Genomic DNA, 115,343 nt, shown 5'->3' with positions numbered 1-115,343 from the left:
GCCGGGCCCCGAACCTGTCCTAGGACTCCGGCCCCGCGCGCCCCCGACCATCGGCCCGGTTCACCGCTCCCTTTGTTGCGGCGGGATGAAATCCGCAGCCCGCGGCGTTGGAGCCTTCCGGAAGATCAGGCCCGCGGGTCCGGGTGACCGGACGCGTGCGGACGGGGCGAACGGGAGGCAACGCGTGACGGGCGCAGAGCAACAGGGGTGGGGCCGGCGGCTGACCGGGTACGCGTGGCGATACCGGCGCAACGTCGTGCTCGCTCTCGGCTCGTCGCTCGCCGGAATGGCCGTCATGGCCCTCGTACCGCTCATCACCAAGGTGATCATCGACGACGTGGTCACCGACCACACCCGCTCCCTCGCCGTCTGGACCGGACTGCTCATCGGCGCGGCCGTCCTCGTCTACATAGCCACCTACATCCGCAGGTACTACGGCGGACGGCTCGCCCTGGACGTCCAGCACGACCTGCGTACGGACATGTACACGACGATCACCCGGCTCGACGGGAAACGTCAGGACGATCTGTCCACCGGGCAGGTCGTCGGCCGTGCCACCAGCGACCTCCAGCTGATCCAGGGGCTGCTGTTCATGCTCCCGATGACCATCGGGAACGTCCTGCTCTTCCTCATCTCCCTGGTGATCATGGCGTGGCTCTCGCTGCCCCTGACCCTCGTCGCCCTCGCCGTCGCCCCCGCCCTCTGGCTCATCGCCCGCCGCTCCCGCACCCGGCTCTTCCCCGCCACCTGGTACGCCCAGAGCCAGGCCGCCGCCGTCGCCGGAGTGGTCGACGGGGCCGTCTCCGGGGTCCGGGTCGTCAAGGGCTTCGGCCAGGAGGACCAGGAGACCGGCAAGCTCCGCGAGGTCGGGCGCCGGCTGTTCGCCGGGCGGCTGCGCACCATCCGGCTGAACTCGCGCTACACCCCCGCCCTCCAGGCGGTGCCCGCGCTCGGCCAGGTCGCCATGCTCGCCCTCGGCGGCTGGCTGGCCACCCGGGGCGAGATCACCCTCGGCACGTTCGTCGCCTTCTCCACCTACCTCGCCCAGCTCGTCGGCCCGGTCCGGATGCTCGCCATGGTCCTCACCGTCGGCCAGCAGGCCAGGGCCGGTGTGGAACGCGTCCTGGAGCTCATCGACACCGAGCCCTCGATGCGGGACGGCGCCAAGGAGCTGCCCGCCGACGCCCCGGCCGGCATCGAGTTCGACGACGTCCGCTTCGGTTACGAGGAGGAGCGGCCCGTCCTCGACGGGTTCTCGCTCACCGTCGAACCCGGCGAGACCGTCGCCGTCGTCGGCGCGTCCGGCAGCGGCAAGTCCACCGTCTCGCTCCTGGTGCCCCGCTTCTACGACGTGTCCCACGGGGCCGTCCTCATCGGCGGCCACGACGTCCGCGAGCTGACCCAGGCGTCCCTGCGCTCCGCCATCGGGCTCGTCCCCGAGGACAGCTTCCTGTTCTCCGACACCATCCGCGCCAACATCGCCTACGGCTTCCCCGACGCCACCCAGGAGCAGATCGAACAGGCCGCCCGCGCCGCCCAGGCCGACGGGTTCATCGCCGATCTGCCGAAGGGCTACGACACCACCGTCGGCGAGCACGGGCTCACCCTCTCCGGCGGCCAGCGCCAGCGCGTCGCCCTCGCCCGCGCCATCCTCACCGACCCCCGGCTCCTCCTCCTCGACGACGCGACCTCCGCCGTCGACGCCCGCGTCGAGCACGAGATCCACGAGGCCCTCAAGCAGGTGATGGCGGGCCGTACGACGCTCCTCATCGCCCACCGCCGCTCCACGCTCCAGCTCGCCGACCGCATCGCCGTCCTGGACGGCGGCAGGCTCGCCGCGATCGGCACCCACGAGGAGCTGGAGCGCACCTCCGCGCTCTACCGCCGCCTCCTCACCGACCCCGACGAGCTGGGCGGCGCCTCGCCCGGCCACCGGCCGCTGCGCACCGCGACGGACCCCGAGGACGACCGCGCGCTCCAGGAGGAGCTGGACGCCGAGTTCGACGCGGAGCGCGGCATCACCCCCGCGCTCTGGATCCGCGAGGAGGAGAAGCGGGACACCACCGTCGCCGGGATGCCCGCGACGCCCGAGCTGCTCGCCCAGGTCGAGGCCCTGCCGCCGGCCACCGACACCCCCGAGGTCGACGAGACCGCCGCCGTACGGCCGGAGGACTCCTACGGGCTGCGCCGACTGCTGCGCGGCTTCGGCGGGGTCCTGCTGATCAGCCTCGGGCTCGTCGCCGTCGACGCCGGCATGGGCCTGCTGCTGCCGGTCCTGATCCGGCACGGCATCGACGAGGGCGTCTCCCAGCTCTCCACCGGCGCGGTGTGGGCCGCCTCCCTGATCGCGCTGGCCGTCGTGCTCGTCCAGTGGGTGGCGCAGACCGGCGAGATCCGGATGACCGGCCGGACGGGCGAGCGGATCCTCTACTCGCTCCGCCTGAAGATCTTCGCCCAGCTCCAGCGGCTCGGCCTCGACTACTACGAGCGGGAACTGACCGGCCGGATCATGACCCGGATGACGACGGACGTGGACGCGCTCGCCACGTTCCTCCAGACCGGGCTCGTCACCGCGTTCGTCTCCGTGGTCACCTTCTTCGGCATCATGGTCGCGCTGCTCGTCCTGGACGTCCAGCTCGCCCTGGTCGTCTTCGCCACCCTGCCCGTGCTGATCATCGGCACGGTCTTCTTCCGGCGCAGCAGCGTCAAGGCGTACGAGCTGGCCCGGACCCGCATCAGCGCCGTCAACGCCGACCTCCAGGAGTCCGTCTCCGGCCTCCGGATCGTCCAGGCCTTCGGCCGCGAGCACGACGGGGCCGCCCGCTTCGCCGAGCGCAGCGACCACTACCGCCAGGCCCGGGTACGCGGCCAGTGGCTGATCTCCGTCTACTTCCCGTTCGTCCAGCTGCTGGCCTCGATCGCCGCCGCCGCAGTGATCATCGTCGGCGCGGGCCGGGTCGACAACGGCACGCTGACCGTCGGCGCGCTGGTCGCCTACCTCCTCTACATCGAGCTGTTCTTCGCCCCCGTCCAGCAGCTCTCCCAGGTCTTCGACGGCTACCAGCAGGCGACCGTCTCCCTCGGCCGCATCCAGGAGCTGCTGCGCGAGCCCACCTCCACGGAAGACCCGGACGAGCCGCTCGACGTGCTCTCGCTGCGCGGCGAGATCGCGTTCGAGGACGTCTCCTTCGCGTACGGCTCCGACGAGGAGGCCCTGACCGGTGTCGACCTGCGCATCCCGGCCGGTCAGACGGTGGCGTTCGTCGGGGAGACGGGGGCCGGGAAGTCGACCCTCGTCAAGCTCGTCGCCCGGTACTACGACCCCACGGGCGGCCGGGTCACCGCCGACGGAGCCGATCTGCGCACCCTCGACATGACCGCCTACCGGCACCGCCTCGGCGTCGTCCCGCAGGAGGCGTACCTCTTCGCCGGCACGGTCCGCGACGCCATCGCCTACGGGCTGCCCGACGCCACCGACGCCCGGGTGGAGGCCGCCGCCCGCGCGGTCGGCGCGCACGAGATGATCGCCACGCTGGAGGACGGCTATCTCCACGAGGTCGCCGAGCGCGGCCGGAACCTCTCCGCCGGGCAGCGCCAGCTCATCGCGCTGGCCCGCGCCGAACTCGTCGATCCGGACATCCTGCTCCTGGACGAGGCCACCGCCGCCCTGGACCTCGCCACCGAGGCCCTGGTCAACCAGGCCACCGACCGCCTCGCCGGCCGCCGCACCACGCTGGTGGTGGCCCACCGGCTGACCACCGCCGCCCGCGCCGACCGCGTCGTGGTCATGGACCACGGGCGTGTCGTCGAGGACGGCACGCACGACGAGCTGCTCGCCCGGGGCGGGCGGTACGCCCGGCTGTGGCGCACCTTCATAGGCGAGGGCATAGGGGAGGACGAGCCGGCGGGCGTCTGAGCGGCCACCGGGTCCACCGGGTCCACGGGGTCCACCGGGTCCCGCGGGCCCCGGGACGGTCCAGGACTCCGGCCGCGAGCGCGAGGGGGCCGACCGGGTGCCGCCGTGCAACCTCCCGTCGGTCCGCTGCGTCGTAGCCAGAGACGCGCGGGTGCGTACAGACGTCAGGTGGGGGCGAACGTGTTCGACAAGGCTGCGGGGCCGACGGGACCGGTGCTGCCGGACGGTCCGGTGACGGCCCCCGCCGGGCCGATCGGACCGGGCGGACCCGCCGGACCGGGCGGACCGGGCGGGCGGAGGACGCGGCGCCTCCTCGTCCGCCTTCTCGTCCTGCCGCTCCTCGCCGGGCTCGTCCCGCTGCTCGCCGTCCCCGCCACCGCGCAGGCCGCCGCCGGCTGCTCCGGCCGCCCCGCGAAGACCGTCGAGTTCTCGACGGGAGAACTGCGCGTCTACAAGAGCCGTGCCCAGGCGTGCGCGGTGACCGTCGCCAAGAAGCCCGGCAAGCGGCGGACGATGAGCGTCACGCTCCAGGCGCGCGGCGGACGGGCCGTCACCGACAAGGGCTCGTACACGAAGATGGCCGGGCCGGTCACGGTCAGCGCGCTGAACCGCTGCGTCCGGGCCACCGGCGCGATCGGCAGGAAGTCCGCCGCCACCGGATGGATTCTCTGCTGATCCGGCCGGCCGGCCGACCCTCCCCACGCGCACCGGCCCTCTTCACGGCACCGATCCTTCCCACGCGCACCGGCCCTCCCGCGGCACCGATCCTCCCCACGGAGACGGATCTTCTCCACTGACACGAACAACCGGGTCTGGCGTGGCGTGTGGTGCCCCGATAAGTTCACGGCGACTGTCGTGAATCAAGGGGAGCGTGCATGCGCAAGTCACTCACAGGGGTTCTCTCGCTCGCCGTGCTCATAGGCACGGTCGGAGCCACGGGGGCCTCGGCCGGTGCGGCCACCGCCGCGGAACCGGCCGCGAAGCGGAGCAGCGGAACCGTCGCGGGCAGCGAAGCGAGCAACGAGGACATCAAGGACCGCATCCTGGCCATCCCGGGCATGAGTCTGATCCAGGAGAAGCCGTACGCGGGCTACCGCTACTTCGTCCTCAACTACACCCAGCCGGTCGACCACAAGCGCCCGTCCAAGGGCACGTTCCAGCAGCGGCTGACCCTGCTGCACAAGGACGTCAGCCGCCCGACGGTCTTCTTCACCAGCGGCTACAACGTCTCCACCAACCCCAGCCGCAGCGAGCCGACGCAGATCATCGACGGCAACCAGGTCTCGCTGGAGTACCGCTACTTCACCCCGTCCCGGCCGGCTCCCGCCGACTGGTCCAAGCTGGACATCTGGCAGGCCGCCAGCGACCAGCACCGGGTGTTCACGGCGCTGAAGAAGATCTACGACAAGAAGTGGCTGGCCACCGGCGGGTCCAAGGGCGGCATGACCGCCACGTACTTCGAGCGCTTCTACCCGAAGGACATGGACGGCGTCGTCGCCTACGTCGCGCCCAACGACGTCGTCGACAAGGAGGACTCGGCGTACGACCGGTTCTTCCGCAACGTCGGTACCAAGGAGTGCCGCGACCGGCTGGCCGGTGTGCAGCGCGAGGCGCTGATCCGCCGGGCCCCGCTCCAGAAGAAGTACAAGGAGCAGGCGGACGCCAACGGCTGGACCTTCAACACCGTCGGATCCCTCGACCGGGCCTACGAGGCCACGGTCATGGACTACACGTTCGCGTTCTGGCAGTACAGCCTGCTCGCCGACTGCGTGGACATCCCGGCCGACGCCAAGAAGGCCACCGACGAGGACATCTGGAACTCCGTCGACGCCATCGCCGGCTTCTCCGGCTACATCGACCAGGGCCTGGAGACGTACACCCCGTACTACTACCAGGCGGGCACCCAGCTCGGGTCGCCGGACATCAAGCAGCCCTGGCTCGGCAACCTGAGCCGCTACGGCTACCAGCCCCCGCGCAACTTCGTGCCGCGCTCCATTCCCATGAAGTTCGACCGGGGCGCGATGCGGGACATCGACCGCTGGGTGAAGCGCGAGGCCCGGCAGATGATGTGGGTCAACGGCGGGAACGACCCGTGGAGCGCGGAGCCGTTCCGTCTCGGACGCGGTGCGAAGGACAGCTACGTCTACACCGTCCCCGGCGGTAACCACGGTTCGAAGGTCTCCGGTCTCCCGGAGGCCCAGAAGGCGAAGGCCACCGCCGACATCCTGCGGTGGGCGGGCGTCGCCCCGGCGGCCGTCGAGGCGGACCCGGCCAAGGCCGAGCCGCTGGCGAAGTTCGACAAGAGGCTGGACAAGCGCAACGGCGAGATCGAGCGGGACGAGGCGACGCTGCGCCCGTAGCGGACCCCGCCCCGGGCCCCGCAGCGGACCCCGCACGGTCTCCGTACGGGCGTCCTCGGAGGCTCACACGGGCTGCGTCCTCCGGTCACTCTCCCGGTGACCGGCGGGCGCAGCCCACCGGCCTGTCCCCGCCCAGGGCGACGAACAGGTCCGTGGTGGCGGGGCACTGCGCCCGTCGCTGCACCGCCGACTCCACGCGGTAGCGCGGGGCGCGTCCGCCCGTGTCCGTGCAGGCCGTCTCGGTGACCTCGCCCGCGCGGGAGGCCGTGACACAGTCCCCGACCACCGTCAGCGGGCCGCCTCCCCGCCCCGGATCGCCCGGATGCGGGGGCTCCAGGTTCCGCATGCAGGCGTAGCCGGTGGTGAGCCGGGAACGGGCCCCGGTGCCCGTCTCCGACACGTGCAGGACGAAGTCCGTCCCGTCGGGGCAGGGCGGGCCCGACGACAGGGCGCCGAGGTGCCGGGCGAGCACGGTGGCCTCGGCCTTCTCGCTGCGGCAGAACACCTCCCGGATCTCCGGGCCGCGCGAACTGCAGTCACCGGGGCCGAGGAAGACCACGCCGTACGGTGACGGGCCGGGCGAGGCCGGAGCAGGGGCGGGCCCCCGGTCGTCGACGGCCGCCGGGTCCGGGCCGCCCCGGCAGGCGGTCAGCAGGAGCGCGGCGATGGGCAGGGCCACGGCCGCCAGCACCCCGACCCGGACCCCGAACCGGACGCCGACCCGGACCCGCAGGGGAACCGGCGGTCGACGCCGGGCCCGTGGGGAAGTGCGCTCGTCCATGATGAAACCCCCGATACGTCCGTACAGACGTACACCCGGCGCGGCCCGCCGGAGCGGGGCCACGCCAGGTGCGCGGGGTGCTTTGCGTCCGGGGCCGGAGGGCGGGGCCGTCCGGTCGCCGTAGGGCTAGTACGACAGCCCGTGGCCCACCGGATACAGCACCTGCGTCGGGTCGTCCGCGCGCTGCACCGGGACCGGGAGGGTGCCCTCCGGTTCGGCGTGGCCCGCGATCACCCGGGCGGCGGCGCGCAGTTCGACGTCGGTCCAGGAGTACGCGGCGAGGCTCGCGGCGACTCCGGTCCCGGTGAGGTGGGCGACGTCGTACGGGTTGCGGACGGCGACCGTGACCACCGGGACGCCGGTCGCCACGAGGGCCGTGACCAGGGTGCGCTGCGAGCTGGTCGCCGTGACGTTGTACGTCGCCACGACCACCGCGTCCCTGCCCCCGGCGGCGGCGACCGCTTCGACGATCTTCGCCCGGCTCGGAGCCGTACCGGTGGACAGCGCCGTCGCGTTGAAGCCCAGTTCGCCGAAGGCGTCGCGCAGGGTGCTGGTCGGCGGGCCCGTCGTCCCGGAGGGGGAGGCCGGATCGGCCCCCACCACCAACAGCTCGCGGTGGCTGCGGCGGGAGAGCGGCAGCAGGGCTCCCGGGTCGGCGAGCAGGGTCGTCGTGCGCTCGGCGATCCGGTCGGCGGCGGCCCGGTGGGCGCGGCTGCCGACCGTGCGCTCGACGCCCCGCCGGCTGACGAACGGGTCGCGGAACAGACCCAGTCGGCTCTTCAGCCGCAGGATCCGCAGGATCGATTCATCGACTCTCGCCTCGCTGATCTCGCCGCCCCGCACCGCCTCCAGCACGGCGTTCCAGGCGACGGAGAGACTCGGCGGGTTCAGCAGCTGGTCCACGCCCGCCAGCAGCGCGAGGACCGGCACGCGGTCGTCGCCGTACTTCGTGCGCACGCCCTCCATGCCGAGCGAGTCGGTGACCACCACCCCGTCGTAGCCCAGCTCCTCGCGGAGGATGCCGGTGAGGATCGGCCGGGAGAGCGTGGCCGGGTCCTCGGACGGGTCGAGCGCGGGCACCACGATGTGCGCGGTCATGATCGAGTCGATACGGGCCCGGATCACGGCGCGGAACGGCGGGGCGTCCAGCTCCTCCCACTGCGCGCGGGTGTGGCTGATGACGGGCAGCCCGGTGTGGCTGTCGGTGCTGGTGTCGCCGTGGCCGGGGAAGTGCTTGGCGGTCGACGCGACGCCCGCGCCCTGATAGCCCTTCACCTGCTCCGCGACCAGGGCGGCGACCGCGTCGGGGTCGGAGCCGAAGGACCGCACGCCGATGACCGGGTTGGCCGGGTTGACGTTGACGTCGGCGTCCGGCGCGTAGTTCTGGTTGATGCCGAGCGCGGCCAGTTCGGCGCCCGCGATCCAGGCCGCCCGGCGGGTGTCGGAGCGCGAGCCGCCCGCGCCCAGGGCCATCGCGCCCGGGAGCAGCGTGGCGGGTTCGCCGACCCGGCAGACGATGCCGTGCTCCTGGTCGGTGGAGACGAGCAGCGGCAGCCGGGACCGCTCGGCGAGCGCGGCACGCTGGAGGCCGTTGGAGAGGTCGGCGATCTGGTGCGGGTCGCGGGTGTTGTGCGCCCAGGTGAAGTAGATGATGCCGCCGACGTGGTACGTGGAGATCAACTCGGCGGCCGTACGGACCCCGATCTCCTTGAGGTTCGCGTCGATGTCGGCCTGGTCGGGGTCGGTGGCGGAGTGCCCGTAGACCCGCGTCACGAACAGCTGGCCGACCTTCTCCTCCAGGCTCATTCCGGCGATGATCCGTCGCAGCCGGCGGTCGCTGGAGGCGTGTCCGGAGTCCGCGGACGCGGGGGAGGGGACGGCGAGGGCGCCGGTGGCCGCCGCCGCCGTGGCGGCCGCGGTGGCGGTGAGGAGGGTGCGTCTTGAGGTGCGGTGGGGCACGTGAGCTCCTTCCCGGGGTGAAAGAAACTTTCAAGGAAGTACGCTTATAGGGAAAATAACTTCCGGTCAAGGGGCCGCGCCGTCCCGCACCGACGGCCGGGGCGCGCACGCCGCCTCGCACCGGCCCCACTCCCTCGTACCGACCCTGCCCCAGCCCTCGTGACGCCCCGCCGCTCCTGCCCCGGCTACTGCTTCGGCGCGCCGAGTCGCAGCAGGTGTTCGCGCCCCGCGCCCAGCAGGCCCGGCAGCTCGGGCGCTCCCGGGTGCCAGCGCTTCTCGTACTCCCAGCACACCCACGTGTCCGGATCGAGCCCGTCCAGGCAGTCCGCCAGCGGAAGCACCCCGGAGCCCAGCGCCACCGGAGTGAGGTCGTCCGCCGATGCCACGTCCTTCACCTGGACGTATCCCAGGTGCGGGGCGAGCACCGCATGGCTGGCGGCCGGCTCCTCACCGGCGAGCCAGGTGTGCAGCACGTCCCAGATCGCGCCGACCCGGGGGTGCCCGACGGCGGCGACGACCCGGGCGGCGTCGAGGCCCGCCCGGTGCGAGTCATGGGTCTCCAGCAGGATGCTCACACCCATGTCGGCGGCGGCCGGTGCGGCAGCGCCGAGCCGCCGGGCGGCCGTCGCGTCGGCCTCCGCCTGCTCCTGGTCGCCGCCGCCGGGGAAGACCCGGACGTAGGACGCGCCCAGGTCCCGGGCGAGCTTCACCAGGTCGGACAGCTCCGCCAGGACCGGTTCGTCGTCGCCCTCGGCCGCCGCCTTCACATACCCGGCGAGGGCCAGGATCTCCACCCCGCCGGCCTTGAACGCCTCGACCACATCGGCCCGTTCCAGCGACGAGAGCCCCAGGTGCACCGGCTCCTCGGGGTGGACGCGCAGCTCCACCCCCTGGTAGCCGTTGCCGGCGGCGAGCCGGACGACCTCGGAGACCGGCGTTCCCGGCACCCCGAGCGTGGAGAATGCGAGCTTCATCGTGCAGGTCCTTCCCTAGTGCCTTCGCCCCGCTCCTGCCCGCCGGGCCGAGGGTCACTCCCGGGCGCCGACCGTGGTCGCTCCGGGGCGCCGGGCCCGTGGCCGCTCCCGGGCGTCGGCCTCCTCAGCCGGCGCCCCGCAGCAGTCGCTCCAGGCTACCCAGCAGCTTCAGCGCGTCCTCGCGGCGCGCGCCCTCCAGCAGGCCCGCGCCGGACGCCGCGCGCTGCTCGGCCTCCCGCACCCGCTCCGGGGTGACCACCCGCAGGGCGGCGGCGGCCTGCCGGGCGAACATCGCGAGCAGGTCCAGCTCCCTGACCCCCGACCGGGCCTGCGGGGAGGGGTCCAGCACCTCCAGCACGCCGAGGATCCGGGAGTCGCTGATGAGCGGGGCCGCCATCAGCGCGTTCGGCACGTACGCGGTCGACTCGGCCAGCGAACGGTCGAAGGACGGATCGGCGCTCAGATCGTCCACCACCATCGGCTCGCCGGAGGTCGCCACCCACCCGGCGATCCCGCGGCCGGCCGGGAACCGGCGGCCCACGAGGAACTCCTCGCCCTGCCCGGACACGGCCTGGAAGACCAGCTCGTCCGCCTCCTCGTCGAGCAGGAAGACCGAACTGGCCTCGGCCCCGAAGATGGCGCGGGCCACGTCGACGACCGACTGGAGCAACTCCCTGCGCGGCGCGTCCGCCACCTCGGCGTCGGCGACCGCGGCGGCGGTGGGGGAGAGGGAGGGGGCGGAATCAGATCTCGGAGTCATCACGGACATCTCCTGCCGCAGTGGAAGGACGCGGCGTGTGGCGCACATTGGCCGCGGACAGATAGAGGGCGTTCTTGAGCTGGAAGGCCGTCATCCGCGGGTGCGCGGACAGTACGCGGGCGCAGAGCCCGGCGACGTACGGCGTGGCGAAGCTGTTCCCCGTGGTGCGGATCGTCCGGCCGCCCAGCCACGGCACGGTCACGTTCTGGCCGGGGCCGAAGAACTCCACCGGGGGGTCGGGGTTGTACAGGTGCAGTTCGGGGTCGTCCTCCTGGTGGCTGCCCACCGAGATCACCGACGCGAACCGCCAGGGGAAGCTCTCCACCGGGGTGTTGTGGGCCGAGGCGACGATCACCGTACGGGCGAAGTAGGCGTTGTCGGCGAGGCTGTGCAGCTCCTGCGCGAACCGCGTGCGGGTGGTCGACAGGCTGAGGTTGACCACGTCGAAGCCCTGCTCCACCGCCCAGCGCAGCCCGGCCATCAGGACGTCGCCGGTGCCGGAGAACCGCTCGCCGAGCACCCGCACACTGTGGATCTCGCACTCCGGGGCGGTGCGGCGGACGATGCCCGCGCACGCGGTGCCGTGCCCGCAGGTGTCCCCGGTGGTCGTCGGCTCGACCGTGATCACGCCGCTCTCCGGGTCCTTGACGACCACCCAGGAACCGGCCAGCGGCCCGATCAGCGGATGGTCCCGTTCCACGCCCGAATCCACCACGCACACCCGTACCCCGCGCCCGGTGGCGGGCCCGGCGGGGTGGCCGAGCGGCGGCCCGGGGTCCGCCAGCACCGGTACGTCCTCGGGGCCGCGCCCGCGCAGACTCCAGGTCAGCCCCTGCCCGGGGGCCTTGCGCGCCCCCGGGGCCGTCCGCGGCTCTCCCGGCCCCGTCCGTTCCGGTTCCGTGGTCGTCATCGGTCAGCTCCTCTCCCTCGTGGTGGCCATGGGCCGGGGCGGGTCCGCGAGGAACCCGGCGACCCGGCGCACCCCCGGCAGGTGCCCCTTGCCCGTGAAGTGCGCCCCGGCCGACCGGGCCGCGGCCCCGGCCTCCGGCCACCGGCCCAGGGCGGCGAGCGCCTGCGCCCGGTCCAGCTCCGCCGTCGCCTGCACCAGCGGGGAGTCCGTGAGCAGCGAGGCCCGGACCGCCCGGTCCGCGTGCTCCGCCGCCTCCTCCGGGCGGTCCCGCACCGCCAGCCGGGCCCGCAGCCCCGCCAGGTCCACCGCGTCCGCACGGCTCAGCCCCGACGTGTCCCCGACGCCCGCCAGCCGGGCCGCGGCCAGGTCCTCCCGGCCCGCGTCCAGCTCCAGCCGGGCCGCGTCCAGGGCCACCGCCGTCCGCATTCCGACCGCACCCGTGCGCCGGGCCGCCGCATCCGCCGTGCCGAGCAGCTCCAGGGCCGCCGAGCCGTTGCCGAGCAGCGCCTCCACCGTCGCCCGGAACACCGGGAGGAAGACCTCCGCCTCGGCGAACCCCAGCTTCCCGGCCAGCCGTTCCGCCTCGGCCAGGCAGCGGTACGCCTCGTCGGGCCGGCCGTGGAGCGCGTACAGCACCGCCAGTGGGCAGTTGAGGGTGACCCGGACCGTCGGCCGGCCCGCCCCGTGCGCCGCCAGCAGCGTCCGGCAGCGGACCACCGCGGCGGGCACCGGGACCGGCCCCCGCCACAGGGAGACGCCGATCGCGCCGAGCGCCCCGGCCCGTTCCGGCTCCGCGCCGGCCAGCACCGCGTGCTCCAGGGCCCGCGCCTGGTCCCGCTCCGCCTCCTCGTGCCGCCCGGACCGCTGGAACTGCTGGGCGAGCCGCAGATGGGCCCGCGCCCGGCCCGCCGAGTCCCCGGCCGCCTCGAACACCGGGAGCACGGCCCGGGCCACGGCGGCCGGGCCGGGCCCCGGGCCGCCCGGATCCAGCACCGCGAGCGCCAGGCGGGCATGCGCGGCCTCCACCGGGTCGGACCCCGAGTCCCTTACGTGGCGCAGCAGTTCGGCCCCCTCCCCGGTGCGGCCCAGCGCCACCCGGACCTCGCCGAGCCGCCGCGTCGCCGCCGGGTCCCCGGGGCACAGGTCCACCGCCCGCTCCAGCAGGCCGTGGGCCCAGTGCAGGTCGGACCGGGCGGCGGCCTGCGCCCCGGCCCGGCCCAGCGCCGCGGCGGCCCGTTCGCGCAGCCGGCGGGCCGGATCGTCCAGCAGGCCCAGCTCCGCGCGGTAGCGGTAGGCGCGCTCCAGATGGCCGCCGACCGCGCCGTCGCCGCTCCGCAGCACGCTGGGCAGCTCGGCCGCCCAGGCGTGGCGTTCCGCCTTGGCCCGCTTGGACAGCGAGGCGTAGGCGACCTCGTGCACCAGACCGCTGCTGAACCGGTACGCCGCCGCCTCCCGGCCCCCCGACGGCCCCGACTCCACCAGGCGGCGACGGCCCAGCACCGCCAACGCCTCCTCGACGTGCCGCCGTTGCTCCGGGGCCGCCCCGGCCGCGCCGGTCGCCCCGGCGAGCTGCGCGGCGTCCTGGCCCTCGCCGGCCCGCAGGGACAGCTCCAGCCGGACCAGCTCCGGCGCGGTGAACTCCCGGCCGATCACCGCGGCCAGGTCCACCACCCCGCGCTCCGCCCGGGCCAGGGCCCCGATGCGCGCGCCCAGCAGGGCCTGGAGCGTGGGCGGCAGATCCTCGTCGGCGGCCGGTTCGCCCGGGCCGGTGGTGGCGACCGCCGGGTCCGCCCGGTCGCCGACCAGGAGCTGTTCCAGGTAGAGCGGATTGCCCCCGGCCCGCGCCAGGAGCCGGTCGTCCACCGGGGCCGGCTCGCCGTCCGGACCGGCGAGACCGGAGGCGAGCCGCGCGGCCTCCCCGGGCGGCAGACCGGTGAGCTGGAGATGCGCCCCCGCACCGGCGGAGGACCGGTCCCCCTCGGCCGCCTCGCCCGGCCCGCCCCTGTCGTCCGGTCCGTCGGGCCGCCCGGCGCAGAGCACCAGCACGCCCGCGCACCCCGAGCCGTCCGTCAGCCGGCGCACCGTGCGGACCAGCAGCGGGGCCGCCGCGTGCCAGTCGTCCAGGACGAGGACGGCCGGGCGGGACCGGGCGGCCCGCTCCAGGACGGCCGTCAGGGCCGCGCACATGTCCTCGAAGGGGGCGTTCGGCGTGCCGTCGCGCAGCAGGCCGCCGGACAGCAGGGCCATCGCGTCGTCGACCGCGAGACCGCCGTCCGTGTCCCCCACGTCCACCCCGTCTCCCGCGTCCCTCTCGTCGTCCCCGGGACCCGACGCGGGCCCGGGGCCGGAAGCGGGTCCCGGACCTGACGCGGGCCCGGCCGCCAGCAGCGAGCGCACCGCGTCGGCCAGCGGGGCGAGGGTGCCGTGGTCCCCGTAACTGCGGCACCGCCCCGCGCCGTAGGTGAGCGCCCCGGACGCCGAACGCCCCGCCAGCCACTCCCGTACCAGCCGGGTCTTGCCGATGCCCGCCTCCCCGGTGACCCGCAGCAGCCCGGCCCCGCCGGCGCGGGCGGACCGCTCCAGGGCGGCGTCCAGGGCCCGCCGCTCGGCGTCGCGGCCCACGAAGGGGACGTCGAAGCGGCGCAGCAGCTCGGGGTCGTCCGCGCCCAGCGCCAGCAGCCGGTAGGCCTCCACGCTGTCCCGCTTGCCCTTCAGCCGCAGCGGCCCGGTGGGCTCGGCGCTCACCGTCGGGCCGGCGGCGAGCAGGGTCCCCGGGCCGATCAGGATCTCGCCGCGGCCCGCGTTCTGCTCCAGCCGGGCGGCGATGTTGACGGTCTCCCCGGAGACCAGGGCCTGCCGGGCGGTGTTGTCCGAACCCGCGACCACCTGCCCGGTGTTGACACCGATCCGGGTGGCCAGCTCGATGCCCAGGGTGGCGTTCAGCTCCTCGTTCAGCCGGGCCAGCGCCCGGCGCATCCCGAGCGCCGCGGCCAGCGCCCGGCGGGCGTCGTCGTCACGGACCACCGGTACGCCGAACACCGCCATCACCGCGTCCCCGATGAACTTCTCCGGAGTGCCGCCCCGCGCCACGATCTCCGCGCTCATCGCCTCGAAGTACCGCAGGGTCACCGCGCGCAGCGTCTCCGGGTCGAGCACTCCGGAGAGCGCGGTGGATCCGACCAGATCGCAGAACAGCACGGTCACCGGCTTGCGTTCGTCCCCGGGCGGCGCGGCGGGGACCGGGCCGGACCCGGGGGCCGTGCCGGTCGCGCACGGCGTCCCGCAGGACGAACAGAACCGGGCCGTGGGCGGCAGATCCTGCTGGCACGAGGAGCAGTTCATGGCGGGTCCTTCTCTCCCGGGGGCCGTGCGGTCGGGGGCCGTGCGTTCAGGGGCCGCGCGTTCAGGGGCCGTGCGGCCAGGGGGCGGGCGGATCACCGGGCGGTCGCGCCCCGGCGGGGACGGGCCCGGCGGCGGTGAACCCCGGCGCCGGGCCCGTCACGGTGATCGGTCACCGGCCGCCGGTCAGAACAGGGCGCCGCCGGCTATCTCGCCGTGCGCCTGGACCTCCGGCCCCACGGCGTCCAGCCGTCCCTTGACGTCCAGCAGCACCGCCAGCTCCTGCGGGGTCAGCCCGATCAGCACCTCGCGCTGCTCCTCGGTGAGCAGGTCGACGGGGAAGCCCGCCTCGTACAACGCGGCGGGCAGAGCGGGCCGTTCGTCTCTCTCGGGTGGTCCGGTCATGGTGTGACTCCCATCAGTGGGACGGGTCCGGCTCCCCGCAGCGACGGCGCCGGTGCGGAGCGCCCGAGCCGGACGAAAAGCCGGGTGAGCGCGTCGAGGGAGTGCAGCGCGCTGACCGCCACGGCCGCTTCCGGCTCCCGGCCGAGCGGCAGCCGGTCCAGCAGCGCGTACAGCTCGTCCAGGTGCTCCGTGTCGATCACCGAGTGCTCCCGCACGGTCCGCAGCGCGGCGGCGGGCAGCCCGGTCAGCCGGGCGATGCGGCCGGTGAGACCGGGCGCGGGCGCGTAGCCCTCCAGCACGGCGATGTAACCGAGCAGGGCGACCGGGTGGTGGTGCTCGATCCAGTAGTACTGGGCCCCGACGAGCGAGGCGACCAGCGGTGGGGGCAGCGGGCCGAGCGCGTCCCCGGGGTCGCCGCCCGCCGCCCGGAGGTCCTCCAGCAGCCAGGCGTCATGGCCCTCCTCCTCCCGGATGTGCTCCTCCAGGTACGCGGCGAGCGGCGCCGCCAGCGGATCGCCGGAGGCGGCCAGGCCGCGGGCGCGGTCGAGGGCCAGCTCCATCAGCGGGACGGAGGCGCGGATGACGGCGTGCATGGTGCAGAGATACGTCCGGTAGCGCGGCAGCAGCCCTTCGGAACGCCACATGTGGTGCGTGGCGTCCCGGAACTCCGTTTCCAGCAGGAGGAGTTTGACCCGCAGTCGCGCGGAGGCCCCCGCCCGGCCGAGCCGCGTGCCGTCGGTCGCGGTGCTCATCGGAGGTCCTGCCCGTCGGTCTCCGGCAGCCCCGGCCCGCCCGTGACGACCAGGGGCGCGTACGCGGCGCAGCCGTGGCGGCGCACGACGCCCTGCGCGCCCTCCCGGGAGCCGCGCACCGCGGCCGTCAGGTCCAGCAGCTCCCCGGCCGCCCCGCCCGCCACGGCGAGGGCCCCGGCCGCCGCCGCCTCGTCGTCGCCCAGCGCCCGGCAGCCGTCGCAGTAGGAGCCCGCCCCGGCGCCGGAGCCGTAGCGGGCGGCCAGATGCGTGGGCCCGACCGTGCGGAGCATGCGCAGCATCGGGGACTCCAGTGCCCGGCCGCGTACGGTCGCCCAGTCGTCGACGCCGATGTGCCCGAGGTCCAGGTGGGCCGGGACGGGCCGCTTGTCGACGGTGTCCTGGTTGCAGCAGGCCAGCACCCGGCCGTCGAAGGCGACCACCGGCCAGGCGGCCATCGAGCACGGCGAAGCCGCCGCCGGGTCGGGGCCGGTGCGGGCGGCTCTGGCCCAGGAGGCGGCCCGGCCGAACGGCCGCACCTCGTTGACCAGACAGGGGACCCGGCCGGCGAACTCCTGGTCCACCGCCCGGGTGATGTCGGCGAGATACGGGTCGGACGCCCCGGTCCCGGTGAGGTGGAAGCTCACGGCCACGCCCTCGTCCCGGATCCGGTGCAGGGCGCGGAACACGTCGGCGCGCGGGACCTCGCGCTCGTGGTGGACGTCGAGGGAGGCCGAGAAGTGGTCGACGGAGCGGATCGCGCGCAGGATCGCGGGGGGAACCGCGGCGCCTCTGAGGCCCCTCCGGCTCCCCGACCGGGCGAAGAACATCCCGCTGAGCAGCGCGGTACGGGACCCGGCGCGGCGCGCCAGCGTGCTGAGCCGTTCGGCGAGCGCGGGCAGCAGCAGCGGTTCCCCGCCGGTGAGCATGACGACGTCGGGACGGTTCTCCGCGCTGAACGAGCCGACGAAGCGCTCCAGTTGGCCGCCGTCCGGCTCCTCCCGGGTGAACAGGTCCGACCCGGTCGAGCAGTGCGCGCAGCGCAGGGGGCAGCGCCGGGTGAGGCCGAGGAGCAGACCGGCGGCCGGGAAGGGCCGCCGTGCGACGAGTTCGGCGAGTTCCATGCGGGCCGCCTCCTTCGGGGCCGGGGCGCGTAGGGCGCGTCCCCAAGGCTCCGCCGCAGCGGTTCGCGGACGGTCCGCCGATGCTTCGGCGGCGGTATGGGCCCAGGTCGGGGCGGGTCCCCGGGCGGCCGCCGAGGGTCGCGGACCGGCCGCCGTACGCCGTCAACTGGCCCGATACCGGGGCCATACCGCCGCCGAAGCGATCGCCAGGCCCGGCTTCCTAACGTTCTCGGCAACGGCAGGCAACGGCCGGCCGCACCGGACACCGAGGGGCGATCCCCGACGGAATCCGGGCCCCGCTGTGACGAGTGGATGGAGACCACCATGTCCGAGAACACCAAGCCCGCCGCCGACGACTCCGAGGAGACCCCCGAGGTCGAGGCGCACTCCGTCCTGGACCTCCAGGAGACGGCCAACAACCACGACATCATCCAGCCCCCCGGCAACTGCGTCAGCACCGTCAGCCTCGTCCTGGGCTGACCGAACGGACCGTGCGGTCGTAGCCGCGTCCGACGGGGCCCGAGCCCCGCAGTCGCGGCGCCGGCCGAAGCCGGGGCGGCCTCCGCGCACCACGGAGGCCGCCCCGTCCCGCGCAGCCGAACGACCACCACCGACGGGAGCCCACGATGGCCGAGCCGCTCCGTTCCAACCGGGATTTCCGGCTGCTCTGGTTGAGCGGCCTCTTCGCCGTTCTGGGCAGCCAGATGAGCGCCATCGCGCTGCCCCTGCTGATCCTCAAGGAGACCGGCTCCGCCGTGCAGGCCGGCGCCGTGGGAACGGTGGCCGTCTGCGCCGTGCTGATCACGATGCTGCCGGGCGGTGTCATGGCCGACCGGGTCGAACGCCGCCGTCTGATGCGGCTGTGCGACGCGGGCGGCCTGGCGGCCGTCACCGCCCTGGCCGTCGCCGTGTGGAACGGGCACGCCCCGATGGCCCTCGTCCTGCTGGTCGCGACCTCCGGCGCCGTGCTGAACAGCGTCTACGCCCCCGCCGCCTTCGGCCTGATGCGCGCGGTCGTGCCGCCGGACCAGATGAGCACGGCGACCGCCCGGCTCCAGGCGCGCACCTCCACGGCCCGGCTGGTCGGCCCGCTCGTCGGCGGCGCGCTGTTCGGCGTGCACGAGGCCCTGCCCTTCACCGCCCAGTTCCTCGGGCTGTTCCTCTCCACCGTCTGTGTGGCGCTCGTGCGGACCCGCTCGGAGGCCAGGACCCGGGCGGGTTCGGTGTTCAGCCGCCGGGAACTCACCGCGGGTCTCTCCTTCCTGTGGCAACTGCCCTATCTGCGCACGGTGCTGCTCGTCTTCGGGCTGGGCATGAACTTCTCCTTCGGAGCCCTCACCTTCACCGCGCTCGCCGTCTTCTCCGACGGCGGGCGCTCCGGCCTCGGCGGCGGCTTCGTCATCACCTGCGTCTCGGCGGGAGCCCTCGTCGGGGCCCTGGTCGCGCCCCGGTTCGCGGCGGAGCGCCATGTCCGGACGCTCATCGTCATCACCTGCTGGAGCTGCGTGGGAACGGCCGCCGTGCTGGCCTGGCTCAGCAGCCCGCTGGTGGCCGGGCTGCTCTGCGCGCTCTGCATGTGCCTCTCGACCGTCGCCAGCATCGGCTTCCTCTCGACCCTGCTGGTCGTCACTCCCGAGGAGCGGATCGGGCGGGTGCAGAGCGCCGCGGGCTTCCTCTCCTCTATCGTCCAGCCGTTCGGACCGCTCGTCGGCGGCTTCCTGCTGACGACGCTGGGCAGCAGCACCGCCTTCGGCGTCATCGGCTGCGTGCTGGCCGTCTCGGCGGCCGTCGTGACGCTCGCCCCCTCCGTCCGCGCCGGGGCCGGCGCGTCCCGGGAGAAGCCGGACGCGGCGGCCGGAGGGCGGGAGAGAGCCGGGACACCGCAGCCGGCGGAGGAGAAGCCGACGCCGGCGACGCCCGAAGAGCCGGACCACCCGGAACCGGCAGGAACCGTCTCCCCCCGCCCGGCGACCGCCCCGGAGCGGGCCGCGGCCGGGCCGGCCCCCGACGCCGCGGGCTCCGGCGCACCCTGAGGAGGAACCCGTGCCCGGTCTCCACCAGACCCAGCTCTACTGCCTCGCCGACCGCACGTACTACGAGACCCCCGCCCGGCTGGAGGACGCGGGCACCCGCTACCCGCTGGACTCCGAACCACCGGCCGACGGCTGGCGGCGGGTGGCCGGCGGCCTGTGGACCTCCCTGCTCCCCGAGGACCGCGAACCGGCCGGGCAGGGCTGGAAGATCCACGTCTCCACCGTCCCGGAGGAGGCCGAGAAGACCCTGCTCGACACCGCCCGGATCTGCCGGGCCCACGGAGTGCCGTTCAAGTTCCTCCGCAGCGAGCGGGCGCTCCTGCTGATGTCCGGCAAGTACATGTCCCGTGCGGGCGCCGGGAAGTTCATCACCCTCTACCCGCCGGACGAGACCGTGTTCCTGCGGGTGCTGGACGAGCTGACCCGCGCCCTCGCCGGCCGCCGCGGCCCCTACATCCTCAGCGACCTGCGGATCGGCGACGCCCCGGTGTACGTCCGGTACGGGGCGTTCGTCTCCCGCTGGTGCCTCGACGAGGACGGCGAACGGGTGCTGGCCCTGCGCCACCCCTCGGGCGAGCTGGTGCCCGACGAGCGCGGAGTGGTGTTCCGGGTGCCGCCGTGGGTCACCGTGCCCGACGCACTGCGCCCGCACCTGGCGGCCCGCGCCGCCGCCGGGGACGCCGCCTTCCCCTACGACGTCTCCGAGTCCCTCCAGTTCTCCAACGCGGGCGGCATCTACCTGGCCCGGCACCGGGAGACCGGCCGTCAGGTGGTGCTCCGCGAGGCCCGGCCGCACAGCGGGCTGGACGAGGCGGGCGACGACGCGGTGACCCGGCTGCACCGCGAGCACCGGGCCCTGACCGCGCTCGCCGGGCTGGACTGCGTTCCCGAGGTGTACGGCGTACGGACCGTGTGGGAGCACCACTTCCTGATCGAGGAGCACATCGGGGGGACCACCCTCCTGGAGGAGATCGTCGGCCGCTTCGCGCTGCTCCACAGCACCGGCACGGCCGCCGAACTCGCCCCGTACACCGCCTGGGTGGACTCCGTGACCGAGCGGCTGACCGAGGCGCTGGCCGCCGTCCACGCGCGCGGTCTGCGCTTCGGCGACCTCCACCCCTCCAACATCATCATCCGCCCCGACGGCCGCGTGGCCCTGATCGACTTCGAGTACGCCACGGCCCTCGACGACCGGGACACCCCGGTCGCGGGCGCCCCGGGACTCCAGGCGCCCGCCGGGACCACCGGCGCGGACGCCGACGCCTACGCGCTCTGGGCGACCTGGCTCTACATGCTGATGCCCATCATGGAGATGGCCGGCCACGACCGGGCGAAGGCCCTGACCCTGGAACGGTGGGCCCGCCGGAGGTACGGCCTCGACGCCGCGGCGGGACCGCCCCGGCCGGCGGCGCTGCGGGCCGCGGAGAGCACCGACGCCCGCGAGAGGGAGACCGCCGCGCTGCTCGACGGACCCGAGCCGGACTGGGCCGGGCTGCGGGAGAGGCTGCTGCGGGGCATCCACGCGGGGGCGACGCCCGAGCGCACCGACCGCCTCTTCCCCGGGGACCCCGAGGTCTTCTCGACCGGCGGGAGCGATGTCGCGCACGGCGCGGCCGGGGTGCTCCACGCCCTGCACCGCACCGGCGCCCCGGTGCCGCGCGCCTGGACCGACTGGCTCGCCGACACGGCCCGGCGACGGGACCCGGCGGCGCCGGGCGGCCTCTACGGCGGGCTGCCGGGCACGGCGGTGGTGCTGTCCGCGCTGGGCCGCCGCGAGGAGGGCCGGGAACTCTTCGAACGGTCCGCCGCCGCACCCCAGCCCGCCTCGGCCGACCTCATGAACGGCCGCGCGGGCATCGCGCTCGCCGCGCTGCGCCTGGCCCGGCCGGACCTCGCGGGGGGCGGGCCGGCCGGTGCCGAGGCCGACCACGACCTCGTCGACGCCGCCGCCCGCACCGCCCACGACCTGGACCGGCTGGTGCGGGGCGAGTCCGTGCCGGGGCTGCGCGCGCCCGCGTCGGCGGGGCTGCTGCGCGGGCTGAGCGGAGCGGCCCTGCTCCACCTCGAACTGCACGCCCTGACCGGCGACGAGCGGTTCCTGGCGGCCGCGGGCCGGGCCCTGGAGGCGGAGGCGGCCCACTGCGTGACCATGCCGGACGGCACCGTCCAGGTGAAGGACGGCCGGCGGCACTTCCTCTACCTGGACCAGGGGAGCGGTGGTCTCGCCCTGGTGGCCCGGGCCTATCTGGCCCGCCGCGACTCTCCCGGACTCGCCGCCCTGCTGCCCGGGGTCGCCAAGGGCTGCGCCTTCGAGTTCGTCCGCGAGCCGGGCCTGTTCACCGGCCGGGCGGGGCTCATGGCCGTGGCGGGCGCCCTGTCGCCGGACGGCCGTACGGACGCCGGGGTCCTGGCCTCCGTACGCAACCTGTCCTGGCACCTGGTCGCCGACGAGGACCGGCTGCTCGTCCCGGGGGCGGGTCTGATGCGCTGCTCCGCCGACCTGGCCACCGGAGCGGCGGGGCTGCTGATGTCCCTGCACTTCCTGGCCGGCGCGGAAGCCGGCGGACCCTCGTGCGGGGCCCCCGCCGGCGACCGGCCGGACGATCTGCTGGAACTGCTCACCCTGGGATGAGCGCGGAAGCCGGTACGCCCGCCCGGCCGGGGGCCTCCCGCACGGCCTCCGCGCCCGCCCGGCCGGGGGCCTCCCGCACGGCCTCCGCGCCCGCCCGGTCGGGAGCCTCCCGCACGGCCGGAACTCCGGGGCGGGCGGCGGCCTCCACGCCCAGCAGGTCGGCGGCCTCCCGCTCGGCCCGACCACCGGGCCGGTCGGCGGCCTCCCGCTCGCGGGCGTACAGGCCGAGCAGGCGCGGCACCTCGTAGAGCGCGGCGTGCGCGGTGACCTCCCCGGCGGGCGAGGTCACCGCACCCGCGTCGATCAGCGACTCCACGGCCCGGATCGCCGCCCGTTCCCCGCAGCCCAGCGCCTCCGTGGCCCGGTCCAGGGTGAAGCCCCCGTCCTCGGCGAGCCCCGCCAGCCGCCCCAGCACCGACCGGTCGCCGTCCGCCAGGTCCTGCCAGCCGGACGCGATCCGATGCCGTACGGACACGTCCCCGGCGACCAGTTCGTCCAGCGCGGCCGACGGGTCGTCGAGCCGGGCCGCGTACTCCGCCAGCGGCAGATGCCGCAGCACCGCCAGCCGCATCCCGCTCACCTCCACGGCCAACGGCAGCCCCCCGCAGGCCCGGACGATCCGCAACGCCGCCGCCCGGTCCGCCCGCAGCCGCCCCGCCCCGATCAGCTTCCCCAGCAGCTCCAGCGCCTCACCGTCCGCCAGCGCGGGCAACGCGATCCGGTGCACCGGGGCGAGACCCGCCAACTGCCCCCGGGCGGTGATCAGTACGGAACACTTCCCCGAACGGGACAGCAGCCCCCGTACGGACGCCTCGTCCGGCACGTCGTCCAGGACGACCAGCGCCCGCCGCCGGGCCTGCCACTCCTGCCAGGCGTCCGCGAGGGCGGCTGTCGCCACGCGGACGTCCGCCGGCCCGCCCTCCGCCCCCGCGGAAGCGGCGCCGGCCACTCCGCACAGCCGTCCCAGCTCCGCCAGGACCTCCGCCCGGCTCCGGGCCGTACCGTCCTCCCGGCGCACCCGGACCCGGACGCGGCCGTCGGGGAAGCGGTCGGCGAGCAGATGGGCCGCCCGGACCGCGAGAGCCGACTTGCCCGCCCCGGCCGGGCCCGAGACGACCACCACGCGCTCCTCGCCGCCGCCCAGCACGCCGAGCAGGTCCCGCAGTTCGTCGCGACGACCGGTGAAGGCCCCCGTACAGGCGGGCAGCGCCCCCGCGCTCCCCGCCTCCCGGGCGGCGCCGGGCCGCCGGGCCTCGCGGCCCCGGCCGAGCATCGAGCGGTACTGCGCCGCCATCGCCGGACTCGGCTCCAGGCCCAGCTCCCGCGCCATCAGCTGCCGGTAGTCGTCGTACACCGCCAGCGCCTCGGCCTGCCGGCCCGACTGGTGCAGGCAGTTCATCCAGGCGGCCCGCAGCCGCTCCCGCAGCGGATGGCGCTCCACCAGATCCCGCAGCCCGTCCACCGCGACGGCGGCCCGGCCCAGCTCGATCTCGGTCTCCGCCCAGTCCTCGAACACCGTCAGGCAGCGGGCCTCCAGCCGGTCGGCCTCCTCGGTGACCTCGGCGGAGTCCCGCAGATCGTTCAGCGGCGGCCCCTCCCACAGGTCCAGCGCCTCGCGCAGCAGCCGGGCCGCACCGGGAAGATCACCCCGCCCGGCCGCCGCCCGGCCCGCGCGGGCCAGCGCCCCGAAGCGCAGGGTGTCCAGCTCGCCCTCGGCGATGCGCAGGAGGTAGCCCCCGCAGCCGTGCACCACCCGCTCCCGGCCCTCCTCCCCGGCGGGCCCCAGGAGGGCGCGGGCGGCACTGACGTAGACCTGGAGGTTCTTGCGGGCGGTGCGGGGCGGATCGTCCGGCCACACCGCGTCGGTCAGCACGCCCACCGGTACGGGGGTGTTGGGGCGGGCCAGCAGGGTGGCGAGGACCAGGCGCTGCTTGCGCGGGCCGAGCGGCAGCTCACGGCCGTCCAGGCTTGCCGTGAGCGGGCCGAGCAGGGAGACGTACACCGCACCTGCGGAGCCGGTACGGACGGGAGGTCGGGTCATCAGCGGGCCTCCGGGAGGGGGACGGGCGGCGGACTGGGCCGTACGTACGCCCCGATCCTGCCGCCGCCCCGGCCCCCGCACATCGGGGCCCCGCACGCATTTTCCGCCCGGCCACCCGACCGAAACCGCCCGGTGCCCCCATGTTGCCCGCCCCGGCCCCCATGACCCCCGGAACGGACCCTGCCCCGGGAGGTTCGGCGCCCCTGCCGCAGACCGGTACGACCCGCCGCCTCAGGCCGGTTCGGGCGGGCTCCGCCCCAGGCCGGCCCGGGTGGGCCCCGCCTCAGGCCGGTTCGACCGCGCACTCGGCGGCGAACTCGCACAGCGCGGCCCGGTCCGCGCGCCCGGTCTTGCTCAGCAGACTGGCCATGTGCTTCTCCACCGTGCGGGGCGAGATGGACAGCCGCCGGGCGATCTGCTGGTTCCCGGGCCGCTCGGGAAGCAGCACGAACACCTCGTACTCGCGCGGGGTCACCCCGCTGGACCGCAGCGGCGACGGGATCCGGTCCCAGCCGCCCCGGTGCTGGCCCACGCTCGCCCCGGCCTGCCGCAGCGCCGCCCGGCACGCGGAGGCGACCGGCTGCACCCCGGCCCCGTAGAAGAACTCCTCGGCGGACCGCAGCCACGCCACCGGCTCGCCCCACCCGTCCGCGCGGGCCGCGTCCGCGACCAGCCGCAGGCCCAGGTGGCGGACGACCGGGAAGGGCGCGGACCGCACATCGAACGAGACCATCAGCCGGCCGGCCCCGGCCGGGTCCCCCTCCCGGCCCAGCAGCACCGCCTCCGCCAGCTCCAGGAACTGCCGGTTCCAGGCGAGAGCGCCCCCCGGAGCACCCCGCGCCTCCGCCAGCTCCGCCCGGCCCGCCTCGCCCGACAGCACCCGCAGCAGCGGCCGCAGCCCGTACCGCCCGCTCAGGTAGTAGTAGCTCGGGTGGTCCGCCTCCCAGGCCAGCGCCTCGTCCAGACCCGCCGCCGCCCGCTCCCGGTCCTCCTCCAGGAGCGCCCCGAACGCCCGGCACAGCCCCGACCGGAGCGGCACCAGCAGCGACTGCTCGCCCCCGGCCCGCCGGAACGCGGCCAGTGCCCGGTCCATGTCCCGCCGCCGCCCCCGGTGCGCGGCCATCGTCGCCCCGGTCAGCAGCAGATAGCGGTGGGCGGACCGGTCACCGACCCGGGCGCTGGCCTCCGCCGAGCGGTCGATGATCTCCTGCGCCTCCTCCCACCGGGCGCACATCACCGCGTTCATCGCGAGCAGCCCGTCGACCGTGCGGGTCAGCCGCAGCGCCCCCAGTTCGGTGGCCGCCGCCCGCGCGGAGAGCAGCCGGGCCGCGTCCCCGGTCCGCATGAAGGCGTTCGCCCCGAGCCGCACCAGCGCCTCCACCCGCCAGACCGGCAGGGCGTGTTCGGTGGAGATCGACAGCATCCGCTCCAGTGCGGCGTCCGCGGCGTCGAAGCCCTCCTCGCGCCGCAGCAGCGCCAGTAACTGCCAGGCCTGACAGGCCACCACGGGCAGCCCCTCGGCCTCGGCGGTCTCCGCGGCCTCCCGCACGGCCCGCTCGGAATCCGCCGGATCCCGGGGTCTCTGCCCGTGCCCGGGAAGCAGCGCCAGATACCCGTCGACCACCACGAGCGCGGCCCGGCGGCCCGGCGGCGGGGACGGGCCCAGCAGGATCCGGGCCGCCTCGACCTGGAGCGCCGCGTCGGCGGTGCGCTCCGCCATGACCGCCGCCCAGGCCAGCTCGATGTGGATCAGGCCGCGCCGGGCGGCGGCCTCGGAACGCGCCGGAACCGGCGGCAGCGCGCCCGCCAGCGCCAGTGCGCCGTCCAGATCGCCGCCCTCGGCACGGGCGACCGCCAACGACTCGGCGACGGCGGCCCGGTCGGTCTCGGCGGCCAGCGGGTGCGCCCGCTCCAGCAGCACCACGGCGGAACCGTGCGCCCCCGAAGCGAGCATCCGTCTTCCCGCCTCCGCGAACTGGCGGGCCGCCCCCGTCCGGTTGCCCGCCGCCAGTTGCAGCGAGGCCACGAGCTGTCGGCCGTCCTCGTCCAGCGGCTGCCCGGAGCGCTCGATGGCCGCGGCGGCGCGCCGGGCGAGCGACGCGCGTTCGGCCGGCGCCAGCGAGGAGATGAGGGCCTCGGCGGTCAGCGAGTGCCGGAAGGTGTAGCGGTCGGGGGCCGCGCCGTCCGGGGCGATGACACCGGCCTCCACCGCCGAGCGCAGATGCGTGAACAGGGCCCGGTCCTCGAACCCGGTGACGGTCTGGAGCACCGTCACCGAGAACTGGCTGCCCAGGGTCGCCGACGCCAGGAGGAGGTCCCGCACCGGCTCGTCCAGCCGCTCCAGCCGGCGGGCCCAGCTGCGGACGATGTCCGAGGGCACCGCGCCGCCCGGCTGCTCCGCCGACTCCCACCCCTCGTCCGTCCGCCGGAGCCGCCCGGTGTCCAGCAGATCCGCCAGCAGCACCTCCAGCAAGTACGGGTTGCCGGCCGCGCGTTCGGCCAGCCGCCGGTGCACCGGCTCGGGTATCTCCTCCGGACGTGCCTCCAGACACGCGCCCGTCAGCGCCCGCACCCGGTCGTCGCGGAGCGGGCCCAGCTCCCGCACCGCCGCGGTGTGCCGGCGCTCGGCGGAGCGTACGAGGTCCAGGGCGGCGCCCGGCTCCGGACGCAGGGTGCCCAGGAACAGGATGGGCAGATCGGCCAGGTTGTCGATGACGTACTCGACGACCGCGACGGTCTCCGTGTCGCAGTCGTGCAGATCCTCCAGCAGGATCGCGCAGCCCGCCTCCCGGCCCAGCACGGACAGCAGCCGCAGCAGCGCCTCGGCCAGCTCCACGACCGTCTCCGGATAGCCGGGGGACCCGTCCCTGCGCCACTCCGGGACCAGCCGGGCCAGCGCCGGATGGTAGGGCGCGAGCTCCGGATCGGTCGGCGTGCCCGCGGCCCGGAACCGGGAGGCCAGCGCCTCCGCGAGCGGACGGAAGGGGACGACGAGCCCGGTCGAGGTGGCCCGGCCGCGCAGCACCGGCATGCCGAGCCCGTACGCCCGGTAGGCGCACTCGCCCACCAGCCGGGACTTGCCGATACCGGCTTCCCCGAGGAGGAACAGCGCGCGCCCCGAACGCCGTCGCACGGCGTCCAGGGCGCTGCTCAGCAGTCCGATCTCCTCGTCCCGCCCGACGATGACCGGCGAAGTGGCTCGCATGGCCGCAGGTTACTGGAGGCCCAACCCCTACGGCAGCGGGCCAATTCGGCTCATTTACGGTTGAGTTGGCTGGAACGGTTCACCAAGGGGCCGTCATGGTGGTCCACGGCAGGTCGTGGCTGTAGCCGCTCTCGCCCTCCGAGGCGCTGAGAAGTCTGCCGCGCGCACCGAGACCTCCGGTGGACCCCAAGGAGATCTGCCCGGCCGGGTGCTCGGAGGCGCCCTCGTGCGCGATCTCGCCGGACGCCTGCAGGGCCATGTCACCGAACTGCTTCATCTCTGCCTCATCCTCTGGGTGATGGTGATGGTGATGGTGATGGTGGTGGTGCTGCTGGTACGGCTGGTCGTGGTGCGGCTGGTGGTGATGGTCGTGGTGTTGCCGGTCGTGGTCCTGGTGAGGTGGTCGTCGTCAGAGCCGTGGTTCGGCCGGGGGGCCGGAAGGGCGCAGGAGCAGGGCGGACCCGATCCGGTCCGGGAACCCGGCCCGCAGCAGCCCGTGCCCGATCCCCGACAGCCCGGTGAGCAGCCCCGGGTGCGGTACGTGGCCGGGAGTCCCGCACTGCGGGCCCGCCCGGTCCGCCGAGGCCAGCAGCGTCCCGGCGCGGCGTATCCACGCGGGCCGTGCGGTGGGCAGCGCGCTGTGGCCGAGGAGTTCGAGCAGCCCCGACTCCCCGTGGCACAGGCTGTCGTCGGCGAGCGGCCCGATGCCCGCCAGCTCGCCGGAGCGCGCCGCGAGCCAGCCGGACAGCTCCGGGTCCGCCAGCGCGTCGGGGCTGTCCGCGATCGCCAGCGCGATTCCGGCCACCCCGTCGCACCAGGCGGGCCCGGCGGCCGGTCCGGCCGCCGTTTCGCGGGTCGCCCCGGGAGCCGTACCGTTCGGCGCTCCGGCGGCGGTGGCGACGGTCACGCGGGTGGCTCCGGCCGTCGCCCGGCGCAGGGCCGCCAGCCCGGCGCTCCGGTGGCGGGCGTCGCCCCCGGCCCCGGCGAAGCGCAGCAGCGCCCAGCCGATCCCCGCCGCCCCGTCGGCGAAGCCCCCGGTGTCCGGGAGCGGGGCGGCGGTGACCCGCTCGGCGCAGCGCTCGGCGCCACGCCAAGCCTCCGGGCGGCCGGTGGCGCGGTGCACCGCGAGCATCGAGACGAGCCCGCCCGCCGCCCCGCCGCGCACCCCGTACCCGTCCTCGGCCGCGTTCGCCGCGCAGCTCAGCCGGACGGCCGGACCGGCCTGGTCCAGCACCTCCCGGTCGCCCAGCAGCGTGCCCACCTCGGTCAGCGCGTACGCGATGCCGCCGAGGCCCGCGAAGGCGCCGGAGCCCAGGGACCCGAGCTCTTCGGCCCGCCCGTGCAGCGCGTCCAGCAGCCCCGGGACCGGGGTGAGCGCCTCGCGGGCCGCCTCCGCGTACCGGGAGGCGCCGGTGAGCGCGGCCAGCTGCGCCAGGAAGAGCGCGGGCCCGGTGTAACCGCCCGCGAGGTCGGCCGCCATCGGCGTGAGCCGCCAGTAGCGCTCGCCGAGCAGTTCGAGCCCGATCCAGTTGGTGCGGCGCTCGTGCCGGTAGGCGAGGGAGACGAGCTGGTCGCCCACCGACCGTGCGGCGGAGAGCAGTTGCTCGGGCTCCGGTGCGGTCGCCGCGCTCCGCGACCGGCCGCCCGGCGCCGCCCGGTGCGGCGGCTCGGGCGAGGTGCTCACCATGGCGGCCCGGATGATCCGTTCCTGGTCCTGGCGGTCCACGGTGTCCATCGCGCGCACCTTCGCCTCGACGCGCGCCAGCCCGGTGGGGCCGGCGGGGTCGCCGCCGGGCTGCCCCGGGACCGTACGGCCGGTGCCGCTCCACACCTCCGTGGAGCCCGGCCGGGTGCCGAAGACCGGTACGTCACCGCACCACAGCTCGGCGACCTCCTCGTCCTCCACGCCGGGCAGCACGGGCACGCCCAGGAGCGGGGTGCGCAGCAGCGAGAGGACCTGGTGCCGTTCGGTGGCGTCCCGCATCAGGTCGGGGTGGGTCGACTCGTCCAGCAGCGTCGTGTACGTCCAGGTCGGCCGGGGTACGACGCGCACCTCGTCCCGGGCGAAGAGCCGCAACAGCCCGTCCGTGCCGAGGAGTTCGCTCCGATACTCGCTGATCGCGGTGTATCCGGCCCGGAAGCCGCCGCACAGGGTCTCGGTGTACGCGGAGGGGTCGGCCGCCACGCCGCCCAGCCGGGGCCGGTTGGCGGACTCGGTGAAGCGGCCCGCCCGCCGCACCAGCCGCATGCGGTCGGTTCCGGCGTCCGCCCAGTCGGCGGTCTCGATCGGCGACGACGCGGCCCGGCCCCCGCCGATGGCGGACATGTCGAGCGCGGTGGTGTCCCCGACGAGCAACTGCGGCAGCAGGCCCACCCGGTGGACCGAGTCGTGCAGGGCCCGGGCGGCCGGATCGGGCGACCGGGCGGGCCCCAGCGGCGGGTGGAACAGGGTCTCCACATCGACCAGCACCGGGTGCGGGCCGCAGGCGATCAGGTTCTCGTGGTGCAGATCCGTACCGTCCAGCGTGTGCAGCAGGGCCAGCAGCGCACCCTGGCGCCGGTAGAACTGCCGGGTCTCCGCCGCCGAGGCGCAGGGCCGCTCCTCGACGAACTCGGCCCAGCCGTACTCCCCCCGGTCCAGGACGCGCAGCACCCGCAGCTCCGGGGCGCCGGGCAGCGAACCGAACCACTCGGCCAGGGCGTTGAAGTGCCGGTGCGCGGCGAGCGGACGCGGCTTGTAGACGAGCCGGGTGCCGTCGGCGAACCGCAGCAGCATCACCGACCGGCCCCCGCGATGGCTGTCGCCCGCCCCGGCCTCGACACCGATGAGCGCCCCGGGGCCCGCGCTCCCGCCGAGCCCGCCCTCCGGGGAACCGGCCCGGTCGCCGAGCACCCCCGACGGGGCCAGCAGGTGCCGGTCGGCGGCGAGCCGCACGGCCATCTCCGCGAACGCGTCCCCGGCGTTCAGGCAGGCCGTCGCGAGGAGGCGGGCCAGCACGGGGTAGCCGGTGACGAGCAGGGCGAGGCCGTCGCGGCGGGCGGTCAGCGTCACGAAGTCCCGGAAGCGCTCCTCGGGCCCCTCGCCGCTCAACCGGCCCAGCCGCCGGGCCTCGTGCAGTTCCGTGACGAGGGTGCGCGCCGCGATCCGGGACAGCCGGCGCGTCAGCTGCCGCCGGAAGTCCGCCAGGAGGGGCGAGGAGCCGTCTGCCGCCGCGCCGTCCTTCGCGAGCGCGTCCCGGAGCCGCCGGGCCGCCGCCTCCACGAGCGGTGCGACGACCGGCCCGAAGCCGCTGAGTCCGGGGTACGCCCGGTCGGCGACCGCCACGTCACGCGGCGCCGAGGCGACGGCCTCCCGGGCGAAGACCGCCCAGCCGGGTTCGCCGGAGGGGCTGCCGCCGACGACCCCGGGGAGCCACCACGGCTCTCCGGTGGCGGAGACGGCGGCGACGGAATCGAAGGGAGCAGCGGCGACGGGACCGGCGGGAACAGCGGCGGACCCGACGGCGGCAGCGGGGGCGAGGCGACGACTCGTACCTCTGTCGATCAGATCCTTCTCCGCCATCGCTCCGCACCTCCCCGGTCCTGGGCCGGCCCCGGTCGGGCCGCCCGCGTCCATCGTGGTGGGGGAGTGGGTGCGGGCGCATGGGGGAGTCGCCCCCATCTTTCGCCCCTCCGGTCCCGCAGGCACCGGCCACGGGCGGCGGCGTATTCAGGAAATGGCTACTTCTCGCCTCCCGTGCGGAGCCGCGGTGCTGCTTAATAGGGCTCCCGCGAGCGCGGGGTGAGTGAACGAGTGCACGGGGGAGCACATGGACACCACAGGAAGCTTCGGGCGGCCGCAGAGATCTACGCCACCGTCCGGACAGCTGTCCGGGCCACCACCGGCGCGGCCCGCCTCGCCACCGCAGCCCTCACCACCGCCGCCGCCGGGTCCTCCGGCCGGACCTCCGCACGAGCGGCCACCCATACCGCCGTTGCCGCGTCCCGGCGGAGTCCTGGAGGTCGCGGTCAACCAACGCATGCTCTGGATCGGATCGGCGGCCTTCCCGCTGGAGAATCTCACCCGGGTGGAGGCCACGAAGCTCAAGCCGCAACGAGGTGCGACTTTTCTCAGCTTCGTGAAGTGGCTGGCGCTCACCGGCGTCTTCTATGTGGTGGTGATCGCGGCGAGCGAAAGTGACCCGGATGTCAAGGACAACGGGAATCCGATGTTCCTCGTCTTCGTGATCGGTCTGGCCGTCTACTTCATCAAGGAACTCTTCGAGCCGGCGAAGCCGATCCTGGCCGTGGAGACGGCCGGCGGCTCCCTGGCGGTCGTGACGCTGCCGACCGTGGACGAGCTGCGGACGATCGCCGGGCAGATCGTCCATGCGATCAACCACCCGGAGGCCGAGTTCACGGCGTACGTCAACGAGTTGAACAACTACAACGGCCCCGTCTTCAACCAGAACGGCGGGACGAACACGGGGATCAAGCTGTGACCGAACCGACGCACCGCACGACCTACAACGGCCCCGTCTTCAACCAGCGGGGAGAGCAGGTGATCGGGATCAACTACGGCATCGTCGGATCCACCACCCAGGACCCGGAACTCCGCGCTGCCGTACAGGAGTTGACCGCCCGCCTCCGTGACCTCACCGCTCACCTCACCCCGGAACAGGCCCGCACGGTCGAGGAGACCCTGCCCGTGCTCGCCCTGGACCGCGAGGCCATGACGGAGCGGGGCCTCACCCTGGCCAGGCTCGGCCAGATCGCGAGCAGCGTGGGCCCGATGGCCCAGCCGGTCGCGGACGCGCTGGGACGGGTGCTCGGTCTGCTGGGCTAAGGGCTGTCCCGCAATCCCCGGTGGATCGGCGTGCGGCGTCGGATGCGGTGCATCGCAAGGCGGAGGGACGTCCGCATACTGGATGTATGGGGACGTTCCGACAACGCGGCGAGGTGCCGTAGCTGTCGTCGCGCGCCCGCCGGGAATTGCGGGACAGCCCTTAGGGCCCGGGGCCCAGAGGCTTCCCGCGGGTCCGGCAGAGTCCGAGGCACCGGTCCTCGGGCTCTCCCCGGGCCCTGCTCATGCGCGAGGCGCCCCTGACCCTGCTCACCCCCGGGGCGCCGCCGTGGAGCCCCGGATCATCAGCTCGGCCGCGATGGTCGCGATGCCGCCGGGCGGCGGGTCCTCCTTGCCCATCGCCAGCCGGCCGGCCCGCGCGCCCGCCTCGAAGAGCGGTAGCCGCACCGTCGTCAGGGCCGGCACCGCGTCCACGGAGAACGGCAGGTCGTCGAAGCCCGCGACCGAGATGTCCTGGGGGATCCGCATCCCCTGGTCCCGTACGGCCGCGCACGCGCCCAGCGCCACGGTGTCGTTGGCGGCCACGATCGCGGTCACGTCCGGTGCCCTGCGCAGGAGTTCGAGGGTGGCCTCGTAGCCGGAGCGCCGGTCGTAGGGGCCGTGCACGGTGAGCAGCTCCTGATCGTCGGAGCCCCCGCCTGCCCCGCCCGGGGCGGTGTCCGGTCCGGCCGCGCGCAGCGCCTCCCGGTGGCCCTCCAGCCGGTGCCGGGTGGTGGTGCGCTCCGGGGGCCCGGCGACGTAACCGATCCTGCGGTGGCCGAGCGAGATCAGGTGCTCGGCGAGCCGGCGTCCGCCGCCCCGGTTGTCGAACGCGAGCGCGGCGACGAGCGCGTCGCCCTCGGGCAGCGGGGGCCGCCCGCAGAAGACGATCCGGGTGCCCGCGTCCGCGAGCTTCGCCAGCTTCGCGGACATCGCGGCCTGGTGCGCCGGGTTCTCGACCGCGCCGCCGGTGAGGACGACGGCGGCGGCGCGCTGGCGCTGGAGAAGGGTGAGGTAGGTGAGTTCGCGCTCCGGGGAGCCGCCGGTGTTGCAGATGACGGCCAGCTTCTCGCCGCCCGCCCGTCCCGAACCGTCCCCGGGGCCGCCGATCTGCGTCTGGGCCGCCCCCGCCATGATGCCGAAGAACGGGTCGGCGATGTCGTTGACCAGGATGCCGACCAGGTCCGAGGTGGCCGCGGCGAGCGAGCTCGCGGGCCCGTTGAGCACGTAGTCCAGGTCGTCCACCGCGCGCAGGACCCGCTCCCGGGTCGACGCCGCCACCGGGTAGTTGCCGTTCAGCACACGCGAGACGGTGGCCGGGGACACCCGGGCGCGGGCCGCCACATCCGCCAGGGTGACTGTCATCGCTGTCCTCCGTGAGATCACGTGCGGCCCCCTCTTGTCCGGCCGCTGTCGGCAGGCTAGCGTCATCTCGGATAGAAAGCGCTTGCTACGGCTGTATGGAGGGACCTTCGTGACACGCAGGACAGTGCGCATCGCCATGAACGGCGTCACGGGACGCATGGGATACCGGCAGCACCTGGTGCGCTCGATCCTCGCGATCCGCGAGCAGGGGGGCCTGGATCTCGGCGACGGCGAGGTGCTGTGGCCCGAGCCCGTGCTCGTCGGCCGCCGCGCCCACGCCCTGGAGGAGCTCGCCGAGCGCCACGGCCTGACCGAGTGGTCGACCGACCTGGACGCGGTCCTCGCGGACGACACGATCGACATCTACTTCGACGCCCAGGTCACCTCGGCCCGGGTGGAGGCGATCAAGAAGGCGATCGAGGCGGGCAAGCACGTCTACACCGAGAAGCCGACCGCCACGGACGTCGAAGGCGCCCTCGACCTGGCCCGGCTCGCCCGGGACGCGGGCATCAAGCACGGCGTCGTCCAGGACAAGATCTTCCTGCCGGGCCTGCTGAAGCTGAAGCGCCTGATCGACGGCGGTTTCTTCGGCGAGATCCTCTCCGTGCGCGGCGAGTTCGGCTACTGGGTCTTCGAGGGCGACTGGCAGGAGGCCCAGCGCCCGTCGTGGAACTACCGCGCGGAGGACGGCGGCGGCATCGTCGTCGACATGTTCCCGCACTGGGAGTACGTGCTACACGAGCTGTTCGGCCAGGTCACCTCCGTAACGGCCCATGTGCAGACGCACGTTCCGCAGCGCTGGGACGAGCGGGGCAAGCCGTACGAGGCGACCGCCGACGACGCCGCGTACGGCATCTTCCAACTGGCGGGCGGGGCCGTCGCGCAGATCAACTCCTCCTGGACGGTCCGCGTCAACCGCGACGAGCTGGTGGAGTTCCAGGTCGACGGCACCCACGGCTCCGCCGTCGCCGGGCTGCGCAACTGCCGTGTCCAGCACCGCTCGTCGACCCCCAAGCCGGTCTGGAACCCGGACCTCCCGGTCACCGAGCCGTTCCGCGACCAGTGGCAGGAGATCCCGGACAACCAGGAGTTCGACAACGGGTTCAAGGCGCAGTGGGAGCTGTTCCTGCGCCACGTCGCCCTGGGCGAGCCGTACACCTGGGACCTGCTGGCCGGCGCCCGGGGCGTCCAACTGGCCGAGCTGGGGCTGAAGTCGTCCGCCGAGGGCCGCCGCTTCGACATCCCGGAGCTGACCCTGTGACCCGCCCGACCGGTGCGCGGCGCCGCCGGAGGCCGCTGACATGACGATCCACCTCCCGCAGGGCCCCTACACGCCCCGCGCCACACCGCTCGACCTCGCTCCGGGAGCGGCGGCCCCCACCTCCCGTACGGTCTTCTCGGCGGCGCACGTGGTCGCGGACCCGTACGCGGACATCAGCCCGGACGACCCGGCCGCCGTCGACTGGGAGTCCACGCTCGCCTTCCGCCGCCACCTGTGGGCGCACGGCCTGGGCGTCGCGGAGGCCATGGACACCGCGCAGCGCGGCATGGGCCTGGACTGGGCGGGCGCCGCCGAACTGATCCGCCGCTCGGCCGCCGAGGCGAGGGCGGTGGGCGGCAGGATCGCCTGCGGCGTGGGCACCGACCAGCTGTCCGGCGCCGGGACGCCCACCCTGGCCGAGGTCACGGCGGCGTACGAGGAGCAGTTGGCCCTGGCCGAGGAGAACGGCGTCCAGCCGATCCTCATGGCCTCCCGCGCGCTGGTCCGCGCCGCGCGGGGCCCGGAGGACTACCTCGCCACCTACGCCCACCTCCTGCGCCAGGCGTCGGAGCCGGTGATCCTGCACTGGCTGGGCCCGATGTTCGACCCGGCCCTCGCGGGCTACTGGGGCAGCACCGACCTCGACGGGGCCACGGACGCCTTTCTCAAGGTCATCGCCGAACACCCCGACAAGGTCGACGGCATCAAGATCTCCCTCCTGGACGCGGCCCGCGAGATCGACGTACGCCGCCGCCTCCCGGGCGGGGTGCGCTGCTACACGGGCGACGACTTCAACTACCCGGAACTCATCGCGGGCGACGAACGCGGCTTCAGCCACGCGCTGCTGGGCATCTTCGACCCGCTGGGACCGCTGGCGGCGCACGCGGTACGGGTGCTGGACACGGGAGACGTGGACGGCTTCCGGGCCCTCCTGGACCCCACGGTCGAGCTCTCCCGCCACCTCTTCCGGCCGCCGACCCGCTTCTACAAGACGGGTGTGGTGTTCCTGGCCTGGCTCTCCGGCCACCAGGAGCACTTCACGATGGTGGGCGGACTCCAGTCGGCGCGCTCGCTCCCGCATCTGGCGAAGGCGTACGAACTGGCGGACGGTCTGGGCCTGTTCCCGGACCCGGACCTGGCCGAACACCGGATGCGCTCCCTGCTCACGGTCCACGGAGGCGCACGATGAGCGACGACCACCTCTCCCGTCTCTCGCTCAACCAGGAGACCATCAAGCAGTGGTCGCTGCCCGAGCTGACCGAGGGCTGCGTCAAGGCGGGCATCGGCATGGTGGGCCTCTGGCGGGCCCCGGTGCAGGCGTACGGCGTCGAGCGCACGGCCAGGCTCCTGGCGGATGCCGGGCTCACCGTCACCAGCCTCTGCCGGGGCGGCTTCTTCACCGCACTCGACCCGGCGGCCCGCGCCCGCGCCCTGGACGACAACCGGGCGGCGATCGACGAGGCGGCGGCCCTGTCCACCGACACCCTGGTCCTGGTCTCCGGCGGCCTCCCGCCCGGCAGCCGCGATCTGCACGGGGCCCGGGAGCGGGTCGCCGACGCGCTGGCGGAACTGGCCCCGTACGCGGCGACGCGCGGTGTGCGCCTGGCGATCGAACCCCTGCACCCGATGTACGCCTCCGACCGCTGCGTCGTCTCCACGCTCGGCCAGGCCCTGGACCTCGCGGAGCGCTTCCCGGCCGAGCAGGTCGGGGTGGTCGTCGACACGTACCACCTCTGGTGGGACGACCGGGCCCCGGTCGAGATCGCCCGCGCGGGTGCGGGCGGCCGCATCCACTCCTTCCAGTTGGCCGACTGGATCACCCCGCTCCCGGCGGGCGTCCTGCTGGGCCGGGGCCAACTGGGCGACGGCAGCGTGGACTTCCGCGCGTTCCGCCGCCGGGTGGAGGCCGCCGGCTTCGACGGGCCGATCGAGGTGGAGATCTTCAACGAGGCGCTGTGGGCCCGCGACGGGGCCGAGGCCCTGGCGGAAGTGGCGGAGCGCTATGTGCAACATGCCTGCTGAGAGCCGCGCACAGAGCCTCGGGTAAAGAGATCGTCAAGGGATGCAACCTTTGCGTACCCTCCCGGGTCACACATGGCGTCGGGACTTCCGGGGAGGGGTCCGGGGGGAACGGGAAGGCCCGACGGGAGGGGAAAGCGAGGGGGTCCGGCCGCGAGGCCGGGCCCCATTCCGCTTCTCCGGCTCCGCTACCGTTCTCCGTCATGACGGAGAACACGGTGGGGGCCACGGCGGAAGCCATGCCCGAGCGCGTGGCGGAAGCCATGCCCGAGAACACGGCGGAAGCCTGGCCCGAACCGCCTCTCGCCGGCACCGAGGCGGCAGCCGTCCTCGGCGCCCTGGAGCGCCAGCGGGCCACGCTCGCCTGGAAGTGCTCCGGCCTGGACGCCGCCGGACTGAACACCACGGTCGGCGCGTCCGCCGTCACGCTGGGCGGCCTGCTCAAGCACCTGGCCCACGTGGAGGACAGCCACTTCGCCCGCCTGTGGCTCGGCGCTCCGGTCGGCGCCCCCTGGGACGCGGTCGACTGGGACGGCGACCCCGACTGGGCCTACCGCTCCGCCGCCCAGGACACCCCTGAGCAACTGTGCGCGCTCTGGCGGGAATCGGCGGCCCGCTCCCGGGCCGTCGTCGACGCGGCGCTGAGCGCGGGTGGCGGCCTGGACCAGCTCGGGGCGTACGTCACGCGCGGCGGCGAACGCCCGAACCTCCGCCGCATCCTGCTGGACCTCATCGAGGAGTACGCCCGCCACGTCGGCCACGCCGACCTCATCCGCGAGTCGGTCGACGGGCTGACGGGCGAGGACCCGCCGAGGTGAGCCGGGGCGCGGCACGGCCGGACCCGGCGGGCGGCGGAGCCGGTCCGGCCGGACTGCGGAGTAGGGGGCAGCCCCGCAGCTCGGCGAGCCGGGACAGGGTGTCGGCGGCGGCTTCCCGCTCCTCGGCCCCGAGGCGGACCGTCGCGGCCTCTTCGAGCGGCTCCGCCGCCTGCTCCGCGTCGCCCGGCCGCTGGGCGATGTCCCCGCGCAGGACGAGAAGGCGCAGCCTCCGCACCGGAGTCCTGTGCTCGTCCGTCGGCCCCGGCGCCCGGGTCGAGCGGAGCAACCGCGACCGGGCGGGCCGCCGCGGCGTAGAGCGGCCCACCTCGGGGTAACCGGCGGGCATGGCCCTCATGAAGCGTGTAGCCCTCGCCCCTCGCGCTGTGCGGCAGCTCCGCCGCATCCGTTCCGTGTACCTCGCAGGAACGGTGCTCTGCCTGCTGGGGCTGGTGCTCCAGGCTGAGCGGGGGGCCGGCGGACGGCAGGCGGTGATCGTGACGGTGCTCCTGGTCGCGTTCTCGGCGCTGTTCACCCTGACGATCGTGCAGTTGTGGAGGCACGCGCGGACCAGTCATTGCAGTACCGCGCAGAAGCTGACGCCGTCCGCCTGACGCCGTCCGCCTGACGCCGTCCGCCTGACGCCGTCCGCCTGACGCCGTCCGCCTGACGCCGTCCGCCTGACGCCGTCCGCCTGACGGCGCCGCCCGCGCGGCGGTGTCGGGCGAGGGCGGGCGCTGTCCGCCGGGCGGCCTCACCGGGCGGCCGGGCGTCAGCCCCGCAGCTCGGCGAGCCGGGACAGGGTGTCTGCGGCGGCTTCCCGCTCCTCGGCCCCGAGGCGGACCGTCGCGGCCTCTTCGAGCAGCTCCGCCGCCTGCTCCGCGTCGCCCAGCCGCTGGGCGATGTCCCCGCGCAGGACGAGAAGGCGCAGCCTCTGCACCGGAGTCGGGTGCTCGTCCGTCAGCCCCAGCGCCCGGTCGATGATCTTCGCCGCGCCCGGCAGATCCTGTTTGGAGTCCGCGAAGAGGTCCGCCATGTGCAGGGCGCGGGCGAAGGTCTCCTTCGGTGCGGGCCGGTGGTTCTGGTCCTCGCTGATCCGCTGCCCGATCCGGATGGTGTTCCCGGTCGGGTCGGTCACCAGGAACTGCCGCACCCCGTACGACATGTCCTTCAGCGGGCCGATGCGCGGCAGCCCCCGTGCCGGCACGCGCCCGTAAGCCTTCTTGAGGCCCGCCCGGAACGCCGCGTGCAGGCCGTCCACGTCATCGGTGAGGACGTAGCACCCGGAGTGGGAGGACGCCGGGTCGTACTCCTTCATGCCGTACAGCTGGAGCTCGACCGATCCCCGCTCGACGACGGCGTACGCGTACGGGCTCTTCTGGAGGTACGTGGTCTCGAAGCCCAGGGCCGTGTAGAAGCCGACGGTGGTCTCGATCAGCGAGGTGCGGCAGGGCAGCATCGGAATGGTCGTCTCGGTCATGCGAGCAGCGTAGTCAAATTTGAATAGCGGAGGCAAGGCGCCTTCGGTGCCCGGCCGCCGCGTCCGCGCGGCCGGGTGCGCCCGCGGGCCGGGATCGGGCGCCGGGGCCTTCACGAGTGAAAGTTCTCGCCGCTCACGCGCGTTTTCGCAGGTGGGGTGGGGCGGCACAGGTCTAGACCGAATGGCCTCTTTACGCCTCTCGCTGCCCGTGCGTTACTCATGACATGTCCATGGCGTCCGGTTATCGGATGGCAGTCGGATGCCGTGGATCTCTCCCCGTCAACGTGCCTGGAGGTGGCTATGCCCGCGTACCGTTCTCCCTCCCGCCGACTCAAGAGATCCCGGAGGGCCCTGCTCGCAGCCGGCGCCCTCGCCGGTGCCGCGGCGCTGATCCTGACCGCCACGGGCACGGCCGCCGCCGCGCCGCCCGCACCCGATGAGCCGGTCCGGCCCGGGCAGGCGTGGATGGGTGCGGGGACCCGCATCGAGCAGGGCCCGGCCTCCCCGGCTCCGGGCGGCGTGACGCCGATGGACACCAGCGGTATCCAGGGCGTCGACGTCTCCCACTGGCAGGGGGCGATCAACTGGGGCTCGGTGAAGGCCGCGGGCATCGACTTCGCCTACATGAAGGCCACCGAGGGCACGTCCTTCAAGGACAGCCGCTTCAGCGCGAACTACACCGGTTCCTACAACGCCGGCCTGATCCGGGGCGCCTACCACTTCGCCCGCCCCGACGTCTCCAACGGTGCGACGCAGGCCGGCTACTTCGCGGGCAACGGTGGAGGGTGGTCCAAGGACGGCAAGACCCTCCCCGGGGTGCTGGACATCGAGCACAACCCGTACGGCGCCATGTGCTACGGCCTCTCCACGACCCAGATGCGCACATGGATCAACGACTTCTACAACACCTACAAGGCGCGCACCACCCGTGACGTCGTCATCTACACGACGGCCAGTTGGTGGAACACCTGCACCGGCAGCTGGTCCGGCATGGCGGCCAAGTCGCCCCTCTGGGTCGCCCATTGGGGAACCAGCAGCCCGAGCATCCCCGCCGGCTTCCCCACCTGGACGATCTGGCAGTACACGGCCACCGGCCGGGTCCCCGGGGTCTCCGGCGACGTGGACCGCAACAAGTTCAACGGCTCCCTGGCCCGGCTCCAGGCCCTCGCCAACAACACGGCGTAACCTCCTCGCGCCCGCGGCGGCCGGGTCGGCCCGGCCGCCGGAACGACCACAGATCAGGAGTCCTCCGTGAACCTTCCGCAGCCGTCCCGCCGCCACGTCCTCCTCGCCGGTGCCGGCGGCCTGGCGGCAGTCGCCCTACCCGGCACGGCCCACGCCCTCGACGCCGTCGAACCGGACATCGACGGCACGTCCCGGTGGACCGCCCGTCCGCCACGGAGCCCGGTCGAGCTGGTGGGAAAGCGGCCGACCATGATCGTCGTGCACCACACGGTCAGCGTCAACAGCGCCGACGTCTCCCGCGCCCAGGCCCACAAGCACGCCCACTGGGTCCAGGACCTGCACATGGACAAGAACGGCTGGACCGACACCGGCTACCACTTCCTCGTCAGCCGGGGCGGCTGGATCACCGAGGGCCGCCACCAGAGCCTCAGCACGCTGCGGGGCGGCAGGGACTTCGTCCTGGGGGCGCACACCTCCGGCCAGAACGGAGCGGGCATCGGGATCGCCAACGAGGGCGCCTACCACGACGGCGCACAGCCGCCACGTGCCCAGTGGGAGGTCCTGGTGACGCTCTGCGCGTACACCTGCGCCCAGTACGGCATCGCGCCGAGCCGCATCTACGGGCACAAGGACTTCGGCGACACCCTCTGCCCGGGCGTCCTCCACGACAAGCTGCCGCAGCTCCGCAGCGAGGTCGCGGCGAGCATGGGCTGAGCGGCTGAGTACCCGGTCGGGTCCCGCGTACTCCGGTCGGTCGGGGGCTCCGGCTCTCGTGCGGTAGAGGGTCGGCGCCGGCTTGGACCGGCCGACGTCAGAGCTGTTCCGGTTCCGTGAAGGACTCTGCGGGATTCGGCGACCAGTGGTGGAGCACCGCCTTCACTCCGTGCGCCGCCCCGGCGATCCTGGAGCCCAGGGAGGGGTCGCTGTCGCACTGCCGGAACGCCGTGTCCAGTTCCAGGAGCGGTGATGCCAGCACGTCCAACTGCCGTAGTCGGGCGAGGAGCTCGGAACGGGCGTGCTCACCCCGGCCGGCGCCGATCACCAGGGCCCGCCACCGCAGGTCCTGCAGCTTCAGACGCAGATCCGACGTGTTGACGAAGTCGCCGTCCCTGATCGCGCGGGAGTGCTCGATGGCCTGACACCCCTGGTATATCTCAACCGCCAGTTCGCCGTCCGGGCTCTTCAGGTCCCGCAGGGTCACGTAGCTGTGGTGCAGGCGGCGCAGAATCTCCGCCTTGGAGGTCACGCCGCGCACCACCGCCTTTCCCCGGCTGGGTACGGTGTCGTTCCACAGCGGAGCGTCCCCGAACGGCCTGCCGCGCCCGTGCTTGGCCCGATGCAGGTGCTTCCACCGCGCGTAGGAGAGATCGGGGTCCATCATCAACGGGTCGTCGTCCTCGCGAAGGTGGCGCTCGTAGTCCGGCAGATACATCTCCACCAGCTCCTCACGGGCCGACCCCGGCCGAACCGGCGCGTTCACCGTCGTGCTCTTCGTCCGAGGAGGGGCGTCCTGGACTTCGGGTTCGCCCGGCCGGGCGGCGCCGGCTTCCCCATCCACTCGGGGCAGGACGTCGTTGGCCAACACCCGGGCCGCCGCCGACAGTTCTCGCGCCCGTACGCCGTCCGGATGATCGGCCGCCGCTTCGAGCAGCCCCGCGGCCATCCGCCGCAGACCTCGGCTCAGCTCCTCGACCCGTGCGTCGATCTCCCGCTCGTTCATATGGCCCCCCTCGCCCTCTGGGGCCAGTGTGCCAGGGAGGTTTCTTCCCTTCAGGAGGGGAACGCGCCCCTTCGGATCGCGGTGACGAAAGACGACCAGCCGTCGGCGGAGAAGACGAGGGCCGGACCGTCGGCGGCCTTGCTGTCTCGGACGGGGACGGCGGCGTGGCCACGGGCGACCTCAAGGCACTCGCCTTGGTCCCCGCCGCTGTAGCTGGACTTGAACCAGCCCGTGAGGGTGACCGCGTCCGCGATGCTCCGCCTACTGCTGACCATGCTCGTGCTCCTCCGCTGCGGCCCGCACGCGGGCCACCGACTCCTGGTGCGACAACGCATCGCCCAGAGCGAGATCGTAGGCGGTACGGCTTGACGTCACCAGGCGCGGGTTGTCCATCAAGTTGCCCGTCTGAAAGCCCTCGACGTAAGCCACTGGTGCGGAATCCGTGAAGCTCATCAACGTCAGTAGGCTCTGTTGGAGGGAGTGTGCACCGGCCTCGAACGGCAGCACATGCAGCCGCAGTCGTCCGGCTTCGGCCATGTCCGCGACCTTATGCAACTGCGCAGCCATCACCTGAGGGCCGCCGACCCGCCGCCGTAACACCGCCTCGTCCAGCAGGGTCCACACCACCGGATTCATCGGCCCATCGAGCACGCGGGCACGTTCTGTTCGGATGACGACGTCCTTGTCAACCTCCGCTCGGCGGTGGTTGGGCCGGTACGCCTGGAACAGGGCCCGAGCGTAGCTATCCGTCTGCAACAGGCCGGGCACGAGCGAGAGGGCGAACTGCTGGATGAGCACTGCCTGCTGCTCCAGCTCCGCCACGGCCGCGAAGTGGTCGGTGTACTTGGTCTCCAGGTCCTCCAGCCACCGCCCAAAGAACCCGTCCGTGCCCAACGCCCGATCGATCCGCTGGGCATCCTCCGGACTCGGCAGCCGCCGCCCCGCCTCGTAGTGGCTGATGAGGGTCGGTGAGCACACGACCATCTCGCTCAGGGCCTCCTGCGTCAGCCCCGCTGCCACACGTCGTAGCCGCAGCTCCTCGCCGTACTTCTGCCTCGGCGTGCGCGGCCCCTGCTTCGTGCCCATGCGCTCCAACTTCCCGTCTTGACGGACCCGCTGTCATCCCCGACCCCCTGGCAGCGTAGCGACGGGCGACCCCACTCTGTGATGAGTTCGCTACGGAAAGAAGCGGAAGCCTCGAACGAGGAACCCGAGAGACCCCCGCGACCGACGCAACCGGTCCGGGGGCATGGTCACCCCCCAGAAAGCAGGCTGACATGAAGCACGCTATCGCCCGGCTCCTGAAGCCGGTACAGCGATTGCTGACCCCCGTAAGGCGGCACCGGTACCCGCTCGACCCGTACGCCCACGTCTACCCCTACTCCTGCGCCTACGTGGGCGGGCCGACGGCTCACCGCACCGGCGAGCGCCCTCCACGGGGCGAGGACAGTCCCCTGGTGCGCCCGTACGTCGTGGCGCACGAGCAGCGCGTGGCCGAGCAGCACGCCGAGGCCAGGCGGCGGCGCATCCGGGACGGGGCGCTGCTGGTTGCCGCCCACGGCCTTCACCTCGACCGGATGGCGGGGGTTGTGGCATGAGGGCGAGCGGCGAACGCACCGGCCTCCCCGGAGCCTCCGCGATGCGGCTGCTGCCGTGGAGGGGGGCGGGCGGAAAGCCCTGTTACGTCGTCGGGGACGGCACCGGCCACGTCTCGCGGATGGCCGACGACGTGGAGAGCATCCAGCTCGACATGGCGGACGAACTGCTCGGCCACGCCGCCGACCTGCTGGCCGACGACGCGTCCACCGGGCCCCAGGTCCGGTTCCTCGCCGACCGGCTGACCGAGTCGCTGCGGCAGATCGTGCGCGTCGCGGAGAGCCGTGGTTCACGGCTCTCCGCGCTCCTGCCGGACCGGCCCGAAACGGCTGTGAAGGGAGATGAGCTGACCGAAGATCCTCGGTGAACGGCGACCCCGCTCACCGCCGGGCGGCCAGCACCGCCGCGAGACCCTCCCGCAGATCGGCGACGAAGAGTCCGGGCATCTCCAGCGACGGGAAGTGCCCTCCGGCCTCGGGCGACCGCCACCGGACGATGTTCCGGTACCGCTCCTGGGCCCACGGGCGCGGCGTCCTGTCGATGTCGCGCGGATACATGGTGATCGCCGACGGGACGTCGACCCGGAGTTCGGGGTCCAGCGAGTTGTGGCTCTCGTGGTAGATGCGGGCCGCCGACGCGCCCGTCCGCGTCAGCCAGTACAGGGTGACGTTGTCGAGGACGCGGTCCCGGGAGATCGTCTCGAACGGGCTGTCCTCGGTGTCCGACCACTCGGCGAACTTGTCGAGGATCCAGGCGAGCAGCCCGACCGGTGAGTCGACCAGCGCGTAGCCGACGGTCTGCGGCCGGGTCGCCTGCTGCTTGGCGTACGCCGCGCGGTGGCGCCAGAAATGGCGGGTCTCCTCGGTCCACCCGCGCTCGGTCTCCGTCAGGCCCTCCGTGGTCAGGCCGGGCGGGGCCTCCGCGAACGTGGAGTGGACGCCGAGCACGTGGTCCGGGAACCTGCCGCCCAGAACCGTGGTGATGTTGCCGCCCCAGTCGCCGCCATGGGCCAGGAACGTGCTGTGGCCGAGCCGTCCCATCAACTCCACCCACGCGGCCGCGATCCTCTCGGTGCCCCATCCGGTGGTGGTCGGCCGGTCGCTGTATCCGAAGCCCGGCAGCGACGGGGCCACGACGTGGAACGCCGGTGCTTCCGCGTCCTCCGGATCCGCCAACTCGTCCATGACGTGCAGGAATTCGACGACGCTGCCCGGCCAGCCGTGCGTCAGGAGCAGCGGGGTGGCGTCCGGGCGCGCGGACCGGCGGTGCAGGAAGTGGATGCCCAGGCCGTCGATGACCGTACGGAACTGGCCCATGCGGTTGAGGCGCTCCTCGAATGGCCGCCAGTCGTACCCGGTGCGCCAGTACTCCACGACCTCGACGAGGTCGGCGAGCGGAACGCCCTGGTCCCATCGGCGGGGGCCGGGCCCGGCGCCCCGGACCGTCTCGGCCTCCGGCAGTCGCGCCGCGGCCAGCCGGGCCCGCAGATCGTCGAGGTCGGCGTCGGTCGTGTGGGTCTCGTAGGCGTGGACGTCGCTGGTCGGGCGCGGCATGGGGCCTCCTGGCCGTGGTGGGGCCGGCGTCGATCCACCGCGAACCCGTGCTGATCCGCCACCGAACCGACGCCGACTCGTCGTGAACCGGCTAAGACGGTTCTAACAGCTCCCGGCGGCGGGACGCAACCGGCTAAGGTGGTTCCATGCGTGCTGGCTCTCCTGACTTCCGCCTCGGCAACGTGCTGGCGACGAGCTTCACCGGGACCCTGTCGGAGCGTTGCGGCGACGCCGTGGAGCGCATCCCCGTTCCGCAACGGCTCATCGACTGGCTGGCGGTGTACGGCCTCGCCGTGGACTCCTGCACCCCTGCCCAGCTCGACCGCGCCCGGGAACTGAGGGAGTCGGTCCACGCCGCCGCCACGGCCGCCGCGCTGCACGAGCCCCTCCCCGCCGAAGCGGTCCAGGTCATCGGCGACCACAGCATCCGGGGGCGGGCCGCGGCGGTCCTGACGCCCGGGGGAGAGCGGCGCTGGCGGCTCGCCTCCTCCTCCGTGGAGGACGCCCTCAGCGTGATCGCCGCCGACGCGGTCGACGTCATCTCGGGTGTACGGGACGGAAAGCTGGCCCTGTGCGCCTCCCCGACCTGCCGGGCCGCCTTCTTCGACACCAGCCAGAGCCGTACGCGCAAGTGGTGCGACATGAACACGTGCGGCAACCGCCAGAAGAAGGCGCGCTTCAACGCCGGCCGGCGCGCCGACCCGAGCTGAGCAAGCCCGCCCTCCGGAGCGGGGCCCGCCCCACGGGCCCGAGTCCAGGGAGCCGGCCCCCTCGCGGGAGGGAGCGTCGCCCGGGCCCGGGGGCACCACCGCCTCCCGGGCCTGCCGCGCCGGGCCACCGGCCGCCGCGACGGCCCGGCCGCAGCCGTGACCTGTGCGGGACGTGGCCGGTCAGTCGAAGAGGTCGATCAGCCCGTTCACCCAGATCGCCAGGAACGCGATCACCGCGACCGCGCAGCCCACGGCCGCCGCGCTCTCTCCGACGGTCGTGCTCCCGTCCTCGCGGGGGCCGGGCTTCCGCCGCCGGGCCGGGAGACCCTCCCAGTCCAGCGGGCGGCCGATCTCGTCCGACGCCGCGGTACGCAACGACGCCAACTGCTGTGCGGCGAAGGCGGGAACCTCGTCCGGTGACTCCGGGTCGCGCCAGGCGACGGCCACCATCCGGCGCAGATGGGTCGCGTACCGCTCCTCGAAGGCCGCCGTCTCCCGCGGGGCGCGGTCCTCCTCCAGATACATCCAGCGGCCGGCCTCGGCGGCGTCGCCGTACAGGCGGTAGACGGCTGCCAGGCGGCGGCGGGGCTCCGGCTCGTGCGGGTAGGAGGAGACCAGCCCGCGCAGGCGCTGCCTCGCCACCGGTACGCGGCCGGCGGCGAGGTCCGCGTCCACGCGGGCCAGGGTGTCGTTCAGAGGCATGAGGTCATCATGAAGCCGGGAGGGCGGCGCCGACGACCGGGTTGTTCACACGGGTCGCCGCACCGGGCCGTGCGGTGCCTTCGGGTCCGAAGTGCCCCGCTCCTTGCGCGTCTTGCGCGTTCTCGGTGTCGTGGGCGTCCCCGGCTTCCGCGACGACATGAACAGCGTCGCCGCGAGCGCCAGGAGCAGCAGCCCCGCGCAGACGTACCCGGAGACCTGCACACCGACCGCCATCGCCTCGCGGGCCGCCTCCGCCGCCGATGCCGTGCGCGGCTCCGAGGCGAGGGCCCCGATCACCGATCCCGCGCTGTCCGTCACCACGCCCCCGAGACGTTCCGCTTCGTCCACAGGCACGCCGTCCCGGGTGAGCCGGTCGGTCATTCCCGAGGCCAGGGTGCTGAAGAACAGCGTGGTCAGCAGGGCGATACCGAGGGCCGACCCGAGCTCGCGGGCCGCGCTCTGGATGCCCGACGCCTGGCCTCCGCTCCGTTCCGGTACGTCGACGAGGACGATGTTGGTGACCTGCGCCGTGGCGAAGCCGACGCCGATCCCGTACACGAACAACGCGATCGCGATCAGCCACCAGGAGCTGTCCGTGGACGCGATCAGGGCCAGCATCGTCAGCCCGGCGGCCTCCAGGCCCAGGCCGATCCGGACCTGCGCGAGCGCGGGGACCGTCGCGGCCATCGGGAAGCTCGCCCCGGAGGCGGCGAAGCTGCCGGCGGCCAGGGCGACGAGGGCGAGACCGGCCTCGAACGCGCTGTAGCCGAGGGCGAACTGCAACCAGAGCGGCAGCACCGCGATGATGCCGAACTCCCCGAGGCCGACCATCAGCGTGACGAAGTTGCCGTTGCGGAACGAGCGGATGGAGAGCAGCCCGACGTCCATCAGCGGCTCGTCGCCCGCCCGGCTCAGCACGGCCTGCCTGCGCCAGAACACTCCCAGCGCCAGGACGGACAGGAGCAGGGCGACGAACACCGGCGACAGCCCGCCGGACCAGGAGAGGCCGCCGACCTCCAGCGGCTCGGTCGTCATCAGCCAGCCATGGGTACGTCCCTCGATCAGGACGAAGGAGAGGAGACCCAGGCCCACCGCCGACTGCACCGCGCCGACGCCGTCGATACGGCCCCGGGTGCGGGGCGACGCGTCCAGATACCTGAGCACCCCCACCACGATGAGGGCGACCAGCGGGATGTTGATGCCGAAGGCCCACCGCCAGGAGAAGTCGGCGAGCCAACCGCCCAGCAGCGGGCCCACGGCCGCCGCCGCGCCGATGGTCGAGCCCCACACGGCGAACGCCTGGCCGCGCGCCCGGCCCGTGAACGTGGCGTTCAGCAGGGCCAGCGAGGTGGGCAGCATCATCGCCCCGCCGACGCCCTGGACGAACCGGGCGAGGATCAGCGGACCGCCGCCGGGGGCCAGCGCGGCCAGCAGGCTCGTCACGCCGAAGACGGCGAGGCCCAGCAGGAAGATCCGGCGTGCGCCGTACAGGTCGCTGAGGCGCCCGGTGACCAGGAGGAGCGCCGCGAACGTGATCGCGTACGACTCCTGGATCCACTGGGCCTCCGACGAGCCGATGGAGAGGTCCTCGATGATCGGCGCGAGGATCACGTTGACGATCGTCAGGTCGACGACGATCAGGGCCACGCCGAGTGCCACGGCGACGAGGCCGAGCCACTGACGTGCTGTGGGAGGGATTTCCGCTGGTTCGGGCACAGTGCTTCGACTCCCCAAAGTTGCTTTGCCGCAAAGAAAGATACCTTTGCGGCAAAGGTAGATCTGGCGAGGTAGGTTGTCAAAGCAGGCGGTGGGAGACGTGGCCGGAGGGCCCGCGGCGGAACCGGAACCGGAAGAGAGCGGGGCAGCGCCAATGCCGAACGGGCACGGAGCCGACGGAAACGCCACGGCGGACGGGGACGGCGTGGTGGACGCGGGCGGCGCGGTGGGCGGAAGTGCCGCGGCCGACCGCGAGGCGCTGCGCGTCGACCGCGTGATCGACGGCCTGCGCGCCTTCGGGGCCAACTACACCGAGTTCACCCGCCGCTTCGCGACCTGGCTCGGTCTGCACTCCACCGACGCCGCGGCCCTGGTCGAGATCCTCTACGCGGAGGACCAGGGCACACCCCTGTCCCCGGCCCGGCTCAGCGAGCGCGTCTCCCTCTCCTCCGGCGCGACCGCCATCCTCCTCAAGCGGCTCGAACAGGCGGGCCACATCGTCCGCACCCGCGAGAGCGCCGACCGCCGGGTCGTGACCCTGCGCAGCAGCCCCGGCATCCGGCCGAGGGCCATCGCGTTCTTCGGCCCGTACTCCGAGCGGATGGCCGAGGCGATGGCGGCCTACTCCCCGCGCGAGATCCAGCGCTTCGAGGAGTTCCTCGGCACGCTGCGCACCACCATGGACGCCTTGTTGACGGAGGAGTACGAGGGCGGCGGGCCGAGCTTTCCCGCCCCCTGAGGGAGCCCCGACCCGCCTCCGGACGTGAGTCCCCCGCCCCCTGGCGTGAGCCCTGTCGCCTCTGTCGGGAGTTCGGTCGCCCTCTGCCGTGCGTCCCGTCCGTGAACCGCGCTGTCAGCTCCACCCGGTAGCGTCGGGGCATGTCCAACATGGCCGTGCTCGAAGGTGTCCTGGAGCGGATCACGTACGCCAACGAGGAGAACGGGTACACGGTCGCCCGCGTCGACACCGGACGCGGAGCCGGGGACCTCCTCACCGTCGTCGGCGCGCTGCTCGGCGCGCAGGTCGGCGAATCGCTGCGGATGGAGGGCCGTTGGGGCTCGCACGCGCAGTACGGCAAGCAGTTCACCGTGGAGAACTACACCACCGTGCTGCCCGCCACCATCCAGGGCATCCGCCGCTACCTCGGCTCCGGGCTGATCAAGGGGATCGGGCCGGTGATGGCCGACCGGATCACCACCCACTTCGGCGTCGACACCCTCGACATCATCGAGCAGGAGCCGAAGCGCCTCGTCGAGGTCCCCGGCCTCGGCCCCAAACGCACGAAGATGATCGCGACCGCCTGGGAGGAACAGAAGGCGATCAAGGAGGTCATGGTCTTCCTCCAGAGCGTCGAGGTCTCCACCTCCATCGCCGTCCGCATCTACAAGAAGTACGAGGACGCCTCGATCTCCGTCGTGAAGAACCAGCCCTACCGGCTGGCCGCCGACGTCTGGGGCATCGGCTTCCTCACCGCCGACCGGATCGCCCAGGCCGTCGGCATTCCGCACGACAGCCCCGAGCGGGTCAAGGCCGGCCTCCAGTACGCCCTGTCACAGTCCTCCGACCAGGGGCACTGCTACCTCCCCGAGGAGCGGCTCATCGCGGACGGCGTCAAGCTGCTCCAGGTCGACACCGGGCTGGTCATCGAGTGCCTGGCCGAGCTGGCCGCCGATCCGGAGGGCGTCGTACGGGAGAAGGTGCCGTCCCCCGAGGGCGGCGACCCGGTCACCGCCGTCTACCTCGTCCCCTTCCACCGGGCCGAGCTGTCGCTCGCCGGGCAGGTGCGCCGCCTGCTGAACACCGGCGAGGACCGCATGCCGGCCTTCCGGGACGTGGACTGGGACAAGGCCCTGGCCTGGCTCGCCACCCGTACGGGGACCGTTCTCGCGCCCGAGCAGGAACAGGCCGTACGGCTCGCGCTCAGCCGGAAGGTGGCCGTCCTGACCGGCGGCCCCGGCTGCGGGAAGTCGTTCACCGTACGGTCCGTCGTCGAGCTGGCCCGGGCGAAGAAGGCCAAGGTGGTGCTCGCCGCCCCCACCGGGCGTGCCGCCAAACGCCTCTCGGAGCTGACCGGGGCCGAGGCGTCCACCGTGCACCGGCTCCTGGAGCTGAAGCCGGGCGGGGACGCGGCCTACGACCGGGACCGCCCGCTGGACGCCGATCTGGTCGTCGTGGACGAGGCGTCGATGCTCGATCTGCTGCTCGCCAACAAGCTCGTCAAGGCGGTGGCACCCGGTGCCCACCTCCTCCTCGTGGGCGACGTCGACCAACTGCCCTCGGTCGGCGCGGGGGAGGTGCTGGGCGATCTGCTCGCGGAGGGCGGCCCGGTCCCCGCCGTCCGGCTCACCCGGATCTTCCGCCAGGCCCAGCAGTCCGGCGTCGTGACCAACGCCCACCGGATCAACGCCGGACAGCCGCCGCTCACGGAAGGACTGAGCGACTTCTTCCTCTTCGTGGAGGACGAGACGGAGGACGCGGGCAAGCTCGCCGTCGATGTGGCGGCCCGGCGCATTCCGGCCAAGTTCGGCCTCGATCCCCGCCGTGACGTGCAGGTTCTCGCCCCGATGCACCGGGGCCCCGCGGGTGCGGGGCATCTGAACGGGCTGCTCCAGCAGGCCATCACCCCGGCCCGCCCCGACCTGGCCGAGAAGCGGTTCGGCGGCCGGGTCTTCCGGGTCGGCGACAAGGTCACCCAGATCCGCAACAACTACGACAAGGGCGAGAACGGCGTCTTCAACGGCACGGTCGGCGTGGTCACCGGCCTCGACCTGGACGAACAGAAGCTCACCGTCCGCACCGACGAGGACGAGGAGATCGGCTACGACTTCGACGAACTGGACGAGCTGGCCCACGCGTACGCCATGACCATCCACCGCTCCCAGGGCAGCGAGTATCCGGCCGTCGTCATCCCCGTCACCACCAGCGCCTGGATGATGCTCCAGCGCAACCTGCTCTACACGGCCGTGACACGGGCCAAGAAGCTGGTGGTCCTGGTCGGGTCCCGTAAGGCGATCGGCCAGGCGGTCCGCACGGTTTCCGCAGGCAGACGCTGTACGGCACTGGATTTCCGGCTCCGGGGCGGCTCCGGAGAAGACTTCGCGTGAGCCGTGCGCAAAAATGATCGATCAAATCGGTGGGAAACATCACGGAGGTCTTCCGGAACCGCAGTCAAGGGGGCAGGATGAGTAAGTTGGCGGCACTCAGTGCCGCCAATGAGTCCAATGGACGACCCCGAGTGCACTCTCCTGAGCCGAATGGGGGAGGGTGGAAGACAGTCAGGGCACCTCGAAGAAGAGGCACTACGTCGGTGAGGGATGACGTGAGCGAGCACACCAACAACGCTGTAGTACTGCGGTACGGCGACGACGAGTACACCTACCCGGTGATCGACAGCACCGTCGGCGACAAGGGCTTCGACATCGGGAAGCTCCGGGCCAATACCGGCCTGGTGACGCTGGACAGCGGATACGGCAATACCGCCGCCTATAAATCCGCCATCACGTACCTCGACGGTGAGCAGGGCATTCTGCGCTACCGCGGATACCCGATCGAGCAGCTCGCCGAGCGCTCGTCGTTCCTCGAGGTCGCGTACACGCTGATCAACGGTGATCTGCCGAAGGTCGACGAGCTGGCGACCTTCAAGAACGAGATCACCCAGCACACGCTGCTGCACGAGGACGTCAAGCGGTTCTTCGACGGCTTCCCGCGCGACGCCCACCCGATGGCCATGCTGTCCTCGGTCGTCAGCGCGCTGTCCACGTTCTACCAGGACAGCCACAACCCGTTCGACGAGCAGCAGCGTCACCTCTCGACGATCCGCCTCCTGGCGAAGCTCCCGACGATCGCGGCGTACGCCTACAAGAAGTCGATCGGGCACCCCTTCGTCTACCCGCGCAACGACCTCGGGTACGTCGAGAACTTCCTGCGCATGACCTTCTCGGTCCCCGCCCAGGAGTACGAGCTGGACCCGGTCGTCGTCTCGGCGCTGGACAAGCTGCTCATCCTGCACGCGGACCACGAGCAGAACTGTTCGACCTCCACCGTGCGCCTGGTCGGCTCTTCGCAGGCGAACATGTTCGCCTCGATCTCCGCCGGCATCTCGGCGCTGTGGGGCCCCCTGCACGGTGGCGCCAACCAGTCGGTGCTGGAGATGCTGGAAGGCATCCAGGCCAACGGCGGCGACGTCGACTCCTTCATCCGCAAGGTGAAGAACAAGGAGGACGGCGTCCGCCTGATGGGCTTCGGCCACCGGGTGTACAAGTCCTTCGACCCGCGCGCCAAGATCATCAAGGCTGCCGCGCACGACGTGCTGTCCGCGCTCGGCAAGTCCGACGAGCTGCTCGACATCGCGCTCAAGCTGGAGGAGCACGCGCTCTCCGACGACTACTTCGTCTCGCGCAACCTCTACCCCAACGTGGACTTCTACACCGGCCTCATCTACCGGGCCATGGGCTTCCCGACCGAGATGTTCACCGTGCTCTTCGCGCTCGGCCGCCTTCCCGGCTGGATCGCCCAGTGGCACGAGATGATCAAGGAGCCGGGTTCCCGCATCGGCCGCCCGCGTCAGATCTACACCGGCGAGGTCCTGCGCGACTTCGTCCCGGTCGAGGGCCGCTGACCCGGACCTCGGAACCTTCTGTAGTGCCCGGCCTCTTCGGCCGACTGCCTTCGCCCCGCGTACCGCGCTTCGCACAGAGCGCGGTGTCCGGGGCGATTCGGCGTTGTACGGGCTGTGGCCGCACGCGGGGCGCGTACGGGGCGTGAGCCCGGCCCGGCCCGTGCGGCGGGACGTGCGTGGCGCTTGAGCGGGCTGGAAAGCGAGAAACACCCCGCCGCCGATCCCCCCACGGGTCGACGGTCGGGGCGTTTCCCATATCCCGGAGCGGATTCCCCCCACGGGATCCGGCCGGGCGTCTGTAGGGAGCCGAAGCTCCCGTTGTTCGGTTGTGCCGCGGTCCGCCGGGGTACGTACGCACGGGAGGGCCGCTCAAAGCTCCCCGGTGCACGTGCCCCGGCCAACGCTTGCCACAGGAGCGTCCCCCAAGACACTCCATCGGACGTCCCCCAAGACGTCCTTGGCTCGCACTCTAAGACTCGCGAACCCACCGGATGGTTACCCTGAAACCGGTGTGATCTAAATCTCTTTGTGGAAGTTACGTGAAGGCACGCAACCGTAGGCTGTTCGTGACGACGAACACGGACGAAAACGCCATGGCGGCTCCCGCGATCATAGGGTTGAGCAGGCCACTTGCAGCCAGGGGCAAGGCCGCGACGTTGTACCCGAAGGCCCAGAAGAGGTTGCCCCTGATGGTGGCCAGCGTACGCCTGGAGAGGCGGATTGCGTCAGCCGTCACCTTGAGATCTCCACGAACCAGCGTGAGGTCGCTCGCCTCGATCGCCGCATCCGTCCCGGTGCCCATCGCCAGCCCCAGGTCCGCCGTGGCGAGGGCGGCCGCGTCGTTGACCCCGTCGCCGACCATCGCGACGACCCGGCCCTCGGCCTGAAGGCGCTTCACGACGTTCACCTTGTCCTCGGGAAGCACCTCCGCGTGGACCTCGTCGATGCCCACCTCGCGGGCCACGGCCTCCGCCACCGCCCGGTTGTCTCCGGTCAGCAGGACGGGCCTCAGCCCCAGCGCGCGCAGCTCGCGCACGGCGGCGGCGCTGCTGCCCTTGACCGCGTCCGCCACCCCGAACACGCCCCGCGCCTCCCCGTCCCAGGCCACGACGACCGCCGTACGGCCGTGCTCCCCGGCCTCCGCCAGGGCCCCCGACAACGCGGGCGGGAGAGGGATCGCCGCGTCGGCGAGGAGGCGGGGCCGCCCGACGAGGACGGCGTGGCCCTCGACGATGCCCTGGACGCCGAGTCCGGGGATGTTCTGGAAGTCCTCGGGGGTGGGGAGGGGGCCGGTGGTGTTGGTGGCGGCGGTGGCGACGGCTTGGGCGATGGGGTGTTCGGAGGCGTTCTCGAGTGCTCCGGCGAGGCGGAGGACTTCGGTTTTGGTGGTGGTGGGGGTGGTGTGGGTGGTCTGGAGGGTCATGCGGCCGGTGGTGACGGTGCCGGTCTTGTCGAGGACGATGGTGTCGGCGCGGCGGGTGGTCTCCAGGACTTCGGGGCCCTTGATGAGGATGCCGAGTTGTGCGCCGCGGCCGGTGCCGACCATGAGGGCGGTGGGTGTGGCGAGGCCGAGGGCGCAGGGGCAGGCGATGATGAGGACGGCGACGGCGGCGGTGAAGGCGGCGGTGGGTCCGGCGCCGTTGCCGAGCCAGAAGCCGAGGGTGGCGAGGGCGAGGGCGATGACGATGGGGACGAAGACGGCGGAGATGCGGTCGGCGAGGCGTTGTGCGGAGGCCTTGCCGTTCTGGGCGTCCTCGACGAGGCGGGCCATGCGGGCGAGTTGGGTGTCGGCGCCGATGCGGGTGGCTTCGACGACGAGGCGGCCTCCGGCGTTGAGGGTGGCTCCGGTGACGGTGTCGCCGGCGGTGACCTCGACGGGTACGGACTCGCCGGTGAGCATGGAGGCGTCCACGGCGGAGGAGCCCTCGACCACGGTCCCGTCCGTCGCGATCTTCTCCCCGGGACGGACCAGGAAACGGTCGCCCACGACGAGCGTGCTCGCCGGGACGCGGACCTCCCGGCCGTCCCTGAGTACGGAGACGTCCTTGGCGCCCAGGTCCATCAGCGCCCGCAGGGCCGCCCCGGACCTCCGCTTGGCGCGGGCCTCCAGGTAGCGGCCGAGCAGGATGAACGTGACGACCCCGGCCGCCACCTCCAGGTAGATCGTCGAGCCGGCGTCGGCGCGCGGGACGGTGAGGTCGAAGACGTGGCGCATGCCGGGCATGCCCGCGTCGCCGAGGAACAGGGCCCACAGCGACCAGCCGAACGCGGCGAGCGTGCCGAGCGAGACCAGCGTGTCCATCGTGGCGGCGCCGTGCCGGAGGTTGGTCCACGCGGCGCGGTGGAAGGGCAGCCCGCCCCAGACGACGACGGGCGCGGCCAGGGTGAGGCTGAGCCACTGCCAGTGGTCGAACTGGAAGGCCGGGACCATGGCGAGCAGGACGACGGGGACGGCGAGCACGGCGGACACGACGAGGCGGTGCCGGATCGCGCCGACGGAGGCGTCACGGTCCGCCCCGGCGTCGCGGGCGGCAGGGTCCGGGGCGGGCCCCGGGGCCACGGCGGGACCGGCGCCCGTGCCCGTGGCGGAGCCCGTACCGCGGGTCTCCTCGGCGTACGTGTCCGGGGCGGCGGTCGGAGGAGTGGTGGTGCCGTCCTCTGCCGGTGCCTGCCGTTCCGCCTGTACGACGGGACGGGCCGTGTAGCCGGTCTTCTCGACCGTGGCGACGAGATCCCCCAGCTTCAGCCCTTCCCCGAAGGTGACGCGGGCCTTCTCGGTCGCGTAGTTCACCGTGGCGGTGACGCCGTCCATCCGGTTGAGCTTCTTCTCGACGCGGGCCGCGCACGAGGCGCAGGTCATCCCGCCGATCATGAGCTCGGCCTCGGAGGCGTCGGCGGCCGGGAAATCGGCTGCTGCTGTGCTGGCCATGTTCCGGAACTCCTGGGAAACGCGGATCGGGCCGTACCCCACCAGTATCGACTGGTGAGGCACGGCCCGACGGCGAACGGGGGTGGCGGCTGCTCCGGCCGGCCTTCAGGCGGCCGGGCCGAGGAGCTCGTACCCGGCCTCGTCGACGGCGGCGCGGACGGCGTCCTCGGCCAGCGGGGCCTTGGAGGTGACGGTGACCAGGCCGGTGGCGGCGACGGCGGCGACCGAGGACACGCCGGCGATCCCGGAGATCTCCTCCGAAACGGCGCCCTCGCAGTGGCCGCAGGTCATGCCCTTGACCTGGTACACGGTGGTGACCGAGTCGGTCTGCCCGATCTGCACGTCGGCCGCACCGTCGTGGCAGGAACCGGTGGGCGAGCAGCAGGAACCGGTGGACTGGGTGGTCTCTGTCTCGGCGGTCATGACGTTCTCCTCTTCGCGAACACGTTACGGCGGCGTGGCGGGGCGCAGGGGGCCGTGGAGGACTCCCCGGCGTTCCGTCGTCTCACACTATACCCCTAGGGGGTATAAATGCGATCCGGCGGTGTCGTGTGCCGGTCCCGTGTTCGTCGATGGCGTGTGCGGGGCGCGCGTGGTGTGCGTGCGAGGGGCGCCTACGGCGCGTGCGGGGTCCCGTGTCGCACCTCGTCGCCGACCAGGGGATCCAGGTAGCGGAACATGATCGTCTTCAGCTCCTGGATGTAGGCCGCGCGTTCCTCGCCCTCGTGGGCCATGATCAGGTCCAGTCCGGCCTTGAAGAGCATGAAGGTCATGTCGGCGATGCGGTGGACCTGGCCGGCCGGCACGTCCGGGAGGTAGCCGGCGAGCACCGATTCGACCCGCGTCAGCATCGTGGCGTGCAGCGTGTCGTGCTCCTCGGTGATCCGGCCGGGGATCTCCGAGCCGTGCATCAGGACCGAGAAGGCCGGGTTCTCGCAGTTGAAGGCGATCAGCGGGTCGAGGACGGCGTCCAGCATGCGGTCGAGCGGCAGCTCGACATGGCTCTGGGTGAGGGCGGCGCCGTAGGTGTCCCGCCAGCGGTTGAGCAGCTGGTCGCCCAGCTCGACCGCGATGGCCTCCTTGTTCGGGAAGAACTGGTAGAGCGTGCCCGGCGACACCCCTGCCTCGCGGGCGATGGCGTTGGTGCTCGACGCGGTGTAGCCGCTGGTGCAGAAGACGCTCGCGGCGGCCCGGAGCAGTTGGGCGATACGGGCCTCGCCGCGGGCCTGGCGGCGGCGCGGGCGGGCGGATCCCGGCGTTCCGTCGGCTGCGGCGGCGGCGGTGGATCCGCCGTCCGCTCCGTCCGCCGCGGCGCCCTTGGTGGCTCTGGCCTCCGACACGGTCAATCCCCAGCTCTCGTGATGCGGTTGACAAACGCGAGTGGTCGCTCGCATTCTAGTGAAACGCGAGCGACTACTCGTGTTTGCCAGGGTAAGTGGCAACGGCCGACCCATGCTGCCCTGTGCCGCCCGGGTCTCGGTGAAGGGGACACCGCACCATGTCCGAAGTCAACCGTTCCGCCCCGCCGCCGGTCGGCGGCTGGACGCGGTTCGTCACCGCCCGACCGCGGTTCGCGCTGCTGGCCGCGCTGGTGATCACCGCGCTCGCCGTGTTCGCGGGGAGCGGGGTGGCGGACCGGATGGGCAGCGGCGGCTGGCAGGCCCCCGACGCCGAGTCGACCTACGCGACCGAGGTGCTGGCGCGGGAGTTCCCCGCCTCCCAGCCCAACCTGCTCCTGCTGGTGGACAGCGGCTCCGCGACGGTCGACGACCCGGCGGTGGCGGCCGAAGCCGCCCGCCTGGTCGAGCGGCTGAAGGCCGAGCCGGGGATCTCGGGCATCGGGTCCTACTGGGAGACCGGGGCACCCGCCCTGCGCTCCGAGGACGGTCACGAGGCGGTCATCGCCGCCCGGATCGGTGGCGACGAGAAGACCGCCGGCGAGACCCTCGACCGGATGGCCCCCGCCTTCGCGGGGGAGCGGGGGCCCGTGACGGTCTCCCTCGGCGGGCCCGTCGCGGTGCAGCACGAGATGCAGACGATCATCCAGGAGGATCTGCTGCGGGCCGAGCTGATCGCCCTGCCGGTGACGCTCGTCCTGCTGGTCATGGTCTTCGGCAGCGCCGTCGCCGCGATGCTGCCGCTCGGTGTCGGCATCGTCGCCATCCTCGGCACCAACGCCGTGCTGCGAGGGCTGACGGAGTTCACCGACGTCTCGGTCTTCGCCATGAACCTCACCACGGCGCTCGGCCTCGGACTCGCCATCGACTACGCCCTGTTCATCGTCCGCCGCTTCCGCGAGGAGCTGGCCGGCGGGGCGGACCCCCGGACCGCGGTGGGCACGACGCTGCGGACCGCCGGGCGTACGGTGCTGTTCTCGGCGCTGACCGTGGCGGTGTCCCTGTCGGCCATGCTCGTCTTCCCGCAGTACTTCCTGCGGTCCTTCGCCTACGCCGGCATCGCCGTGGTCCTCCTGGCCGCCGCTGCCGCACTGATCCTGCTGCCCGCGGCACTCGTGCTGCTCGGCCACCGGATCGACGCGCTCGACCTGCGCCGGCTGTTCCGCCGCCGGAAGGAGAGGGCCGGGGGCCCGGGGGAGGAGGCGTCGCCCGGCCGGGGCTGGGCGCGGCTGGCCGTGCTGGTGATGCGCAGGGCGCCCCTCTTCGCCGTCGTCACCACCGTCGGGCTCCTGCTGCTCGGACTGCCCTTCCTGGGCGTCAGGTTCGGCACGGCGGACGACCGCCAGCTGCCGGCCTCGGCGGAGTCCCGGGTCGTTCAGGAACACATCCGCGAAGGGTTCCCCGGCAGCCCCGGCGGAGGCCTGGAGGTGCTGGCCGAGGGGCAGGGCTCCCCCGCCGCGTACGCGGACCTGAAGGACCGGATCGAGCAGCTCCCCGGAGTCCTGCGGGTCGACGGCCCGGTCACCGGGGACTCCGTGGCCTACTACAGCGTGCTGCCCGAGGGAGAAGCCGTCGGCGAGCAGACCCAGCAGCTCGTACGGGACCTGAGGGCCGTGCCCTCCGCCTCCTCCCTCGACACCTCGGTCACGGGCACGGCGGCGGTCCTCGTCGACTCCAAGGACGCCATAGCCGACCGGCTGCCCTGGGCGGTGGGGATCATCGTGGTGGTCACCCTGCTCCTGGTCTTCCTGCTCACCGGCAGTGTGCTCATCCCGCTCCAGGCGGTCGTGCTCAACGCCCTCAGCCTGACCGCGATGTTCGGGGCGGTGGTCTGGGTCTTCCAGGACGGGAATCTCTCCGGGCTGCTCGTCTTCACCAGCACGGGCGACATCGAGACGACGCTGCCCGTCCTGATGTTCTGCGTCGCCTTCGGACTCTCCATGGACTACGGGGTCTTCCTGATATCCCGGATCAAGGAGGAGCACGACCGCACCGGCGACCACGAGCACTCCGTCACCTTCGGACTCCGGCACACCGGCGGACTGATCACCGCGGCCGCCGTGATCCTCGCGGTCGTGATGGTGGCCATCGGCACCTCGCGGGTCACCAACACCAAGATGCTGGGACTCGGCATCGCCCTGGCCGTCCTGATGGACGCCATGGTGGTGCGCGGTCTGCTGGTCCCCTCGGTGATGAAGCTGATGGGCCGCTCCACCTGGTGGGCCCCCGCACCCCTGCGGGCCTTCCACCGCAGGTTCGGCCTCAGCGAAGGGGAGGCGGCCGGCGCCGCCGCTCCGGAGGCTCGGGGCGGCCGGGGCGGCCGGGGCGGCGCCGGGGAGGAGGAGTCCACGATGCCCCTGATGCCCAGGGCGGATGCCGCCTCCGGGACGGACGCGGCGACGCCCGCCGAACCGGCGAGACGCTGACAGACGCCCCTGGGGCGCGAGGGCGGGGAATGCGCGGGAATCCGTTCGGAAACAGCCCTCGGGGAGCCCCGAAACACCCTCGGAGAGGGCCCCGGAGGGCCCGCGGGGCACCGAACGGGTGGAGGCCGGGGGCCGGTCTCCACCCCTCGCCCCGGACGGCTTCAGGAGTCCGCCGGCGGCATCGATAGAAGGCTGCTGACCTGGGATTTCATGCTCCGACTGCCTAGAATTGCCCCATCGGAGAAGGGGGCCCGGATGGACCGGAACGTGACCACGACGGACGATGTGCTGGCGCTGATGGACGGGCTGTTCGCCCCTGCCGCGGACCGATGGACAGCCAACGGGGCGTCCTGGTGGGACGACTTCTACGCGGACCGTTCCAAGGCGGTGCCGTTCTTCGTGGACAAGCCCGACGAGAACCTGGACGCGTATCTCCGCCAAGGGCTGATCGCCCCGGGCCGTGCGCTCGACCTCGGCTGCGGCCCCGGCCGCAACGCGCTGCACCTGGCCTCGCTCGGCTTCGACGTCGACGCGGTCGACCTCTCCCCGGAGGCGATCGCCTGGGCCCGGGAACGAGCGGACGGGGCAGGGGCCCACGCCATCGAGTTCCACCGCGGTGACGCGTTCGCGCTGACCGAGGAAGGGGCCGCCCTCGCCGGGCCCTACGACCTGATCTACGACTCCGGCTGTTTCCACCACCTGCCGCCCCATCGCCGCATCAGCTATCTCGCCCTCCTGGAGCGTTGCCTCGCGCCCGGCGGCCACTTCGCGCTCACCTGCTTCGCCGCCGGGGAGGGCGGGATGGGCTCCGAACTGCCGGACGCCGAGCTCTACCGGACGGGCGGCCTGCAGGGCGGGCTCGCCTACTCGCCCGAGGCGCTGCGCCGCGTCTTCTCCGGTCTGACGGAGATCGAGCTGCGCCGGATGCGCGACGAGGCCCCCCGATCCCCGCACTTCGGGGAGCCGTTCCTCTGGACAGCCCTCTTCCGGGCGCCCGCCCGGAGCTGACGGGCGCGGGCCCGTGCGGGTCCGGGGTGCCGTGCCGGCCGGGGTGTCAGCGGCCCCGGTTGCGGGGGCGGGAGGCGACCCAGGCGCGGACAGTGTCTCCGTACCAGTACGGCTTCCCGTTGTTCACCTGGTCGGGCGGGGGCAGGAGCCCGTGCTTGCGATAGGAGCGGACGGTGTCCGGCCGGACCTGGATGTGCGCGGCAATGTCCTTGTAGGACCAGAGCGATTCGTCGGTCATCGGTGACACCTCTCAGCGCTTCTCTGCTCTGCTGCGCTCCGCAGCACAGGCTGACGATCACTCGGCCCGTGCTCGGTGGAACGATCACGGACGGCAGCGGCGTGGGGCTGTCGACCGGCTGTGACAGAAATCCGACGTAACCGATACACATGCATCGAAACAGTTACGGACATGGCGGAAGGGTCGAACCAGGTCCAGTGGTGCGAAGCGCGGCCGTTGTCGGACCCGGCTGCCACGATGGAGACCATGAGCACCTCCGAACGCCCGATGCCCCCGCTGGTCGCCGACGAACGCACCTCCTTGGAGAGTTGGCTCGACTTCTACCGCGCCACTCTCGCCCAGAAGTGCGCGGACCTGCCCGAGGAGGGGCTGCGCGAGGCGTCCGCCGCGCCTTCGCCGATCACCCTGCTCGGACTGCTCCAGCACCTGGCGGAGGTCGAGCGGAACTGGTTCCGTCGCGTGCTCGCGCAGGAGGACGCCCCGCCGGTCCTCGCGCCCCCGGCCGGCGGCGGGGACGGCGCCGAGGGCCGTGACGGCGGGTGGGATCTCGCCGAGGACGCCACCTACGAGCAGGCGCTCGCGCGGTGGGAGGCCGAGGTGGCACGGGCCCGGCAGAACTGCGCGGCCCGGGCGCTCGACGACACCAGCCCGTTCATGGGCGCGCAGGTCACGCTGCGGTGGATCTACACCCACATGATCGGCGAGTACGCCCGGCACTGCGGTCATGCCGACCTGGTGCGCGAGCGCGTCGACGGACGCACGGGAGTCTGACCCGGGGCCGCCGGTGCCGCCGGTGCAGCTGGGGTAGTCGGGGCGGTTGAGGCGACTGGGGCGCCCGGGCCTGCCGGGGCCGCCCGCCGGGCCCGGTGAGCGCCGACAGGCCCTGCGGGCTCAGGTCGTGGTGCCGGGCCTTCCGCAGGAGCGGAGGAACTCCCGGGTGCGGCGGGCGATCGGGAACGGCTTGTCCGGCGGGCACGGATACATGTCCTGCTCCACGATCGCGAACAGATCGACGTCCAGGGCGCGGGCCGCCTCCAGGACCGGTTCCAGGGCGGGGACCCCGCCGGGCGGCTCGCACATCACGCCCCTGGCCACCGCCGGGCCGAACGGCACCTCGTCCGCCACCACCGCCGCCAGGATCTCCGGATCGACCTGCTTGAGGTGGAGGTAGCCGATGCGCTCCCCGTACGTCTCGATGAGCTTGACGCTGTCGCCGCCGCAGTAGGCGTAGTGCCCGGTGTCCAGGCAGAGCGAGACGAGATCCGGATCGGTGGCGTCGAGGAAGCGGCTGACGTTCTCCTCGGTGTCGATGTGGGTGTCGGCGTGCGGGTGGACGACGATGCGCAGCCCGAAGCGCTCCCGGACCTCCCGGCCCAGCCGCTCCGTCTGCGCGGTCAGATCACGCCACTGCGCGGGTGTGAGCACCCGGTCCTCCAGCACCTCGCCCGTCTTGTCGTCGCGCCAGAAGGACGGGATGACGACCAGGTGTTCGGCGCCCATGGCCCGGGTCAGCCCGGCGATGTCCGCGACATGCGCCCACGTCCGGTCCCAGACGTCCGGGCCGTGGTGCAATCCGGTGAAGACGGTCCCGGCGGAGACCGTGAGCCCCCGGTCGCGGGTCTCGTCGGCCAGCCGGGCCGGGTCGGTGGGCAGATAGCCGTACGGGCCGAGCTCGATCCACGCGTACCCGGCCTCGGCCACCTCGTCGAGGAAGCGCCGCCACGGCACCTGCTTCGGGTCGTCGGGGAACCACACACCCCAGGAGTCGGGGGCCGAGCCGATGCGGATGCGGGCCGGGGAGCGGACGGAGGGGGTCATAACGCCCAGCCTCAGGGTCCGCGCGGAAGAGTGTCAAGGGCACGTCCGAATGTCCGGACAAAATATTGACAGGGTTCCCGGGAGGGGACTAGACCTGGGACCAGCCGGCCACCGGTGGGTCGAAGGGATGGGCATGCCTGAGCCGTACGACGTGATCACCATGGGGCGGATCGGGGTGGACCTCTACCCGCTGGAGGTCGGGGTGCCGCTCGCCCGGGTCGAGACGTTCGGCAAGTTCCTCGGCGGCTCCCCGGCGAACGTCGCGGTGGCGGCGGCCCGGCTGGGGCGGCGGACGGCCGTGATCACCCGGACCGGGGACGATCCCTTCGGCGCCTATCTCCACCAGGAGCTGGAGCGGTTCGGGGTGGACGACCGGTGGGTGACGCCCGTGCCGGAGTACCCGACTCCGGTCACCTTCTGCGAGATCTTTCCGCCGGACGATTTCCCGCTCTACTTCTACCGGCAGCCCAAGGCCCCCGATCTGGAGATCCACGCGCCGGACCTCGACCTGGACGCGGTGCGCGACGCCCGGATCTTCTGGATGACGGGCACCGGACTCAGCGCCGAGCCGAGCCGCTCCGCCACCCTGGCCGCCCTCGCGGCGCGCGGCGCCCGCCCCACCGAAGCCCGCCCGGCCGACACCCACCCGGCCGGTGTGCCGCGTAGGGCGACCGTCTTCGACCTCGACTGGCGGCCCATGTTCTGGGACGGCGGCGACGACAGCTCCGAGGCTCCGGCGCGGTACCGCGAAGCGCTGGCCCATGCCACGGTCGCCGTCGGCAACGTCGACGAATGCGCCATCGCGACCGGCGAACGCGAACCGTACGCCGCCGCCCGTGCCCTGCTCGCGGCCGGAGTGGAGCTGGCCGTCGTCAAACAGGGCCCGAAGGGCGTGCTCGCCGTCCACCGCGACGGCACCACCGCCGACTGCCCGCCGCTCCCGGTGGACGTGGTCAACGGACTCGGCGCGGGCGACGCGTTCGGGGGCGCCCTCTGCCACGGACTGCTCGCCGGGTGGCCCCTCGGCCGCCTCGTGCGGTACGCGAACGCGGCCGGCGCCATCGTCGCCTCCCGGCTCGCCTGCTCGTCCGCGATGCCGTCTCCGGGCGAGGTCGAGGAAGCCCTCGCGGCCGGAGCCGTGCCGGCCGCCCCGGTCACTCCGGCGGCCCCCGGCGCCCCGGCCGGAGCGGGCTCATGACGCCACTGGCGCCCTCCCTCTCCGAACTGGTGCGGCTGCGCGCCGAGCGCCCCGAAGCCGTCGCCGAGGCCGCCGCGCGACGGAAGCGGCGGCGGCTGATCCGGCACCCCGGAGACCGGTTGATGATCATCGCGGCCGACCACCCCGCGCGCGGGGCACTCGCCGTCGGAGACCGGTCGCTCGCCATGGCCAACCGCTTCGAGCTGCTGGAGCGGCTCTGCCTCGCCCTCTCCCGCCCCGGGGTCGACGGAGTGCTCGCCTCCGCCGACGTCCTGGACGACCTCCTCCTGCTGGGAGCCCTGGAGGACAAGGTCGTGATGGGCTCGATGAACCGCGGCGGGCTGGCCGGCGCCGCGTTCGAGCTCGACGACCGGTTCACCGGCTACCGCCCCGACGACCTGGTCCGCCACGGGTTCGACGCGGGGAAGCTGCTGCTGCGCATCGACCACGACGATCCCGGTTCGCTGGACACCCTGCACACCGCCGCCCGGACCGTCGACGCGATGGCGGCGCACCGGCTGCCCGTCTTCGTCGAGCCGTTCCTCTGCCGCCGCGTCGACGGCCGGCTGCGCAACGATCTCGGCGCCGCCGCCGTGGCGACCTCCATCGCCATCGCGTCGGGCCTCGCCGGGACGTCCGCGTACACCTGGCTGAAGGTCCCCGTCACCGACGCCCCCGACGCCATGGCCCGGGCGATGGAGTCCTCCACCCTGCCCGCCGTCCTGCTCGGCGGCGAGGTCGGCGGCGACCAGGACGCCGCGTACGGGAAATGGCGCGACGCGCTGCGGCTGCCCACCGTGCGGGGGCTGGTCGTGGGGCGCTCGCTGCTCTACCCGGTCGACGGGGACGTGGCGCGCGCCGTAGACACCGCCGTATCGCTGCTCGGCACGGGTAGGGAAGGGGCATGACGACGCATCATCCCCAGGAGCGGGACCATCGGTACCACCTGCCGGCCGGCAGCGTCGCGCGCGGGGCGTACGCCGTCGACATCGACCCCGAGCGGGCCGGCTGGGACCGTTCGGCCCTGCGGGTGCTGGAGCTGGAACCGGGAGGTGTTCACACGCTCGACACCGGCGGTAGTGAATGGATCGTCCTGCCGTTGGCCGGTGCATGTACGGTGCGTACAGCAGGCGGGACCTTTGAACTGCTGGGCCGGGAGAGCGTGTTCAGCGGGGTCTCCGACTTCGCCTACGTACCGCGCGACTCCCACGCACAGATCGCCTCCGGCGCAGGTGGCCGCTTCGCCCTGGCAGGAGCGAAGTGCGAGCGACGACTCCCCGCTCGCTACGGCCCCGCGCCGGAGGTACCCGTCGAGCTGCGCGGCTCCGGGACCTGCTCGCGCCAGGTGAACAACTTCGCCGCCGCCGACACCTTCGACTGCGACCGGCTGATCGCCGTCGAGGTGCTCACCCCCGGCGGCAACTGGTCCTCGTACCCGCCCCACAAGCACGACGAGCACGTGCCGGGCGAGGAGTGCGAACTGGAGGAGATCTACTACTTCGAGGTCGCGGACGGCGGGGTCGGCTACCACCGGGTCTCCCCGTCGCGCGACGGCGGTACGGACGTCCTCGCCGAAGTGCGCGGCGGCGACGCCGTCCTCATCCCCGACGGCTGGCACGGCCCGTCCATCGCCCCGCCCTGCCGGACCCTCTACTACCTGAACGTGATGGCCGGGCCGGGGGAGGAGCGCGCCTGGCTGATCCGCGACCATCCCGACCACCGATGGATCCGCGACACCTGGCGGGACGAGTCGATCGACGCCAGACTCCCGCTGTACACGGCGCATCCGTCGCCCGGCCCGGAGGTAACGCCTTGAGCCCGACGAGTCCCGCGCACGCGACGCCTCCCGCGAACCCCCACGGTCCGACCCGGCGGCTGACCACCGCCCAGGCCCTGGTCGCCTTCCTGGCCCGGCAGTACACCGAGCGCGACGGCCGTCGACAGCGGCTCATCAGCGCCACCTGGGGCATCTTCGGGCACGGCAACGTCGCGGGCATCGGCCAGGCACTCGTCGAGGCGGGCGGCGGCCGGAGCGGCGGCGGCGACGGGAACGGCAGCGCCGGCAACGGACTCGCGCACCGTATGCCCTACCTCCAGGGCCGCAACGAACAGGCCATGGTGCACGCGGCCGTCGGGTACGCCCGTCAGTCCGGGCGGCTCTCGGCCCACGCGGTGACCACGTCCATCGGCCCGGGGGCCACCAACCTCGTCACCGGGGCCGCCCTCGCCACGATCAACCGCCTGCCGGTCCTCCTCCTGCCCGGCGACACCTTCGCGACCCGGCCCGCCGACCCCGTACTGCAACAGCTCGAAGTCCCCTACGCCGGTGACGTGTCCGTCAACGACTGTCTGCGCCCGGTCTCGCGCTACTTCGACCGGATCACCCGGCCCGAGGCGCTGATCCCGGCCGCGTTGCAGGCGATGCGCGTCCTCGCCGACCCCGCCGAGACCGGCGCCGTCACGCTCGCGCTGCCGCAGGACGTGCAGGCGGAGGCGTACGACTGGCCGCAGGAGTTCTTCGCCGAGCGCGACTGGCACGTCCGCAGGCCCGCCCCCGACGCGCACGGACTGGAAGCCGCCGTACGCGCGGTGCGCTCCGCCCGCCGCCCGCTGATCGTCGCCGGCGGCGGGGTCCGGCACAGCGCCGCCGAGGAGACGCTCGCCGCGTTCACCGCCGCGACCCGCATCCCGGTCGCCACCACCCAGGCGGGCAAGGGCGCGCTCCGCCACGACCACCCGGCCGACGTCGGCGGCATCGGCCACACCGGCACCGCCACCGCCGACGGACTGGCCCGCACCGCCGACCTGGTGATCGGCGTCGGCACCCGCTTCTCCGACTTCACCACCGCCTCCGGCACGCTCTTCGCCGACCCGGCCGTCCGCTTCCTCCACCTCAACATCACCGGATTCGACGCCCACAAGCTCGCCGCCCTCCCCCTGGTCGCCGACGCCCGCACCGGCCTGGAGGCGCTCACGGCGGCGCTCGCCGGACGCGGCTACCGGGTCGACCCGGCGTACGAGACGGAGTACACCGGCGCGAAGGAAGCGTGGGAGGAACGGGTCGAGGCGTCCTTCGCCACCCCCGACCCCACCGCGCGCCCCACCCAGGCCCAGGTCCTCGGCCTCCTGGACGACCTGGTCACCGAGGACGACATCCTCGTCAACGCCGCGGGCTCCCTCCCCGGCGACCTGCACAAGCTCTGGCGCACCCGCTCCCGCGACCAGTACCACGTCGAGTACGGCTACTCCTGCATGGGCTACGAGATCCCCGCCGCGATCGGCGTCCTGCTCGCCACCGAAGGGCGCACCCCGCGCCGCCCCGTCTGGGCCCTGGTCGGCGACGGCACGTACCTGATGAACCCCACCGAGATCGTCACCGCCGTCCAGGAGAACCTGCCGCTGAAACTGCTGATCCTCCAGAACCACGGATACGCCTCCATCGGCGGCCTCTCCGAGTCGGTCGGCGCCGAGCGCTTCGGCACGGCCTACCGCCACCGGGACGCCGACGGCGGCTTCACCGGCCCGCCGCTCCCGGTCGACCTGGCCGCCAACGCGGCCTCCCTCGGCCTGCGCGTCCTGCGCGCCACCACCGTCGACGACCTGCGCAAAGCACTCTCCGAGGCCCGTGACGCCCAGGGCCCCACTTGTGTCTACGTCGAGACCGAAACGCCCGACACAGTGTCGGGCCCCCCTCCGGCACAGGCGTGGTGGGATGTTCCGGTAGCCGAGACCGCGAGCCGACCGGCGGCGGTCGAGGCCCGGGAGGAGTACGACCGGCAGGTCGCCGCCCGACGCCGCCACCTGTGAAGACTGCCTGAACCCGCTCGAACTGCCTGGGCGGCCAGAAGCCTGAAGGAGTACGTCATGACGAAGACCGTCAACCACTGGATCGGCGGCAGGACAGTGGAGGGCACGTCGGGCCAGTACGGTCCCGTCACGGACCCGGCCACCGGCGCCGTCACCACGCGGGTCGCGCTCGCCTCCGTGGAGGAGGTCGACGCGGCCGTGGCGGCGGCCAAGGCCGCCTACGCGACGTGGGGCACCTCCTCGCTCGCCCAGCGCACCACCGTCCTCTTCCGCTACCGCGCGCTGCTCGACGCCCACCGCGACGACATCGCCGCGCTGATCACCGCCGAGCACGGCAAGGTGCACTCGGACGCGCTGGGCGAGGTCGCCCGCGGTCTGGAGATCGTCGAGCTGGCCTGCGGGATCACCACCCAGCTCAAGGGCGAGCTGTCCACCCAGGTGTCCAACCGGGTCGACGTCTCCTCGATCCGCCAGTCCCTGGGCGTCGTCGCGGGCATCACGCCGTTCAACTTCCCGGCCATGGTGCCGATGTGGATGTTCCCGCTGGCCGTCGCCTGCGGCAACACGTTCGTGCTGAAGCCCAGCGAGAAGGACCCCTCGGCCGCCAACCTGCTGGCCGAGCTGGCGTCGGAGGCCGGCCTTCCGGACGGCGTCCTCAACGTCCTGCACGGCGACAAGGTCGCGGTCGACGGTCTGCTGAACCACCCGGACGTGGCCGCCGTCTCCTTCGTCGGCTCCACCCCCATCGCCCGCTACATCCACGCCACCGCCTCCGCCAACGGCAAGCGGGTCCAGGCGCTGGGCGGCGCGAAGAACCACATGCTCGTCCTCCCGGACGCCGACCTGGACGCGGCCGCCGACGCGGCGGTCTCGGCGGCGTACGGCTCCGCCGGTGAGCGCTGCATGGCGATCTCCGCCGTCGTCGCGGTCGGCGCGATCGGCGACGAACTGGTCGCGAAGATCCGCGAGCGCGCCGAGAAGATCACGATCGGCCCCGGCAACGACCCCGCCTCCGAGATGGGTCCCCTGATCACCGCCGCCCACCGCGACAAGGTCGCCTCCTACGTCACGGGCGCCGCCGCCCAGGGCGCGGAGGTCGTGCTCGACGGCACGGGCCACACGGTCGAGGGCTTCGAGGACGGCCACTGGATCGGCCTGTCGCTCCTGGACCGGGTCTCCACCGACTCCGACGCGTACCGGGACGAGATCTTCGGCCCGGTGCTGTGCGTGCTCCGCGTGGACACCTACGAGGACGGCGTCGCCCTCATGAACGCCTCGCCGTTCGGCAACGGCACCGCGATCTTCACCCGCGACGGCGGCGCGGCCCGCCGCTTCCAGCTGGAGGTCGAGGCCGGCATGGTCGGCGTCAACGTCCCGATCCCGGTCCCCGTGGGCTACCACTCCTTCGGCGGCTGGAAGGACTCGCTCTTCGGCGACCACCACATCTACGGCAACGACGGCGTGCACTTCTACACGCGCGGCAAGGTCGTCACCACCCGCTGGCCCGACCCGGCCGACGCCCCGGCGGGCGTCGACCTCGGCTTCCCGCGCAACCACTGAAAGCCCTTCGGGCCGAGCGGTCCACCACCGCCTCCGGCCGGCCGGCGCGGGGAACACACGCCCCGCTCCGGCCGGCCGGCGGCAGCATCGGAACCCGGAACGTCGCAGGGCGTTCGGCGCCCGCCGGAGAACGGCGCCCCGGACCCGCCCCGCCCCGTGAAATCCAGGTGCTGGACCGCGGGCACCTCCCGCATCCTGTGACCATGAACGCCCCGCCCCTCCCGCCCCGTTACGAGATCCGCGCCCGGCAGACCGCCACCACCGTCACCGTCTACCAGGCGTACCGCCCGGACATCGGGCTGCCCGCCGCACGCGACGGCCGGTTCCCCGACGTCTGGAAGCGGGACCGGATGACCTGGATCAAGCCCAGCTTCCTGTGGATGATGTACCGCTGCGGCTGGGGCACGAAGGAGGGGCAGGAGGTCGTCCTCGCCGTCGAGATCGACCGGGGCGGCCTGCGATGGGCCCTCGCGCACGCCGAACTCTCCCACTACGCACGCGATGTGCACCCCGACCAGCGCTCCTGGCAGCGGAGCCTGCGTACGGCACCCGCCCGGGTCCAGTGGGACCCCGAGCGGGACCTCGACCTGAACCCGCTCCCGTACCGCTCCCTCCAGCTCGGGCTCGGCGGTGAGGCCGCCCGGCGGTACGCGGACGAGTGGACCGTGTCCGTCCGCGACGTCACCCCGCTCGCGCGCGAGGTGCGCGCGGCGGTCCGGGCGGGGGAGCGGGAGCGGGCCGCCGCCCTGCTGCCGGTGGAGACGCCGCTCGACCTGGCCGCGCCCCGGCCGGTGCGGGACGGCTGCCGGGCGCCGGACCTGTGACTTTCGGCAGTGCCGGAAGGCCTCCGCTCTCCGTAGCCTTTCCGTCGTGAACAGCCATGACCCCGTGAACAGGACCGCTCGTGGCCCCGGCTCCAGGTGGGCGGACCCGGGGGGCCTGCTGGTGCCCGCCGCGGCGGCGTTCGGCGCGCTGAGCCTGGTCGGTTGGTGGTGGGGTCTGCCGACCGCGGTCGCCGCGTTCGTCGCGGGGCGGGGCCCCGGGCGCGGGAGAACGCTGGTCCTGGTGCTGGCCGGGGCGTTCGTGGCAGGGGCGGTGGCGGTGGCCGTCATGCCGTCCCTGCTCGCTCTCGGGACGCAGTTCGTGGCGGTGGTCGTCCTCGCCGTGCTGGTGCCCTGGTTCGTGGGGCGGTTCTCACGTCAGTACCGGGAGTTGGTCCGGGCCGGCTGGGAGAGAGCCGAACAGCTGGAGCGGGAGAGGCAGTTGATCGCCGAGCAGGCGAGGCTGCTGGAGCGGGCGCGGATCGCCCGGGACATGCACGACGTGCTGGGCCACGACCTCAGCCTGATCGCCCTGTCGGCCGGGGCCCTGAAGCTGGCGCCCGGTCTGGACGAGCGGAACCGGCAGGCCGCCCAGGACATCCGGGGCAGGGCCGGTGCGGCGGTGGAACGCCTCGGAGAGGTGATCGGCGTCCTCCGCGAGGAGAGCGAAGGCCCGCCGCAGGGACCGCGGGACTCCGACATCCCCCGGCTCGTCGGTGACGCGGCAGCCTCCGGGCTCGCCGTCGAGCTGACCGTGGGCGGGCAGGGGGCCGGCCTTCCGCCCGCCGTCGAACGCGCCGCGCACAGGGTCGTGCAGGAAGGCCTGACCAACGCGGCCAAGCACGCGCCCGGCCGGCCCGTGAGCGTCGAGGTCTCGCACACGGCGACCGAGACCCGGGTGGCGGTCCGCAACGGAGGCCCGGGGACACCGCCGGCCGGGTTCCCGGCCGACCCGCCCGCCGGGGACCGGAGCCGTGGACGCGCCGGGCACGGGGGCCGCGGCCTCATCGGGCTGGACGAGCGGGTCCGGCTCGCCGGCGGCACCCTCGACCACGGCCCCCGGGACGGGGGCTTCACCGTCGCCGCCCGGCTGCCGCACCACGCTCCCGCGCAGCCCGCGCCCCGGCCCGCCGCCGGAGCGACTCCCGGGCCGGCGGGATTCCGGCGGGCCCGGTGGCGTGTCCGCCGCACCCTGCTCATCGCGCTGGCGGTGCCGCCGACCGCGGGTGCGGTGCTGCTCGCCGGGGTCGGGACGTGGGAGACGGTGGCCGCCTCCCGGTCCGTTCTCGACCCGCGCGACTACGCCCGCCTGCGGGTGGGGCAGGATCGGTCCGACATACAGAAGGTGCTGCCGGACCGGCAGTCGGTGGAGCGGCCGACGGGCACCGGGCCGGAGGGACGAGGGGCGACGTGCGAGTTCTACGCGATGACGGCCGACCGCTTCGACGACCGGTCCGGAGACGTCTACCGGCTCTGCTTCCGGGACGGCAGGCTGGTCTCCCGCGACGCGCTGACACCGTGAGCGCCCGATGACCCGGCCGGACACGACGCCGGCTCCGGTGGAGGCGGCTCCGGCGGACATGACCTCGGCGGACATGATCCCGGTGGGCGCGGACCCGGTGGGCGCGGACCCGGCCGGGACGATCCGGGTCCTGGTCGCCGACGACGAGCCCATGATCCGTGCCGGTGTTCGCGCCGTGCTCGCCACCGACCCGGGCATCGAGGTCGTCGCCGAGGCGGCCGACGGGCACGAGGCGGTGGAGCTGGTCCGGGCGCACCGCCCGCACGTGGCCGTCCTCGACGTGCGGATGCCGAGGACCAACGGCATCGAGGCAGCCGCCGAGATCCGCCGCACCCTGCCCGCCACCGGCGTCGTCATGCTGACCACGTTCGGCGAGGACGACTACATCCTGCGGGCGCTGGGCTGCGGGGCGGCCGGATTCCTGATCAAGTCCGGCGAGCCCGAGGAGCTCGTGGCCGGGGTGCGGGCCGTGGCCGAGGGCGCCGCCTATCTGTCACCGAAGGTCGCCGCCCGCGTGGTGGCGCACCTCGCGTCCACCGGGGCCGGGGCCCTGGCCGGCCGGCGGGACGCGGCCCGGGAGCGGGTCGCCGGGCTGACGCCCAGGGAGCGCGAAGTGCTGTCGCACCTCGGCGGCGGGCTGTCCAACGGGCAGATCGCCCGGCGGCTGCACCTGGTCGAGGGCACGGTCAAGGCGCACGTCAGCTCCGTCCTGGCCCGCCTCGGCGTCGACAACCGGGCCGCGGCCGCCGTCGTCGCCCACGAGGCCGGGATCCTGCCCCCACCATCGGCCGAGCAGCGCTGAGACGAGCAGACCGGCGGGACGGACCAGCACGAGGAGCACCGCGGTGACGACCGCCCCGCCGAGCACCGCCCCGGCGACCACGTCGTGCGGGTAGTGGACCCCCAGCAGGACCCGCAGCAGCGCCGCCGCCACGGCCAACGGCAGCGTCACGGCGGCCAGTCGGGGCCGCCGCACCGCCAGCCCGACCGCGAGGGCGGCGGCCAGGGTGGCGTGGTTGCTCGGGAACGACCAGTCGCCCGGCTCGGGACACGCGGCGACCGCCCGGGCGCCGTCCACCGCCCGGCACGGGCGCTCCTCGTCGACGATCAGCTTCAGCGCCTCGCTGACGGCGTACGCCACGACCGTCCCGGCGCCGATGAGCACGGCGCCGGCCACCGCGCCCGCGTCCCTCCGGCGTACCGCCGCCCAGCAGAGCGCGAGCAGCAGCAGCCCGAGAACGATCAGCGTGGCCTCGGAGGACAGCTCCAGCAGGTGCCCCAGCCACCCCGGACCGTCCCCGACCGCCTCCGTCAGCCACCGGTAGGCGGATACGGAAGCCCCCTGCGTGACCTCGGTCGGGCCGGGGCGTCCCAGGCCCCCGGGCGACAGCGTCCCGATCACGACGGCTGCCGACGCCAGCAGTGCGGCCGATCCGAACAGCCTTACCGGCCAGTGGTGTTGATGTGTGTGCTTTGCCATACGGCGAACGTACGGAGCCACGACGTCCCGGCGCGGGGGCCGAACGGCAGGAGCGGCCCCCGACGAACGTCGGGGTTGACGCCCGGGAGCACCCCGCCTACTGCGCGGCACCCTCCCCGAACTCCCACGTCAGCATCGTGAACCCGCCGTCGTCCCCCGCCCCCGCCGACCGGTACGTCGCGAGCGCCGCCTCGTTGCCGTCCTCCACGCCGACCCACAGGTCGTAGCACCCCCGCTCCCGGGCGAGGTCCACGAGCGGCGGCGTCAGGGCCCTGCCGATGCCCCGGCGGCGGAACGGGTCGTCGACGGCGAGTTCGTACAGGCACATCTCCGTGCCCTTGTCCGGGTGCAGCATCTCGATGCCCGTGACGAAGCCGGCCGGGACGCCGTCCACGTACGCGATCAGCAGCACATGACCGTCCGCCGCGAGGAAGCGGGCGGCCCGGTCCTCACGGGGCGGTGCGTCGTAGAGGTGGGCGGCGGACAGGAGTTCCGTGACGGTCGTAGCGCGGCGAATGTCCACCATGGCCTCCCGGGGCAAGGGGTCTGAAGGCATTCTGTACCGCGTCCGCAGTACGGCGGGGGCGCACCGTACCTCTCAGGGAGGCCGCCCGCCTCCCCCCGGGGGCACGCAACCGGTTTGCATCCTCCGCTTAGGGTCGGGGGATGGAGACCCCTACTGCTCGATGGCGGCGCCTGCTGCCCCGCACCCCTGGCCGGTGGGCCGCGGTCGGCGCCGCGCTCGCCGTGCTCGTGGGCGGCGGCACCTGGACCGCCGTCGCCGATGACGGCACGCCCGCCGTGCAGCGCGAGGACCGGACGCTGCGCGTGGACGGGGTGCCGATCGACACCTCGTACTTCCACGCCGAAGGCTCCGGCAAGCGGCCCGCCGTGCTCATCGGACACGGCTTCGGCGGCAGCAAGAACGACGTACGGGCCCAGGCCGAGAAGCTGGCCGCCGACGGGTACGCCGTGCTGACCTGGTCGGCGCGCGGCTTCGGCAAGTCCGGCGGGGAGATCACCCTCAACGACCCGGACCACGAGGTCAGGGACGTCTCCCGGCTCATCGACTGGCTCGCGGAGCGGCCCGAGGTGCAGCTCGACGAGAAGGGCGACCCCCGGGTCGGCCTCACCGGCGCCTCCTACGGCGGGGCCGTCTCCCTGCTCGCCGCCGGGCACGACGAGCGGGTCGACGCCATCGCGCCCGTGATCACCTACTGGAACCTCGCCGACGCCCTCTTCCCCGACGGGGTCTTCAAGAAGCTCTGGGCCGGGATCTTCATCACCACCGGCGGCGGCTGCGAGAAGTTCGAGAAGCGGCTCTGCGAGATGTACGAGCGGGTCGCCGTCAGCGGCAAGCCCGACGCCGCGGCGATCGACCTCCTCACCGAGCGTTCGCCGTCCGCCGTCGCCGACCGCATCAAGGTCCCCTCGCTCCTCCTCCAGGGGCAGTCCGACTCCCTCTTCCCGCTCGGCCAGGCCGACGCCATGCAGAAGGCCATCAGCGCCAACGGCGCCCCCGTCTCCGTCGACTGGATCGCGGGCGGGCACGACGGCGGCGACAACGAGACCGGGCGGATCGAGGGCCGGGTCGGCTCCTGGTTCGACCGCTATCTCAAGGAGGACACCGGCGCCGGCACCGGGCCCGCCTTCCGCGTCACCCGCACCGGAGGCGTCGACTCCACCGACGGCGCCGCCCTCCTGCGCGGCGCGAGCGGCGACACCTATCCGGGGCTGCGCAGCGGCGGCCGGGACATCGCGCTCGGCGGCGGGACGACGACCTTCCGCAACCCGGCCGGCGCCGCACCGCCCGCCATCTCCGCCGTGCCCGGCGTCGGCGGCGGACTCGCCCAGCTCTCCTCCCTCGGCGTCGGGCTCTCGCTCGACTTCCCCGGACAGTTCGCCCGCTTCGAGTCCGCCCCGCTGGACACCTCCGTACGCGTCACCGGCACGCCCACCGTGAAGGTGAACGTGACGGCCGACGGCGACCGGGACGCGGTGCTCTTCGGCAAGGTGTACGACGTGTCGCCGGACGGCAGGCAGCAGGTGCTGCCCCACCAGCTCGTCGCCCCCTACCGCATCACCCCCGACCAGCAGGGCAAGCCGGTCGAGCTGGCGCTGCCCGCCGTGGACCACGAGTTCGACGCCGGACACCGGATGCGGCTGGTGTTCTCCGCCACCGACCTCGGCTACGCCTCCCCGGCCGAGCCCGCCACGTACACCGTCACCGCGGACGGACCGCTGACCGTCCCCACCGCGCCCGCCGTGAAGACCGCGGCGGCCACCCTCCCGTGGTGGACCTGGGGCCTCCCGGCCGCCGCCCTCGTCATCGCGGCCGGCCTCCTGCTCACCGCCCGCCGCCGGACCGCGACGCCCGCGCCGGACCCCGCGCTCACCGACGTACCGCTCCAGATCACCGGCCTCTCGAAGAAGTACGCCAAGGCGGTCGACCGCTACGCCGTGCGCGAGCTGTCCTTCCGCGTCGAGAAGGGCCAGGTCCTCGGGCTCCTGGGACCCAACGGCGCGGGCAAGACGACGACCCTGCGCATGCTCATGGGGCTCATCACCCCCGACGAGGGCGAGATCCGCGTCTTCGGGCAGGCCATCCGGCCGGGCGCGCCGGTGCTGTCCCGGGTCGGGGCGTTCGTGGAGGGGGCCGGGTTCCTGCCCCACCTCTCCGGCCGCGCCAACCTCGACCTCTACTGGCAGGCCACCGGCCGTCCCGCCGAGGACGCGCACATCGAGGAGGCCCTGGAGATCGCCGGGCTCGGCGACGCGCTCGCCCGTGCGGTGCGGACGTACTCCCAGGGCATGCGGCAGCGGCTCGCCATCGCCCAGGCCATGCTCGGCATGCCGGACCTCCTCATCCTCGACGAGCCGACCAACGGGCTCGACCCGCCGCAGATCCGCGAGATGCGGGACGTGATGATCCGGTACGCGGCCGGCGGCCGGACCGTCATCGTCTCCAGCCACCTCCTCTCCGAGGTCGAGCAGTCCTGCACCCACCTCGTCGTCATGGACCGGGGCCGGCTCGTCCAGGCCGGGCCCGTCGCCGAGATCACCGGATCCGGCGACATGATCCTGGTGACCACATCGGACGAGGTGTCCGAGCCGCTGGCGGAGAAGGTCGCCGCCCTGCCCGGCATCGGCTCCGCCGTCCGCACCGACGACGGGCGCGGGCTCCTCGTCCGCCTCGACGGGGCCACCACCTCCCGGCTCGTCGCCGACCTCGTCCGGCTCGACCTCCCGGTCACCGGCGTCGGACCGCACCGCCGCCTGGAGGACGCCTTCCTCACCCTCATCTCCGGAGGAGCAGCATGAGCGCCCCCGTACAGCCCCCCGAGGCCCGGGTGGAGACCGAACACCCGGAGGCCCCCGGCTACCGCGCCGGGCGCACCCTTCCCCTCCGCGTCGAGGCCATGCGGCAGTTGCGCAGGCGGCGCACCCTGCTGATGGGCGGCATCCTCGCAGCCCTCCCGTTCATCCTGATCATCGCCTTCGCGATCGGCGGCACGCCGGACGGCGAGGACGGTGGGGGCGGGGGCCGGGGCGGCGGCCGGATCAACCTGATGGACGTGGCGACCGAGTCCGCCGCGAACTTCGCCGCCACCTCGCTGTTCGTCTCGGCCGGATTCCTGCTGGTGGTGCCGGTGGCCCTGTTCTGCGGGGACACCGTCGCCTCCGAGGCGAGCTGGTCCTCGCTGCGCTACCTGCTCGCCGCGCCCGTGCCGCGCGTGCGACTGCTGTGGTCCAAGCTCGTCGTCGCGCTCGGCTTCAGCCTGGCCGCGATGGTGCTGCTGCCGCTCGTCGCCCTGGTGGCGGGCACCGCGGCCTACGGATGGGGGCCGCTGAAACTGCCCACCGGGGGAGCGCTGTCGGCCGGGGAAACGGTGCCCCGCCTCGCGATCGTCGTGGCGTTCATCTTCGTCTCCCAACTGGTCACCGCGGGCCTGGCGTTCTGGCTGTCGACGAAGACGGACGCCCCGCTCGGCGCGGTCGGCGGCGCGGTGGGCCTCACCATCGTCGGCAACGTGCTCGACGCGGTCACCGCTCTCGGCTCCTGGCGCGACTTCCTGCCCGCGCACTGGCAGTTCGCCTGGGCCGACGCCCTCCAGCCGCAGTTGGAGTGGGGCGGCATGATCAAGGGCACGGCCGTATCAGTGACCTATGCCCTGATCCTGTTCGCGCTGGCCTTCCGCGGGTTCAGTCGTAAGGACATCGTGTCCTGAACCTGATGTTCCGCCGGTTTCCCGCCCGCTGTTGCCGCATCGAGATGGTTCCGCAACGCTTTCGTCGACTCCGGCCGGCGACCCCGTACGTCACATTCACAGATGTCGAGGACACCGTGACGACGTGGGGGGTTACACATGCAGCAGGCAAGCCGGCGACATGAGCAGCGGGCGGGGGGCCGGGCGGAGGGCAGGGCGGGAGTCCGGGCCGGGGGCCGGGCGGGAGCCGTGGCGCTCCTGCTGGCGGGCGCCATGGTCCTCACCGCGTGCGGCAGCGGCGACAGCGCCTCGGACGGCCGGCGCGGCCTGGCCTCGGACACGCGGGGCGGTCAGGGGTCGACCGGCGGCGGACAGCCCGCGCCGGACGCGGTGGCGCCCGAGAAGGGCCGGTCGGCCGCGCCGACGGGCGAGTCCGGGGACGAGGCCGAGCCGGACGCCGCGCGGCCCGACTACCTCTCCACCTTCGCCCTGGACGTGGACACCGCCAGCTACGGCTACGCGCGCCGCACCCTCGGTGACGGCATGATGCCCTCGCCGGAGGAGGTACGCCCCGAGGAGTTCGTCAACAGCTTCCGCCAGGGGTACGAACGGCCGAAGGGCCCCGGCTTCACGGTGAACGTCGACGGGGCGCGCATCGGCTCCGGGAAGGGCGGGGGCGGTGGAACCGGAGCCTCCGACTGGTCGCTGCTCCGTGTCGGCCTGGCCACCCGGGCCGCCCCGTCGACCGCTGAACGGCCACCCGCGGCCCTCACGTTCGTCGTCGACATCTCGGGGTCCATGGCCGAGACCGGCCGCCTGGACCTGGTCAGGAAGTCGCTGGCCATCCTCGCCGACGAACTGCGCGACGACGACTCCCTCTCCCTGGTCACCTTCAGCGACGAGGCCGAGACCCGGCTGCCGATGACCCGCCTCAGGGGAAACCGGAACCGGATCAAGAACGTGGTGGAGAAGATGCGGCCGGACCAGTCCACCAATGTCGAGGCGGGCATCACCCGCGGATACGAGGAGTCGGTCGAGGGCCACCGCAAGGGCGCCACCAACCGGGTCGTGCTCCTCTCCGACGCGCTGGCCAACACCGGCGACACCGACGCCGAGGGGATCCTGAAGAAGATCGACTCCACCCGTCGGGAGTACGGCATCACCCTCTTCGGCGTCGGCGTCGGCAGCGACTACGGCGACGCGTTCATGGAGCGCCTCACCAACAAGGGCGACGGGAACACCACGTACGTCGGTGACGAGGCACAGGCCCGCAAGGTCTTCGTCGACCAGCTGCCCGCCCACCTGGAGATCCGGGCCCGCGACGCCAAGGCCCAGGTGGCGTTCGACCGGAAGACCGTGAAGCAGTTCCGGCTGATCGGCTACGAGAACCGCAAGGTCGCCGACGAGGACTTCCGCGACGACGGCGTCGACGGCGGCGAGGTCGGCCCCGGCCACACGGTGACCGCTCTGTACGCCGTACGGCTGCGCGAGGGCGCGTCCGGCACCGTGGCCAGGGCCACCGTGCGCTGGCTCGACCCCAAGACCCGCGAGGCCCGGGAGGAGACCGGAACCGCGACGACCGGGGCGATCGACGGAGCGCTGTGGGGCGGCGCGGGCGAACGGCTCCAAGTTGCTGCCGTCGCCGCCTACTTCGCCGACCGCCTGCGGGGCGGCGACCTGCCCGGCGCGCCCGGCCTCGGCGAACTCGCCTCGCGGGCCGCCGGGCTGGCGGAGGCGACCGAGGACAGCTCCGTCACGAAGCTGGCCGAGGCCATCGGTCAGGCGGACCGGATCGTGGGCGGATCGGGACCGGACGACGAGCCGGAACCGGACGAGGGCGAGATCGGCTGAGGAGGAGCGGCCGGGGAGACCGACCCGGGCGGTTCGACTCGGGCGGACGGACCTCGGCGGTTCGACCTGGCTGGCTCGGCCCGGGTGTTCGACCTGGACGGTTCGACCCGGGCCGAAACGATTCGCACGGTCATTCGAAAATGCGCCCTGCGAACCGTTGCTCCAGGCCATGATGTCCGCCATGACCTCCCTCCTCCTGGTGCTCGCCACGATCGTCAACGGCCTCTACGCGGGGTTCATGCTGAGCTTCCTGATCGCGATCATGCCCGGACTCGCCGACCTGACGGACGAGCAGTTCACGACGGCCATGCGCCGCTTCAACGAGAAGGTCCCCGGCCCGGTCTTCCTGGTCCTGTTCCTCGGCGTCGTCGCGCTGCCCGCCGCCGCGTTCTTCACCGGCCTCGGTGAGCGCGGCGGGGCGGCGGGGCCCGCCGTCCTCGGCGCGCTGATCTGCGCGGTCGCCGGTCATCTGGTGACCGTGGTCGGGAACATCCCGCTCAACAACGCCCTCGCCGCCTCCGAGGGCGGCGACGACAGCGCGGCCCGCGCGGCCTTCGAACCCCGCTGGAACACCCTCCACCAGGTGCGCACCGCCTTCGCGCTCGCGGCGTGCGCTCTGCTGGCCGTCGCGCTCTAGTACGGGGGCTGTCAGCCCTTCGCCTCCGCCTCCGCCTCGGCCTCCGCCCGGCGCGGATGGCGGGGGCCGAGCAGCACCACGAGAGCGGCCGCGCCGGGCACGGGCGCGTCGACCCGCCGCCAGCCCGCCCGCTCGTACAGGCGCAGCGCCGGCTCGGCCCGCACGGAGGTCAGCAGCCAGCAACGCCCGTCCGGCGCGGCCCCCGTCACCGTGTGCAGCAGCGCCGCGCCGAGCCCCCTGCCGTGCGCCCGAGGCGCCACCGCCAGCTCGTTCACCTCCAGCGCGCCGCAGAGCCACGCCCGCGTCCGCACTGGCCCGAGGGCCTCGGTGACCTGCCCGTAGCTGCGGTCCGCCGGAAAGACCTCCGGGGTGGTCCAGGCCGTGGCGAATCCGGTCACCGTCCCCCCGGCCGTCGCCACCGCCGCCGTGAACCCGGGCCGGAGCGCGTCCCGCGCGAGCCGCTCCCCATAGCTGTCGGCCTGCGCCGGATCCTCGTTCCAGGGCGGGGCCGCGAACGCCCGCGCGTACACGTCGCGGATCCCCTCGGCGTACCGGTTCAGCTCACCGGCCCCCACCGTTCGCACCTCGGCCGTCATCGCACCGTCCCTCGGAGTTCGTCGGTGATCCACCGTCGGACCACCGTGGCGCCACCGGCGCGCGAGGAAACCCTAAGGGGCTGAACTGCCGTGCCGAGCACAACCCTTCGCCCGGTACGCCCGTCTGAAGGGGTGCGAGTGGCCACTCGATCCCACCCATTTCCGACTCGGGCGTGCACGCCACGGCGCAACGGGGACAGCGCTTTCCGGCCGTCCCGTAACGCCGTCGCGGTGAACGTTCCGGCAGAAGGAGTCCCTGTGACATCCCGAGCACTCGGTACCGGTGTCGTCCTGGCCGTGACCCTGGCCACCGCGATCGTCGCCCTGCCCGCCGCCGCCCGGCCCGCGCCGGCCCCCGACCCCCACGGCCCCCGCGCCGACTTCAACGGCGACGGCTATCCGGACCTGGCGTTCGCCGCGCCGGGCGCGACCGTCAAGGGGTTCAAGGGCGCCGGATACGTCGGCGTGGCCTACGGCTCCCGCAACGGGGTCAAGGACTCCGCGAAGCGGGTCTTCACCCAGGCCTCGGCGGGAGTCCCCGGTGCCCCGGAGGCCGGTGACGCCTTCGGCGGCGCGGTCGCCTCCGCCGATCTCGACCAGGACGGATACGCGGACCTGGTCGTCGGTTCGCCCGGCGAGAAGACCGGAGCGGCCGTCGCGGGCGGCGGCGTGACCGTCCTGTGGGGCGGGCCGGGCGGCCTGGCCGGCGGGGCGACCCTGCTGACCGGCGAGGAGTACAACGGCCTCGGCCGGTGGCTGGCCGTCGGCGACTTCGACGGCGACGGCGCCCCGGACCTCGTCGGCGCCGGGCACATCGCCCTGCACGCGCTCAGCGGCCCCTTCACCCGCGACGGCGTCGCGGCGGCGGCCACCGAGATCCCGAACGCCGACGACCGGCGGTACCTCGACGTGGCCGCGGGCGACCTGAACGGCGACGGCCGCGACGATCTCGCCGTCCTCGCCAACGACGGCGACGAGTACGACGCCCGGCGCATCATGACGGGCTTCGGCGGCCCGGCCGGGCTCGGCCCGGACCTCACCTCCGTCAAGGGGAAGGACGGCTACAACCTGGAGGGCGGCGAGCACCTCGCCGTCGGCAACGTGAACAACGACCGGTACGCCGACCTCGCCGTCGGGCGCGCCGTCGACGGCTACGACAGCGACCTGGACCTGCCGCTCGCCAAGGGCGGCATGCTCACCTACGTACCGGGGAGCGCGACCGGCCCGCAGGGCACCAAGGCCGTCGTGCTCAACCAGGACTCGCCCGGCGTCCCCGGCGCCGCCGAGCACGACGACGGCTTCGGCGCGTCCGTCGCCATCGGGGACACCGACGGCGACGGCTACGGCGAGATCGCGGTGGGCGTCCCCGGAGAGGACCAGGGCACCGTCGCCTCGGCGGGCGGCCTCGTCGTCCTCCCCGGCACCGCCACCGGCCCCACGGGCAAGGGGAGCTACGGCTTCAACCAGGGCACGCCGGACGTCGTCGGGGCCGTGGAGAAGGACGACCGCTTCGGCGGCGCGGCGGCCCTGCGCGACCTCAACGGCGACGGCCGCACCGAACTGGCCGTGGGCGCCCCCGGCGAGAACGCGGGCGAGGGCTCCCTGTGGGTGTTCCCGGCCATCGGCTCCGGCCTCGTGGCCAAGGGCTCGTTCAGCTTCGGCCACGGGACGCTCGGCACGGTGGCCACGAAGGCGGGCCTGGGCAGCGGCTTCAACCGCTGACCACTCCGGCTCCTTCGCCCCGGGCTCCTTCCCCTCCGGGTGGAGAGGGGAAGGAGCCGGACGCGCCGCCGTCACACGTTGGGCACCTTGAGCCGGTCCCAACTGCTCTTGCCGGGAACGCCGTCCGCGTCGCCGCCCGTGTAGCCCAGCTTGCGCTGCCAGGCGGCGTACGACTTCCGGTCGGCCTCGGACCAGGCCGGGCCGGGGCCCACCGTGTACCGTCCGCAGCCCTCGGACACCAGCCGCTTGCCCATCGCCGTGACGACCGCGCTGTTGCGGCCGACCTTGAAGAACGCGGCCCCGGGGAACGGCTCGTACGTCGGCTTCGGCGGCGGATCGGAGGGCCCGTCCGGGGAGGCGTCCAGCCGCTTGCCGATCCGCGCGCGCATCGCGTTCATGGTGAACCCGCGCGGATCGACCTTGCCCGGCTGCCACTCCAGGTGCCCGATCACCGACCGCTGCGACCAGCCGTGCGCCCGGCAGACGGCGGCGGCGGCGCGCTCGATCGCCAGCAGCTGGGCCGCCGGCCAGGGATCCTTGCCGTCGCCGAGGTTGACGCATTCGAAGCCGTAGAAGTGCCGGTTGCCGTCGGTGTTGGCCTCGTTGTCCGGGGGCAGCGCCTTCTCCGCGACGACGGCGCGCAGGACGTCGTCGTCGCCGAGCCCGGCGTGGTTGGCCCGTCCGTTGCCCACGAGGTGGACGGACCCGTCCTTGGAGATGACCCCGTGGCAGAGCGGGCCGGGCAGGGCGGAGTGGCCGTTGTAGCAGAGTTCGACCGAGGAGGCGGTGCCCGAGGTGACGGTGTGATGGATCATCACGCCGTGCGTCGGCCCCCAGGGACCCTTGTGGTTCCGGTTGTTGGTACGCCAACTCCGGTGCTCGACGACGTGGAGGCCTTCGTCGCGGAGGGCTTTGAGCAGCCTGGCTGCAGACAGCGGGGTCGCCATCGCGGCGCTCCTTTCCCTGATGGTGCGTAGTTCACGCGGGCGCTTCGGTGTGCGGTCGGCGGGACCGGCGGACGGACGACGGCGCGGAGCCGCGTACACCCGCCGGGTGAGGGGGACGGTCGGGAGCGCCCTGCGGCGGGGATTCCGCCTTCGGGCCCACCTGATCGATTTGCCCGCTCCCACCCCCTGCCGAACGTCCTGCCGGACGGAAGGTTGCGCCGCGCCCGAACTGCTGCCCGACGGGTACGGCGCCGAGCCCTTCGGCACCGTGCCCCGCGTCACCGGCCGCGCTGCCGCCGTGACCCCGCCACGCCCCCGCCACGCGCCCGCGCCACGACCTTCCCGCCGCCCTGCCCCGTACGGCCGGGCGCGGACCGGTGTACTCCCGCTGTCGTATGCGGCCGGACGCCCCGCCTCCTACCGTGAGGGGGTGATGACCTTCGAGCGCCTGGCCGCCCGTGCGCGGGCTCTGCCGCCGATCGTCGTGGATCTGCTGGTGGTGGCCGTGGTGGGGGTGCTCACCACCGCCGACGCGGCCGTCAACGAGCCCGGCTACCGCCAGGCCGACGCGCTGACCTGGGCCCTCCTCGTGGTCTCCCTGGCGGCGCTCGTCCTCCGCCGGCGTCGGCCCGTTCCGGTGGTCTGGGTGACCGGGGCGGCCTGCGCCGGGTGGGCGCTGCACGGGCACATCGGCGAACTGCTGAACCTCCCGGTGATCGTCGCGCTGTACACGGTCGCGGTGCTCGGCGACCGCCGGCGCACCCTGTGGACCGGGGTGATCGCCGCGACGCTCTCGGGCGCGGTGGCGCTGAAGATCGGCCGGGACGTGGTCAACCCGCAGGGGCTGCCCGTCCTGGAGATGGTCTGGCCGCTCGTCCCGCTGCTCCTGGGCGAGGTGGTGCGCACCCGTAGGGAACTGCTGGCGGAGTACGCTGCGCGCGCCGCGCGGGCCGAGGAGGACCGCGAGCGGGAGGCCGCCCGCCGGGTCCGCCAGGAGCGGGCGCGGGTCGCCCGGGAGATCCACGACATCCTCGCGCACACGGTGAGCGCGATGACCGTGCAGGCCGGGGTGGCGCTGGACGCGCTGGACGCCGCGCCGGAGGTTGCGCGGCAGGCGATGACGCAGGTGCGCGCCTCCGGCAAGGAAGCCGTACGGGAACTGCGCGCCACGCTGTCCGTCCTGCGCGCGGCGGAGTCCACGGCTCCGGCTCCCCGCCTCGCCCAGCTGGACGAACTGGTCGCGGGGGTCGAGGCGGGCGGGGTACGGGTCAGCCTGCGGCGGGACACGGGGGACGCCGCCCTGCCCGCGGTCGTCGAGGCCACGGCGTACCGGATCGTGCAGGAGGCGCTGACCAACGTGGTGAAGCACTCCGCCGCGCGGCACACCGCGGTGTCGGTGACCCGCGACGCCACCCGGCTAACCGTCGAGGTCGTGGACGACGGCCCCCCGGCGCAGCCTCCCACCGCCCCGCCCGACGGCCGGGGCTTCGGCCTGATCGGCATGCGGGAGCGCGCGGTCGCGGTGGGCGGTGGCGTCACGTACGGTCCGGTGCCGGGCGGCGGCTTCCGCGTCCGCGCCGAACTGCCGACGGAGGGAACGGCCTCATGAACGGGACGCTGTACGGGGACCGGGGGAGCGGCCTCATGAACGGGACGCTGTACGGGAGCCGGGGGAACGGCCTCATGAACGGGACGCTGTACGGGACCCGGGGAGCGGCCCCGTGAACGGGCGGCTGGAGGGCGCTGCGGGGGCGCGGGGGACCGTCCGTGTGGTCCTCGCCGACGACCAGACGGTCGTACGGGCCGGATTCCGCGCCCTGCTCGACCTCACCGACGACCTGGTCGTCGTCGCGGAGGCCGCCGACGGGGCCCGGGCCGTCGAGGCGGTCCGGACGACCCGCCCGGACGTCGTGCTGATGGACATCCGGATGCCCGGCGTCGACGGCCTGGAGGCCACCCGCCGGATCGCCGAGGACCGCTCCCTCGACCGGGTCCGCGTCGTCGTGCTCACCACGTACCAGGTCGACGCGTACGTCTTCGAGGCCCTGAGGCACGGCGCCGCGGGCTTTCTGCTGAAGGACATCGAGCCGGACGACCTGCGCGCCGCGATCCGCACGGTCGCGGCGGGCCGGAGCCTGCTCGCCCCCGCCGTCACCCGTCAGGTGATCGAGGAGTTCGCCCGTCTGAAGGCCCCGGAGGCGGCGGGCGCCGAACGGCTCGCCGTGCTCACCGGCCGGGAGCGAGAGGTGATGGCGCTCGTTGCCGCGGGACTGTCCAACGAGGAGATCGGCAAGGCGCTGATCATGAGCCCGCTGACCGCGAAGACCCATGTCAGCCGGACCATGACGAAGCTCGGCGCCCGCGACCGGGCCCAGCTGGTGGTCCTCGCCTACGAAACGGGCCTGGTCAGGGCGGGAGAACGCTAAGGGCTGTCCCGTCATCTGGCGGGCGCGCGACGACAGCTACGGCGCCTCGCCGCGTTGTCGGAACATCCCCGTACATCCCGTATGCGGACGTCCCTCCGCCGTGCGACGCACCGCATCCGACGCCGCACGCTGATCCACCAGGGATGACGGGACAGCCCTTGGGGCGTGCCCTACTCCGGCGGGAGCAGGAGGCGACTCCCGCCGGAGGATTCGCCATCGGCCCCCCGCTCCTAGCGTCGGCCGCATGATCCAAGCAACGGAACTCACCAAACGCTACGGCGGGCGAACCGCCGTCGACCGGCTGTCGTTCACGGTGCGGCCGGGCCGGGTGACCGGCTTCCTCGGCCCGAACGGCGCCGGCAAATCGACCACCATGCGCCTGATCCTGGGGCTCGACTCCGCGAGCGCGGGGCGCGTCACCGTGGGCGGCAGGGCCTACGCGGACCTGCCCGTACCGCTGCGGGCGGTCGGCTCCCTGCTCGACGCCAAGGGCGTCCACGGCGGCCGCTCCGCCTACCACCACCTGGCCGGGCTCGCCGCGAGCAACGGCATCCCGCGCCGCCGTGTCGAGGAGGTGCTGGACCAGGTCGGCCTCCCCCTGGAGACGGCCCGCAGGCGCACCAAGGGGTTCTCGCTCGGCATGGGCCGGCGGCTGGGCATCGCGGCGGCACTGATCGGGGACCCGGAGGTGCTGATCCTCGACGAACCGGTCAACGGCCTGGACACCGAGGGCATCCGCTGGATCCGCGACCTCATGAAGTCCCTGGCCGCGGAGGGCCGCACGGTCTTCCTCTCCAGCCACCTCATGAGCGAGATGGAACGGACGGCCGACCACCTCATCGTGATCGGACGGGGCCGGCTCATCGCGGACACGACGATGCGCGACTTCATCGAGACCAACTCCCGCGCGCACACCCTCGTCAGGTCACCCGAACCGGAACGGCTGCGCACCCTGCTGGAAGCGGCCGGAGCGCGCGTACGGCTGGACGCCCGGGGCGGCTGGCGGGTCGACGGACCCGACGCCCCGGCCATCGGCGACCTGGCCCGGGAGCACGGGGTCGCCGTCCACGAACTCACCCCGGCCCACTCCTCCTTGGAGGAGGTCTACACGTCGCTCTCGCGGTCCTCGGTGGAGTACCGGGCCGAGGACAGGAGCCCGTCGACGCCCCGGAAGGAGACAGCCCGATGACCACGACCACGCTCGCCCTTCCCGCCACCCGCACGGACCGGACCGGCTTCCGGGAGGCCCTCGCCCACGAGTGGATCAAGTTCCGCAGCGTGCGCTCCACGGTGTGGACGACCGTGGCCACCGCCGTACTGCCGGTGGTCGGCGCGGTGTTCATCGCCGCCGGCGGGAGCCTGCAACCCGACGACACCGTCCTCGGCGGCAGTCTCACGCTCACCGTCGTCGCCCAGATGCTGGCCGCGGTCGTCGGGGCGCTCGTCGCCTCGGGGGAGTACAGCAGCGGCACCATCCGCACGACGTTCGCCGCCTGCCCCCGCCGGGGCACGGTCCTCGCCGCCAAGGCCACGCTGGTGGCGGGCGTGGTGTACCTCCTCGCCCTGGCCTCCTGCACGGCCGCCTACCTCGTCGGGGACGCCATGCTGCCGGAGGGCCGGTACGCCCAGGGCGAGCCGCTGCCCGCCCTGTTCGGCATCGCCGCGTCCTTCGCGGTGGCCGCCGTGCTGGGCCTCGCCGTCGGCGCCCTCGTACGCCACTCCGCCGGCGCCGTCACCACGGTCATCGGCCTCCTGATCCTGCCGTCCCTGTCCGGCCCCCTCTTCGGCGACGCCGAACGCTGGATCGCCGGCCTCTCCCCGACGGCCGCCCTGGAGAAGCTCACCCAGACCTCGGACGCGGCGGCCGACGCGGTGGGCAGCCTGGGCGCCTGGCCCTCCCTGCTCCTGGTCGCCGCCGGCACGACGGCGCTCACGCTCGGGGCCCTGGCACTGCTCCGGCGCCGGGACGCGTGAGGCAGCGGGATGGTGAGGCGGCGGGACGCGTGAGGGGCAGAAGGCATGGGAGGCGGGACGCATGAGGGGGCAGAACGCTGTTTACGCCGTCATGACGCCCCGCTCGCTAGCGTCCCCCTGACCGACGAAAAGGCCCTCCGGTGCGGAGGGCCTCTCGGTCGTGCGGTCGGTGCGCCCCCGGCAGGACTCGAACCTGCGGCCAAGCGCTTAGAAGGCGCCTGCTCTATCCACTGAGCTACGGGGGCCGGGAGTCCTGATCGGTGGCTCCGTGGCCGTGCCGGGACAAGGATAGGGCTCCGATCCCCTGGACCCGGTTGCTTCACCTGCGTGGCACGATGTGGAGGTTCGGTGAAGCGAACCGATAATCGCAGGTAGGTGCGATTCCTGCATCGGTTTTCGCTCCCCTCGTGCCGGGTGTTGTGCACTCGTTATGCCCCCGCCCCACTCGTCCCCTCTGTCCTGACTCTGTCCAGAGGGTGGAACCGCCGCGCAGAGGGGGCTATACGCTTCAAAAAGGCTTCAAAATTGGGCATTCTTCGCATGTGGTGACCATGGACGTACGGCCTCAGCTCATCGACGCACTTTCCGCCCTGCGCGACCGTGTCGCCGCCGTGCGTCTTCCACTGCCCCTGCCGGGGGCCGAACGGGCCCGGCAGACCAGGGTCGAACTCCTCGCCCAGCTCGACGACTACCTCCTGCCGCGCCTCAAGGACCCCGAGGCGCCGCTGCTCGCCGTGATCGGCGGATCCACCGGGGCCGGGAAGTCCACCCTGGTCAACTCGCTGGTGGGATGCCGGGTCAGCCAGGCCGGGGTGCTGCGGCCCACCACACGGACCCCGGTGCTGGTCTGTCACCCGGACGACCACCACTGGTTCGCCGGAGTGCGGGTGCTGCCCCAGCTGACCCGGATCTGGCTGCCGCCGGGCCAGGCTCCCGACCCGGACGGGCTGGACGACCTCGCCGCCCGGGGGGAGGACGGGGAGACCGCGCTGCGGGTGGAGACCGCCGTCAGCCTGCCCCGCGGGCTCGCCCTCCTGGACGCCCCGGACATCGACTCGCTCGTCGTGCGCAACCGGGTCCTCGCCGCCGAACTCATCTGCGCCGCCGACGTCTGGGTGATGGTCACCACCGCCTCGCGCTACGCCGACGCCGTGCCCTGGCACCTGCTGCGCACCGCGAAGGAGTACGACGCGGCCCTCGTCACCGTCCTCGACCGGGTGCCCCACCAGGTGATCACCGAGGTGTCCCGGCAGTACGCGGCGCTGCTGACCCGGGCCGGACTCGGGGACGTACCCCGGTTCACCATCCCGGAGCTGCCCGAGTCCGCGGGCGGCGGCAGCGGACTGCTCCCCACCACCGCTGTCGCCCCGCTGCGCGCCTGGCTCGCCCACCGGGCCCAGGACCCCGCCGCCCGGCAGCAGGCGGTGGCGCGCACCGCCTCCGGCGTCATCCAGTCGCTCAACGTGCGGATGCCCGCACTGGCCTCCGCCGTCGCCGCCCAGTACGCCGCCTCCGTACGGCTGACCGGGGTGGTCCAGGACGCGTACGGCAAGGAGGCCGCCCGGATCCGGCGCCGCCTCCGGAGCGGTGCGGTGCTCTCCGGGGACGCGCGCACCCGGTGGCGCGGCTACCCGCTCTACAGCTCGCCCGAGGAACTCCTCGAAGCCCTCGTCGACAGCCTGGTGTCCCTGCTCCAGTGCTCGGTCTCCGCCGCCGACGAACAGATCCGCGCCCAGTGGGGCCGCGAGCCCGCCGGCAGCCTCTTCCGGTTCGAGGACGCCGTACGGGAGGCGGGCGGCTGGGGGCCCGCCGAGGACGTCGAAGGCCGGATCTCGGTCGCCGTACGCCGGTGGCGGCGGGTCCTGGAGGAACTGGCCGAGGAGGAGGTGCGCCAGCTCGAACGCAACGTGGCGCCCGCCCCCGAGACCGTCTCCGCGCTGCTCGCGGCCGCCCTGCTCGGCGGGCGGCGCGCCCGCGCGGCGGGGGAGCAGCTCGCCGAACGCATCGGCGCCCAGGGTGCGCTGCGCCTCCGCGACAAGGGCGGTGAGCTGCTGACGACCTACCTCGACCACGTGCTCGACGGCGAACGCGACCGCCGCCTCGCCCCGCTCGACGCGCTCGACGTCGCCCCCGAACCCCAGGCCGAACTGATCGCCGCGCTTTCCGTACTGCAGAAGGAGAGGTGGCAGCGATGACCGCCGTCACGGACCAGGACAACGGCAACGGCAACGGCAGCGGCAAGGACAGCGGCCTCAGCGGCAGAGACGGCGGGAAGGCGGACGGGGGCGCGCCGGGCAGGGTCGGGGACGGGCGCTGGGACGACGGACTCATCGCCCGGCGCGCGGCGGCGGCCGAAGCGGACGTGGCCGGTGACACCGTGTCCCGGGCGTCCGCCGAGGACGACGCGGAGCCGCAGGTCGAGGCGTACGATCCCTCCGGCGGGCCGCTGCCGCCCCGGCTCGACGCCCTGCGCGAACTCGTCGGGCTGTCCCGCGCCCGGCTCGACCGGGACACCCTCGCCGAGGCGGGACGCGTCCTGGACGAGGCCGCCGCCCGGCAGCGGCTCTCCTCGCGGCACACGGTCATCGCCGTCGCGGGCGCCACCGGCAGCGGGAAGTCGACCCTGTTCAACGCGCTCGCCGGGGCCCCGATCTCCGACACCGGGCTGCGCCGGCCCACCACCTCCCAGCCCATCGCGTGCAGCTGGACCGACGGCGCCGCCGGCCTGCTGGACCGCCTCGCCGTCCCCGGCCGACTGCGCCGCAGGCCCCACCCCGGGCCCGTCGCCTTCGACGAGGCGCTCCAGGGGCTCGTCCTGGTCGACCTGCCCGACCACGACTCGGCGGCCACCGAGCACCGCGACCAGGTGGACCGGGCCCTGGCCCTGGTCGACGCGGTGATCTGGGTCGTCGACCCGGAGAAGTACGCCGACGCCGCCCTCCACGAACGCTATCTGCGCCCGCTCGCCGGACACGCCGAGGTCACCTTCGTCGTCCTCAACCAGACCGACCGGCTGCCCGGCGAAGCGGCCGACCTCGTGCTCGACGACCTGCGCCGGCTCCTCGACGACGACGGCATCGCACTCGGCGAGCACGGCGAACCCGGCGCCACCGTCATGTCCCTGTCCGCGCTCACCGGGGACGGGGTGCCCGAACTCCGCGAAATGGTCGGCCGCTTCGTCCAGGACCGCACGGCCGCCACCCGCCGCCTCTGGGCCGACGTCGACGCGGCGGCGGCGCGGCTGCGCCCGGTCTACGTGGCCGAGGGGCGGCCCGGACTGGGCGAGCGGGCCCGCGAGGAGTTCACCGACCGGCTGGCCGAGGCCGTCGGCGCGGCGGCGGCCGGACAGGCCGCCGAACGGGAGTGGCGCAGGAACGCCGGACGGGCCTGCGGGACGCCGTGGCTGCGGCTCTGGCGCTGGTACGAGAACCGGGGCCTGCCCGGCAGTCTGGACCGGATGGGCCAGGCGCTCACCCCGCCCGAGGAGGAGCTGACGGCCCGGCAACGGGTCGAGCAGGCGGTGCGGATCGTCGCGGACGACGCCGCCGACGGGCTGCCGGGGCCCTGGGCGCAGGCGGTGCGCGAGGCCGCGTTCACCGGGGCGGAGGGGCTGCCCGAGGCGCTGGACGAACTGGCGGTCAGGGCCGGGGCCCCCGGCGCGGCCAAGCGGGGCGGCGGGACGGAGGCGGGACAGGGCGCCGCCACCGGAGCCCCGTTCGGCGGCGCGCTCGGCGGCCGCCCGGCCAAGCCGCCCCGGCCGAAGTGGTGGCCCGCCGCGGTGCTGGCCCAGGTGTCGATGACGCTCCTCCAGATCTTCGGCGGCCTGTGGCTGGTCGGCCAGATCATCGGCGTCCTGGAGCCGGGGCTCCTCACGCCCGCGCTCATCATGCTGGCCGGAGTCGTCGGCGGCCCGCTCGTGGAGTGGTCCTGCGCCGCGGCCATCCGGGGACCGGCCAGGAGGTACGGGCAGGACGCCGAGCGCCGGCTGCGCGAGGCGGCCGCCGGGTGCGGCCGGGCCAGGGTCCTGGATCCGGTCGCGGCCGAGCTGGTGCGCTACCGGGAAGTGCGGGAGCGGTACGTGACGGTGACGGAGTTCTCCACAACCGGCCGGTAGTCCACAGCCCCCGACGCGATTCCCATCCGGCGCCCACCATGGAGTCCGCACCCCACCGCTCGTACCGGGAGGTACGAGCGGTGCGATGCGGTACGAGCGGTGTGATCCGGTACGACAAGGAAAGCGGGGCGGGAAATGAACGAGACCTTGGTGACCCTGGTGGGTAACGCCGCGACGGCTGTGGAGTTCCGCGAGACGGCCACCGGCGGAATGGCGCGATTCCGTTTCGCCGTGACGCCGCGGCGGTGGGACCGTGAGAAACAGCTCTGGGCCGATGGCCGCACCAGCTTCTACACCGTCTGGTCCTGGCGGACGCTCGCCGCGAATCTGGCCGGTTCCGTATCGGTCGGAGAACCTCTGGTCGTGCACGGCCGATTGAAGGTCCGGGAGGAGGAACAGGCCGGTCAGAGGCGGACGTTCGTCGATGTCGAGGCCGTCGCCGTCGGCCACGACCTGAGCCGCGGAACGGCCGCCTTCCGCCGAGCGGCCCGAGCGGAAGCCCTTTTGACGGAGCGTCCGGAAAGCGTCACGGACGGCGATGCGGGGGAGTCGCGGGAAGAGCGGGAACACGTCGGCGCAATGGCGGCGGTGTCCTGAAAAGGCCGATCCTCGACAAGCGCGCCGGCCGTCGGGCGATAACGATTCCGATTCGGAATGGTTGTGCGGGGGCAGTACGGGGGACTGCCCTTCGCCCGTTCTTTAGGATTCCCAGTGCTCACGGGTCACTTGGGTCTGCTGGCGAGGCATTCCCCACACGCGCACCACGCGCGAGGGCCTCGCCCGGAGGGGAATTCTGTGTTTTCTGCGTCTTCAGCGTCCGCTGCGCCGTCCGGCACGACAGGGGCGCCCCCGGGCCGCGGGATCCCCCGCCCGGTCGCGGCGCTGCTGCTCTCCGGTCTCGTCGCGGCTGCCGCACTCGTCGGCGCCGGACCGGCGGCGGCCGACGACCCGGGCCGGCACCACGGCGGCGCGGCCGCGGTGCTCGACGGGCTGAAGACCTACGACAGCGCCGTCCTCCGCATCGCGGGGAAGGACGGCGCGCCCGCCCGGACCCAGGAGCTGCCCGCCGGACTGTTCGAGATGACCGTCGACGGCGGCGGCAAGCTCAAGACCTACTGCATCGACCTCCACAACCCCACCCAGGACCAGGCGAAGTACCTGGAGACCCCCTGGGCCGAGACCTCGCTGGGCGGCAACCGGAACGCCGGGAAGATCCACTGGATCCTCCAGCACTCCTACCCCCAGGTCGACGACCTGGCCGCGCTCGCCGCCGCCGCCGGCACCGGGCCGCTGACCGAGCGGACCGCCGCCGCCGGGACCCAGGTCGCCATCTGGCGCTATTCGGACAACGCCGACATCACCGCGTCGGACAAGCAGGCGGAGAAGCTCGCCGACTGGCTGCACCGCAACGCGCGCAAGGCCAAGGAGCCCCGGGCCTCGCTGACCCTGGAGCCGGCCGCCGTCTCCGGCCGGGCCGGAGAGCGGCTCGGCCCCGTGACCGTCCGCACCTCCGCGGACCAGGTCTCGGTGTCGCCCCCGGTGGACGCGCCGGTCAGCGGCATCGCGGTCACGGACGAGAAGGGCGAGCCCGTCACCGAAGCGGCGGACGGCGACCGGCTCTACTTCGCCGTGCCGAAGGACACCGCCGACGGCACCGCGTCCCTCGCCGTCCAGGCCACCACCTCCGTGCCGGTCGGCCGGGCCCTCGTCGGGACCGGCCGCACCCAGACCCAGATCCTGGCCGGCTCCAGCGAGTCCACCGTCTCCGCGCGGGCCACCGCCACCTGGGCCGAGAAGGACGCCGCCCCCGCGCTGACCGCACGGAAGAACTGCGCCGCGGGCGGCGTGGACATCACGGCCGCCAACCGGGGCGAGAAGCCGTTCACCTTCGAGCTGGCCGGAACCGAGCACACCATCGCCGCCGGGGCCACCCGCACGGTGACGGTCCCCGTCGCCGAGGACCAGGCGTACGACTTCACCATCACCGGGCCCGCCGGGTTCGCCAGGACCTTCACCGGGGTGCTGGACTGCGCCACCAGCGGCAGCGTCCTGGACCAGGTGGGCGAGGGCGACGCCGGCAACGACATCGGCACCCGGAGCGCCCCGCAGTCCGTGCCCGCCACGACCGGCTCCGCCACGTCGGGGCTGGCGGGCGACCTCGCCGAGACCGGCGGCTCCAGCGCCACCCCGATGCTCGCCGCGGTCGCCATCGGACTGCTCGTCGTGGGCGGCGGCGCGGTCTTCAGCCTCCGCCGGAAGAAGCCTCACGCCGACGCCGGGTGAGCTTCCGTGCTCAGGGAGTGACGTCGCTCCCGTGTCGATCCCCGGACGGGTTTCCGTCCGGGGAGGGCCGTCAGGCAAGATGGGGTGTATCTGCCCACACCTCTATTGCTGCCGGACGGTTTCTCTTGGCTGAGTACATCTACACCATGCGCAAGACGCGCAAAGCGCACGGCGACAAGGTGATTCTCGATGACGTCAACCTGAACTTCCTGCCCGGCGCGAAGATCGGTGTCGTGGGGCCCAACGGCGCCGGTAAGTCCACGGTGCTGAAGATCATGGCGGGCCTGGAGCAGCCCTCCAACGGCGACGCCTTCATCTCGCCCGGTTTCAGCGTCGGCATCCTCATGCAGGAGCCGAAGCTGGACGAGTCGAAGACCGTCCTGGAGAACGTCCAGGACGGCGCCGCCGAGGTCATGGGCAAGCTCAAGCGCTTCAACGAGGTCGCCGAGCTGATGGCGACCGACTACTCCGACGCGCTCATGGACGAGATGGGCAAGCTCCAGGAAGACCTGGACCACGCGAACGCGTGGGACCTGGACGCGCAGCTGGAGCAGGCCATGGACGCCCTGGGCTGCCCGCCCGGCGACTGGCCGGTCACCAACCTCTCCGGTGGCGAGAAGCGCCGTGTGGCGCTCTGCAAGCTGCTCATCGAGGCCCCGGACCTGCTCCTCCTCGACGAGCCCACCAACCACCTGGACGCCGAGTCGGTGAACTGGCTGGAGCAGCACCTCTCGAAGTACACGGGTGCCGTCGTCGCCGTCACCCACGACCGGTACTTCCTGAACAACGTCGCCGAGTGGATCCTCGAACTGGACCGCGGCCGCGCGATCCCCTACGAGGGCAACTACTCCACCTACCTCGACAAGAAGGCCACCCGCCTCAAGGTCGAGGGCCGCAAGGACGAGAAGCGTCAGAAGCGGCTCAAGGAAGAGCTGGAGTGGGTGCGGTCCAACGCCAAGGGCCGCCAGACCAAGTCCAAGGCCCGACTCGCCCGCTACGAGGAGATGGCGGCCGAGGCGGACAAGATGCGGAAGCTGGACTTCGAGGAGATCCAGATTCCGCCGGGCCCGCGGCTCGGTTCCATCGTCGTCGAGGTCGAGAACCTCTCGAAGGCCTTCGGCGACAAGGTCCTCATCGACGACCTGTCGTTCACGCTGCCCCGTAACGGCATCGTCGGCGTCATCGGTCCGAACGGCGCGGGCAAGACCACGCTGTTCAAGATGATCCAGGGCCTGGAGACGCCGGACAGCGGCTCGGTCAAGATCGGTGACACGGTCAAGATCTCCTACGTCGACCAGTCCCGCGCCAACATCGACCCGAAGAAGACCCTCTGGGCCGTCGTCTCGGACGAGCTGGACTACATCAACGTCGGCCAGGTCGAGATGCCCTCGCGCGCCTACGTCTCCGCCTTCGGCTTCAAGGGCCCGGACCAGCAGAAGCCGGCCGGCGTCCTGTCCGGTGGTGAGCGCAACCGCCTCAACCTGGCCCTGACGCTCAAGGAGGGCGGCAACCTGCTGCTCCTCGACGAGCCCACCAACGACCTCGACGTCGAGACGCTCTCCTCGCTGGAGAACGCCCTCCTGGAGTTCCCGGGCGCCGCGGTGGTCATCTCCCACGACCGTTGGTTCCTGGACCGCGTCGCCACGCACATCCTCGCCTACGAGGGTGACTCCAAGTGGTACTGGTTCGAGGGCAACTTCGAGTCGTACGAGAAGAACAAGATCGAGCGCCTCGGCGCGGACGCGGCACGCCCGCACCGTGCCACGTACAAGAAGCTCACGCGAGGCTGATCGTCTTGGCTCGTCATCTCTACAGCTGCCCCCTGCGCTGGTCGGACATGGACGCCTTCGGCCACGTCAACAACGTGGTCTTCCTCCGCTACCTGGAGGAGGCGCGCATCGACTTCATGTTCCGGCTGGCGCCCGGGGACGGCTCGCCGTCGTTCTCGGGCGGGTCCGTCGTGGCCCGTCACGAGATCGACTACGTGCGGCCGCTGGTCCACCGGCACGAGCCGGTGACCGTCGAGTCGTGGGTCACGAAGATCGGCGCCGCGTCCCTGACGATCGCCTATGAGATCAAGGACCCCGACCAGGTGTACGTACGCGCCTCGACCGTCGTCGTGCCGTACGACCTGGCGGCGGAGCGGCCCCGGCGGATCTCCGCCGAGGAGAAGCTCTTCCTCCAGCAGTACCTGGCAGAGGAGCCCGCCGCGGCATGACCGTGCCCGTGCAGTCGCTGCGGTTCGCCGACGCGAGGGAGGCGGCGGATCTCGCCGCCTTCCTCGGCCGGCTGCTCCACTACGACCGGGCCGCCGCGGTCCGGCTCCAGGCGGGCGGCGGCGACGCGCTGGCCGTGTTCGGCCGTCCGCCCTCCTTCGAGGTCCTCGCCATCCGCGCCGCCCGCCTGGCCCGCCCCGAGACGCTCGACGTCACGGTGTCGGCCGGGGAGCTGCTGGAGAGCCTGGACGTTCCCGGTCCCGGAGACCCCGAGGGCGACCCGGAGCCGGGCGCCGGTGCGCTGCCCGCCCCCGTCACCGGGCCGCCGTGGACCGGTGTGCTGCCGCCCCGGGGCCCCTGGCGGGAGCAGCCCGGGCTGCCGGGGCCGGACGCCCTGCGCGCCGAGCTGGAAGCCGCCGTCGCCGACTTCCGCACCCGGGACGAGGCCCTGCCCGAGGAGCGGCGCACCCGTGCCGAGCGGGACCGTATCGGCCGCGAGATCTGGTCCCGGCCGGTAGGCGCCACGGGGCTTCCGCTCCGGGCCGTCCACGCGGCCCAGTCCCTCGGCTTCCTCCGGGCCGACCCCCGTTTCCCGGTATCGCTGCTGTCCTCGGGCATCTGGCTCAGGCTGCGGACCCCGTACGGCTCGATCGCCCTGCGCCGCACGACGAGCGGCGAGCTCGGAGCCCTGCCCTTCACCGTCGGCCCCCGCTGACCCGGAGGTCCCGCCCCCCCCGGATGCCCGCCGATCATCGCTCGGACCTCCCGGCCGCGGGGCAGGTGAGGTCGTGCGCGGGCAGGGCCCCGTCGCGCAGATAGGCGTTGACGGCCCGGTCGGCGCAGGGCACCGGTCGCAACCCGTCGGTCCCGCGCCCGTAGACGCCGTGCGCGCGGATGTCCGCCGTCACCAGCCGCGATCCGGTCAGCCTGCGGTGCAGGGCCAACGCCCCCTCGTACGGCACGTTGTTGTCGTGGCGGGCCTGGAGCATCAGGACGGGCACGTCGTTGCCGATCCTGGTGCCGGGCTCTGCCGGCCCGGTCTCCCAGAAGGCGCAGGGGGCCGTCATCCCGTTCACGAACGGACCGAAGACGGGCTGCTCGGTCCGGCTGCGCTGGGAGTTCTTCCAGTACGTCTCCGGGTCGGCGGGCCATCCGCCGGCCGGCCAGCCGCCGTCCCCGCACATGAACACCGCACCGCCCAGCATGCTGTCCGCCAGCTCGGGGGAGGCGAGCATCTCCAGCATCGCGGCCAGTTCGGGACCGGGCTCGACCGGCTTTCCGGCGGCCGCGTCCACCAGGTCCCGTACCGTGCCGGCGAACGCCGCGTCGTACTCCTCGTGCTGGATCAGCTGCCGGAGCACGAGCCGCAGGACGGGGGCGTCGAGCCGGGTGCCGGCGACGGACACCGGGCGTCTCTCCGCCTGGTCGAGGAGCCGCTGCACACGGGCCCGCACCTCGGCGGCCGTGCGGCCCAGGGCGTAGGCGCCGTGGCGCCGGGCGGTCCAGCCGGCCCAGGTGTCCAGGGCCTCTTCGAGCGGCTTCCCGGCCGACCGGAACAGCTCGTACTGGGTGGCCGTGGGGTCGGTGCTGGAGTCGAGCACCATCCGGTCCGCCCGCCGCGGGAAGAGCTGGGTGTAGACGGCGCCCAGATCGGCCCCGTACGAGACGCCGTAGTAGGAGAGCCTGCGCTCGCCCAGCGCCGCGCGGATCGCGTCCATGTCGCGGGCGACGTTGCGCGAGGAGGCGTGCGGGAGCAGCGCGGCGTTGTCCCCGTGCCGGCCGCAGCGCCGCGCGGTGTCACGGGCCGCGAGGACCGATCTGTCGAAGTCCCGGCGCGCGGAGGTGACGGGGCCGGGCGGCACGGCCGGCGCCGCCGGGGCGCAGCCGACCGGCGTGGAGTCGCCGAGGAAGCGGGGGTCGAAGCCGATCAGGTCGTAGCGGTCCGCCACGTCCCCCAACGCCGGTCGCAGGCGCAGGGTGTTGTCGAGACCGGCCCCGCCCGGCCCGCCCGGGTTGGAGAGGAGGATGCCGCGGCGCCGGGAGGGGTCCGCGGCCTTGATCCGGGAGATGGCGACCTGGATCGTGCGGCCGCCGGGATCGGCGTGATCGAGGGGCACGGTGACGTCGGCGCACTGGGCGCCCGCTCTGTTCAGATCCTCGTGCCGGTCCGGGCAGGGTCCCCAGTCGAGGTGCCGGGGTACGGGTGCGGGCGACGGGGAGGCCGCGGTCGCGGGCACCGCTCCCGCGAGCAGACCGGCCAGTCCCAGGCCGACGAACAGGAGTGGGGCGACGCGCATGGCGCTCCTCGGAGCAGGTGGAATGACCTGACCGACGTTACGAGCGCACCCGATGCCGCCACCATCCGGACAGCCCCTCGAACTGTCCTGGTGCCAGCCCTACTTGCCGTGCTCCCGCCTGCCGGGGCGCGCGCCGGTGTCCGCTCCCGGGCTGCTAGGGCGTGTTTCGAAAGTCCCGCCTGCTCGGCGGCGTCTGGCACTTCCCCAAGCTCTCGGCTTCGCTCGAGCAGGGGAGGCCCCATCCCTCGCCGCGTTGTCGGGATCACCCCGATACATCCAGTATCGGGGCGACCCTCCGCCTTGCGATCGCACGCACCAGACGCCGCCGAGCCCGCCCTCCGGGCGGACGGCGCTACTTTCGAAACACGCCCTAGGGCGTGCCCGGCTCCTTCGGGGCTGCCCCGTGCGCGTCCGGCCAGACGCCGATGTGGTCCTGCTCCAGCTCCAGCAGCACCCGGTGCTCCATGCCCAGCGCCTGCGTGTAGTCCGCGGGCAGCTGGAGCCGCCCCGCCCGGTCGAGCATCGCGTACTCCCGGGCCACCTGCGACTCCTGGCCCGTCGCCGCGTCCACCTCCGTGCGGCGCAGCACCTCGGAGGACGTACGGCCGTCGCGGATGGCGACCGTACGCCGCACCTCGTCGGCGACCGCCTGGTCATGGGTGACGATCACGATGGAGGTGCCCAACTCCTCGTTGGCGCGCCGGAACGCGGCGAAGACCTGTTCCCCGGTGGCCGAGTCCAGCTCCCCGGTCGGCTCGTCCGCGAGCAGCACGGAGGGGGAGTTGGCCAAGGCGACCGCGATGGCCACCCGCTGCTGCTGCCCACCGGACAACTGCTGGGGGCGCCGGTCGCGGCAGTCCGCGATGTCGAGCATGGTGAGCAACGACTCCGCTCGGGCGGCCCGTTCGCGCTTGCCGCCACCGCCGCGCAACTGCATGGGCAGGGTGATGTTCTGGATCGCGGTGAGATACGGGAGCAGATTGCGGGCGGTCTGCTGCCAGACGAACCCGACCACGTCCCGGCGGTAGCGGAGCCGCTCCTTCGGGCCCATCGACAGCAGATCGCAGCCCGCGACCTTCGCCGAACCCGCCGTCGGCACGTCCAGGCCCGCCAGGATGTTCATCAGCGTCGACTTGCCGCTGCCCGAAGCCCCCACCAGGGCCATCAACTCGCCCTCGGTGACCAGCAGATCGAGGCCCTGGAGGGCCTGCACCTCCACCCCGTCCGTGGTGAAGATCCGCACCACACGGTCGCAGGCGATCAGCGCGTCGTGCCCGTAGGAAGGGCGGTCCCGGCGGGCCGCGGCCCGCTGCTCCAGCTCCGCCAGCGTCGTTTCGGCCGCGCCGGCCGTGCCTGCCGTCTCGGTGGACGAGGTCATCGGGAGTCTCCTGCCCTGAGTTCGGTGATCGATCCGCGGCGGCTCGCCCACCACGCCTGAACGCCCGCGACAGCGGCGGCGAGCGCCACCACCCCGGCGGCCGGCAGCCCCAGCGACCAGAGGTCGGTGCGGAGCACGACGGGGCCGGTGTCCGCTCCGGCGACGCCCGCGAGGGCCAGCGGGACCAGATCGACGCCGGGGGAGAGCAGGGCGATGGTCGCCCAGCCGGTGAACAGGCCGCCGCCCGCCGCCAGCAGCGCCTGCGGTGTCGCCTCGAAGGCCAGCAGCCGTCGGCCCTGCCCGGTGGTGAGCCCCATCGTCCGCAGCCGCGCCAGCAGCGTCTTGCGCTCCGGCGCTGTCTGGAGCAGCGACAGCAGTACGGCCAGCAGCGCGTAGCCGGCGCCGGCCGCGACGGCCGCGAGGTAGATCCGTTCTGCCCCCGCCTGCATCGGGGTGTTCACATACCGCGCGCGCTCCTCGGAACGCAGTTGTACGGCGTACTCCTTGCCGCCCGCCTCGACCGCCGCGTGCAGTCTCCCGGGATCCGGCGCCCCGGTCAGGAGCAGCGTGGTGGGCGCCTTCTGCTCCAGGACGGCGGAGTTCACGATCAGGAAGTTCGTGGTGGAGACCGACGCGACGCGCGAGGCGGTGCCCACGACCTGGACCTTGAAGTTGCCGGACAGCGTGTCGACCGCCTGCGGCTCCTTGCCCAGGCGGGCCGCCACCGTCGGGGAGGCGATGGCCGGAAGGACGCGCTCCGGACCGGACTGGGACTTCGCGCCCTCGGGCAGGGAGGCCGAGGCGCCGGTGGCCTTCAGCGGGGCGGCCGGGAAGGCCGGCAGCCCGGTCGCGCGGGCCAGCTCGGCGTACGAGGCGGGATCGACGCCCACCAGGGCCGCGGCCCTCACGTCGCCGCCGCTGCCGTTACCCGTACCGGCACGGTCCGAGCCTGCCCCGTCCCCGTCACCGCCCGCGTCCGTACCGCCGTCACCGGCCACGGCCTCCGGCAGGGCCACGCCGTACTCGACCCGGATCGGCGCCGCGTTCCGTACGCCGTCCAGGTCGCTCACCGCGCGGACCAACGCGTCCGGCAGCGTCGCCCGTTCGCTCGCGCCGCTGACCCGGGCGTCCGCGCCGACGGACGCCAGCGCGGCATCGTCCCGCGCGTCCCCGATACCGGCGATCACCGAGCCGCCGAACGCCGCCGTGGCCAGCGCCAGCAACAGGGCCAGCAGCGGCAGCGCCCCGCCGGCCGAGGAACGGCCGGCGCGGGCCAGCGAGAGGAAGCCGATCGCCCCGCGCAGCCGGGCCATGGGGCGCGCGGCGAGCCGCAGCGGCAGCGGGTAGAGCCGCACCAGCACCAGCGCCGCGATCAGCGCGACCAGCACCGGCGCGGCGCTGACCAGCAGGTCGGTGCCGCCCTCGGCCGACGTGCCGCGACGGCGCAGCGCCGTCACCGCGCCGACCGCCAGCACGAGCAGGGTCAGTTCGGCGACGGTCCGCCGCCGCGACGGCCGGGCGCTCACCATGTCCTCGCGGGCCCCGTGCAGCGTGGGCCGGATGTGCTGGAGCGTCGTGCGCACGGGCAGGGCGACACACACCAGGAGGCCGACGCCGGCGGCCGCCAGCGCGCCCGGCCACCATCGGCCCTCGCCCACCGCCAGCACCGCCAGCAGCAGCCCGAGCGCGCTCGCGGGCAGCACGGTCACCGCGGTCTCCGCCAGCAGCCGGCCGCCGATGCCGCGCAGCGAGCCGCCGCGTGAGCGCATCAGCGCCAGTTCGCCGCGGCGGCGGGCGGCGATCAGGGCCCCCGTCATCAGCAGGACGACGGCGGCCACGGAGCCGATACCGAGGGCGGCGACCGCGATCACGGGGCTGATCGCGTCGCGCATCCGCGTGTTGGCCTCCACGATGTGGCCGAGTCCGGTGGCGACCATCGCGGTGCCCCCGGCGACCTCCCGCACCTTCAGCAGCCCGGGGCCGCTCTCCAGCGAGGCGATGACGGACGTCAGCCGGGCGGCGTCGGGGCCGGTCAGCCCGGCGGGGTCCGGCGGGATGCGCCAGAAGAGGACGGGCTCGGCGGCCGTGCTCAGGAGCGCGGGACCGGCGTCCTCGGCCAGCAGGACGGTGCCGGTCCAGAAGTGCACCGGGAAGGGGCTCGTGGGGTCCGGGACCAGCGACGGGGTGCGCAGCAGCGGATCGGCGGACCAGTAGCTGCCCCGCGGGTCGCGCGGGGCCACGATGCCGGTGATCGTGACGGTGATGGGTTCCTGCGCCGCGGTGAGCAGCTCGATGGTCGCGCCGACCTTCACCTTCAGCTCGGCCGCCGTCTCCTCGGTGACCGCGCCCTGCACCTCACGGGAGTCCGACGTCACCTCGCGCGGCGTCGTCGGCCAGGCGCCCGAGGCCAGGGTGGCGTGCTCCTTCAGCCCCGACTGCGCCACGTACGAGAACTGCGGCGGAACCGCTTCGGGCCTCGGCAGCCAGGGCTCGTTCGCGACGGCCGGCTTCGTGGTGCGCACGCCGTACGCGACCGACGAGGTGTCGGCGCGCAGCGGTGCGGGCAGCGTCTTCAGCAGCCCCGCCCCGATCCGCGCCAGCTCGGGGCCGCGCACCTCGGCGTCCCGCTGCGCCTGCGGCAGCTCCAGCCCGGGCTGCGGGCGGGCGACCTCCAGCGTGCTGCGACCCGCGTCCGCCGTCAGGATGTCGTGGCGCAGCCCCTTCGACTCGTACGCGTCCACGGCCCGCGGGAACGCCGCGGCCAGGAAAGCCGTCACCAGCACCAGCACGGCGAGTGCCGTCGCCGCACCGGGCGCGGTACGCAGCCGGGTACGGATCCACGGGGCGGAGGCCGCCCGTTCGTTGTGACGCATGTCAGTGGTCCCCCTGGTGGCGCAGTGTGACCGCCGGGTCCCCGCGGCGGAGCGCCATCGTCGCGACGATCACGAGCGGCAGGGCGGCGACCCCGGCCAGCAGCGCCGCGACCTGCCCGGCGGGCAGCTCCACCAGCACCGGTGGAACAGGCCGGTCCGCCTGCCCGGTCAGCACGATGAGCGGGACGACGGCCCGGGTCAGCACCGTGCCGATGCCGAGCCCGATGAGCAGGGCGAGCGCGATCAGCACGCCCTGTTCGGCGGCGATCATGCGGGCCAGCTGGCGGCGCGGTGCGCCGAGCGCCCGCAACACACCCAGCTCGGCGGAGCGTTCGCGGCGGGAACCCGAGGCGCTGACCGCGAAGCCGACCGCGGCCAGCGCGGCGGCGACCACCGCCACGGCCCGCAGGGCCGACTGCGGACCCGCACCCAGCGGGTCGTCCACCAACTGCTGCGCGGCCTCCGCCCGGACCAGCACCTGGGCCGGATCGGTGTCCGGCAGGGCGCGCAGGGCGGCGGCCGCCTTCGCGGCGTCGCCCGGGGCGGCGCTCAGCCACCATTCGGTCGCCTCGATCGTGGCGGTGGGCCGGCGGGCCAGGACCTCGGTGACGGCCTTGAGGTCCAGCAGCAGCGCGCCGCCGTCGCCCGCTGCCTGCTCCCCGGCGCCGGACGACCCGCCGGCCTCGGTGGTCGGCAGCCGGCGCACCGCCTCCGCCAGGGTCACCCGGACGGTGTTCCCGGCCAGGGTGAGGTCGATCTCGTCGCCCAGCTTCGCGTTCGTGCTCTTCAGGTAGGCGTCCGTCGCGACCGCCTTGACCACGGCGGCCTTCGGCCGGGCGGCGGTGACCCGCAGGGTGCCGGAGGTCGGCTCCCAGTTGTCCTCGTTGTCCACGCCGGTGTCGTACGTGAAGTCGGGCAGGCCCGAGACGCCGTTGCGCACCGGCGGCGTGCCCGGCCGTTCCTCGCCGTACTCGGTGAGCGTCATGGCCGCGTCCCAGCGCATCGACTCCGGGGCCGCCACCGGGCGTTCGGCGCCCGACCCGGCGACCGCCCGCACGTCGCTCACCGAGACCCGCTGCTTTCGCGCGTAGTCGGACGGCGCGGAGCCGTCCACCTCGATGCCGGTCACGGCCAGACCGCCCGCCGCCGACACCGGGAAGGACGCCTGGACCGGCCGGCCGTCCACCGGCACCGGACCGGCCAGGGCGCGGTAGGGGAGGCCGTAGCGGTCCTCCAGGAGCACGGTGACCACCGGAGGATCCGGGTCCGGGTACAGGCTGTCCCCGGAAGGCTTCGACTCCGTGGTGATCCGCAGGTTCAGTTTCACCCGGGTGCTGTCCTCGGGGAGTACGAGCCCGGGGCGCGGCGCCCGCTCCGGGGCGATGGCCTCGAACAACTCCCGCGGACTGCCGTCGGCGAGGTCGTCGCGCATCAGCATCCGCTCGTCCGCGTGGGCGGTGTCCAGGGCGAGGACCTCGGCCGTGCGTCCGCCGGAGACCTCTACGTCCGCGCGGAAGGCGGGCGCCGCCTGCCGCACCCCCTCCAGGGCGCTGTAGGCGCCGGCCGCCGCCGGACCGCTCCCGTGCCCGCCCACGAGCCGGACCGAGGCGCCGGAGCCGAAGTCGGCCTGGTCGGACTGCGAGCGGTTCCAGGAGGCGCTCTGCCCGATCGCCAGCATGCCCATCGCGACCGACAGGACCAGCAGCAGCACCGGCCCCGCGCCGCGCAGCGGGCGGCGGCTGAACTGCCAGCCCGCCAGGGCCGCGGGCAGCCCCCGGCCCTTGGCGGCGCGTCGCTCGGCGAGCTTCGCGGCGGGCGGCAGCAGACGCAGCGTCAGGACCGTCCCGGCGAGCAGCGCCAGCGCGGGTGCGGTGACCAGCAGGGGGTCGATCCCGAGGTTCCCCGCCTGGTCGCCGCTGAGCGCTCCGCTGCCCGACTGCCGGTCCAACTGCCAGTACGCCACCGCCGCGATCAGGAGCAGCCCGAGATCCGCGCCCGCCCGCACCGGACCGGGCAGCGACGCGGCCCGGGTCCTGCGCCCGCCGGCCCCGGCCGTCAGCGACGGGGCCACCACGGCCAGCGCGCAGGCGAGCGCGACGGCCGCGGAGACCAGCCACACGGTGCCGGTCGAGGCCTCCTGGACCTTCAGCCCGATCCGGGACAGGGCGCTGCGTTCGGCCAGCAGCCCGGTCAGCGGCCCCGCGAGCAGCGGGGCGACCACCGCGGCGGGCACGGCGAGCAACAGCGCCTCGATCGCGGCGAAGGAGGTGATCCGGCCCCGCGAACCGCCCCGGGCCCGCAGCAGTTCGCGCTCGCCGTCGCGCTCGCTGTTCAGCAGCCGGGCCACGAGCAGCAGGGCGTACGCGGCGAGCAGCACCAGCTGCACCGCGACGATCATCAGCGTGGACCGGGAGACCAGCAGCGCCCGGTCGAGCTGGTCGAGCACGGTGGGCAGCGACATCCGCGCGGTGACCCCGGACGCGAACACCGGTGCTGCCGCGAGGGCCTTCGGTGCGGCGGCCGACGCCTCGCGCAGTCCTTCCATGGAGCCGGTGGTCAGCTCGGCGAAGTCGGCGGAGGCCGCCCAGGACGTCTCGCCTTCGGCCAGCACGCCGGAGGCGAGGACCGAGCGGTCGGTGAGCAGGGGGCCGTACGTCGTGAAGGCGAGCTCGCGCACCCCGCGCCCGCCGAGCGGGTCCAGCTGCCAGTACGGGTCGGACCGGTCGGCGGCCTCGTAGACGCCGGTGACCAGGATCCGCTGCTTCTTGTCGCGCAGCCGGTCGGTGACGGTGAGCCGCGCGCCCGGCTTCAGCTTCAGTGCCTCGGCGGCGACGACGGGCAGCGCGACCTGGACGGGTCCTGCGCCTTCGGAGGCGGCGGGCGCCCTGCCCCCGGTGATCCGCACCCGGTTCGGGTCGAGGGCGGCGAAGTGGGTGAGGTCCGGCTCGCCGCGTCGGGCGGCCGGGTCCTGGAGGCTCCGCGGCAGCGCGTACGACCCCGAACTCTCCAGCTTCCCCACGGTCACGGGCAGCCCGTCGAAGGCGTCGCGGGAGGCCGCGCGGACGGCTTCGTCGGCCTCCGCGCGCTGTTCGTGGTCCACGGAAGCGGAGACGACGAGGGCGGCGGAGGCGGCCGAGCCGTGGGTGAGCGTGTGGCGCAGGGCCGCGTCGCCCACGGAACCGGAGAACGCGGTGAGCGCGGCCAGGACGGAGGTGGTCAGCAGGACGGCGAGGACGGCCGCGGACAGCAGGAGGCGGTGAGCCCTCACCCGCAGAAGGACGAAACCCGTCACCTGATCCCCCAGCCCCGGAAACACCGCGTGCGCACGCCCCCCGACGTACCGGTGATGCTTTCAGAGGCAACAGGGTTTCGGTAACCGCTTACAGGTGCACCTTGATGCGATCGTGATCGTTATGCGGAGGTGGAGTGTCGAATTCCGGAGTTGCCCGGTCACGGATCGTGCAGATCTGATCATTCGGCGCGCTAGTCGCCGTGTTGACGGCGTTCAGGCCGCCGTGCTGACGGTGATCGGGCCGCGTTGCTGAAGGTGATCGGGCGCGGTGCTGACGCCGGTCAGTCGGCGGTGTTGACCATCGAGGCGGCGGCGTAGGTCAGGTAGTCCCACAGCTGCCGCTCGTGCTCGGGCGCGAGCCCCAGCTCGTCCAGCGCGACCCGCATATGGGCGAGCCAGGCGTCATGCGCCGCCCGGTCCACCCGGAACGGCGCGTGCCGCATCCGCAGCCGCGGGTGGCCCCGGTGGTCGCTGTAGGTGCGCGGGCCGCCCCAGTACTGCATGAGGAACAGCGCGAACCGCTCCTCGGCCGGACCCAGATCCTCCTCCGGATACATCGGCCGCAGCAGCTCGTCGCCCGCCACGCCCTCGTAGAAGCGGTGCACCAGGCGCCGGAAGGTCGCCTCGCCGCCGACCTGCTCGTAGAAGGTCTGCTCCTGAAGCGTGTCGCGCGGAATCTCAGTCACCCGTCCATGGTCGCAGACGCACCGGCCGAGGGCGGGGGTCCTAGGACCATGGGCCGAAAAGCCCGCTCGACCGCTCGCCCGCGCGGCCCCGGCGCAGGACAGTGGAGACATGGGTGCACACCGGCAGGGCCCCTCCCCGCCCGGGGCCGACGCGGCGCGGGAAGCCCTCGTGCGGGAGATCGCCGCACGGGGCGAGCTCACCGACCCCGCCTGGCGCGCGGCCTTCGCCGAGGTGCCCCGCCACCTGTTCGTGCCCTTCTACTACGTGCACGGAATCCGGGGCTTCGAGCGCCTCTGGGGCGAGGACCCCGATCCCGAACGGCGCTCCCGCTGGCTGCGCGGGGTGTACGCCGACGGGGCGCTGGCCACCCGCGTCAAGGACGGCGAACTCGTCTCGTCCTCCAGCCAGCCGTCCCTGATGGCCCTGATGCTCGACGCCCTCGACGTACGGGACGGACACACGGTCCTGGAGATCGGCACCGGCCCCGGCTACAACGCGGCGCTGCTCGCCCACCGGCTCGGCGACTCCGCGGTGACCAGCGTCGACCTGGACCCGGAGATCACGGAGTCGGCCCGGGGCCACCTCGCCGCGGCCGGACACCACCCGACGGTGGTCACCGGCGACGGGGCCCGGGGCTGCCCCCAGCGCGCCCCGTACGACCGGATCATCGCGACCTGCACCCTGCCGTCCGTACCGGGGACCTGGCCGGAACAGTGCCGTCCCGGGGCGCGCATCCTCGCGCCGCTCGCCACCGGCCTGGTCCTGCTCCGGGTCCGCGCGACGGCGCACGGCCCGCGCGCCGAGGGGCACTTCCTGCACACCCCGGCGTACTTCGTGCCCCTGCGCGGGGCGCTTCCGGGGCCCGGCGTGCTGCCGCACCTCGGCGGACTGCCGCGCCGGGTCGCCGGGGACGACCTCTTCCGGTTCCTCCTGACCCTGACCGCGGGCACCCTCGATCCGCGCGAGGCACTCTCCCTCTGGGAGCGCGAGGAGCGCCCGCAGCGGGAGAGGTACGGCATCACGGTCGGCCAGGGCCGGCAGTGGGCCTGGCTCGACGACCCGCAGGGTCCGCACACCTGGCCGCTCGGCGGCGGGTGAGCGGCGCGGGCCGCCTCAGTCCCGGCGCACCGTGATCGTCGTCCACGCCCCGACGTGCACCTGGTCGCCGTCCTGGAGCGGTACGGGGACGTAGGGCTGGATCGGGTCCTCGGCGCCGTTCAGCGTGGTGCCGTTGGTGGAGTTCTGGTCCACGACCGCCCAGCCGCCGTCGGGCTGCTGCACCAGCACCGCGTGCTGGTGCGAGACGCCCGGGTCCTCCGGGGGCACCGACAGATCGACGTCGGGGGACTCGCCGGTGCTGTGGCGGCGACGCCCGATGGTGATCTGGCTCCCGGTGAGCGGAAGGCGCTGCTCCGGGGAGTACGCGGGCAGGTTCAGCCCGGTCGCCTCGGGGCCGCTGCGCTGCATCATCGCGAGGAAGTACGCGCGGTCCGGAGCGATCACGGCGGTCCAGGTGCCGGACTGCTGGGGACGGCCCTGATCGGGCGCCCCGCCGTGCTGCTGACCCTGGTCGAAGCCCTGGTCCTGGCCGTGCTGCGGGCCGTGGCCCTGCTGGCCCTGCTGGTCGTACCCCTGGTCCTGTCCGTGGCCCTGTCCCTGGTGGGGGCCGGGCCGCTGGAACGCCTGCGGCGGCTGTGACGGGTGGGGCTGTGACTGCTGGGGATGCTGGGCCTGGGAGGGCGGCGGCAGCATCCAGTCGTCCTCGCCGCCGGTGGGCCCCGGCGACTGCTGCTGCTGTTGCGGCGGTGCGAAGGGCGAGGCCTGCTGGGGCTCGAACGGCGAGGGAGCCGAATGCCGGGGCTCGAAGGGCGAGTGGGTCGAGGGCCCCGACTGCCGCGGTTCGAACGGCGAGGATCCGGACTGCTGCTGCGGCGGAGGACCCTGCTGGAACGAGGGCGGCGGGGGACTCTGCTGGAACCCCTGCGGCGGAGGCCCGCCCTGGCCGGCGTTCCCGTGCGGACCGCCGTTCCCGTGTGGACCGTTCTGCTCGGGGGCCAGCGGCTCGGCGGGACGGTTCATCTGCGAGGGGCGGGAGCCCTGGTAGTCGAACGGGTCGCGCGGCTGGGGCGCGCCGGGCGGGCCGCCCTGACCGCCGGGACCGGGCTGCCCACCGGGGCCACCAGGGCCACCGGGTCCGCCAGGACCACCGGGCCCAGGCCGGCCACCGGGACCCTGTGCCTGGAATCCGGGCGGCAGGTTGAGGCCGGGCGGAGGTCCGCCGGGCGTCCCGTGCTGCGGGGCCAGCGGGGTGTAGGAGGTCGCCGTGTTGGTGAGGAAGTTCCAGCGGCACTCCTCGCAGTACGGCGCCATCGCCTCACGCGGCGTGCGGCACTGCGGGCACAGCTCCGCCTGCATGGTGGGCTGGCCACCGCCGGAACCCTGCTGCGGGTAGCCGTAACCGGGCGCGGGCGGCGGCGGAGGAGGCGGGGGCACCGCGCCTGCGGGCGCACCGCCGGTGGCCATGCGGTGTCCGCAGACCTCGCACCAGTCCTCGGAACCCGACTGGTGTCCGTTCGGGCAGGTCGGCATGTCGGCGCTTCCCCCTCTCCTCGTCCGGCCCCGGAGGCCGTCATGCTGTCGATCGCGGGCGTCCTCGCCCGACGCGTACGTCTGGTCGCTCTGTGCTCACGGCCGCTGGTCGTTCGATGACCGTGCCGTGTTACTTCTTGACGCGAACGGTCTTGGTGGAGCGCGTTTCGAGGGTCATCTCGTCCGCTTCCGCAACCTTCGCCTTCAGTCGCACAGTACCTGTCGCGGCATCGACGACGTCGACCACCTTCGAAAGCAGTTTCGCAGTGTCCTGGTTCCCGGAGGCCGACGCCAGCTGCACCGCACGGCCCAGTTTCGCCGTCGCGCCGTCGAAGTCGCCGGACTTGCGTGCGTCCAGGCCCTGCTGGATGACCTGTGCCAGTTCCGCCTGGCCCGTGTAGTGCGCGACCTGCGGATTGATCGAGGTCGAGGCCACCATGTCGTCCGTCCACACGGCCCGTACGAGGCCCTGCGACAGGGTCTGCGGGGCGCCCGCGCCCGAGGGGTCGGGCAGGATCAGCGAGACGCGGGCGGCCAGCATCTCCTGGCCGATGCCGGCCTCCGGCACCAGGACGCACACGTGGTAGTCGCGGGACTCGTCGCCCCAGGAACCGGTCGGGTAGTCCCCGGCCCGGGGGCCCGCCTCCGTGCGTCTGCCGGTCAGATCGGCGACGGTCGGCGCGACCTGCTTCACGAACCGGATCTCCACGCCCACCGGGGTCCAGAGCCGCAGCGCCACGTCCGCGACCTCCTTGCCCATGGCGTTCTCCATCATCCGCGTGAAGTCCGCGGCCAGGCCCGCCGGGTCGGCGACGATGTCGGCGGTGCCGAGGAGGGCGGCGGCGATGCCGGTGACCTCCTTCACCTCCCAGTCGGTGCCCACCCCGCGGGCGTCGCAGGTGAACCGGCCGGCGCAGGAGTCCAGGGCCGCCCGCAGGTCCTCGGGCGCCTCGTGCTCGTTGCGCCCGTCGGTCAGCAGGATGCCGTGCCGGATGCCCACCTCGGCCGAGCCCAGCAGCCGGTCGGCCAGCCGCAGCCAGGTGCCGATCGCGGTGCCCCCGCCCGCGCTCAGCTTCCGCAGGGCGTCCTTGGCCTGCGCCTTCGTCTGCTGGTCGGCGACCGCGAGCCGCCCGTTGCCCGGATAGACGTCCTTGGCCACATGCGTTCCGGCGACCACCGCGAACCGGGTGCCGTCGCGCAGGGCGTCGATGGCCGCCGCCGTCGCGTCGCGCGCGTTGCGCATCTTCGTCGGCGGGTAGTCCATCGAGCCCGAGCAGTCGACCATCAGCACCACGGCCGCGTCGGGACCCCGCCCCGGCCCGTACGCGGGCGCGGGCGCCGAACCCGCCAGCGGTACGCCGCCGGTGGTGCCGCCGCCGGTCGAGGTCACGGTGACGATCGCGTTGACCTCACGGCCGCCCTCGGGCAGGAACGCGTTCTGGTACACCTCGACGGAGAACTGCGGCACGTTCGACTTGGAGAAGTTGGCCATCTGGTCGGCTCCTTGAGGCTCCACAGCGGATCGGGTGAAGAGGGGACGCGGGCGGCTGACGCGGGGTCGGGCCAAGGGCGGAGGACCGGCTCAATCGGTGTCGCAGGCCGATCCTGCCCCTTCCGGCCGTACGGCGAACGGCAGAAGCGCCACTGTTACGTTGTCGTGGCCCCCGCCGTCGAGAGCGTGCCCGACCAGCGTCCGGGCCGCGCGCAGCGGCTGTTCCCGGGCGTCGGCCGGGACGGCGGCCGCCATCTCCTCGGCGGATTCCGCGTAGTTCCACAGGCCGTCCGTGCACACGACGACCAGGCCCGGCCGGTCCGGCTTGAACGCGGCGGTGTGCGGCTCCAGTTCGTACGCGTCGGCGCCGAGCCAGCCGGTGATGGCGTGGGCGCGCTCGTCCGCGTACGCCTCCGCCTCGTTCATCAGGCCGGCCGCCACCATCTGCGCGGCCCAGGAGTCGTCCTCGGTGAGCCGGGCGGTCGGCCGGGTCCGGTCCTCCGGCACCCAGTAGACCCGGCTGTCGCCGACCCAGCCGACGATCAGCAGACCGCCCGCCATGATCGCGCCGACCAGGGTGCAGGCCGGGGCGTTCTGGTGGCGGTGCGCGTCGTGCTCCCTCGCCCCGGCCGGCTCCTGCGCCAGGGCGTTGACCGCCTCGGAGGCGGCGACGATCGCCTCGTGCATCGCCGTCTGCGGGTGCGTACCGCGCGGCAGGGACTCCAGCAGCGCCTCGTTGGCGGCGCTCGCGGCGGCAGCCGAGGCCTCGTCGGGACGGCTCGCCGAGGAGACGCCGTCGCAGACGATCGCGACGACGGCGGCCGAGCCGTCCGGCAGCGCGGTGGAGGACACCGCGAAGGAGTCCTCGTTGCGGTGGTGGCGCAGGCCCCGGTCGCTGACGGCGGCCACCGCGTCGAGCTCCTGCTCCATGTGGTCGCGTTCACGCGGCTGGGCGTGCCCGCAGTTCTCGCAGTAGCCGTCGGGGTCCACCCGGCCGGAGCGGCAGGCCACACAGACCTTCGCCCCGGGGGCGGGAGCGGCGGCGAGCGCGGCGGTGTGCTCCGGCGCCCGGGGATCGGGCGCGGCCAGCGTGAAGTCCCCGGCGGCCTCCGCACCGCCCGGGTCCGCCCGGTGGTCGTGGCGCACCTGGGCGGCCGCGGACTCCGGCCCGCCCGTCCGCACCGCCTCGTGCGGTGAGGCGGCGTCCGGTGTGTCCGGGCCGGACACCGCGTCGGGCCCCGTCAACGGCCTGCCGCCCGAGTCCGTCCCGGGCACGTCCGCCGGACGGACCACGGGCGCGGGCACGTCCGAGCTGTCGGTCTCCTCGGCGGCGGGCCATCGCACCGCCCGGGCCGCCTCGACCGGGTCGGCCGCGGGAGCGGCCGGGGGCACGGTGATGGCCATCGTGGGCCGGTCGTCGGGGCGCGGCGGAACGGCCGCGAGGTCGTAGCCGCACACCCCGCAGAACAGGTCGCCCGCGGCCGGCGGCTCCGCGCAGCCGGGGCACTTCGACAGGGCGGGCTGCTGGTGGCTCTGTGACATCTTCACACCCACGTCCGGGGGCGGAAACGGTTGGCCCGCTCCACCAGTTCGATCCTCTCGTCGCCCCGCTGCGCGAGCCGGGCGAGCATCCGGTACGAGCGTTCCAGCCCGAACCGCAGCCCCCGCTCCTTCAGTTCGGCGCCGAGCAGCTTGCGTGCCTCCGGCGGACCGGAGGCCGGTCCACCCGGCCCCGCCGCACCGGGACTACCGGAGAGTACCCAGTCGAGCGCCTTGCCCAGTACCTCGGTCGACAACTGCTCGTGACGCACCGGGTCCAGACCGAAGGCGGCCAGCGCCGCCACCTGGACGCCGGCGGCCGTCAGGTCGGCCAGCAGCGGCTCCCGGTGCGAGCGCTCGCGCAGCCGCGCACGGACGGCGGCGACCCGGGCCGCCGTGTAGTGGATCGAGGCCTCCGGCACCGACTCCAGGGTGCTCACCGCCCCGGCCCGCTCACCGGCCGCGATCTGCACCCGGGCCAGGCCGAACGCCGCGCTGACGAACCCCGGATCGGTCGCCCACACCAGGCGGTAGTACTCGGCGGCGTTGTCCAGCTGGCCCAGCACCTCCGCGCAGATCCCGAGCGCCAGCTTGGGCGCCATCTCCCCGGGGAACGCGTCGTAGAGCGCGTCGAAGGAGAGCGCCGCCGTCTCGTGGTCACCGGTCACCAGCGAGGTCACGCCGCGATACCAGACGACCCGCCAGTCGTCCGGGTGTTCACCCTCCAAGGTGGTCAGCGCACGGGCCGCCGCGTCCAGGTCCCGCATCTCCAGCCGGGCCCGCAACTCCCGCAGCCGGGTCTCCAGCGAGGGGGCCGGGACCGTGTGCAGGGCCGTGATCAGCTCGGCCGGGGCGGAGGCCATGAGACCGGCGAGGAAACCGGCGTTCGGGTCCATGGCGTCGACCCGGGGGACCGGCAGCGCCAACGACGTGGCCCGCGTGTCGAACAGGGCGAGCAGGACGCCCCCGGAGGTCGCCCCGAAGGGGCCGTACGGCCCGGTCGCCACGTACGGCCCGACCGATGTGCCCGGGGCCGGCTCGGCCGCCCGGGGCGCCGGGACCGGAGCCTGCGCCGGAGGCGCGTACGCGAGCGGGGCGCCGCCCTGCGCCGCCCCCCGGACATGGGTCGGCGGCGCCGCCAGTGGAGCGGCCCCCGCCGGGCCCGAGGGGCGGACCCCCGCCGGACCGGGCGGCTGGGCGCCCACCGGCAGCGCCCCGGCCACCGCGGCCGTCACGGCCCCCGGCGCCACCGGAGCCGCACCGCCGTGGGCCTGCCACGCGCCGCCCTGCGCCGGAACGCCGGACGGCCGGCCGCCGCGGCCCTTGCGGCCCTTGCGACCCGGAAGGCCGCCGCGCCCGGAGCCGGTGTCCCGGCCACCCAGCCGCGAGACGTCGTCCGTCTGCCGGGCGAACAACTCGGTGTCGATCACCCGCAGTTCCGCGCCGAACAGTGTCGACAGAGCGGGGCGCGGCCGGCCCGTCTGGAGCGCCACGACCTCCCGCAGCACCCCCGTCAGCTGCTCGGCCATCTCCGCGGCCGAGGCGAACCGGCGGGCCGGATCCGGGTCCGTGGCGCGCACCAGCAGCCGGTAGAACGACTCGTAGGTCCGGAACACCTCGATGTTGTCCGGGTCCGGCAGCGAGTCCACGAAGACGTTCGTGTACCCCTGGAAGTCGAAGGTGAGGACCGCGAGCGTCCGGGCCACCGTGTACAGATCGGAGGCGACCGACGGGCCCAGCTCCGCGACCTCGGGGGCCTGGTAGCCGACCGTCCCGTAGATGGCCGACTCCTCGTCGTCCATCCGGCGCACCGCGCCCATGTCGATCAGCTTGAGCTGGTCCTCGGTCTGGATCGCGTTGTCGACCTTGAAGTCGCAGTAGAGGAGGTTGCGGCTGTGCAGGTGGCCGAGCGCCTCCAGCGCCTCGATCCCGTACGCACAGGCCTGCTCGACCGGCAGCGGGTCGCGCTTCCCGGCCGGGGTGCGGCGCTCGTTGGCGATCTCCTTGAGCGCCTTGCCGCCGACGTACTCCATCACGATGTAGCCGTCGAGCGAGCCGGTCCGCTGGTCCAGGTGCTCGACGAAGTTGTAGATCCGCACGATGTTGGAGTGCTCGATCTCGGCGAGGAAGCGGCGCTCGGAGATCGCGGCGGCCATCGCGTCCTGGTCACCGGTGTCCAACAGGCCCTTGAGGACCACCCAGCGGTCCGACACGGCCCGGTCCACCGCCAGATACACCCAGCCGAGCCCGCCGTGCGCCAGACAGCCCACGACCTCGTACTGGCCGTGCACGATGTCGCCGCCGGCCAGCTTCGGCACGAAGGAGTACGGGTGGCCGCACTTGGTGCAGAACCCCTCGGTGCGGCCGGACCGCTCACCGCGCGAACGGCCCACCGGCGCACCGCAGTCCGAACGGGAGCAGAACCGCTTGCGCTCGGGCACCTCCGGGTTCTCCATCACCGCCGTGCGCGGATCGGGCCGGGGCACGTCCGGGACCTCCACCAGACCGACGCCGAGCCGCCCCCGGGCCGAGGCCGCCGACGTCGAGCCCGACGAACGCACCGAGACCGAACGGGAGGTGGACGCCCCGGACAGCGAGCGCGACAGCCGGCCGGAGACCGAGCGGCGCGAGGTCGACGAACGGGACGAGGCGCGTCCGGAGGCACGGGAGCTGGAGCGTCCCGACGAACTGCCCCGGCTGCTCGCCCGGCCGCCCCCGGCGATCCCGGTCGGCGGCGAGGAGACCATGCCCGTCGGCGAGACGACCGGAGCCAGACCGCAGGTGTCGCAGTACAGCTCACCGCCGCCCATGTCCTCGTAGTCCCCCTCGCACGCGGGGCGCTGGCACTGCGTACTCATCGTGTCTCCCCCTCTTCGCCCGTGCCGGTGCCCGTTGCCCGCCGGTCCTGCGGTCCGTCGGGCCGGCGCGGCGTCAGCATGTCCGCGACCGCGTGCTGGTAGCGCAGGACGGCCTGCTCGGCGACCCGCAGATCGCACGGCGCGCTCCACAGCATGCGGCGCGCCGCGTCGTACCGCTCGATCAGCACCGGGTCCTCCGCCAGCCCGTGCCGGGCCACCTTCGCCTTGTACGCGTCGAGCCGGCCGCGCAGCTCCGCGCGGACCGCCAGCGGGGCCGTCACCGAGGTCAGCGACTCCCGGGCGCGCAGCAGCTCGTCCTCGGCCTCCTGCTCCAGCGACTCCAGCAGCGGCGACAGCCGGTGCCACTGGGCGTACCTGCGGTGGTCCGACGCCGCCGCCAGCCGCTCCT

89 protein-coding genes, 1 tRNA gene and 2 pseudogenes (1 of these 92 only partly in view) are annotated in these 115,343 nt (G+C 73.7%); 50 read left to right on the top strand and 42 right to left on the bottom strand.

Translation table 11 applies throughout. The features are described from left to right. Positions 1 to 184 precede the first annotated feature (184 nt). The 3 genes from OG245_RS12180 to OG245_RS12170 all read left to right on the top strand — a co-directional run bounded on the left by OG245_RS12180 (position 185) and on the right by OG245_RS12170 (position 6,276). Positions 185 to 3,916 (top strand): ABC transporter ATP-binding protein, encoded by a 3,732-nt coding sequence (locus tag OG245_RS12180; RefSeq protein WP_371623540.1) that lies wholly within the window; start codon positions 185 to 187, stop codon positions 3,914 to 3,916. A 168-nt stretch (positions 3,917 to 4,084) separates the two neighbouring features. Next, a complete protein-coding gene (locus tag OG245_RS12175) occupies positions 4,085 to 4,591 on the top strand; it encodes a hypothetical protein (protein WP_371623539.1) in 507 nt (168 codons plus the stop codon). A 200-nt stretch (positions 4,592 to 4,791) separates the two neighbouring features. Beyond that, positions 4,792 to 6,276, top strand: a complete 1,485-nt coding sequence (locus tag OG245_RS12170) for a S28 family serine protease (protein ID WP_371623538.1) — start codon at positions 4,792 to 4,794, stop codon at positions 6,274 to 6,276. A gap of 85 nt (positions 6,277 to 6,361) precedes the next feature. On the opposite strand, the gene OG245_RS12165 is transcribed toward OG245_RS12170, so the two are convergent. The 9 genes from OG245_RS12165 to OG245_RS12125 all read right to left on the bottom strand — a co-directional run bounded on the left by OG245_RS12165 (position 6,362) and on the right by OG245_RS12125 (position 17,277). Further along, entirely contained in the window at positions 6,362 to 7,057 is a 696-nt protein-coding gene (locus tag OG245_RS12165; RefSeq protein WP_371623537.1) for a hypothetical protein, read from the bottom strand. 126 nt (positions 7,058 to 7,183) lie between these two features. Beyond that, the gene (locus tag OG245_RS12160) at positions 7,184 to 9,016 is read right to left on the bottom strand and encodes a glycoside hydrolase family 3 protein (protein WP_371623536.1); all 1,833 of its coding nucleotides are present in this window, start codon (positions 9,014 to 9,016) and stop codon (positions 7,184 to 7,186) included. 185 nt (positions 9,017 to 9,201) lie between these two features. Further along, positions 9,202 to 9,990, bottom strand: coding sequence for a sugar phosphate isomerase/epimerase family protein (locus OG245_RS12155; protein WP_371623535.1), 789 nt, complete (start codon positions 9,988 to 9,990; stop codon positions 9,202 to 9,204). Between the two features lie 124 nt (positions 9,991 to 10,114). Then, on the bottom strand, positions 10,115 to 10,750 hold the full coding sequence (locus OG245_RS12150; protein ID WP_371623534.1) for a GAF domain-containing protein: 636 nt from the start codon (positions 10,748 to 10,750) through the stop codon (positions 10,115 to 10,117). Beyond that, positions 10,734 to 11,660: a S8 family serine peptidase gene (locus tag OG245_RS12145; protein WP_371623533.1), complete on the bottom strand. Its 927-nt coding sequence runs from the start codon at positions 11,658 to 11,660 to the stop codon at positions 10,734 to 10,736. Before OG245_RS12145 ends, OG245_RS12150 begins: the two co-directional genes overlap by 17 nt. Before the next feature lie 3 nt (positions 11,661 to 11,663). Continuing rightward, complete coding sequence (locus tag OG245_RS12140; RefSeq protein ID WP_371623532.1) at positions 11,664 to 15,002, bottom strand: adenylate/guanylate cyclase domain-containing protein; 3,339 nt, start codon at positions 15,000 to 15,002, stop codon at positions 11,664 to 11,666. A 183-nt stretch (positions 15,003 to 15,185) separates the two neighbouring features. Further along, a complete protein-coding gene (locus OG245_RS12135; protein WP_371623531.1) occupies positions 15,186 to 15,404 on the bottom strand; it encodes an aroma-sacti cluster domain-containing protein in 219 nt (72 codons plus the stop codon). After that, positions 15,401 to 16,156 (bottom strand): iron-containing redox enzyme family protein, encoded by a 756-nt coding sequence (locus OG245_RS12130; RefSeq protein WP_371623530.1) that lies wholly within the window; start codon positions 16,154 to 16,156, stop codon positions 15,401 to 15,403. The genes OG245_RS12135 and OG245_RS12130 overlap by 4 nt, the downstream gene beginning before the upstream one ends. Then, on the bottom strand, positions 16,153 to 17,277 hold the full coding sequence (locus OG245_RS12125; RefSeq protein ID WP_371623529.1) for a radical SAM protein: 1,125 nt from the start codon (positions 17,275 to 17,277) through the stop codon (positions 16,153 to 16,155). Before OG245_RS12125 ends, OG245_RS12130 begins: the two co-directional genes overlap by 4 nt. Positions 17,278 to 17,601: 324 nt before the next feature. Between OG245_RS12125 and OG245_RS12120 the strand changes: the two genes are divergently transcribed. The 3 genes from OG245_RS12120 (at position 17,602) to lanKC (ending at position 21,942) form a co-directional block, all read left to right on the top strand. Next, positions 17,602 to 17,757 (top strand): hypothetical protein, encoded by a 156-nt coding sequence (locus OG245_RS12120; RefSeq protein ID WP_371623528.1) that lies wholly within the window; start codon positions 17,602 to 17,604, stop codon positions 17,755 to 17,757. Positions 17,758 to 17,903: 146 nt separating this feature from the next. Next, positions 17,904 to 19,310 carry an MFS transporter gene (locus tag OG245_RS12115; RefSeq protein WP_371623527.1) on the top strand — a complete coding sequence of 469 codons (1,407 nt, stop codon included), beginning with the start codon at positions 17,904 to 17,906 and terminating at the stop codon, positions 19,308 to 19,310. Positions 19,311 to 19,320: 10 nt separating this feature from the next. Beyond that, positions 19,321 to 21,942: a class III lanthionine synthetase LanKC gene (lanKC, locus tag OG245_RS12110; RefSeq protein WP_371623526.1), complete on the top strand. Its 2,622-nt coding sequence runs from the start codon at positions 19,321 to 19,323 to the stop codon at positions 21,940 to 21,942. Here lanKC and OG245_RS12105 read toward each other — a convergent pair. From OG245_RS12105 to OG245_RS12090, 4 genes are all read right to left on the bottom strand, one after another. Continuing rightward, entirely contained in the window at positions 21,929 to 23,983 is a 2,055-nt protein-coding gene (locus tag OG245_RS12105) for a BTAD domain-containing putative transcriptional regulator (protein WP_371623525.1), read from the bottom strand. The two genes, lanKC and OG245_RS12105, sit on opposite strands and share 14 nt — an antisense overlap. 283 nt (positions 23,984 to 24,266) lie before the next feature. Continuing rightward, positions 24,267 to 27,188, bottom strand: coding sequence for an AAA family ATPase (locus OG245_RS12100; protein ID WP_371623524.1), 2,922 nt, complete (start codon positions 27,186 to 27,188; stop codon positions 24,267 to 24,269). 79 nt (positions 27,189 to 27,267) lie between these two features. Continuing rightward, the gene (locus OG245_RS12095; RefSeq protein WP_371623523.1) at positions 27,268 to 27,465 is read right to left on the bottom strand and encodes a hypothetical protein; all 198 of its coding nucleotides are present in this window, start codon (positions 27,463 to 27,465) and stop codon (positions 27,268 to 27,270) included. Between the two features lie 132 nt (positions 27,466 to 27,597). After that, positions 27,598 to 30,750, bottom strand: coding sequence for a type 2 lanthipeptide synthetase LanM family protein (locus tag OG245_RS12090; protein ID WP_371623522.1), 3,153 nt, complete (start codon positions 30,748 to 30,750; stop codon positions 27,598 to 27,600). Between the two features lie 412 nt (positions 30,751 to 31,162). Between OG245_RS12090 and OG245_RS12085 the strand changes: the two genes are divergently transcribed. Together OG245_RS12085 and OG245_RS12080 are read left to right on the top strand one after the other, a co-directional pair. Continuing rightward, positions 31,163 to 31,669, top strand: a complete 507-nt coding sequence (locus OG245_RS12085) for a DUF6232 family protein (RefSeq protein WP_371623521.1) — start codon at positions 31,163 to 31,165, stop codon at positions 31,667 to 31,669. Further along, positions 31,666 to 32,013, top strand: a complete 348-nt coding sequence (locus OG245_RS12080; protein WP_371623520.1) for a hypothetical protein — start codon at positions 31,666 to 31,668, stop codon at positions 32,011 to 32,013. The genes OG245_RS12085 and OG245_RS12080 overlap by 4 nt, the downstream gene beginning before the upstream one ends. Positions 32,014 to 32,280: 267 nt before the next feature. On the opposite strand, the gene OG245_RS12075 is transcribed toward OG245_RS12080, so the two are convergent. Then, positions 32,281 to 33,375 carry a LacI family DNA-binding transcriptional regulator gene (locus OG245_RS12075; protein WP_371623519.1) on the bottom strand — a complete coding sequence of 365 codons (1,095 nt, stop codon included), beginning with the start codon at positions 33,373 to 33,375 and terminating at the stop codon, positions 32,281 to 32,283. A 109-nt stretch (positions 33,376 to 33,484) separates the two neighbouring features. On the opposite strand from OG245_RS12075, the gene OG245_RS12070 reads away from it, so the two are divergent. From OG245_RS12070 to OG245_RS12055, 4 genes are all read left to right on the top strand, one after another. Then, the gene (locus tag OG245_RS12070; RefSeq protein WP_371623518.1) at positions 33,485 to 34,636 is read left to right on the top strand and encodes a Gfo/Idh/MocA family protein; all 1,152 of its coding nucleotides are present in this window, start codon (positions 33,485 to 33,487) and stop codon (positions 34,634 to 34,636) included. A gap of 40 nt (positions 34,637 to 34,676) precedes the next feature. Further along, on the top strand, positions 34,677 to 35,825 hold the full coding sequence (locus OG245_RS12065) for a dihydrodipicolinate synthase family protein (RefSeq protein ID WP_371623517.1): 1,149 nt from the start codon (positions 34,677 to 34,679) through the stop codon (positions 35,823 to 35,825). Beyond that, positions 35,822 to 36,658 (top strand): sugar phosphate isomerase/epimerase family protein, encoded by an 837-nt coding sequence (locus tag OG245_RS12060; protein WP_371623516.1) that lies wholly within the window; start codon positions 35,822 to 35,824, stop codon positions 36,656 to 36,658. Before OG245_RS12065 ends, OG245_RS12060 begins: the two co-directional genes overlap by 4 nt. A gap of 260 nt (positions 36,659 to 36,918) precedes the next feature. Then, positions 36,919 to 37,473 (top strand): DinB family protein, encoded by a 555-nt coding sequence (locus OG245_RS12055; RefSeq protein ID WP_371627865.1) that lies wholly within the window; start codon positions 36,919 to 36,921, stop codon positions 37,471 to 37,473. Positions 37,474 to 37,546: 73 nt separating this feature from the next. Here OG245_RS12055 and OG245_RS12050 read toward each other — a convergent pair. Further along, positions 37,547 to 37,744, bottom strand: a pseudogene (locus OG245_RS12050) (VOC family protein); the annotation flags it as partial. Positions 37,745 to 37,817: 73 nt separating this feature from the next. On the opposite strand from OG245_RS12050, the gene OG245_RS12045 reads away from it, so the two are divergent. Further along, a complete protein-coding gene (locus OG245_RS12045; RefSeq protein WP_371623515.1) occupies positions 37,818 to 38,084 on the top strand; it encodes a hypothetical protein in 267 nt (88 codons plus the stop codon). Between the two features lie 158 nt (positions 38,085 to 38,242). Here the strand turns inward: OG245_RS12045 and OG245_RS12040 are convergent, their stop codons facing one another. Next, a complete protein-coding gene (locus OG245_RS12040) occupies positions 38,243 to 38,950 on the bottom strand; it encodes a bleomycin resistance protein (protein ID WP_371623514.1) in 708 nt (235 codons plus the stop codon). Between the two features lie 300 nt (positions 38,951 to 39,250). Between OG245_RS12040 and OG245_RS12035 the strand changes: the two genes are divergently transcribed. Both OG245_RS12035 and OG245_RS12030 read left to right on the top strand, forming a co-directional pair. Then, a complete protein-coding gene (locus OG245_RS12035; protein ID WP_371623513.1) occupies positions 39,251 to 40,135 on the top strand; it encodes a lysozyme in 885 nt (294 codons plus the stop codon). Positions 40,136 to 40,201: 66 nt separating this feature from the next. Continuing rightward, the gene (locus OG245_RS12030) at positions 40,202 to 40,849 is read left to right on the top strand and encodes a peptidoglycan recognition family protein (protein WP_371623512.1); all 648 of its coding nucleotides are present in this window, start codon (positions 40,202 to 40,204) and stop codon (positions 40,847 to 40,849) included. 97 nt (positions 40,850 to 40,946) lie between these two features. Here the strand turns inward: OG245_RS12030 and OG245_RS12025 are convergent, their stop codons facing one another. The 3 genes from OG245_RS12025 to OG245_RS12015 are packed head-to-tail and all read right to left on the bottom strand — an operon-like array spanning position 40,947 to position 42,941. Then, a complete protein-coding gene (locus tag OG245_RS12025; protein WP_371623511.1) occupies positions 40,947 to 41,855 on the bottom strand; it encodes a hypothetical protein in 909 nt (302 codons plus the stop codon). Positions 41,856 to 41,905: 50 nt separating this feature from the next. Further along, positions 41,906 to 42,130, bottom strand: coding sequence for a DUF397 domain-containing protein (locus tag OG245_RS12020; RefSeq protein WP_371623510.1), 225 nt, complete (start codon positions 42,128 to 42,130; stop codon positions 41,906 to 41,908). Next, positions 42,117 to 42,941, bottom strand: a complete 825-nt coding sequence (locus OG245_RS12015) for a helix-turn-helix domain-containing protein (RefSeq protein WP_371623509.1) — start codon at positions 42,939 to 42,941, stop codon at positions 42,117 to 42,119. Before OG245_RS12015 ends, OG245_RS12020 begins: the two co-directional genes overlap by 14 nt. 191 nt (positions 42,942 to 43,132) lie before the next feature. Between OG245_RS12015 and OG245_RS12010 the strand changes: the two genes are divergently transcribed. Together OG245_RS12010 and OG245_RS12005 are read left to right on the top strand one after the other, a co-directional pair. Beyond that, a complete protein-coding gene (locus tag OG245_RS12010) occupies positions 43,133 to 43,453 on the top strand; it encodes a hypothetical protein (protein ID WP_371623508.1) in 321 nt (106 codons plus the stop codon). Then, on the top strand, positions 43,450 to 43,818 hold the full coding sequence (locus OG245_RS12005) for a hypothetical protein (RefSeq protein WP_371623507.1): 369 nt from the start codon (positions 43,450 to 43,452) through the stop codon (positions 43,816 to 43,818). The genes OG245_RS12010 and OG245_RS12005 overlap by 4 nt, the downstream gene beginning before the upstream one ends. 13 nt (positions 43,819 to 43,831) lie before the next feature. On the opposite strand, the gene OG245_RS12000 is transcribed toward OG245_RS12005, so the two are convergent. After that, positions 43,832 to 45,004 carry an epoxide hydrolase gene (locus tag OG245_RS12000; protein WP_371623506.1) on the bottom strand — a complete coding sequence of 391 codons (1,173 nt, stop codon included), beginning with the start codon at positions 45,002 to 45,004 and terminating at the stop codon, positions 43,832 to 43,834. Between the two features lie 146 nt (positions 45,005 to 45,150). Here OG245_RS12000 and OG245_RS11995 point away from each other — a divergent pair, with 146 nt between their 5' ends. Beyond that, on the top strand, positions 45,151 to 45,714 hold the full coding sequence (locus OG245_RS11995) for an ABATE domain-containing protein (RefSeq protein WP_371623505.1): 564 nt from the start codon (positions 45,151 to 45,153) through the stop codon (positions 45,712 to 45,714). 180 nt (positions 45,715 to 45,894) lie between these two features. Here the strand turns inward: OG245_RS11995 and OG245_RS11990 are convergent, their stop codons facing one another. Further along, positions 45,895 to 46,416: a DUF6584 family protein gene (locus tag OG245_RS11990; protein WP_371623504.1), complete on the bottom strand. Its 522-nt coding sequence runs from the start codon at positions 46,414 to 46,416 to the stop codon at positions 45,895 to 45,897. A gap of 45 nt (positions 46,417 to 46,461) precedes the next feature. Further along, positions 46,462 to 48,132 carry an MFS transporter gene (locus OG245_RS11985; RefSeq protein WP_371623503.1) on the bottom strand — a complete coding sequence of 557 codons (1,671 nt, stop codon included), beginning with the start codon at positions 48,130 to 48,132 and terminating at the stop codon, positions 46,462 to 46,464. Between the two features lie 154 nt (positions 48,133 to 48,286). Between OG245_RS11985 and OG245_RS11980 the strand changes: the two genes are divergently transcribed. From OG245_RS11980 to OG245_RS11970, 3 genes are all read left to right on the top strand, one after another. Then, positions 48,287 to 48,871, top strand: a complete 585-nt coding sequence (locus OG245_RS11980) for a MarR family winged helix-turn-helix transcriptional regulator (protein WP_371623502.1) — start codon at positions 48,287 to 48,289, stop codon at positions 48,869 to 48,871. Positions 48,872 to 49,011: 140 nt separating this feature from the next. After that, positions 49,012 to 51,237, top strand: coding sequence for an ATP-dependent RecD-like DNA helicase (locus tag OG245_RS11975; protein ID WP_371623501.1), 2,226 nt, complete (start codon positions 49,012 to 49,014; stop codon positions 51,235 to 51,237). Between the two features lie 215 nt (positions 51,238 to 51,452). Further along, complete coding sequence (locus tag OG245_RS11970; protein ID WP_003969077.1) at positions 51,453 to 52,751, top strand: citrate synthase; 1,299 nt, start codon at positions 51,453 to 51,455, stop codon at positions 52,749 to 52,751. Between the two features lie 535 nt (positions 52,752 to 53,286). Here the strand turns inward: OG245_RS11970 and OG245_RS11965 are convergent. From OG245_RS11965 to OG245_RS11955, 3 genes are all read right to left on the bottom strand, one after another. Next, a complete protein-coding gene (locus tag OG245_RS11965; RefSeq protein WP_371623500.1) occupies positions 53,287 to 55,680 on the bottom strand; it encodes a heavy metal translocating P-type ATPase in 2,394 nt (797 codons plus the stop codon). Between the two features lie 105 nt (positions 55,681 to 55,785). Beyond that, positions 55,786 to 56,103, bottom strand: a complete 318-nt coding sequence (locus OG245_RS11960; RefSeq protein WP_371623499.1) for a heavy-metal-associated domain-containing protein — start codon at positions 56,101 to 56,103, stop codon at positions 55,786 to 55,788. 191 nt (positions 56,104 to 56,294) lie between these two features. Next, entirely contained in the window at positions 56,295 to 57,020 is a 726-nt protein-coding gene (locus OG245_RS11955) for a TetR family transcriptional regulator (RefSeq protein ID WP_371623498.1), read from the bottom strand. Positions 57,021 to 57,178: 158 nt separating this feature from the next. On the opposite strand from OG245_RS11955, the gene OG245_RS11950 reads away from it, so the two are divergent. Both OG245_RS11950 and OG245_RS11945 read left to right on the top strand, forming a co-directional pair. After that, on the top strand, positions 57,179 to 59,503 hold the full coding sequence (locus OG245_RS11950; RefSeq protein ID WP_371623497.1) for an MMPL family transporter: 2,325 nt from the start codon (positions 57,179 to 57,181) through the stop codon (positions 59,501 to 59,503). Positions 59,504 to 59,758: 255 nt separating this feature from the next. Then, on the top strand, positions 59,759 to 60,511 hold the full coding sequence (locus OG245_RS11945) for a class I SAM-dependent methyltransferase (RefSeq protein WP_371623496.1): 753 nt from the start codon (positions 59,759 to 59,761) through the stop codon (positions 60,509 to 60,511). Positions 60,512 to 60,557: 46 nt separating this feature from the next. On the opposite strand, the gene OG245_RS11940 is transcribed toward OG245_RS11945, so the two are convergent. Then, the gene (locus OG245_RS11940; protein WP_371623495.1) at positions 60,558 to 60,749 is read right to left on the bottom strand and encodes a helix-turn-helix transcriptional regulator; all 192 of its coding nucleotides are present in this window, start codon (positions 60,747 to 60,749) and stop codon (positions 60,558 to 60,560) included. Positions 60,750 to 60,995: 246 nt separating this feature from the next. On the opposite strand from OG245_RS11940, the gene OG245_RS11935 reads away from it, so the two are divergent. Next, positions 60,996 to 61,520 carry a DinB family protein gene (locus tag OG245_RS11935; RefSeq protein WP_371623494.1) on the top strand — a complete coding sequence of 175 codons (525 nt, stop codon included), beginning with the start codon at positions 60,996 to 60,998 and terminating at the stop codon, positions 61,518 to 61,520. Positions 61,521 to 61,640: 120 nt separating this feature from the next. Here the strand turns inward: OG245_RS11935 and OG245_RS11930 are convergent, their stop codons facing one another. Continuing rightward, positions 61,641 to 62,567, bottom strand: a complete 927-nt coding sequence (locus OG245_RS11930; protein ID WP_371623493.1) for a sugar phosphate isomerase/epimerase family protein — start codon at positions 62,565 to 62,567, stop codon at positions 61,641 to 61,643. Between the two features lie 133 nt (positions 62,568 to 62,700). Between OG245_RS11930 and iolC the strand changes: the two genes are divergently transcribed. The 8 genes from iolC to OG245_RS11890 all read left to right on the top strand — a co-directional run bounded on the left by iolC (position 62,701) and on the right by OG245_RS11890 (position 72,277). Then, positions 62,701 to 63,765, top strand: coding sequence for a 5-dehydro-2-deoxygluconokinase (gene iolC / locus OG245_RS11925; RefSeq protein ID WP_371623492.1), 1,065 nt, complete (start codon positions 62,701 to 62,703; stop codon positions 63,763 to 63,765). After that, entirely contained in the window at positions 63,762 to 64,673 is a 912-nt protein-coding gene (locus tag OG245_RS11920) for a deoxyribose-phosphate aldolase (protein WP_371623491.1), read from the top strand. The genes iolC and OG245_RS11920 overlap by 4 nt, the downstream gene beginning before the upstream one ends. Continuing rightward, entirely contained in the window at positions 64,670 to 65,581 is a 912-nt protein-coding gene (gene iolB, locus OG245_RS11915) for a 5-deoxy-glucuronate isomerase (protein ID WP_371623490.1), read from the top strand. The genes OG245_RS11920 and iolB overlap by 4 nt, the downstream gene beginning before the upstream one ends. Then, positions 65,578 to 67,572, top strand: coding sequence for a 3D-(3,5/4)-trihydroxycyclohexane-1,2-dione acylhydrolase (decyclizing) (gene iolD / locus OG245_RS11910; RefSeq protein ID WP_371623489.1), 1,995 nt, complete (start codon positions 65,578 to 65,580; stop codon positions 67,570 to 67,572). The genes iolB and iolD overlap by 4 nt, the downstream gene beginning before the upstream one ends. A gap of 57 nt (positions 67,573 to 67,629) precedes the next feature. Then, a complete protein-coding gene (mmsA, locus tag OG245_RS11905) occupies positions 67,630 to 69,132 on the top strand; it encodes a CoA-acylating methylmalonate-semialdehyde dehydrogenase (protein WP_371623488.1) in 1,503 nt (500 codons plus the stop codon). Between the two features lie 203 nt (positions 69,133 to 69,335). Continuing rightward, a complete protein-coding gene (locus OG245_RS11900) occupies positions 69,336 to 69,956 on the top strand; it encodes a DUF4291 domain-containing protein (RefSeq protein WP_371623487.1) in 621 nt (206 codons plus the stop codon). Between the two features lie 121 nt (positions 69,957 to 70,077). Beyond that, a complete protein-coding gene (locus OG245_RS11895) occupies positions 70,078 to 71,475 on the top strand; it encodes a sensor histidine kinase (protein ID WP_371627864.1) in 1,398 nt (465 codons plus the stop codon). Between the two features lie 73 nt (positions 71,476 to 71,548). Further along, positions 71,549 to 72,277, top strand: coding sequence for a response regulator (locus OG245_RS11890; protein ID WP_371627863.1), 729 nt, complete (start codon positions 71,549 to 71,551; stop codon positions 72,275 to 72,277). An 87-nt stretch (positions 72,278 to 72,364) separates the two neighbouring features. Here OG245_RS11890 and OG245_RS11885 read toward each other — a convergent pair. Further along, positions 72,365 to 72,583 (bottom strand): annotated as a pseudogene (locus OG245_RS11885) (phosphatase PAP2 family protein); the annotation flags it as partial. On the opposite strand from OG245_RS11885, the gene OG245_RS11880 reads away from it, so the two are divergent. Then, positions 72,492 to 72,800, top strand: a complete 309-nt coding sequence (locus tag OG245_RS11880) for a hypothetical protein (protein WP_371628102.1) — start codon at positions 72,492 to 72,494, stop codon at positions 72,798 to 72,800. The pseudogene OG245_RS11885 and the gene OG245_RS11880 overlap by 92 nt on opposite strands. A gap of 252 nt (positions 72,801 to 73,052) precedes the next feature. Here OG245_RS11880 and OG245_RS11875 read toward each other — a convergent pair whose 3' ends face one another. Beyond that, complete coding sequence (locus OG245_RS11875; RefSeq protein ID WP_371627862.1) at positions 73,053 to 73,478, bottom strand: N-acetyltransferase family protein; 426 nt, start codon at positions 73,476 to 73,478, stop codon at positions 73,053 to 73,055. 143 nt (positions 73,479 to 73,621) lie between these two features. Between OG245_RS11875 and OG245_RS11870 the strand changes: the two genes are divergently transcribed. From OG245_RS11870 to OG245_RS11855, 4 genes are all read left to right on the top strand, one after another. After that, positions 73,622 to 76,276 (top strand): alpha/beta fold hydrolase, encoded by a 2,655-nt coding sequence (locus OG245_RS11870; protein ID WP_371623486.1) that lies wholly within the window; start codon positions 73,622 to 73,624, stop codon positions 76,274 to 76,276. After that, positions 76,273 to 77,184, top strand: coding sequence for an ABC transporter permease (locus OG245_RS11865; protein ID WP_371623485.1), 912 nt, complete (start codon positions 76,273 to 76,275; stop codon positions 77,182 to 77,184). The genes OG245_RS11870 and OG245_RS11865 overlap by 4 nt, the downstream gene beginning before the upstream one ends. Before the next feature lie 138 nt (positions 77,185 to 77,322). Continuing rightward, entirely contained in the window at positions 77,323 to 79,014 is a 1,692-nt protein-coding gene (locus tag OG245_RS11860; protein WP_371623484.1) for a von Willebrand factor type A domain-containing protein, read from the top strand. Positions 79,015 to 79,183: 169 nt separating this feature from the next. Then, the gene (locus tag OG245_RS11855) at positions 79,184 to 79,651 is read left to right on the top strand and encodes a DUF1772 domain-containing protein (protein ID WP_371623483.1); all 468 of its coding nucleotides are present in this window, start codon (positions 79,184 to 79,186) and stop codon (positions 79,649 to 79,651) included. Between the two features lie 11 nt (positions 79,652 to 79,662). Here the strand turns inward: OG245_RS11855 and OG245_RS11850 are convergent, their stop codons facing one another. Next, positions 79,663 to 80,247 (bottom strand): N-acetyltransferase family protein, encoded by a 585-nt coding sequence (locus OG245_RS11850; RefSeq protein ID WP_371623482.1) that lies wholly within the window; start codon positions 80,245 to 80,247, stop codon positions 79,663 to 79,665. Between the two features lie 258 nt (positions 80,248 to 80,505). Here OG245_RS11850 and OG245_RS11845 point away from each other — a divergent pair, with 258 nt between their 5' ends. Further along, on the top strand, positions 80,506 to 81,969 hold the full coding sequence (locus OG245_RS11845) for an FG-GAP and VCBS repeat-containing protein (protein WP_371623481.1): 1,464 nt from the start codon (positions 80,506 to 80,508) through the stop codon (positions 81,967 to 81,969). A 71-nt stretch (positions 81,970 to 82,040) separates the two neighbouring features. Here the strand turns inward: OG245_RS11845 and OG245_RS11840 are convergent, their stop codons facing one another. Continuing rightward, complete coding sequence (locus OG245_RS11840; RefSeq protein WP_371623480.1) at positions 82,041 to 82,916, bottom strand: peptidoglycan-binding protein; 876 nt, start codon at positions 82,914 to 82,916, stop codon at positions 82,041 to 82,043. A gap of 433 nt (positions 82,917 to 83,349) precedes the next feature. Here OG245_RS11840 and OG245_RS11835 point away from each other — a divergent pair, with 433 nt between their 5' ends. The 4 genes from OG245_RS11835 to OG245_RS11820 all read left to right on the top strand — a co-directional run bounded on the left by OG245_RS11835 (position 83,350) and on the right by OG245_RS11820 (position 87,316). Then, positions 83,350 to 84,525 (top strand): sensor histidine kinase, encoded by a 1,176-nt coding sequence (locus OG245_RS11835; RefSeq protein ID WP_371623479.1) that lies wholly within the window; start codon positions 83,350 to 83,352, stop codon positions 84,523 to 84,525. Between the two features lie 112 nt (positions 84,526 to 84,637). Next, positions 84,638 to 85,342 carry a response regulator gene (locus tag OG245_RS11830; protein ID WP_371623478.1) on the top strand — a complete coding sequence of 235 codons (705 nt, stop codon included), beginning with the start codon at positions 84,638 to 84,640 and terminating at the stop codon, positions 85,340 to 85,342. 244 nt (positions 85,343 to 85,586) lie between these two features. Then, a complete protein-coding gene (locus OG245_RS11825; RefSeq protein WP_371623477.1) occupies positions 85,587 to 86,531 on the top strand; it encodes an ATP-binding cassette domain-containing protein in 945 nt (314 codons plus the stop codon). After that, positions 86,528 to 87,316: an ABC transporter permease gene (locus OG245_RS11820; RefSeq protein ID WP_371623476.1), complete on the top strand. Its 789-nt coding sequence runs from the start codon at positions 86,528 to 86,530 to the stop codon at positions 87,314 to 87,316. The genes OG245_RS11825 and OG245_RS11820 overlap by 4 nt, the downstream gene beginning before the upstream one ends. Positions 87,317 to 87,488: 172 nt before the next feature. Here OG245_RS11820 and OG245_RS11815 read toward each other — a convergent pair. Then, positions 87,489 to 87,561: transfer RNA gene (locus tag OG245_RS11815), tRNA-Arg, on the bottom strand. A 306-nt stretch (positions 87,562 to 87,867) separates the two neighbouring features. Between OG245_RS11815 and OG245_RS11810 the strand changes: the two genes are divergently transcribed. The 7 genes from OG245_RS11810 (at position 87,868) to OG245_RS11780 (ending at position 96,644) form a co-directional block, all read left to right on the top strand. Next, positions 87,868 to 89,511, top strand: coding sequence for an ATP-binding protein (locus OG245_RS11810; RefSeq protein ID WP_371623475.1), 1,644 nt, complete (start codon positions 87,868 to 87,870; stop codon positions 89,509 to 89,511). Further along, positions 89,508 to 91,430 carry a GTPase gene (locus OG245_RS11805; protein WP_371623474.1) on the top strand — a complete coding sequence of 641 codons (1,923 nt, stop codon included), beginning with the start codon at positions 89,508 to 89,510 and terminating at the stop codon, positions 91,428 to 91,430. The genes OG245_RS11810 and OG245_RS11805 overlap by 4 nt, the downstream gene beginning before the upstream one ends. Positions 91,431 to 91,565: 135 nt before the next feature. Continuing rightward, complete coding sequence (locus OG245_RS11800; RefSeq protein ID WP_371623473.1) at positions 91,566 to 92,027, top strand: single-stranded DNA-binding protein; 462 nt, start codon at positions 91,566 to 91,568, stop codon at positions 92,025 to 92,027. Positions 92,028 to 92,225: 198 nt separating this feature from the next. After that, on the top strand, positions 92,226 to 93,713 hold the full coding sequence (locus OG245_RS11795) for a Cys-Gln thioester bond-forming surface protein (protein ID WP_371623472.1): 1,488 nt from the start codon (positions 92,226 to 92,228) through the stop codon (positions 93,711 to 93,713). A gap of 125 nt (positions 93,714 to 93,838) precedes the next feature. After that, complete coding sequence (gene ettA / locus OG245_RS11790; RefSeq protein WP_371623471.1) at positions 93,839 to 95,503, top strand: energy-dependent translational throttle protein EttA; 1,665 nt, start codon at positions 93,839 to 93,841, stop codon at positions 95,501 to 95,503. Positions 95,504 to 95,508: 5 nt separating this feature from the next. Beyond that, positions 95,509 to 95,931: a thioesterase family protein gene (locus OG245_RS11785; protein ID WP_007448086.1), complete on the top strand. Its 423-nt coding sequence runs from the start codon at positions 95,509 to 95,511 to the stop codon at positions 95,929 to 95,931. Next, a complete protein-coding gene (locus tag OG245_RS11780; protein ID WP_371623470.1) occupies positions 95,928 to 96,644 on the top strand; it encodes a hypothetical protein in 717 nt (238 codons plus the stop codon). Before OG245_RS11785 ends, OG245_RS11780 begins: the two co-directional genes overlap by 4 nt. A 34-nt stretch (positions 96,645 to 96,678) precedes the next feature. Here the strand turns inward: OG245_RS11780 and OG245_RS11775 are convergent, their stop codons facing one another. The 5 genes from OG245_RS11775 to OG245_RS11755 form a co-directional block, all read right to left on the bottom strand. Further along, complete coding sequence (locus tag OG245_RS11775) at positions 96,679 to 98,226, bottom strand: alpha/beta hydrolase (protein WP_371623469.1); 1,548 nt, start codon at positions 98,224 to 98,226, stop codon at positions 96,679 to 96,681. A gap of 370 nt (positions 98,227 to 98,596) precedes the next feature. After that, the gene (locus OG245_RS11770) at positions 98,597 to 99,604 is read right to left on the bottom strand and encodes an ABC transporter ATP-binding protein (protein ID WP_371623468.1); all 1,008 of its coding nucleotides are present in this window, start codon (positions 99,602 to 99,604) and stop codon (positions 98,597 to 98,599) included. Next, the gene (locus tag OG245_RS11765; RefSeq protein ID WP_371623467.1) at positions 99,601 to 102,477 is read right to left on the bottom strand and encodes an ABC transporter permease; all 2,877 of its coding nucleotides are present in this window, start codon (positions 102,475 to 102,477) and stop codon (positions 99,601 to 99,603) included. Before OG245_RS11765 ends, OG245_RS11770 begins: the two co-directional genes overlap by 4 nt. A gap of 1 nt (position 102,478) precedes the next feature. Next, on the bottom strand, positions 102,479 to 105,769 hold the full coding sequence (locus OG245_RS11760) for an FtsX-like permease family protein (RefSeq protein ID WP_371623466.1): 3,291 nt from the start codon (positions 105,767 to 105,769) through the stop codon (positions 102,479 to 102,481). 281 nt (positions 105,770 to 106,050) lie between these two features. Continuing rightward, positions 106,051 to 106,455 (bottom strand): globin, encoded by a 405-nt coding sequence (locus tag OG245_RS11755; protein ID WP_003969111.1) that lies wholly within the window; start codon positions 106,453 to 106,455, stop codon positions 106,051 to 106,053. A 109-nt stretch (positions 106,456 to 106,564) separates the two neighbouring features. Between OG245_RS11755 and OG245_RS11750 the strand changes: the two genes are divergently transcribed. Then, positions 106,565 to 107,554, top strand: a complete 990-nt coding sequence (locus OG245_RS11750; protein ID WP_371623465.1) for a methyltransferase domain-containing protein — start codon at positions 106,565 to 106,567, stop codon at positions 107,552 to 107,554. A 15-nt stretch (positions 107,555 to 107,569) separates the two neighbouring features. Here OG245_RS11750 and OG245_RS11745 read toward each other — a convergent pair whose 3' ends face one another. From OG245_RS11745 to OG245_RS11725, 5 genes are all read right to left on the bottom strand, one after another. Further along, entirely contained in the window at positions 107,570 to 109,045 is a 1,476-nt protein-coding gene (locus tag OG245_RS11745) for an FHA domain-containing protein (protein ID WP_371623464.1), read from the bottom strand. A 130-nt stretch (positions 109,046 to 109,175) separates the two neighbouring features. After that, entirely contained in the window at positions 109,176 to 110,537 is a 1,362-nt protein-coding gene (locus OG245_RS11740) for a VWA domain-containing protein (protein WP_371623463.1), read from the bottom strand. 90 nt (positions 110,538 to 110,627) lie between these two features. Next, entirely contained in the window at positions 110,628 to 112,079 is a 1,452-nt protein-coding gene (locus OG245_RS11735; RefSeq protein ID WP_371623462.1) for a PP2C family serine/threonine-protein phosphatase, read from the bottom strand. A gap of 2 nt (positions 112,080 to 112,081) precedes the next feature. Continuing rightward, entirely contained in the window at positions 112,082 to 114,934 is a 2,853-nt protein-coding gene (locus OG245_RS11730; protein ID WP_371623461.1) for a tetratricopeptide repeat protein, read from the bottom strand. After that, positions 114,931 to 115,343, bottom strand: partial view of a hypothetical protein gene (locus OG245_RS11725; RefSeq protein WP_371623460.1) — the 3' end only. It continues 952 nt past the right edge of the window; the window shows 413 of its 1,365 coding nt (coding positions 953-1,365); its start codon lies beyond the right edge, outside the window; its stop codon occupies positions 114,931 to 114,933. The genes OG245_RS11730 and OG245_RS11725 overlap by 4 nt, the downstream gene beginning before the upstream one ends.

This window comes from Streptomyces sp. NBC_01116 (genome assembly GCF_041435495.1).
Lineage (GTDB): Bacteria > Actinomycetota > Actinomycetes > Streptomycetales > Streptomycetaceae > Streptomyces.
Note: the sequence above shows the minus strand (reverse complement) of the source record. Positions and strands in the feature narration are given on the sequence as shown.

Coding starts and splice junctions, on each gene's coding strand:
- OG245_RS12130 (WP_371623530.1), bottom strand. CDS start 16,156: ATGAGCACCGCGACCGACGGCACGCGGCTCGGCCGGGCGGGGGCCTCC.
- OG245_RS11975 (WP_371623501.1), top strand. CDS start 49,012: ATGTCCAACATGGCCGTGCTCGAAGGTGTCCTGGAGCGGATCACGTAC.
- OG245_RS11805 (WP_371623474.1), top strand. CDS start 89,508: ATGACCGCCGTCACGGACCAGGACAACGGCAACGGCAACGGCAGCGGC.
- OG245_RS11935 (WP_371623494.1), top strand. CDS start 60,996: ATGAGCACCTCCGAACGCCCGATGCCCCCGCTGGTCGCCGACGAACGC.
- OG245_RS11855 (WP_371623483.1), top strand. CDS start 79,184: ATGATGTCCGCCATGACCTCCCTCCTCCTGGTGCTCGCCACGATCGTC.
- OG245_RS12165 (WP_371623537.1), bottom strand. CDS start 7,057: ATGGACGAGCGCACTTCCCCACGGGCCCGGCGTCGACCGCCGGTTCCC.
- OG245_RS11950 (WP_371623497.1), top strand. CDS start 57,179: ATGTCCGAAGTCAACCGTTCCGCCCCGCCGCCGGTCGGCGGCTGGACG.
- OG245_RS12145 (WP_371623533.1), bottom strand. CDS start 11,660: ATGACGACCACGGAACCGGAACGGACGGGGCCGGGAGAGCCGCGGACG.
- OG245_RS11835 (WP_371623479.1), top strand. CDS start 83,350: ATGACCTTCGAGCGCCTGGCCGCCCGTGCGCGGGCTCTGCCGCCGATC.
- OG245_RS11990 (WP_371623504.1), bottom strand. CDS start 46,416: ATGCCTCTGAACGACACCCTGGCCCGCGTGGACGCGGACCTCGCCGCC.
- OG245_RS12135 (WP_371623531.1), bottom strand. CDS start 15,404: ATGACCGGACCACCCGAGAGAGACGAACGGCCCGCTCTGCCCGCCGCG.
- OG245_RS11840 (WP_371623480.1), bottom strand. CDS start 82,916: ATGGCGACCCCGCTGTCTGCAGCCAGGCTGCTCAAAGCCCTCCGCGAC.
- OG245_RS11870 (WP_371623486.1), top strand. CDS start 73,622: ATGGAGACCCCTACTGCTCGATGGCGGCGCCTGCTGCCCCGCACCCCT.
- OG245_RS11850 (WP_371623482.1), bottom strand. CDS start 80,247: ATGACGGCCGAGGTGCGAACGGTGGGGGCCGGTGAGCTGAACCGGTAC.
- OG245_RS12100 (WP_371623524.1), bottom strand. CDS start 27,188: ATGCGAGCCACTTCGCCGGTCATCGTCGGGCGGGACGAGGAGATCGGA.
- OG245_RS11730 (WP_371623461.1), bottom strand. CDS start 114,934: ATGAGTACGCAGTGCCAGCGCCCCGCGTGCGAGGGGGACTACGAGGAC.
- OG245_RS12010 (WP_371623508.1), top strand. CDS start 43,133: ATGAAGCACGCTATCGCCCGGCTCCTGAAGCCGGTACAGCGATTGCTG.
- OG245_RS11780 (WP_371623470.1), top strand. CDS start 95,928: ATGACCGTGCCCGTGCAGTCGCTGCGGTTCGCCGACGCGAGGGAGGCG.
- OG245_RS12095 (WP_371623523.1), bottom strand. CDS start 27,465: ATGAAGCAGTTCGGTGACATGGCCCTGCAGGCGTCCGGCGAGATCGCG.
- mmsA (WP_371623488.1), top strand. CDS start 67,630: ATGACGAAGACCGTCAACCACTGGATCGGCGGCAGGACAGTGGAGGGC.
- OG245_RS11745 (WP_371623464.1), bottom strand. CDS start 109,045: ATGCCGACCTGCCCGAACGGACACCAGTCGGGTTCCGAGGACTGGTGC.
- OG245_RS12120 (WP_371623528.1), top strand. CDS start 17,602: ATGTCCGAGAACACCAAGCCCGCCGCCGACGACTCCGAGGAGACCCCC.
- OG245_RS11765 (WP_371623467.1), bottom strand. CDS start 102,477: ATGCGTCACAACGAACGGGCGGCCTCCGCCCCGTGGATCCGTACCCGG.
- OG245_RS12005 (WP_371623507.1), top strand. CDS start 43,450: ATGAGGGCGAGCGGCGAACGCACCGGCCTCCCCGGAGCCTCCGCGATG.
- OG245_RS11980 (WP_371623502.1), top strand. CDS start 48,287: ATGCCGAACGGGCACGGAGCCGACGGAAACGCCACGGCGGACGGGGAC.
- OG245_RS12090 (WP_371623522.1), bottom strand. CDS start 30,750: ATGGCGGAGAAGGATCTGATCGACAGAGGTACGAGTCGTCGCCTCGCC.
- OG245_RS11740 (WP_371623463.1), bottom strand. CDS start 110,537: ATGGCCAACTTCTCCAAGTCGAACGTGCCGCAGTTCTCCGTCGAGGTG.
- OG245_RS11860 (WP_371623484.1), top strand. CDS start 77,323: ATGCAGCAGGCAAGCCGGCGACATGAGCAGCGGGCGGGGGGCCGGGCG.
- OG245_RS11775 (WP_371623469.1), bottom strand. CDS start 98,226: ATGCGCGTCGCCCCACTCCTGTTCGTCGGCCTGGGACTGGCCGGTCTG.
- OG245_RS11890 (WP_371627863.1), top strand. CDS start 71,549: ATGATCCCGGTGGGCGCGGACCCGGTGGGCGCGGACCCGGCCGGGACG.
- OG245_RS12055 (WP_371627865.1), top strand. CDS start 36,919: ATGCCCGAGAACACGGCGGAAGCCTGGCCCGAACCGCCTCTCGCCGGC.
- OG245_RS11995 (WP_371623505.1), top strand. CDS start 45,151: ATGCGTGCTGGCTCTCCTGACTTCCGCCTCGGCAACGTGCTGGCGACG.
- OG245_RS11820 (WP_371623476.1), top strand. CDS start 86,528: ATGACCACGACCACGCTCGCCCTTCCCGCCACCCGCACGGACCGGACC.
- OG245_RS12150 (WP_371623534.1), bottom strand. CDS start 10,750: ATGACTCCGAGATCTGATTCCGCCCCCTCCCTCTCCCCCACCGCCGCC.
- OG245_RS12035 (WP_371623513.1), top strand. CDS start 39,251: ATGCCCGCGTACCGTTCTCCCTCCCGCCGACTCAAGAGATCCCGGAGG.
- OG245_RS12015 (WP_371623509.1), bottom strand. CDS start 42,941: ATGGGCACGAAGCAGGGGCCGCGCACGCCGAGGCAGAAGTACGGCGAG.
- OG245_RS11865 (WP_371623485.1), top strand. CDS start 76,273: ATGAGCGCCCCCGTACAGCCCCCCGAGGCCCGGGTGGAGACCGAACAC.
- OG245_RS11920 (WP_371623491.1), top strand. CDS start 63,762: ATGACGCCACTGGCGCCCTCCCTCTCCGAACTGGTGCGGCTGCGCGCC.
- OG245_RS12140 (WP_371623532.1), bottom strand. CDS start 15,002: ATGAACTGCTCCTCGTGCCAGCAGGATCTGCCGCCCACGGCCCGGTTC.
- OG245_RS11800 (WP_371623473.1), top strand. CDS start 91,566: ATGAACGAGACCTTGGTGACCCTGGTGGGTAACGCCGCGACGGCTGTG.
- OG245_RS12040 (WP_371623514.1), bottom strand. CDS start 38,950: ATGACCGAGACGACCATTCCGATGCTGCCCTGCCGCACCTCGCTGATC.
- OG245_RS11965 (WP_371623500.1), bottom strand. CDS start 55,680: ATGGCCAGCACAGCAGCAGCCGATTTCCCGGCCGCCGACGCCTCCGAG.
- iolC (WP_371623492.1), top strand. CDS start 62,701: ATGCCTGAGCCGTACGACGTGATCACCATGGGGCGGATCGGGGTGGAC.
- OG245_RS11770 (WP_371623468.1), bottom strand. CDS start 99,604: ATGACCTCGTCCACCGAGACGGCAGGCACGGCCGGCGCGGCCGAAACG.
- OG245_RS12075 (WP_371623519.1), bottom strand. CDS start 33,375: ATGACAGTCACCCTGGCGGATGTGGCGGCCCGCGCCCGGGTGTCCCCG.
- OG245_RS12045 (WP_371623515.1), top strand. CDS start 37,818: ATGGCCCTCATGAAGCGTGTAGCCCTCGCCCCTCGCGCTGTGCGGCAG.
- OG245_RS11960 (WP_371623499.1), bottom strand. CDS start 56,103: ATGACCGCCGAGACAGAGACCACCCAGTCCACCGGTTCCTGCTGCTCG.
- OG245_RS11750 (WP_371623465.1), top strand. CDS start 106,565: ATGGGTGCACACCGGCAGGGCCCCTCCCCGCCCGGGGCCGACGCGGCG.
- OG245_RS12020 (WP_371623510.1), bottom strand. CDS start 42,130: ATGGTCAGCAGTAGGCGGAGCATCGCGGACGCGGTCACCCTCACGGGC.
- OG245_RS11945 (WP_371623496.1), top strand. CDS start 59,759: ATGGACCGGAACGTGACCACGACGGACGATGTGCTGGCGCTGATGGAC.
- OG245_RS12170 (WP_371623538.1), top strand. CDS start 4,792: ATGCGCAAGTCACTCACAGGGGTTCTCTCGCTCGCCGTGCTCATAGGC.
- iolB (WP_371623490.1), top strand. CDS start 64,670: ATGACGACGCATCATCCCCAGGAGCGGGACCATCGGTACCACCTGCCG.
- OG245_RS12155 (WP_371623535.1), bottom strand. CDS start 9,990: ATGAAGCTCGCATTCTCCACGCTCGGGGTGCCGGGAACGCCGGTCTCC.
- OG245_RS12065 (WP_371623517.1), top strand. CDS start 34,677: ATGACGATCCACCTCCCGCAGGGCCCCTACACGCCCCGCGCCACACCG.
- OG245_RS12105 (WP_371623525.1), bottom strand. CDS start 23,983: ATGACCCGACCTCCCGTCCGTACCGGCTCCGCAGGTGCGGTGTACGTC.
- OG245_RS11900 (WP_371623487.1), top strand. CDS start 69,336: ATGAACGCCCCGCCCCTCCCGCCCCGTTACGAGATCCGCGCCCGGCAG.
- OG245_RS12125 (WP_371623529.1), bottom strand. CDS start 17,277: ATGGAACTCGCCGAACTCGTCGCACGGCGGCCCTTCCCGGCCGCCGGT.
- OG245_RS11735 (WP_371623462.1), bottom strand. CDS start 112,079: ATGTCACAGAGCCACCAGCAGCCCGCCCTGTCGAAGTGCCCCGGCTGC.
- OG245_RS11810 (WP_371623475.1), top strand. CDS start 87,868: ATGGACGTACGGCCTCAGCTCATCGACGCACTTTCCGCCCTGCGCGAC.
- OG245_RS12025 (WP_371623511.1), bottom strand. CDS start 41,855: ATGAACGAGCGGGAGATCGACGCACGGGTCGAGGAGCTGAGCCGAGGT.
- OG245_RS12000 (WP_371623506.1), bottom strand. CDS start 45,004: ATGCCGCGCCCGACCAGCGACGTCCACGCCTACGAGACCCACACGACC.
- OG245_RS12060 (WP_371623516.1), top strand. CDS start 35,822: ATGAGCGACGACCACCTCTCCCGTCTCTCGCTCAACCAGGAGACCATC.
- OG245_RS11930 (WP_371623493.1), bottom strand. CDS start 62,567: ATGACCCCCTCCGTCCGCTCCCCGGCCCGCATCCGCATCGGCTCGGCC.
- OG245_RS12115 (WP_371623527.1), top strand. CDS start 17,904: ATGGCCGAGCCGCTCCGTTCCAACCGGGATTTCCGGCTGCTCTGGTTG.
- OG245_RS11940 (WP_371623495.1), bottom strand. CDS start 60,749: ATGACCGACGAATCGCTCTGGTCCTACAAGGACATTGCCGCGCACATC.
- OG245_RS11825 (WP_371623477.1), top strand. CDS start 85,587: ATGATCCAAGCAACGGAACTCACCAAACGCTACGGCGGGCGAACCGCC.